The organism is Superficieibacter electus (assembly GCF_002915575.1).
In the GTDB taxonomy this organism is placed as follows: domain Bacteria; phylum Pseudomonadota; class Gammaproteobacteria; order Enterobacterales; family Enterobacteriaceae; genus Superficieibacter; species Superficieibacter electus.
On sequence record NZ_PQGD01000013.1, the window covers coordinates 57672 to 173014 of the forward strand.

100 protein-coding genes and 2 pseudogenes (2 of these 102 cut by a window edge) are annotated in these 115343 nt (G+C 54.1%); 50 read left to right on the plus strand and 52 right to left on the minus strand.

Going from position 1 to position 115343, the window contains the following annotated elements; translation table 11 throughout:
- Positions 1–2338: the 3' portion of a bifunctional aconitate hydratase 2/2-methylisocitrate dehydratase gene (gene acnB, locus CHU32_RS16655; RefSeq protein WP_103750889.1), read on the plus strand. 260 nt of this gene lie to the left of the window's left edge; only the last 2338 of its 2598 coding nucleotides appear in the window; its start codon lies beyond the left edge, outside the window; the stop codon is at positions 2336–2338.
- Positions 2339–2416: 78 nt separating this feature from the next.
- On the opposite strand, the pseudogene CHU32_RS28610 reads toward acnB, so the two are convergent.
- The 4 genes and pseudogenes from CHU32_RS28610 to CHU32_RS16670 all read right to left on the minus strand — a co-directional run.
- Positions 2417–2692, minus strand: a pseudogene (locus CHU32_RS28610) (DUF4424 family protein); the annotation flags it as partial.
- Positions 2693–3384: 692 nt separating this feature from the next.
- Positions 3385–3510, minus strand: coding sequence for a hypothetical protein (locus CHU32_RS28800; RefSeq protein ID WP_256098368.1), 126 nt, complete (start codon positions 3508–3510; stop codon positions 3385–3387).
- A 38-nt stretch (positions 3511–3548) separates the two neighbouring features.
- The gene (locus tag CHU32_RS16665) at positions 3549–3878 is read right to left on the minus strand and encodes a low molecular weight protein tyrosine phosphatase family protein (protein ID WP_103677979.1); all 330 of its coding nucleotides are present in this window, start codon (positions 3876–3878) and stop codon (positions 3549–3551) included.
- Positions 3856–4098: a hypothetical protein gene (locus tag CHU32_RS16670; RefSeq protein WP_103677978.1), complete on the minus strand. Its 243-nt coding sequence runs from the start codon at positions 4096–4098 to the stop codon at positions 3856–3858. Before CHU32_RS16670 ends, CHU32_RS16665 begins: the two co-directional genes overlap by 23 nt.
- Before the next feature lie 260 nt (positions 4099–4358).
- On the opposite strand from CHU32_RS16670, the gene yacL reads away from it, so the two are divergent.
- The 3 genes from yacL (at position 4359) to CHU32_RS16685 (ending at position 9353) form a co-directional block, all read left to right on the plus strand.
- Positions 4359–4721: a protein YacL gene (gene yacL / locus CHU32_RS16675; protein WP_103678032.1), complete on the plus strand. Its 363-nt coding sequence runs from the start codon at positions 4359–4361 to the stop codon at positions 4719–4721.
- A gap of 238 nt (positions 4722–4959) precedes the next feature.
- Positions 4960–8037, plus strand: coding sequence for a beta-galactosidase (locus tag CHU32_RS16680; RefSeq protein ID WP_103750890.1), 3078 nt, complete (start codon positions 4960–4962; stop codon positions 8035–8037).
- Between the two features lie 53 nt (positions 8038–8090).
- A complete protein-coding gene (locus tag CHU32_RS16685) occupies positions 8091–9353 on the plus strand; it encodes an MFS transporter (RefSeq protein WP_103677976.1) in 1263 nt (420 codons plus the stop codon).
- 98 nt (positions 9354–9451) lie between these two features.
- Here CHU32_RS16685 and speD read toward each other — a convergent pair whose 3' ends face one another.
- From speD to CHU32_RS16700, 3 genes are all read right to left on the minus strand, one after another.
- Positions 9452–10246, minus strand: a complete 795-nt coding sequence (gene speD, locus CHU32_RS16690; protein WP_103677975.1) for an adenosylmethionine decarboxylase — start codon at positions 10244–10246, stop codon at positions 9452–9454.
- 20 nt (positions 10247–10266) lie between these two features.
- On the minus strand, positions 10267–11127 hold the full coding sequence (gene speE / locus CHU32_RS16695) for a polyamine aminopropyltransferase (RefSeq protein WP_103677974.1): 861 nt from the start codon (positions 11125–11127) through the stop codon (positions 10267–10269).
- A 114-nt stretch (positions 11128–11241) separates the two neighbouring features.
- Positions 11242–11589 (minus strand): YacC family pilotin-like protein, encoded by a 348-nt coding sequence (locus tag CHU32_RS16700; protein ID WP_103677973.1) that lies wholly within the window; start codon positions 11587–11589, stop codon positions 11242–11244.
- Positions 11590–11731: 142 nt separating this feature from the next.
- On the opposite strand from CHU32_RS16700, the gene cueO reads away from it, so the two are divergent.
- Entirely contained in the window at positions 11732–13318 is a 1587-nt protein-coding gene (cueO, locus tag CHU32_RS16705) for a multicopper oxidase CueO (RefSeq protein WP_103677972.1), read from the plus strand.
- Between the two features lie 797 nt (positions 13319–14115).
- Here the strand turns inward: cueO and CHU32_RS16710 are convergent.
- Both CHU32_RS16710 and CHU32_RS16715 read right to left on the minus strand, forming a co-directional pair.
- On the minus strand, positions 14116–14808 hold the full coding sequence (locus CHU32_RS16710) for a response regulator (protein WP_103678031.1): 693 nt from the start codon (positions 14806–14808) through the stop codon (positions 14116–14118).
- The gene (locus CHU32_RS16715; protein ID WP_103677971.1) at positions 14798–16423 is read right to left on the minus strand and encodes an ATP-binding protein; all 1626 of its coding nucleotides are present in this window, start codon (positions 16421–16423) and stop codon (positions 14798–14800) included. The genes CHU32_RS16710 and CHU32_RS16715 overlap by 11 nt, the downstream gene beginning before the upstream one ends.
- Positions 16424–16768: 345 nt before the next feature.
- On the opposite strand from CHU32_RS16715, the gene CHU32_RS16720 reads away from it, so the two are divergent.
- Genes CHU32_RS16720 through citG form a run of 8 tightly spaced genes read left to right on the plus strand, consistent with a single transcriptional unit; the run spans position 16769 to position 24085 of the window.
- Positions 16769–18130, plus strand: coding sequence for a 2-hydroxycarboxylate transporter family protein (locus CHU32_RS16720; protein ID WP_103677970.1), 1362 nt, complete (start codon positions 16769–16771; stop codon positions 18128–18130).
- A gap of 22 nt (positions 18131–18152) precedes the next feature.
- Positions 18153–19016, plus strand: coding sequence for a fumarylacetoacetate hydrolase family protein (locus CHU32_RS16725; RefSeq protein ID WP_103677969.1), 864 nt, complete (start codon positions 18153–18155; stop codon positions 19014–19016).
- A gap of 13 nt (positions 19017–19029) precedes the next feature.
- Complete coding sequence (gene citC / locus CHU32_RS16730; RefSeq protein WP_103677968.1) at positions 19030–20052, plus strand: [citrate (pro-3S)-lyase] ligase; 1023 nt, start codon at positions 19030–19032, stop codon at positions 20050–20052.
- A 16-nt stretch (positions 20053–20068) separates the two neighbouring features.
- A complete protein-coding gene (gene citD / locus CHU32_RS16735) occupies positions 20069–20362 on the plus strand; it encodes a citrate lyase acyl carrier protein (RefSeq protein WP_103750891.1) in 294 nt (97 codons plus the stop codon).
- A complete protein-coding gene (gene citE, locus CHU32_RS16740) occupies positions 20359–21234 on the plus strand; it encodes a citrate (pro-3S)-lyase subunit beta (protein ID WP_103677966.1) in 876 nt (291 codons plus the stop codon). Before citD ends, citE begins: the two co-directional genes overlap by 4 nt.
- A 10-nt stretch (positions 21235–21244) precedes the next feature.
- Entirely contained in the window at positions 21245–22768 is a 1524-nt protein-coding gene (gene citF, locus CHU32_RS16745; RefSeq protein ID WP_103750892.1) for a citrate lyase subunit alpha, read from the plus strand.
- Positions 22768–23307 carry a citrate lyase holo-[acyl-carrier protein] synthase gene (gene citX, locus CHU32_RS16750; RefSeq protein ID WP_103677964.1) on the plus strand — a complete coding sequence of 180 codons (540 nt, stop codon included), beginning with the start codon at positions 22768–22770 and terminating at the stop codon, positions 23305–23307. Before citF ends, citX begins: the two co-directional genes overlap by 1 nt.
- On the plus strand, positions 23285–24085 hold the full coding sequence (gene citG, locus CHU32_RS16755; RefSeq protein WP_103750893.1) for a triphosphoribosyl-dephospho-CoA synthase CitG: 801 nt from the start codon (positions 23285–23287) through the stop codon (positions 24083–24085). The genes citX and citG overlap by 23 nt, the downstream gene beginning before the upstream one ends.
- A gap of 389 nt (positions 24086–24474) precedes the next feature.
- On the opposite strand, the gene CHU32_RS16760 is transcribed toward citG, so the two are convergent.
- Entirely contained in the window at positions 24475–25455 is a 981-nt protein-coding gene (locus CHU32_RS16760) for an IS110 family RNA-guided transposase (RefSeq protein WP_103677962.1), read from the minus strand.
- Between the two features lie 282 nt (positions 25456–25737).
- Positions 25738–28128: a glucose/quinate/shikimate family membrane-bound PQQ-dependent dehydrogenase gene (locus CHU32_RS16770; protein WP_103677961.1), complete on the minus strand. Its 2391-nt coding sequence runs from the start codon at positions 28126–28128 to the stop codon at positions 25738–25740.
- Positions 28129–28333: 205 nt separating this feature from the next.
- Here CHU32_RS16770 and hpt point away from each other — a divergent pair, with 205 nt between their 5' ends.
- A complete protein-coding gene (gene hpt / locus CHU32_RS16775; protein WP_103677960.1) occupies positions 28334–28870 on the plus strand; it encodes a hypoxanthine phosphoribosyltransferase in 537 nt (178 codons plus the stop codon).
- A 363-nt stretch (positions 28871–29233) separates the two neighbouring features.
- Here the strand turns inward: hpt and can are convergent, their stop codons facing one another.
- Positions 29234–29896 carry a carbonate dehydratase gene (can, locus tag CHU32_RS16780; protein WP_103677959.1) on the minus strand — a complete coding sequence of 221 codons (663 nt, stop codon included), beginning with the start codon at positions 29894–29896 and terminating at the stop codon, positions 29234–29236.
- Positions 29897–30004: 108 nt separating this feature from the next.
- On the opposite strand from can, the gene CHU32_RS16785 reads away from it, so the two are divergent.
- Entirely contained in the window at positions 30005–30931 is a 927-nt protein-coding gene (locus CHU32_RS16785; RefSeq protein WP_103677958.1) for an ABC transporter ATP-binding protein, read from the plus strand.
- The gene (locus CHU32_RS16790; RefSeq protein ID WP_103677957.1) at positions 30928–31698 is read left to right on the plus strand and encodes an ABC transporter permease; all 771 of its coding nucleotides are present in this window, start codon (positions 30928–30930) and stop codon (positions 31696–31698) included. The genes CHU32_RS16785 and CHU32_RS16790 overlap by 4 nt, the downstream gene beginning before the upstream one ends.
- Before the next feature lie 32 nt (positions 31699–31730).
- Here CHU32_RS16790 and CHU32_RS16795 read toward each other — a convergent pair whose 3' ends face one another.
- The 4 genes from CHU32_RS16795 to CHU32_RS16810 are packed head-to-tail and all read right to left on the minus strand — an operon-like array spanning position 31731 to position 36644.
- Entirely contained in the window at positions 31731–32801 is a 1071-nt protein-coding gene (locus CHU32_RS16795) for a fimbrial protein (RefSeq protein ID WP_103677956.1), read from the minus strand.
- An 8-nt stretch (positions 32802–32809) separates the two neighbouring features.
- Positions 32810–35356 (minus strand): fimbrial outer membrane usher protein, encoded by a 2547-nt coding sequence (locus CHU32_RS16800; protein ID WP_103677955.1) that lies wholly within the window; start codon positions 35354–35356, stop codon positions 32810–32812.
- Positions 35357–35376: 20 nt separating this feature from the next.
- A complete protein-coding gene (locus CHU32_RS16805; RefSeq protein ID WP_103677954.1) occupies positions 35377–36057 on the minus strand; it encodes a fimbria/pilus periplasmic chaperone in 681 nt (226 codons plus the stop codon).
- Between the two features lie 47 nt (positions 36058–36104).
- Positions 36105–36644: a fimbrial protein gene (locus CHU32_RS16810; protein ID WP_103677953.1), complete on the minus strand. Its 540-nt coding sequence runs from the start codon at positions 36642–36644 to the stop codon at positions 36105–36107.
- Positions 36645–37008: 364 nt separating this feature from the next.
- Between CHU32_RS16810 and CHU32_RS16815 the strand changes: the two genes are divergently transcribed.
- Both CHU32_RS16815 and CHU32_RS16820 read left to right on the plus strand, forming a co-directional pair.
- The gene (locus tag CHU32_RS16815; RefSeq protein WP_103678030.1) at positions 37009–37440 is read left to right on the plus strand and encodes a PTS sugar transporter subunit IIA; all 432 of its coding nucleotides are present in this window, start codon (positions 37009–37011) and stop codon (positions 37438–37440) included.
- 167 nt (positions 37441–37607) lie between these two features.
- Positions 37608–38834 (plus strand): polysaccharide deacetylase family protein, encoded by a 1227-nt coding sequence (locus CHU32_RS16820; protein WP_103750894.1) that lies wholly within the window; start codon positions 37608–37610, stop codon positions 38832–38834.
- Between the two features lie 4 nt (positions 38835–38838).
- On the opposite strand, the gene CHU32_RS16825 is transcribed toward CHU32_RS16820, so the two are convergent.
- From CHU32_RS16825 to thpR, 25 genes and pseudogenes are all read right to left on the minus strand, one after another.
- Positions 38839–39969 (minus strand): fimbrial protein, encoded by a 1131-nt coding sequence (locus CHU32_RS16825; protein ID WP_103678202.1) that lies wholly within the window; start codon positions 39967–39969, stop codon positions 38839–38841.
- A gap of 7 nt (positions 39970–39976) precedes the next feature.
- On the minus strand, positions 39977–40588 hold the full coding sequence (locus CHU32_RS16830) for a fimbrial-like protein (RefSeq protein ID WP_103678203.1): 612 nt from the start codon (positions 40586–40588) through the stop codon (positions 39977–39979).
- Between the two features lie 17 nt (positions 40589–40605).
- Positions 40606–41196, minus strand: coding sequence for a fimbrial protein (locus CHU32_RS16835; RefSeq protein ID WP_103678204.1), 591 nt, complete (start codon positions 41194–41196; stop codon positions 40606–40608).
- A gap of 26 nt (positions 41197–41222) precedes the next feature.
- Positions 41223–41828 carry a fimbrial protein gene (locus CHU32_RS16840; RefSeq protein ID WP_103678205.1) on the minus strand — a complete coding sequence of 202 codons (606 nt, stop codon included), beginning with the start codon at positions 41826–41828 and terminating at the stop codon, positions 41223–41225.
- A 17-nt stretch (positions 41829–41845) separates the two neighbouring features.
- Positions 41846–42400, minus strand: a complete 555-nt coding sequence (locus CHU32_RS16845) for a fimbrial protein (RefSeq protein WP_103678206.1) — start codon at positions 42398–42400, stop codon at positions 41846–41848.
- A gap of 26 nt (positions 42401–42426) precedes the next feature.
- A complete protein-coding gene (locus CHU32_RS16850; protein ID WP_103678207.1) occupies positions 42427–43053 on the minus strand; it encodes a fimbrial protein in 627 nt (208 codons plus the stop codon).
- Between the two features lie 21 nt (positions 43054–43074).
- On the minus strand, positions 43075–45654 hold the full coding sequence (locus CHU32_RS16855) for an outer membrane usher protein (protein WP_103678208.1): 2580 nt from the start codon (positions 45652–45654) through the stop codon (positions 43075–43077).
- Positions 45655–45694: 40 nt separating this feature from the next.
- Positions 45695–46438, minus strand: a complete 744-nt coding sequence (locus tag CHU32_RS16860; protein ID WP_103678209.1) for a fimbrial chaperone — start codon at positions 46436–46438, stop codon at positions 45695–45697.
- A gap of 87 nt (positions 46439–46525) precedes the next feature.
- Positions 46526–47116 (minus strand): fimbrial protein, encoded by a 591-nt coding sequence (locus CHU32_RS16865; RefSeq protein WP_103678210.1) that lies wholly within the window; start codon positions 47114–47116, stop codon positions 46526–46528.
- 472 nt (positions 47117–47588) lie between these two features.
- Complete coding sequence (gene panD / locus CHU32_RS16870; RefSeq protein ID WP_103678211.1) at positions 47589–47969, minus strand: aspartate 1-decarboxylase; 381 nt, start codon at positions 47967–47969, stop codon at positions 47589–47591.
- Between the two features lie 95 nt (positions 47970–48064).
- Positions 48065–48919 (minus strand): pantoate--beta-alanine ligase, encoded by an 855-nt coding sequence (panC, locus tag CHU32_RS16875; protein WP_103678212.1) that lies wholly within the window; start codon positions 48917–48919, stop codon positions 48065–48067.
- Between the two features lie 121 nt (positions 48920–49040).
- Positions 49041–49835 (minus strand): 3-methyl-2-oxobutanoate hydroxymethyltransferase, encoded by a 795-nt coding sequence (gene panB / locus CHU32_RS16880; RefSeq protein ID WP_103678213.1) that lies wholly within the window; start codon positions 49833–49835, stop codon positions 49041–49043.
- Between the two features lie 116 nt (positions 49836–49951).
- Complete coding sequence (locus tag CHU32_RS16885; protein ID WP_176691706.1) at positions 49952–51061, minus strand: fimbrial protein; 1110 nt, start codon at positions 51059–51061, stop codon at positions 49952–49954.
- An 18-nt stretch (positions 51062–51079) separates the two neighbouring features.
- Positions 51080–51664, minus strand: a complete 585-nt coding sequence (locus CHU32_RS16890; RefSeq protein WP_103678215.1) for a fimbrial-like protein — start codon at positions 51662–51664, stop codon at positions 51080–51082.
- 10 nt (positions 51665–51674) lie between these two features.
- Positions 51675–52280 (minus strand): fimbrial protein, encoded by a 606-nt coding sequence (locus CHU32_RS16895; RefSeq protein WP_103678216.1) that lies wholly within the window; start codon positions 52278–52280, stop codon positions 51675–51677.
- A gap of 14 nt (positions 52281–52294) precedes the next feature.
- Complete coding sequence (locus CHU32_RS16900; RefSeq protein WP_103678217.1) at positions 52295–52861, minus strand: fimbrial protein; 567 nt, start codon at positions 52859–52861, stop codon at positions 52295–52297.
- Positions 52851–55455 (minus strand): annotated as a pseudogene (locus CHU32_RS16905) (outer membrane usher protein); the annotation flags it as partial. The pseudogene CHU32_RS16905 and the gene CHU32_RS16900, both read right to left, overlap by 11 nt.
- 56 nt (positions 55456–55511) lie before the next feature.
- Positions 55512–56243 (minus strand): fimbrial chaperone, encoded by a 732-nt coding sequence (locus CHU32_RS16910; RefSeq protein ID WP_103678219.1) that lies wholly within the window; start codon positions 56241–56243, stop codon positions 55512–55514.
- Positions 56244–56411: 168 nt separating this feature from the next.
- Positions 56412–57011: a fimbrial protein gene (locus tag CHU32_RS16915; protein ID WP_103678220.1), complete on the minus strand. Its 600-nt coding sequence runs from the start codon at positions 57009–57011 to the stop codon at positions 56412–56414.
- 449 nt (positions 57012–57460) lie between these two features.
- The gene (gene folK / locus CHU32_RS16920) at positions 57461–57940 is read right to left on the minus strand and encodes a 2-amino-4-hydroxy-6-hydroxymethyldihydropteridine diphosphokinase (RefSeq protein ID WP_103678221.1); all 480 of its coding nucleotides are present in this window, start codon (positions 57938–57940) and stop codon (positions 57461–57463) included.
- A complete protein-coding gene (gene pcnB, locus CHU32_RS16925; RefSeq protein WP_103678222.1) occupies positions 57937–59334 on the minus strand; it encodes a polynucleotide adenylyltransferase PcnB in 1398 nt (465 codons plus the stop codon). The genes folK and pcnB overlap by 4 nt, the downstream gene beginning before the upstream one ends.
- Positions 59335–59378: 44 nt before the next feature.
- Complete coding sequence (gluQRS, locus tag CHU32_RS16930; RefSeq protein ID WP_133159287.1) at positions 59379–60263, minus strand: tRNA glutamyl-Q(34) synthetase GluQRS; 885 nt, start codon at positions 60261–60263, stop codon at positions 59379–59381.
- A 56-nt stretch (positions 60264–60319) separates the two neighbouring features.
- Positions 60320–60775: an RNA polymerase-binding protein DksA gene (dksA, locus tag CHU32_RS16935; RefSeq protein WP_002463986.1), complete on the minus strand. Its 456-nt coding sequence runs from the start codon at positions 60773–60775 to the stop codon at positions 60320–60322.
- Between the two features lie 176 nt (positions 60776–60951).
- Positions 60952–61656 carry a DNA/RNA nuclease SfsA gene (gene sfsA, locus CHU32_RS16940; protein ID WP_103678224.1) on the minus strand — a complete coding sequence of 235 codons (705 nt, stop codon included), beginning with the start codon at positions 61654–61656 and terminating at the stop codon, positions 60952–60954.
- 12 nt (positions 61657–61668) lie between these two features.
- Complete coding sequence (gene thpR, locus CHU32_RS16945) at positions 61669–62199, minus strand: RNA 2',3'-cyclic phosphodiesterase (protein WP_103678225.1); 531 nt, start codon at positions 62197–62199, stop codon at positions 61669–61671.
- 73 nt (positions 62200–62272) lie between these two features.
- Here thpR and hrpB point away from each other — a divergent pair, with 73 nt between their 5' ends.
- Positions 62273–64702 (plus strand): ATP-dependent helicase HrpB, encoded by a 2430-nt coding sequence (gene hrpB / locus CHU32_RS16950; protein WP_103678226.1) that lies wholly within the window; start codon positions 62273–62275, stop codon positions 64700–64702.
- A gap of 81 nt (positions 64703–64783) precedes the next feature.
- Here hrpB and CHU32_RS28050 read toward each other — a convergent pair whose 3' ends face one another.
- Positions 64784–65035 carry a hypothetical protein gene (locus CHU32_RS28050; RefSeq protein ID WP_133159285.1) on the minus strand — a complete coding sequence of 84 codons (252 nt, stop codon included), beginning with the start codon at positions 65033–65035 and terminating at the stop codon, positions 64784–64786.
- Positions 65036–65160: 125 nt separating this feature from the next.
- Between CHU32_RS28050 and mrcB the strand changes: the two genes are divergently transcribed.
- The 5 genes from mrcB (at position 65161) to fhuB (ending at position 73843) form a co-directional block, all read left to right on the plus strand.
- Positions 65161–67707, plus strand: coding sequence for a bifunctional glycosyl transferase/transpeptidase (gene mrcB / locus CHU32_RS16955; RefSeq protein ID WP_103678227.1), 2547 nt, complete (start codon positions 65161–65163; stop codon positions 67705–67707).
- Between the two features lie 225 nt (positions 67708–67932).
- A complete protein-coding gene (gene fhuA / locus CHU32_RS16960) occupies positions 67933–70122 on the plus strand; it encodes a ferrichrome porin FhuA (protein WP_103678228.1) in 2190 nt (729 codons plus the stop codon).
- Positions 70123–70176: 54 nt separating this feature from the next.
- Positions 70177–70974, plus strand: coding sequence for a Fe3+-hydroxamate ABC transporter ATP-binding protein FhuC (gene fhuC / locus CHU32_RS16965; protein WP_103678229.1), 798 nt, complete (start codon positions 70177–70179; stop codon positions 70972–70974).
- On the plus strand, positions 70974–71864 hold the full coding sequence (gene fhuD, locus CHU32_RS16970; protein WP_103678230.1) for a Fe(3+)-hydroxamate ABC transporter substrate-binding protein FhuD: 891 nt from the start codon (positions 70974–70976) through the stop codon (positions 71862–71864). Before fhuC ends, fhuD begins: the two co-directional genes overlap by 1 nt.
- A complete protein-coding gene (fhuB, locus tag CHU32_RS16975; RefSeq protein WP_103678231.1) occupies positions 71861–73843 on the plus strand; it encodes a Fe(3+)-hydroxamate ABC transporter permease FhuB in 1983 nt (660 codons plus the stop codon). The genes fhuD and fhuB overlap by 4 nt, the downstream gene beginning before the upstream one ends.
- 93 nt (positions 73844–73936) lie before the next feature.
- Here fhuB and hemL read toward each other — a convergent pair whose 3' ends face one another.
- On the minus strand, positions 73937–75217 hold the full coding sequence (hemL, locus tag CHU32_RS16980; RefSeq protein WP_103678232.1) for a glutamate-1-semialdehyde 2,1-aminomutase: 1281 nt from the start codon (positions 75215–75217) through the stop codon (positions 73937–73939).
- Positions 75218–75384: 167 nt separating this feature from the next.
- Here hemL and clcA point away from each other — a divergent pair, with 167 nt between their 5' ends.
- From clcA to CHU32_RS16995, 4 genes are all read left to right on the plus strand, one after another.
- The gene (clcA, locus tag CHU32_RS16985) at positions 75385–76794 is read left to right on the plus strand and encodes a H(+)/Cl(-) exchange transporter ClcA (protein WP_103678233.1); all 1410 of its coding nucleotides are present in this window, start codon (positions 75385–75387) and stop codon (positions 76792–76794) included.
- 32 nt (positions 76795–76826) lie between these two features.
- Complete coding sequence (locus CHU32_RS28945; RefSeq protein WP_369522147.1) at positions 76827–76883, plus strand: hypothetical protein; 57 nt, start codon at positions 76827–76829, stop codon at positions 76881–76883.
- Positions 76876–77220 (plus strand): iron-sulfur cluster insertion protein ErpA, encoded by a 345-nt coding sequence (gene erpA, locus CHU32_RS16990; protein ID WP_097162931.1) that lies wholly within the window; start codon positions 76876–76878, stop codon positions 77218–77220. The genes CHU32_RS28945 and erpA overlap by 8 nt, the downstream gene beginning before the upstream one ends.
- Before the next feature lie 116 nt (positions 77221–77336).
- Positions 77337–77771, plus strand: a complete 435-nt coding sequence (locus CHU32_RS16995) for a DUF3617 domain-containing protein (protein ID WP_103678234.1) — start codon at positions 77337–77339, stop codon at positions 77769–77771.
- Positions 77772–77800: 29 nt separating this feature from the next.
- Here CHU32_RS16995 and CHU32_RS17000 read toward each other — a convergent pair whose 3' ends face one another.
- The 3 genes from CHU32_RS17000 to mtnN are packed head-to-tail and all read right to left on the minus strand — an operon-like array spanning position 77801 to position 79903.
- On the minus strand, positions 77801–78412 hold the full coding sequence (locus tag CHU32_RS17000) for a TRIC cation channel family protein (RefSeq protein WP_103678235.1): 612 nt from the start codon (positions 78410–78412) through the stop codon (positions 77801–77803).
- A gap of 2 nt (positions 78413–78414) precedes the next feature.
- Positions 78415–79212 carry a vitamin B12 ABC transporter substrate-binding protein BtuF gene (gene btuF, locus CHU32_RS17005; RefSeq protein WP_103678236.1) on the minus strand — a complete coding sequence of 266 codons (798 nt, stop codon included), beginning with the start codon at positions 79210–79212 and terminating at the stop codon, positions 78415–78417.
- Entirely contained in the window at positions 79205–79903 is a 699-nt protein-coding gene (gene mtnN, locus CHU32_RS17010) for a 5'-methylthioadenosine/S-adenosylhomocysteine nucleosidase (RefSeq protein ID WP_103678237.1), read from the minus strand. The genes btuF and mtnN overlap by 8 nt, the downstream gene beginning before the upstream one ends.
- Before the next feature lie 83 nt (positions 79904–79986).
- On the opposite strand from mtnN, the gene dgt reads away from it, so the two are divergent.
- From dgt to cdaR, 3 genes are all read left to right on the plus strand, one after another.
- Entirely contained in the window at positions 79987–81501 is a 1515-nt protein-coding gene (gene dgt / locus CHU32_RS17015) for a dGTPase (RefSeq protein WP_103678238.1), read from the plus strand.
- A 132-nt stretch (positions 81502–81633) separates the two neighbouring features.
- Positions 81634–83070, plus strand: a complete 1437-nt coding sequence (gene degP, locus CHU32_RS17020; protein ID WP_103678239.1) for a serine endoprotease DegP — start codon at positions 81634–81636, stop codon at positions 83068–83070.
- A 154-nt stretch (positions 83071–83224) separates the two neighbouring features.
- Complete coding sequence (gene cdaR, locus CHU32_RS17025) at positions 83225–84382, plus strand: DNA-binding transcriptional regulator CdaR (RefSeq protein ID WP_103678240.1); 1158 nt, start codon at positions 83225–83227, stop codon at positions 84380–84382.
- A gap of 30 nt (positions 84383–84412) precedes the next feature.
- On the opposite strand, the gene CHU32_RS17030 is transcribed toward cdaR, so the two are convergent.
- From CHU32_RS17030 to glnD, 5 genes are all read right to left on the minus strand, one after another.
- Positions 84413–87373 (minus strand): putative mucin/carbohydrate-binding domain-containing protein, encoded by a 2961-nt coding sequence (locus tag CHU32_RS17030; protein WP_103678241.1) that lies wholly within the window; start codon positions 87371–87373, stop codon positions 84413–84415.
- Between the two features lie 194 nt (positions 87374–87567).
- Positions 87568–87957: a DUF3461 family protein gene (locus CHU32_RS17035; RefSeq protein ID WP_103678242.1), complete on the minus strand. Its 390-nt coding sequence runs from the start codon at positions 87955–87957 to the stop codon at positions 87568–87570.
- Between the two features lie 206 nt (positions 87958–88163).
- Positions 88164–88991 carry a phosphodiesterase YaeI gene (yaeI, locus tag CHU32_RS17040; RefSeq protein WP_103678243.1) on the minus strand — a complete coding sequence of 276 codons (828 nt, stop codon included), beginning with the start codon at positions 88989–88991 and terminating at the stop codon, positions 88164–88166.
- Positions 88992–89048: 57 nt separating this feature from the next.
- Complete coding sequence (gene dapD, locus CHU32_RS17045; protein ID WP_103678244.1) at positions 89049–89873, minus strand: 2,3,4,5-tetrahydropyridine-2,6-dicarboxylate N-succinyltransferase; 825 nt, start codon at positions 89871–89873, stop codon at positions 89049–89051.
- A 29-nt stretch (positions 89874–89902) separates the two neighbouring features.
- A complete protein-coding gene (glnD, locus tag CHU32_RS17050) occupies positions 89903–92578 on the minus strand; it encodes a bifunctional uridylyltransferase/uridylyl-removing protein GlnD (RefSeq protein ID WP_103678245.1) in 2676 nt (891 codons plus the stop codon).
- A gap of 23 nt (positions 92579–92601) precedes the next feature.
- Between glnD and CHU32_RS28270 the strand changes: the two genes are divergently transcribed.
- The gene (locus tag CHU32_RS28270; protein ID WP_176691707.1) at positions 92602–92748 is read left to right on the plus strand and encodes a hypothetical protein; all 147 of its coding nucleotides are present in this window, start codon (positions 92602–92604) and stop codon (positions 92746–92748) included.
- A gap of 84 nt (positions 92749–92832) precedes the next feature.
- Here CHU32_RS28270 and map read toward each other — a convergent pair whose 3' ends face one another.
- Positions 92833–93627: a type I methionyl aminopeptidase gene (map, locus tag CHU32_RS17055; RefSeq protein WP_103678246.1), complete on the minus strand. Its 795-nt coding sequence runs from the start codon at positions 93625–93627 to the stop codon at positions 92833–92835.
- A 323-nt stretch (positions 93628–93950) separates the two neighbouring features.
- Between map and rpsB the strand changes: the two genes are divergently transcribed.
- The 18 genes from rpsB to CHU32_RS17145 form a co-directional block, all read left to right on the plus strand.
- Positions 93951–94676: a 30S ribosomal protein S2 gene (gene rpsB / locus CHU32_RS17060; RefSeq protein ID WP_103678247.1), complete on the plus strand. Its 726-nt coding sequence runs from the start codon at positions 93951–93953 to the stop codon at positions 94674–94676.
- Between the two features lie 116 nt (positions 94677–94792).
- Entirely contained in the window at positions 94793–95644 is an 852-nt protein-coding gene (tsf, locus tag CHU32_RS17065) for a translation elongation factor Ts (RefSeq protein WP_103678248.1), read from the plus strand.
- 145 nt (positions 95645–95789) lie between these two features.
- Positions 95790–96515, plus strand: coding sequence for a UMP kinase (gene pyrH / locus CHU32_RS17070; RefSeq protein ID WP_008501910.1), 726 nt, complete (start codon positions 95790–95792; stop codon positions 96513–96515).
- A 152-nt stretch (positions 96516–96667) separates the two neighbouring features.
- Positions 96668–97225, plus strand: a complete 558-nt coding sequence (gene frr, locus CHU32_RS17075) for a ribosome recycling factor (protein WP_103678249.1) — start codon at positions 96668–96670, stop codon at positions 97223–97225.
- Positions 97226–97348: 123 nt separating this feature from the next.
- Positions 97349–98545: a 1-deoxy-D-xylulose-5-phosphate reductoisomerase gene (gene ispC, locus CHU32_RS17080; protein WP_103678250.1), complete on the plus strand. Its 1197-nt coding sequence runs from the start codon at positions 97349–97351 to the stop codon at positions 98543–98545.
- A 189-nt stretch (positions 98546–98734) separates the two neighbouring features.
- Positions 98735–99493, plus strand: a complete 759-nt coding sequence (gene ispU, locus CHU32_RS17085) for a (2E,6E)-farnesyl-diphosphate-specific ditrans,polycis-undecaprenyl-diphosphate synthase (RefSeq protein WP_103678251.1) — start codon at positions 98735–98737, stop codon at positions 99491–99493.
- Between the two features lie 12 nt (positions 99494–99505).
- Positions 99506–100363, plus strand: coding sequence for a phosphatidate cytidylyltransferase (gene cdsA / locus CHU32_RS17090; protein ID WP_103678252.1), 858 nt, complete (start codon positions 99506–99508; stop codon positions 100361–100363).
- Positions 100364–100374: 11 nt separating this feature from the next.
- On the plus strand, positions 100375–101724 hold the full coding sequence (gene rseP / locus CHU32_RS17095) for a sigma E protease regulator RseP (RefSeq protein ID WP_103678253.1): 1350 nt from the start codon (positions 100375–100377) through the stop codon (positions 101722–101724).
- A 31-nt stretch (positions 101725–101755) separates the two neighbouring features.
- Complete coding sequence (gene bamA / locus CHU32_RS17100) at positions 101756–104191, plus strand: outer membrane protein assembly factor BamA (protein WP_103678254.1); 2436 nt, start codon at positions 101756–101758, stop codon at positions 104189–104191.
- Positions 104192–104312: 121 nt separating this feature from the next.
- A complete protein-coding gene (gene skp / locus CHU32_RS17105) occupies positions 104313–104798 on the plus strand; it encodes a molecular chaperone Skp (RefSeq protein ID WP_103678255.1) in 486 nt (161 codons plus the stop codon).
- Between the two features lie 3 nt (positions 104799–104801).
- Entirely contained in the window at positions 104802–105827 is a 1026-nt protein-coding gene (gene lpxD / locus CHU32_RS17110) for a UDP-3-O-(3-hydroxymyristoyl)glucosamine N-acyltransferase (RefSeq protein WP_103678256.1), read from the plus strand.
- Between the two features lie 104 nt (positions 105828–105931).
- Positions 105932–106387 (plus strand): 3-hydroxyacyl-ACP dehydratase FabZ, encoded by a 456-nt coding sequence (gene fabZ / locus CHU32_RS17115; protein ID WP_049842007.1) that lies wholly within the window; start codon positions 105932–105934, stop codon positions 106385–106387.
- Positions 106388–106390: 3 nt separating this feature from the next.
- Entirely contained in the window at positions 106391–107179 is a 789-nt protein-coding gene (lpxA, locus tag CHU32_RS17120) for an acyl-ACP--UDP-N-acetylglucosamine O-acyltransferase (RefSeq protein ID WP_103750895.1), read from the plus strand.
- Positions 107179–108327: a lipid-A-disaccharide synthase gene (lpxB, locus tag CHU32_RS17125; protein ID WP_103678258.1), complete on the plus strand. Its 1149-nt coding sequence runs from the start codon at positions 107179–107181 to the stop codon at positions 108325–108327. Before lpxA ends, lpxB begins: the two co-directional genes overlap by 1 nt.
- Positions 108324–108920, plus strand: coding sequence for a ribonuclease HII (gene rnhB, locus CHU32_RS17130; RefSeq protein WP_103678259.1), 597 nt, complete (start codon positions 108324–108326; stop codon positions 108918–108920). The genes lpxB and rnhB overlap by 4 nt, the downstream gene beginning before the upstream one ends.
- Positions 108921–108958: 38 nt before the next feature.
- Positions 108959–112441: a DNA polymerase III subunit alpha gene (gene dnaE, locus CHU32_RS17135; protein WP_103678260.1), complete on the plus strand. Its 3483-nt coding sequence runs from the start codon at positions 108959–108961 to the stop codon at positions 112439–112441.
- 12 nt (positions 112442–112453) lie between these two features.
- On the plus strand, positions 112454–113413 hold the full coding sequence (gene accA, locus CHU32_RS17140; RefSeq protein WP_103678261.1) for an acetyl-CoA carboxylase carboxyl transferase subunit alpha: 960 nt from the start codon (positions 112454–112456) through the stop codon (positions 113411–113413).
- Between the two features lie 177 nt (positions 113414–113590).
- Positions 113591–115343, plus strand: partial view of a chitinase gene (locus CHU32_RS17145; RefSeq protein ID WP_103678262.1) — the 5' portion only. Its footprint extends 5 nt past the window's final position; 1753 of the gene's 1758 nt are visible here — the first part of the coding sequence; it begins with the start codon at positions 113591–113593; its stop codon lies off the right edge, out of view.

Here is a 115343-nt window from a genome sequence, read left to right on the forward strand (position 1 = left end):
TGAACTGCTGGGCACGATGCAGGGCGGTTATAACATTCATCCGCTGGTTGAAGCGCTGGACAATGACGCGCTGGCCCCGCTGGCAGTGAAAGCACTTTCCCATACTCTGTTGATGTTCGATAACTTTTACGACGTCGAAGAAAAAGCTAAAGCGGGCAATTTGCACGCGCAGCAAGTCATGCTCTCCTGGGCGAATGCCGACTGGTTCCTGAGCCGTCCACAGCTTGCGGAAAAAATTACCGTTACCGTCTTTAAAGTGACCGGTGAAACCAACACCGACGATCTCTCCCCGGCACCGGATGCCTGGTCGCGCCCGGATATTCCGCTGCACGCGCTGGCAATGCTGAAAAACGCCCGCGACGGCATTTACCCGGACAAACCGGGTAGCATTGGCCCGATCCAGCAGATCGAAGCGTTACAGCAAAAAGGCTTCCCGCTGGCCTACGTCGGCGATGTGGTCGGCACCGGTTCGTCACGTAAATCCGCGACTAACTCAGTATTGTGGTTTATGGGCGACGACATTCCGCACGTGCCGAACAAACGCGGCGGTGGTCTGGTTCTCGGCGGTAAAATCGCGCCAATCTTCTTTAACACCATGGAGGATGCGGGCGCGCTGCCGATTGAAGTGGATGTATCCGCCCTGAACATGGGTGACGTGATTGACGTATACCCGTTCAAAGGTGAAGTGCGCAATCACGAAACCGACGAACTGCTGGCGACCTTTGAACTGAAAACCGACGTGCTGATTGACGAAGTGCGCGCGGGCGGCCGTATTCCACTGATTATCGGCCGCGGCCTGACGACCAAAGCGCGTGAAGCGCTGGGCCTGCCGCACAGCGACGTGTTCCGCAGCGCGAAACCGGTAGAGGCCAGCAACAAAGGCTTCTCGCTGGCACAAAAAATGGTTGGCCGTGCCTGCGGTACAGCAGGCGTGCGTCCCGGTGAATATTGCGAACCGAAAATGACCTCGGTCGGCTCCCAGGACACTACCGGCCCGATGACCCGCGACGAGCTGAAAGACCTGGCCTGCCTGGGCTTCTCGGCTGACCTGGTGATGCAGTCCTTCTGTCACACCGCCGCCTATCCGAAGCCGGTGGATGTGACCACGCACCATACGCTGCCAGACTTTATTATGAACCGTGGCGGCGTATCGCTGCGTCCGGGCGACGGCATCATCCACTCGTGGCTGAACCGCATGCTGCTGCCGGATACCGTCGGCACCGGCGGCGACTCCCATACCCGCTTCCCGGTCGGCATTTCCTTCCCGGCAGGCTCCGGGCTGGTAGCGTTTGCCGCCGCCACCGGCGTCATGCCGCTGGATATGCCGGAATCGGTGCTGGTGCGTTTTAAAGGCACCATGCAGCCGGGCATCACCCTGCGCGATCTGGTTCATGCCATCCCGCTGTATGCCATTCGTCAGGGGCTGCTGACTGTTGAGAAGAAGGGCAAGAAAAACATCTTCTCCGGTCGCATTCTGGAAATCGAAGGGCTGCCGGATCTGAAAGTTGAGCAGGCTTTTGAGCTGGCTGACGCCTCCGCCGAGCGTTCGGCGGCAGGCTGTACCATCAAGCTGGATAAAGCACCGATCACCGAGTACCTGACCTCCAACATCGTGCTGCTGAAGTGGATGATCGCTGAAGGTTACGGCGACCGCCGCACTCTGGAGCGTCGTATTCAGGGAATGGAAAAATGGCTGGCCGATCCACAGTTGCTGGAGGCCGATGCCGATGCGGAATATGCTGCCGTGATCGAGATCGATCTGGCTGATATTCACGAGCCGATCCTCTGCGCGCCGAACGATCCGGACGATGCGCGTCTGCTTTCAGACGTGGCGGGTGAGAAGATCGACGAAGTGTTTATTGGCTCCTGCATGACCAACATTGGTCACTTCCGTGCAGCGGGCAAGCTGCTGGATGCGCATCAGGGCCAGTTGCCAACCCGCCTGTGGGTGGCCCCGCCAACCCGAATGGACGCGGCGCAGCTGACGGAAGAAGGCTATTACAGCATCTTTGGCAAAAGCGGTGCGCGGGTGGAAATCCCCGGCTGCTCGCTGTGCATGGGTAACCAGGCGCGGGTGGCGGACGGCGCGACGGTGGTCTCCACCTCCACCCGTAACTTCCCGAACCGCTTAGGCACCGGTGCCAATGTCTACCTCGCCTCGGCGGAACTGGCGGCGGTGGCGGCACTGATTGGTCGCCTGCCAACGCGCGAAGAGTATCTGAACTCCGTAGCGCAGGTCGATAAGACGGCGGTGGATACCTATCGTTATCTGAACTTCGATCAGCTTGAGCAGTATACCGAAAAAGCGGATGGGGTTATTTTCCAGACCGCGGTGTAAGTTGTCACGCTGGCCCGGTTTATCCGGGCCAGCTTTTACCTGTGATATGGAATTATAATAAAAATGGATGTTCAGGTTTTCGCCAGGCTTAACGCTTTTCTGCTTAAATTCCAGTGTCAACGGATTAATTGGTTTTAACGGGTAGCGGAAACAGGGAACGACCACGTCACTTTCACTGTTTTTGTGAATACGCAGGGTGAAATCGCCAATCACGCCAACTTTCCAGTTCGCGCCGGTTTTCAGTATATATTGCAGAACGCTCCAGCCGATGTTGCCGCTGCCATCCCTATTTCTGAATTTTGTTCCTGCATCCAGTTGTTTTAACGCCTTACGCGTGGCGGGCTTCAGACATTCATCGCCGTTATGTAGGTGGCTGAATCTGCCGGGTGCTACCTTTTGCTTTTCGACGGCTAAGCAGCAGTAAAAAAAGGACTACGCCATATCCCATTAAGCATGCAAAACACATCAAAATAACGCGAAGAGGGTGGTAGCTATACCATAAATAGAACATGTAAATATTAATTGCGCCAATCATAAATAAGGATTTATTGATTTTTAAGAAAGCGCAAGAAAACACGCCAGGAATAATAATGCAATTCATGTAGAACATGACAAAACCCAGCGTAACGCCTCGGCTTTGTGGGCTAAAATGGGCCATGTACCCTGCGTATCCCAGGTGATGTACCAGCACGACAACCAGGCATCCTGAAAATGCTATCGCGGTATGAATAATAATTCTTTTATGTTTCTCAAATATCATATTGATTTAGATTATGAAATTAATCGGCAATAGCCGATGTTTTATTCATCAAAGTTATAAAATGTGACGACTACATTCTTATCGGGCTCAGAAACTTTCTGCTAAGATTGTGGCTTGTGGCGGCAATTGGCATTGAAAATCATAACTAAATTATTATGATGTCGCTGCGTAAGTATGTGTAAAATCGCCTACCGATAATTTTTCATGATCCTGTGCTTCCTGCGCACAAAACCCCATACCATATGGCACGCTTAATATTACTTAACAGATACGTATCCGCCCGGAATTACAGACGCATACCAAAATTCCCTTTCTTTTGGCGCAAAAGTGCGCCGTCCCACATTTTCATTTGCTGTTCGTAAGTGACTTCGCTAGCGTTCTCATCATAATAATGAGTTTCTGTTCTGCTCATTATTATCCCCAGCGCCATTAGCATGGTAATCAACAGTGTCAGTCATTAATCCCCAGCACCTCAGGCACCAGTTCTTCAAGTTGCGTGACCAGCGCTGGGTCCATATAGCGATAGTCGTCGGGGATATCGAGGATGTGCAGGGGCTTATTTTCAAGCAGACGAGGGTATTCCGCCATTAACCGGTCTTTATGTTTCTGCTCCATAACACAGATAACATCTGCCCAGCGAAGCAGGTCGTGGGAGACGCGTTTTCTGGCATTGCGGCTGGTGCCAGCGGAACGGACGCTCAGCGCTGGATAGCGGCGGAACACCTGTTCCGCCGTAGGGCTTCGCCATTGATTACGACTACATATGAAAAGCACATTCACAGCATAAATACTCTTCCAGACCGCGCTTCACCAGCTGCTGGTTTGTGAGTCGTGGGTACTCAATTCCCAATTGTGCGGCACGCAATACCTTGTCGGAACGCGTGTACAGCATCTTCCAGTTTTTTTCGCCACGAAAACGTAACAGCGCAGTATGAACATCGCGGGACTTATTGCGCCGTTTTTGCGCCATGCGCCAGTCCCGGTTACGGGTTATATCCATTATTTTTCTCTCTCAGAATGATCGGGTTCAGCAGCCGCGATAATACGGAGAGAGCGGACGTCAGGATTTTACTGCTTTATGGCGTAGTGAACCATCTGTTTATGGCGGTGTACTTACCAGGAAACGGGCGCATGCAGCCGTTTTTCAGGTCTTTTATTTCATTCCTTCAGCCCGTCCCGCTGTTTTTCTTTCCCCTTACTGCGATAATTAGCCTATCGGCAATGCAGCAGTGGCGCATTGTGACAGCAGAGGAACACATTATGGAATACGAATTTTTGCGCGACGTTACCGGAGGGGTAAAGGTGCGTATGTCGATGGGCCACGAAGTAGTAGGGCACTGGTTTAACGAAGAAGTGAAAGAAAACGTTGCCCTGCTCGATGAAGTGGAACAGGCGGCACAGGCGGTCAAAGGCAGCGAACGCTCATGGCAGCGGACCGGGTATGAATACACGCTGTGGATGGATGAGGAAGAGGTAATGATCCGTGCCAACCAGCTTGAATTCTCCGGCGACGAGATGGAGGAGGGCATGAACTATTACGACGAAGAGAGCTTATCCCTGTGCGGCGTCGAAGACTTTTTGCAGGTGGTAGCAGCCTACCGGGCTTTTATACAACAGAAATAAGCACTTGCCGTCTTCAGAGGCGACCTCCGCGCCAAAAAGGGGCTTTTCCTGACCCGGATAAGCCCCTGACGCGGTCGGTTTCGCCGCTGTCGTCCTGCCTTTTCATCGCCTGCCAATCCATGAATTAGTTTGAACCGGCTCACTAAATTTCAACCTCATCCTTTACGTAAATCGTTGTTCCACGCTATACGTTATTAAAATTGTGAGCGAATAACATTTTTTCGTAAAGGATACGACAATGAGCACAGGACATGATTCACTGGCCGCTGTACTGGCGCGGCGGGACTGGGAAAACCCCGGGGTAACGCAACGTAATCGGCTGGCGGCACATCCGCCATTTCACAGCTGGCGCTGTACAGAAGACGCGCAACGTAATGAAGCATCCAGTCATATGATCAGCCTGAACGGAGACTGGAAATTCGCCTGGTTTCCCTCGCCGGAAGCGGTGCCGGAGAGCTGGGTGCTAACTGACCTCCCGGATGCCGATACCATCAGCGTGCCGTCCAACTGGCAAATGCTGGGCTACGATGCCCCCATCTATACCAATGTTACCTATCCGATTGCGGTCAATCCTCCTTTTGTGCCAGCCGAAAACGCCACTGGTTGTTACTCGCTCACATTTAATGTCGACGACAGCTGGTTAGAGGACGGACAAACACGGGTCATTTTCGACGGCGTGAACTCTGCGTTTCACCTGTGGTGCAACGGTCGCTGGGTGGGGTACGGGCAGGATAGCCGGCTTCCCTCGGATTTCGACCTCAGCACGTATTTACAGGCCGGGGAAAACCGTCTGGCGGTACTGGTATTGCGCTGGAGCGACGGAACGTATCTGGAAGATCAGGATATGTGGCGGATGAGCGGGATTTTTCGCGATGTCTCGCTATTACATAAACCGACAACGCAAATTGCGGATTTTCATATTCGCACGCATTTTAATAGCGAATATACCCGCGCCCGACTGGAGGCAGAAGTTCGAATTGCCGGACATCTTCAGGATGATTTACAGGTTGAACTGCATTTGTGGAAAGGGGCGTCGCTCATCGGGCAGACGATTTCCGGGCTGGGAAGCGAGGCGATTGATGAGCGTGGGTGCTATGCCGAACGTACTACGCTGTGCCTGAACGTAGATGAACCAGCGCTGTGGAGCGCAGAGACGCCTGACCTTTATCGGGCGGTGATCCAGCTCCGTGCCGCCAGCGGCGATCTGATTGAGGCGGAAGCCTGCGACGTGGGGTTCCGCGATGTCAGAATTGAAAATGGTCTGCTGAAACTTAACGGGAAACCGCTGCTCATTCGCGGCACCAATAGGCATGAACATCACCCGGAGCGCGGACAGGTGATGGATCGCGAAACCATGATCCGGGATATCGTGCTGATGAAGCAGAATAACTTCAACGCCGTGCGTTGTTCGCACTATCCTAATCACCCGCTGTGGTACACCCTGTGCGACCAGTACGGCCTGTATGTGGTGGACGAAGCCAATATTGAAACCCACGGAATGGTGCCCATGAATCGCCTGACCAGCGATCCAGACTGGCTACCGGCGATGAGCCAGCGCGTCACGCGCATGGTGCAGCGCGATCGTAACCATCCGAGTATTATTATCTGGTCGCTGGGCAATGAATCCGGGCATGGGAATAACCATGACGCGCTCTATCGCTGGCTTAAATCGGAAGATCCGAGCCGTCCGGTCCAGTATGAGGGCGGCGGGGCCGATAGCGCCGCCACGGATATTATCTGCCCGATGTATGCCCGCGTTGATCAGGAGCAGCCGTTCCCGGCGGCATCAAAATGGTCAATCAAACGGTGGCTTTCTTTACCCGGAGAGCAACGCCCGCTCATTCTTTGTGAATATGCGCACGCGATGGGTAACAGCTTTGGCGGCTTCGCCAAATACTGGCAGGCGTTCCGTCAGTTCCCTCGCCTGCAGGGAGGCTTTGTCTGGGACTGGGTGGATCAATCGTTGATTAAGTATGATGAAAACGGCAACCCCTGGTCCGCCTACGGCGGTGATTTTTGCGACACGCCAAACGATCGGCAGTTCTGTATGAACGGGCTGGTATTTGCCGATCGCACGCCGCATCCGTCGTTGCATGAAGCTAAACATGAGCAGCAATTTTTCCAGTTCCGCCTGCTGGCAGGCGAAAAATATTCTATTGAAGTGCTCAGCGAATATCTGTTCCGCCACAGTGATAACGAAATTCTTCACTGGACCTTCTCCCTTGACGGCACCTCATTGGCCAGCGGAGAAGTCGCGCTGGATATTGCACCACAGGGACGTCAGGTTATTACGCTGCCAGATATTCCTGCGCCGCAGACCGCAGGCCAGCGCTGGCTGACAGTACGCGTTGAACAGCCGCGGGCGAGCGCATGGTCGCAGGCCGGTCATATTAGCGCGTGGCAGCAGTGGGCGCTGGAAGAAACACTTAGCGTGCAGCAAGCGCCGCGAGCCAGCGACGCGCCAGCACTGGCAACCGACGACAATACCTTTTGCGTTACCCTTGGCGATAAGCGCTGGCAATTCTGCCGTCAGCAGGGCTGGCTGACGCAGTTCTGGCGCAATGATGAAGCACAACTGTTGACGCCGCTTCGCGATCAATTCACGCGTGCGCCACTGGATAACGACATTGGCGTCAGCGAAGCGACGCGTATCGATCCCAATGCCTGGGTGGAGCGCTGGAAGGCAGCAGGGCACTACCGCATGGAGCCGGCGCTGTTGCACTGTAGTGCAGATAAGCTTGCGGATGCGGTATTGATCACCACCGCCCATGCCTGGCAATATCAGGGGGCAACGCTGTTTATCAGTCGTAAAACCTACCGGATAGATGGCCACGGAAAAATGCAGATCGATGCCGGAGTGGATGTCGCCAGCGGCACGCCGCATCCGGCGCGTATTGGTCTGAGCTGTCAACTTGCTCAGGTGAATGAATGCGTGAACTGGCTGGGGTTAGGGCCGCATGAAAACTATCCCGACCGTCTGAGCAGCGCCTGTTTTGATCGCTGGGAACTACCGCTGGAGGCCATGTACACGCCGTATGTCTTCCCGAGTGAAAATGGCCTGCGTTGTGGTACCCGTCAACTGTGTTATGGCGCGCATCAGTGGCGCGGAGATTTTCAGTTTAATATCAGCCGCTACAGCCAGCGGCAATTGATGGAGACCAGCCACCGTCATTTGTTACAGGCAGAGGCCGGGACCTGGCTTAATCTTGATGGCTACCATATGGGAGTCGGCGGCGACGACTCCTGGAGTCCTTCGGTGTCGCCGGAATTTCAGCTGAGCGCCCGTCATTATAACTACCAGATTATCTGGGAATAAAAATACGTCAATCGGGCAGGTTCACCTGCCCTTTTTTGCGCAAGGAAATCATTATGTATTATTTAAAGAATACGAATTTCTGGATGTTCGGCTTTTTCTTCTTTTTCTATTTTTTTATTATGGGAGCTTATTTCCCTTTTTTCCCCATTTGGCTGCATGACATTAACCATATCAGCAAAGGGGATACTGGGGTTATTTTTGCCTGTATTTCCTTGTTCTCGCTGCTTTTTCAGCCTGTATTTGGCCTGATGTCTGATAAACTCGGTTTACGCAAACACCTGCTGTGGGTTATTACCGGTATGTTGGTCATGTTTGCCCCGTTCTTTATCTATGTGTTTGGGCCGCTGTTACAGTTTAATATTTTACTTGGCTCAATCGTCGGAGGAATTTACCTCGGCTTTATCTATAACGCGGGTGCGCCAGCGATTGAAGCCTATATTGAAAAAGCGAGTCGACGTAGCCAGTTTGAATTTGGCCGTGCACGGATGTTTGGCTGTGTAGGCTGGGCGCTCTGTGCGTCAATTGTGGGCGTCATGTTTACGATTAACAACGAGTTCGTTTTCTGGCTCGGCTCGGCCTGCGCCGTTATTCTGGCGTTATTACTCTTCTTCTCTCGCACGGATGCCTCTCCTTCCGTTATCGTTGCGGATGCTGTAGGCGCGAATGCACCGGCATTCAGCATCAAGCTGGCACTGGAGTTGTTCAAACAGCCAAAGCTGTGGTTCCTTTCACTGTATGTTGTCGGCGTGTCCTGCACGTATGATGTTTTTGACCAGCAATTTGCCAACTTCTTTACCTCGTTTTTTGCCACGGGAGAGCAGGGGACACGCGTATTCGGCTATGTGACGACGATGGGCGAACTCCTTAACGCCTGCATTATGTTTTTCGCCCCGCTTATTGTGAACCGTATTGGTGGCAAGAACGCCTTGCTGTTGGCAGGGGCGATCATGTCAGTGCGTATTATCGGCTCTTCTTTTGCGACGTCCGCCGTCGAAGTGGTGATCCTCAAAACTCTGCATATGTTTGAGATCCCTTTCCTGATTGTCGGCTGCTTTAAATACATCACCAGCCAGTTTGAGGTCCGCTTCTCCGCCACGATTTATCTGGTGTGCTTCTGCTTTTTCAAACAGCTGGCGATGATGTTCATGTCGGTACTGGCGGGCAATATGTATGAAAAAATTGGTTTCCAGGGGGCTTATATGGTGTTGGGACTGATTGCGCTTACCTTTACGCTTATCTCCGTTGTTACATTAAGTGGCGCAGGGCCGCTGGCATTTATGCGGTCGGCGCAAACAAAAAGCGCCGGGCATTATTAGCGCAGAGGGCTGGCCAACGCGGTGAAATAGGGATTGGCCCGATAGCCTGACGCAATGAGCAAGGCGGCAAAAAAAGCGCCACCTTGCTTACTGCGTATTTACACCGCAGGAATATTGCGGCCGTAGTAAATCTCGCGCATCTCTTTCCACAGCAGATCGGTAATTACCTTGCGTTCGTCTGCCGTCAAATCTTCCGGACGGGTATGGAACATATAGTGCTTAAGATCGAATTCCTTAAGCAGCATTTTGGTATGGAAGATATTTTCCTGATAAACGTTCACGTCCATCATGTCATACAGCGACTTCATGTCCTCGGACATAAAGTTCTGGATAGAATTGATCTCATGATCGATAAAGTGCTTCATACCGTTGATATCGCGGGTAAAGCCGCGCACGCGGTAGTCGACGGTCACAATGTCAGACTCCAGCTGGTGAATTAAATAATTCAGCGCCTTAAGCGGAGAAATGACACCGCAGGTGGAGACTTCAATATCCGCGCGGAAGGTACATAATCCGGCTTCCGGGTGGCTTTCCGGGTAGGTGTGAACGCAGATATGGCTTTTATCCAGATGAGCCACCACCGCTTCAGGCAGCGGGCCGGGATGCTCGGTTTTATCAATCAGCTGTGGATCGACCGGCTCTTCGCTGACCAGGATGGTTACGCTGGCACCCTGCGGTTCATAATCCTGGCGGGCGACGTTAAGGATATTCGCGCCGATAATTGAGCAGGTCTCCGACAGGATCTCGGTCAGGCGGTTGGCATTGTAGAGTTCATCGATATAGGCAATGTAACCATCGCGCTCTTCTGCTGTTTTAACGTAGCAGATATCGTAAATACAAAAACTCAGGCTTTTGGTCAGATTGTTAAAGCCATGCAGCTTCAGTTTTTTCAATTTTTATCACCCCCTTAGAATCACTGTGCGGACAGTGCGTCGTGCAAATATTGTGGCAGGGCAAAGGCTGCCGTATGAATGGCCGGATTATAGTAGCGGCAGGTGAGTCCGGCCTGATGGAAGCGGGCCTGAATAATTTCAGTGGATAGCGTGCGCAGAGCCTCGTTATCGGTCGCCCAGGCAAAGGTCATGATGCCGCCGTAGTAGGTCGGGATCGCCGCCTGGTAAAAGCTCACGTCGCTGAAATACTGGCTCAGCTTGCGGTGGCTGCCGATGGCTTCATCCTGTTGCAGAAAGCACACACCGTTCTGGGCAACGAAGATGCCGCCGGAGTTCAGGCAGCGTTTGCAGCCTTCGTAGAAGGCCGAGGTAAACAGGCTTTCTCCGGGACCAACCGGATCGGTGCAGTCGGAGATGATCACATCAAAGGTTTGCGCGGTCTGATTAACAAAGTTCACCCCATCGTCGATCACCAGCGTAAAACGCGGATCGTCATACGCACCGGCATTATGGTTGGGTAAATACTGACGGCAAAATGAGACCACGCCTTCGTCGATTTCCACCATCGTGATGGTCTCAATGTGTTTATGCCGCGAGACTTCACGCAGCATCGCGCCATCACCACCGCCGATGATGAGGACATGCTTCGTGTGGCCGTGTGCCAGCAGCGGGACGTGGGTCATCATCTCGTGATAAATAAATTCATCGCGCTCGGTGGTCTGTACCACACCGTCCAGCGCCATTACGCGGCCAAAGGCGGCGTTTTCGAATATGATCAGATCCTGGTGATCGGTTTTCTCATGGTAGAGAACGTTATCAACGGCAAAGTACTGACCAAACTGGTCGTGCAGCGTTTCGTGCCACGTGTTGTTATCGGTCATGTCATTCTCCCTTATTAACACCCATGAAAAATGGGCGCAACATAATAGCTAACATTGACCGGGTATGCACGGTCAATGTTTCACCACAAAGAGAATGAGTATAGCGAAGGGAGATTATTTAACGTAGGCGAGAAGGCTCAGCGAATCTTTCGCCAGCGCTTTACATTTTTTGGCGGTGGGAATACTGATGCCGCTCAGATCGCGATAGCTGTCTTCACCCAGCGCCTTCATATTATAGGTTTCGTAATTACTCAGATCCCACTGATTCTGCTGAGCAAAGAAAAGCAGCGCCCGACGAATTTGGGTATTCGGTAAGTTCTGGTAACCGCAGTCATTTTTCAGAAATACAAACACGGCGGTCAGATCGGCCATATCTTCAGCTTCAGATTCGCTGAGGGCATAGCTGTTCGTGGATAACGCTAACAGAACCCCAAGAACTATTGTTCTGAAAAAAGTCTTCATTATTTCTACCACTGCTTACGGAAATGCAACGTTAGCACACCTGAGTATGGGGCGTGAACTTAATTATTACGCTTGTGCTTGACGTTCCGGTTAGGGGAGGGTTTAAGCTCATAAACCGCCTGCTGAAGATGAGGAAGAGACTATGCAACGCCGCGATTTTTTAAAATATTCCGCTGCAATTGGCGCGTTCAGTGCACTGCCTTTCTGGAGTCGAGGTGCCCTTGCCGCCGAACGTCCGGCGCTGCCAATCCCGGCGTTGTTAACGGCTGACGCACGCAATCGTATCAGGCTCATCGTTCAGGAGGGCAAATCAACCTTTGGCAGCTTCACCACTCAGACGTGGGGCTATAATGGATCGTTGCTCGGCCCGGCGATTAAACTACGTCAGGGGAAAGCTGTTACCGTCGATATTCATAATACGCTCTCCGGGGAGACTACCGTCCACTGGCACGGGCTGGAAGTCCCCGGTTCGGTGGACGGTGGTCCCCAGGGCGTGATAAAAGCCGGGGAATCGCGCCAGGTCACTTTTACGCCCACCCAGCGGGCGGCGACCTGCTGGTTCCACCCGCATCAGCACGGAAAAACGGGACATCAGGTGGCGATGGGCCTGGCGGGGCTGGTGCTGATTGAAGATGATGACAGTCGTCAGTTGCGTCTGCCGCAGCAGTGGGGCATTGACGATGTGCCGGTGATTATGCAGGACAAACGCTTTACGGGCAGCGGCGAGATTGACTATCAGCTGGATATCATGACCGCCGCCGTCGGCTGGTTTGGTGACACACTGCTGACCAACGGTGCCCGTTACCCGCAGCACGCGGCTCCGCGCGGCTGGCTGCGGTTGCGGCTTTTGAACGGCTGTAACGCCCGTTCGCTTAACGTCACAACCAGCGATAAGCGGCCGCTATATGTGATCGCCAGCGACGGTGGGTTGCTGGCGGAGCCGGTGAAGGTAACAGAATTACCGATGCTGGTGGGTGAACGTTTTGAAGTGCTGGTCGATACTCAGGACGGTAAGCCATTCGACCTGCTGACGCTTGCGGTGGATCAGATGGGAATGACGGTCGCACCGTTTGACCAGCCGCAGCCAGTGCTACGTGTGCAGCCGCTGCGCATCGCCGCCTCGGGAACGCTGCCGGACTCGCTGGTCAACGTGCCTGCGCTGCCCGCGCTGGATGCCCTTACCCGGCGTCAATTTCAGCTTTCCATGGACCCGATGCTCGACATGATGGGCATGCAGGCGCTGCAACAGAAATATGGCGCACAGGCAATGGGTGGGCGTAGTCACAGCGAGATGAGTCATGGCAAGATGGCTCACGGGGAGATGAATCATGCAGACATGGATCACAGCAATAGGGGGCAGATGCAGCACGGTGGGCACGGTTTTGATTTCCATAACGCCAACCGGATTAACGGCAAAGCCTTTGATATGACCACACCGCTGTTTGCCGCGCAAAAAGGACAGTTCGAGCGCTGGGTGATTTCCGGTGAAGGCGACATGATGCTGCATCCGTTCCATATCCACGGTACCCAGTTCCGTATTCTCTCCGAGAATGGCCGCCCGCCCGCCGCGCACCGTTCAGGCTGGAAGGATACGGTCAACGTGGACGGCGCGGTGAGCGAGGTGCTGGTGCGTTTCGATCATGACGCGCCAAAAGAGTTTGCTTATATGGCGCATTGTCACCTGCTGGAGCACGAAGACACCGGGATGATGATGGGCTTCACGGTGTAGCCCGTACCCCGTCGCCCGGTGGCGCTGCGCTTACCGGGCCTACAGTAGGATGCAGGTTATTAATAGTGTACGACCGTAGGCCGGATAAGGCGCAGCCGCCATCCGGCAGGCCAGTGGCAGATGGTTGACGCCCGTACCGTAAGGCGCAGGTTATTAATAGTGTACGACCGTAGGCCGGATAAGGCGCAGCCGCCATCCGGCAGGCCAGTGGCAGATGGTTGACACCCGTACCGTAAGGCGCAGGTTATTAATAGTGTACGACCGTAGGCCGGATAAGGCGCAGCCGCCATCCGGCAGGCCAGTGGCAGATGGTTGACGCCCGTACCGTAAGGCGCAGGTTATTAATAGTGTACGACCGTAGGCCGGATAAGGCGCAGCCGCCATCCGGCAGGCCAGTGGCAGATGGTTGACACCCGTACCGTAAGGCGCAGGTTATTAATAGCGTACGAACGTAGGCCGGATAAGGCGCAGCCGCCATCCGGCAGGCCAGTGGCAGATAGTTGACGCCCGTACCGTAAGGCGCAGGTTGTTAATAGCGTACGAACGTAGGCCGGATAAGGCGCAGCCGCCATCCGGCAGGCCAGTGGTAGATGGTTGACGCCCGTACCGTAAGGCGCAGGTTGTTAATAGTGTACGAACGTAGGCCGGATAAGGCGCAGCCGCCATCCGGCAGGCCAGTGGTAGATGGTTGACGCCCGTACCGTAAGGCGCAGGTTGTTAATAGTGTACGAACGTAGGCCGGATAAGGCGCAGCCGCCATCCGGCATTACCCGGCATCAGGCCGCGTGCGGCCTGATTTACCCTGCCGCGCGCTTATACATCCGTCGCGGATGGCCGATTTTGCCGTACAGCATCTCAACGCGTAAATACCCGGTCTCCACACAGTGTTCAAGGTAACGCCGGGCGGTGGTTTTGCTTAACCCGGTTTCGCTGACTACCTCATCAACCGAAAAACAGTACGTCGCCCGATCGTTAAACAGTTGCTGTACGCGGGCCAGGGTATTCTCCTCAATCCCCTTACTGCTGTTATCCAGACGAAAATTTTTAGCCTGTAGCTGATAGAGGGAATCTACGTTTTGTTGATCGACAATTTTCCACACCCGCTGCTGCTCGGCAAATTGTACAAAGCGTTCCAGCGACTGGCTGAGGCGCTTCCATGATACCGGTTTAAGAATATAGTCGAACGCGCCGTTGCGAATGGCCTGGCTACAGGTATCCATGTCGCTGGCGGCGGTGATAAAAATCACCGTACAGTTTGCGCTCAGCAGCAAAGGATGGCTAATCAGCGTGATGCCTTTACCATCTGGCAGATAATTATCCAGCAGTACCAGTTGCGGCTGGAGGGCAGTCAGTTTTTCCTGCGCCTCGGCCAGTGAGGCTGCAATCCCGACCAGCCGCAGGCGAGGGTGCTTATTGATTAAATCGGCATGAAGCCGGGCCAGTGTCGGTTCATCCTCAATAATAAGGACGTCAATAAGTTCATGTTGCATCATGAGTCACTTCCAGTTCCTGGGTAGGGTGCCGGGCGGGAATAAATAATGAGAAAATAGCACCACGCGGTGCGTTATCGGCCACTTCGACCGCACCGCCCGCCTGGGTCACATAACTTTCTATCAGGTACAGCCCAATCCCGTGATCGCCACGGGTTTTGGTGGTCATGCCGCGCTCAAAAATTCGCTCGCGGATCTCTGGTTTGATACCGACGCCGCGATCGGCCACCTCAATAATCAGTTCGCTGGCGCTGAGGGTAATCAGCACTTCCACCGGCTCATGGGGAAGCGGAGCACGCTGGGTGGCTTCAATCGCGTTATCGAGCAGGTTGCCGATAATGGAAATGAGTTCAGCTTCTGCCAGGCCGGTAAAAGGTCTGTCCATCCGACAGGCAGGATCAAAGTTTAGCTCCACACCTTTTTCCCGCGCACGGGCCGCTTTTCCTAAAAGCAGGCCGCACAGCGTCGGTGAACTAAAGCGCGAGGAGATAAAATCCAGCAGTTCCTGCGCGTGTTCCGACTGGGCCTGAATATAGCGGATGGCCTCATCGTAGCGCCCCATATGCAGCAGGCCGGAAAGGGTCGTCATCCGGTTAAGCTGCTCATGCCGCATAATGCGCAGGTTATCCACGTAACGTTTTACCTGGCTTAACTGCGCGCTCAGCGAGTCAATTTCATTGCGATCGCGAAAGGTGATCACCCAGCCCTGCAATGCACCTTCCAGCATGATACGAATGCGACTGGCAATCACCGTCAGATCGTTGAAACGGCAAATCTCATCGTGTGTATCTTTTGTCAGCAAGGTCCGGGAGGCGAAAAATGGTACCGGGGTAATTACCTGGCTGATAAGCTGACCGCGCAGTTCGCGCGCAGGCTGGCTTAAGCCAAGCAATTTCCTTGCCGCCTGGTTGATCACTTCAATGCGCATCTGACTATCAATGGCAATCACGCCCTCATAAATCGATTCCATCATCGCCTTTTGCTGGCGTACCAACAGGCCGATTTCGCGGGGTTCGAGAGAGAAAATTTGCTTTTTGATGCTGCGGGTAAAAAACCAGGAGAAAACAAACAGGGCGACCAGAAGCAGCGCGGCAGCAATCAGAATGTTGATCATCTTACTGACGGTGATGGTATCGAGATAACTGGTGAGATAGCCTACCGACACAATGCCGACTACCTGACCTGCGGCATTAAATATCGGCGCTTTGCTGCGTAGCGAAATGCCCAGCCCGCCCTTACGAATCGTCGTCGTGCTCTTACCCTTTAGCACCTCTTCGTTATCGCCGCCCACAAGCGTGGTGCCGACGCGATCGGCATAGACCGAATGAAAGAGATGCACACCTTTATTATCGCCAATCACAATAAAACTGGCATCGCTGTGTGCCGCTATTTTCTGCATGAAAGCATGGAGCGCCGGGATATCTTTTTGCGCCGTCATCGCGGGCAGTCCGGGAATAAGCGCAATTTCCTCAGCCTGTATTTTGGCGCGTATGCTCATTTCCTGATAAAGCTGGCGACCAACGTCGATATAATAATAGCTACCCAGCAAAACAAAAAGCACTGAGAAAAAAGCCACCAGCGAAATAAACAGTTTTATCTGAAAGGATAATTTCATTAGTCTCACGCGCGATAGCCATAAAGAAATGTAATGTATCATCTTTCTGGGCCACGTCATGCATTTTACCGGAAACTTGTGATCCCTTGCACAGCCTGTCTGATGCGGTTTAAACTCGAAATGGTATTTTAAAATTCACAACAAAATAGATGTTATTTAATTGTTCGATTTGGAAAAGAAACCATAAAAACCACGCCAATAAATAAGAGTTAAATCACACCCGGTAAATAAAACCATTAAAACCATAGATGCCATTAAAACTTCGGTTTTAATCTGCTGGTGCTCACATTCTGTCAGGCATGGTGATCTTAAGCTTGCCGTACAAAATAACTAAGGGGCTTGATTATGAGCACAACTGACGATTCATTTATTGTTAACCACGATCCGATTGATATTCCTCGTCCGTCGCTGAAAGAGCGCTGGTGGCACATCATGGATAGCTGGAAAATTGGTATTATTCCACTGCCGCTGTTCCTGTTAGCCGGTGCGTTAATTGCCATTGATTGTCTGGGCGGCAAACTGCCGAGCGACATTGTGGTCATGGTGGCCACGCTCGCGTTTTTCGGCTTTGCCTGCGGCGAATTTGGCAAGCGTCTGCCGATCGTTGGCAAGCTGGGCGCGGCGGCGATTTGCGCTACCTTCATTCCGTCCGCGCTGGTCTATTACGGCCTGCTGCCGGATGTGGTGGTGGAATCAACCACCAAATTCTACAAATCCACCAACATTCTGTATCTCTATATCTGCTGCATCATTGTGGGCAGCATTATGAGCATGAACCGGACCGTGCTGATTCAGGGCTTCCTGCGCATTTTCTTCCCGATGCTGTGCGGTGAAATCGTTGGCATGATCGTCGGCATGTGCGTGGGCATGGCGCTGGGCCTTGAGCCGTTCCAGATCTTCTTCTTTATTATTCTGCCGATCATGGCGGGCGGCGTTGGCGAAGGGGCGATCCCGCTTTCTATCGGTTACGCCACGCTGCTGCATATGGACCAGGGCGTGGCGCTGGGGCGCGTTCTGCCGATGGTTATGCTCGGCGGGCTGACGGCGATTATTATCTCCGGTTGCCTGAATCAACTGGGTAAACGCTTCCCGCATCTGACCGGCGAAGGCCAGTTAATGCCCAATCGCGCCAATGCCGATGGTCAGTCTTCGCAACCCGTCTCTTCGGGTAAAGCCGATGTAACCACCATTGCGGCAGGGGCATTACTGGCTGTTCTGCTGTATATGATGGGAATGCTGGGCCACAAACTGATCGGCCTGCCTGCCCCGGTTGGCATGCTGTTCGTTGCCGTGCTGGTTAAATTGTGTAACGGCGCGTCTCCGCGTCTGCTGGAAGGCTCTCAGGTTGTCTATAAATTCTTCCAGACCTCCGTGACCTATCCCATTCTGTTCGCCGTGGGCGTCGCGATTACCCCGTGGCAGGAACTGGTCAATGCCTTCACCCTCAGCAATCTGCTGGTCATTGTCAGCACCGTATCCGCGCTGGTAGCAACCGGTTTCTTCGTCGGCAAAAAAATTGGCATGCACCCGATTGATGTCGCCATCGTCTCCTGCTGCCAGAGCGGGCAGGGTGGGACGGGTGATGTAGCAATCCTTACCGCCGGTAACCGTATGAGCCTGATGCCGTTCGCGCAAATCGCTACCCGCATCGGTGGGGCGATTAACGTCTCCGTCTCGCTGCTGGTGCTGGGCAACTTCCTCGTTTAATTGATGTACTCAGGAAATAAACATGAAACTCGCAAGTTTTCGCCATCAGGGCATTCGCAGCTACGGCATTGTGAAAGCCGAAGGCATGATTGATTTAGGCCGTCGCCTGGGCGATCGCTACAGCGATCTCAAAGCGCTGCTTCAGGGCAACGGACTGGCAGAGGCCACTCGCTATCTTAACGACCCGGTGGATGTGACGATGGATGCCGTCACCTTCCTGCCGGTCATTGAACAGCCGGAAAAAATTCTTTGTGTCGGCATGAATTACGCCGACAAACGCAAGGAGTTCGACCAGCACAATCCGGCACCTACGCTGTTCGTGCGTTTTCCTGACTCGCAGACCGCGCACAACGCGCCGGTACTCAAGCCGCGCCACTCCAGCGAATTCGATTACGAAGGCGAGCTGGCGGTGATTATCGGTAAGGGCGGCGAGAATATCAGCCGGGAAGAGGCGTTGCGCCATGTTGCCGGCTACAGCTGCTATATGGATGGCTCTGCCCGTGACTGGCAGCATAGTTGGTTTACCGCCGGGAAAAACTGGCGTCAGACCGGGGCGTTCGGTCCGTGGATGGCAACCGCCGATGAAATTCCGGACCCGCATCAACTTGCGATCCGCACCTGGCTAAATGGCCGGATGGTTCAGGAAGACAATACCAGCAGCATGATCCACACCGTCGCCGAACTGATTGAATATATCAGCACGTTTACCCGCTTAAGCCCCGGCGATGTGATCATCACCGGTTCACCGGGCGGGGTAGGTAAAAAGCGCAATCCGCCGCTGTTTATGCAGGAGGGCGACCGGATTGAAGTGGAGATCGAACATATCGGTCATCTGAGCAATATCATCATGGAAGCGCCAGCGCAGATGCTGACGGCAGCGCACTAAGTAAGGCGGCACGATGTACTCGCAAACCGGTATTGAATTTCATCTGACGCAGGTTTCGCTGCACCCCGAAAGGTTACGTCAGATCCGGCAATTGCTGGCGGACAGCGGTCTGGGGCTGGATGGCGACATCACGCTGTTTGTCGAAGCCTGGTCAGGGTCGCATCTGGTCGGTTGCGCAGGGCTTGCCGCCAACGTGATTAAATGCGTGGCGGTGGATGAGGCGCTGCGCGGGGAAAACCTGAGCGCGCGTCTGCTGGCCGAAGTGGAGAATGTCGCGCTGGCACGCGGCCATTTTCACCTCTTTCTGTGCACCCGCCCGTGCAACAAAGAACGCTTTGCCCGCAGTGGCTTCTGGCCGGTGGCGCAAAGCGGTAATAACGCGGTGCTGATGGAAAACACCCCACAGGGGATCAGCCGCTATTGCCGGGCACTGCAACAGCAGCGCAAGCCCGGCGAACGCATCGGCGCTATTGTGATGAATGCCAATCCATTCACGCTCGGGCACCGGTATCTGGCGGAGCAGGCAGCGCGGCGCTGCGACTGGCTGCATCTGTTTGTGGTGAAAGAAGATGCGTCGTTTTTTCCGTTTGCCGACCGCCTGAGAATGGTCCGCGCGGGCGTCGCGCATTTGCCGAATGTGACCGTACATGAAGGGTCGCAGTACATCATCTCCCGCGCCACGTTTCCGACCTATTTTCTCAAAGAGAGCGGAAAAGTGCAGCAGGCGTGGAGTGAGATTGATGCCCTGATCTTCCGCGAGCGTATCGCACCAGCGCTGGGTATCACCCATCGGTTTGTCGGTTCAGAGCCGTTCTGCGACGTGACCCGTCAATACAACCAGACGTTACACACATTGCTCCGCGACAGCATAGAAGTGGTTGAATTAACGCGTATTAAGTCCGCAGGTAATCCAATCTCGGCTTCTGAAGTTCGTCGTTTACTTAAAACAGAGCGATTTTCCCGACTGCGGGAAATCGTTCCGGAATCCACTTTCGCGCACCTTGAAGCGCATTATCGTAGCGCACAAGCCGTATAACATTCAGGAAAGCATTATGAAAATTGTAAGGGAGGCGCTGGCAGGCACGCAGGAGTCCAGCGACCTGATGGTGAAAATCGCCCCCGCCGACGGCGAGCTGGAGATTATCATCCACAGTGAAGTGATGAAGCAGTTTGGCGATCAAATCCGCCGGGTGGTTGAGGAAACATTACGTGCGATGGAGGTCCGCCAGGGGCTGATTATTATCGAGGACAAAGGCGCTCTGGACTGTGTGATCCGCGCCCGTCTTCAGGGCGCACTACTGCGCGCCGGTGAAGCGCCATCCATCAACTGGGGGGCGCTGTCATGAGTACACTGCGTCGCAGTATGTTGTTCCTGCCGGGTGCCAACGCCGCCATGCTCTCAACCGCCTTTATCTACCGCCCGGATTCCATCATGTTTGACCTGGAGGACGCGGTGGCGCTGCGTGAAAAAGATACCGCCCGCCTGCTGGTGTTTCATGCGCTTCAGCATCCGATGTATCAGGATATTGAAACTGTGGTACGTATTAATCCGCTAAGCACGCCGTTCGGTCTACTGGATCTGGAGGCGGCGGTACGCGGTGGCGTGGATGTGATTCGCCTGCCCAAAACCGACACCCCGGACGATATTTTTGAACTGGAAGGCCATCTGGAGCGCATTGAGCGCGACTGCGGTCGCGAGGTCGGCTCTACCCGCGTTATGGCGGCCATTGAGTCGGCGATTGGCGTCATCAACGCGGTGGCCATCGCCCGCAGTACGCCGCGCCTGATTGGCATCGCACTGGCGGCCTTTGATTATGTGATGGATATGCAAACCGAACGCGGCGACGGTACCGAGCTGTTTTATGCCCGCTGCGCGGTACTGCACGCCGCCCGCGCCGCCGGCATTGACGCCTTTGATGTCGTCTGGTCAGACGTTAATGATGAAGCCGGGTTCCTGCGCGAAGTCGAACTGATCCGCAAAATGGGCTTTAACGGCAAATCGCTGATTAACCCGAGGCAGATCGATTTACTGCATAACGCTTACGCGCCCACGCAGCAGGAGGTCGATCACGCAACATTAGTGATCGAGGCAGCAGAAGAGGGCGAGCGTAACGGGCTGGGCGTGGTCTCGCTCAACGGCAAAATGGTGGATGCGCCAATTATTGATCATGCGCAGCGGGTGCTGGAACGCGCCGCCGCGTCCGGCGTGCGTCGTTAAGGATAAAGTAATGAATCAGACAGAACTTCTTCACGTTAATTTTCCCCACCTGCGGGATCTGAAATCCTTCGAGTCGGCACACAGCGCCACGCCCTGGCTTGCCGATAATAACGCCAAACATCAGCGTAAACTGTGCGCCTCGCTGGAGCAGGCGGTGATCCGCAGCGGGCTGAAAGACGGGATGACCATTTCTTTTCACCACGCGTTTCGCGAAGGCGATCGGGTGATTAATAGCGTCGTCGCGCTGCTGGCGCAGATGGGCTTCAAAAAGCTGACGCTGGCCTCCAGTTCGCTGATGACCTGCAATGACGCGCTGATTGAGCATATCAAAAGCGGCGTTATCAGCCGTATTTACACCTCCGGGATGCGCGGCAAACTGGCGGAAGCGATTTCGCACGGTCTGATGGATGAGCCGGTGCAGATCCACTCCCACGGCGGGCGCGTCAAGCTGCTTCAGGACGGCGAACTGAAGATCGACGTCGCCTTTCTCGGCGTACCGTGCAGCGATGAATTTGGCAATGCCAACGGCACGCACGGCAAATCCTGCTGCGGCTCGCTCGGCTATGCGATGGTGGATGCCCAGTTTGCCCGTCAGGTTGTGCTGCTGACCGAAGCGATCGTACCGTTCCCGAATATGCCCGCCAGCCTCGGACAGGATCGGGTGGATTATATTGTCCAGGTGGAGAGCGTTGGCGATCCGGCGAAAATCAGCGTCGGTGCGGCACGCGTCACCAGCAACCCGCGTGAACTCATGATTGCCCGCTATGCGGCGGATGTTATCGAACATTCCGGTTATTTCAAAAATGGCTTCTCAATGCAAACCGGCTCTGGCGCGGCGGCCACCGCCTGCACCCGTTTTATGGAAGAGAAAATGGAGCGCAACGGCGTCAAAGCCCGTTTCGCGCTGGGTGGGATCACCGGCAGCCTGGTGGATCTGCATGAAAAAGGGCTGATCGAGAAATTGCTCGACACCCAGTGCTTTGACGCACAGGCGGCGGCGTCGCTGGCGCGTAATCCGCATCATGTTGAGATTTCCACTAACGTATACGCCAACCCCGGCAGTAAAGCCACCAGTTGTGACCAGCTTGACGTGGTGATCCTCAGCGCGCTGGAGATTGATGTCGATTTCAACGTTAACGTCATCACCGGGTCAGACGGCGTGATGCGTGGCGCGTCCGGCGGGCACTGCGATGTCGCGGCGGCGGCTAACCTGACGATTGTCGTAGCGCCACTGCTGCGCAGCCGCATCCCGACGGTGGTGAAGCGGGTCACGACACGCCTCACGCCTGGTGAAAGTATTGACGTGCTGGTTACCGATCATGGCATTGCGGTTAACCCGGCCCGCCCGGAGATCCATCAGCGGCTGCTCGCGGCGGGGCTGAAAATTGTTGATATCAACACGTTATATGAACGCGCCATTTCGTTAACCGGCGCACCAAAACCCATAGAATTTACCGATAAGATCGTCGGCGTGATCCGCTACCGTGACGGCAGCGTGATAGATACCGTTCGACAGGTAAAGGAGTGTGAATAATGGAAACTGCGACACCCGTGCGTGCGGGTGTCAGCCTGGAAGAACTGCTGGCGGCGAAAGAGCGTCGCGCAGCACGACAGGCTGACTGGCTCGCGCACTATCAACAACCGGTCATCTCTTTGACGCTGGTGACGCCCGGTGAAAATAAGGACAGCCTGCGCTATCGCAATACCATGGGCGTGGCGCTGCAAATGTGCGATCAGATGCTCTGGCAGCACCACTGGCAGGTGCTCGACAGGCAGGTTTTATGGCTGCCAACCGGACCGGAAGCGATGTGGTGCGTGGCCCACCAGGCACCAGAAATCAAAGCGCACTGTGCGGCGCTGGAGCAAACGCATCCGCTGGGGCGGCTGTGGGATCTGGATGTCATCTGTCCGAACGCGGGTCATGTAGGGCGATTGTCGCTCGGATCGGATATGCGCCGCTGCCTGATTTGCGATGAACCCGCTCACGCCTGCGCCCGCTCGCGGCGTCATCCGGTAGAGGAAGTGGTCGCGCGCGTGGAGAAAATGGTGGATGACTGGTTTGCTCGCGACTAAACCCCGCTTCATCAACGTGCCGCAGCGGGCGGAAGATGCGCTATGGCACGAGCTGGAGCTGACGCCCAAGCCGGGGCTGGTGGACCGGCTGAATAACGGTTCGCATCGCGATATGGATCATGCTCTGTTCGTTCGCAGTATCAGGGCAATTGCACCGTGGTTTGCGCGTTTTACGGCGCTGGGCGAGGAGCATGCCGATAAACCGGCAGAGGTACAGTTGCGACTTTTGCGCCCGATGGGCATCGCGTGCGAGCAGGCGATGTATCACGCCACTGGCGGGGTGAATACCCATAAGGGCGGCATCTTTGCGCTCGGACTACTGTGTTTTGCGGCCGGGCGGCTCCCCGTTGTCAGTGCAGATAGCCTGTGCCGCGAGGTAAGCACCCTTTGCCGGGGCCTGGTGAGGCGGGAGCTGGATAACCGTAGCCTGGCGGCAACGGCGGGAGAGCGACAATTTCAGCAGTTCGGCCTGACGGGCGCGCGCGGCGAGGCGGAAAGCGGTTTTGCCACCGTGCGGTCGGTTCTGCCGCACTGGCGGCGTGCCCAGCAGCATGAAATGCTGCTGCGCCTGATGGTAGTGAATCCGGACAGTAATCTGGTATCGCGTGGCGGAATGTGCGGGTTGCGCTACGTGCAGGATTACGCACGGCAGCTTTTACAAGAAGGCTGGGATCGTCAGGCGCTGGAAAAAATGGACCAGGCGTTAATCGCCCGCAACTTAAGCCCCGGCGGCAGCGCGGATTTATTATCGGTGGCGTGGGTGTTAGGGGAATGCTGAAAATCTGTGCGTCGTTGTGCCCGGTGGCGCTGCGCTTACCGGGCCTACGCTATAACGCAAACTATTGATATTTATATAGACGTTGTGCCCGGTGGCGCTGCGCTTACCGGGCCTGTGCTATAACGCAAGCTATTGATATTTATGTAGACGTTGTGCCCGGCGGCGCGGCGCTTACCGGGCCTGGGCTATAACGCAAGTTATTGATATTTATATAGACGTTGTGCCCGGCGGCGCGGCGCTTACCGGGCCTGGGCTATAACACAAGTTATTGATATTTATATAGATGTAGATACTGTTATCGCCTGCAAGCATTTTAATGTTCCGGTATTCCGGATTGCAGGCACAGCAACCCCAGCGCCGTCAGGCGCTGTTATCTCCCGCTCTTTTTATTACGCTGTTACGGTCAGGTGTCTGCTCACATCGAACGGCTCACCCGACTTCAGCACGCCATACGCCACCTGTGCCAGCTTGCGCATCATCGCACCTATTATCACTTTCCCTTTCTTTCCATTCCCGGACAGACGGTCACGGAACGCCCGTCCCCATTCGGTTTTACTCACCGCCACCATCGCTGGCATATACAGCGCCCTGCGCAGCGAGGCATGACCTGCCTTGCTCATCCGGCTCATTCCCCTCACGCTGCTGCCCGACTCATGCTGCCGGGGCGTCAGACCGGCGAAGGCCGCGAACTGTCGCGCTTTCCCGAACCTGTCCTTCAGCCCCATATAAGCAAGCAGCACGGCCGACGTTTTTTCGCCGATACCCGGGATACTTTCCAGCAGTTTCCTGCGGTGTTTCATATCCGGGTCATCATCCGTCAGCTCCTTTATCTGCTTTTCGATGCGCTTAATTTCGGTACCAAGCCACAGCAGATGGGCGTCGATACTCGGGCGCTGCACCTCGCGCGCGGTTTCCAGTCTGTTCAGCTCCTGCGTGTGCATGTCCGTCAGCGACTGATGCCGCAGCACCAGCGCCCGTAACGACCGCTCCACCGGATGCGGGGCTTCCCAGGCTGCCGGGCGTTTCTGACGACAGAACTCCGCCAGCATCCGGGCATCGACGGCATCGGTTTTACTGCGCAGTCCTTCGCTCTGCGCGAAGGCTTTACCGAGAGCAGGGTTGATGACGGAGACTGTGAATCCGGCATCGCAGAGATGCGCGGCAACGTCTTCCATATAGATGCTGGTGGCTTCCATACAGATGTGGGCAGGCGCGACCTGATGGCTGTTGAGCCAGCGGAGCAGCTCATCGTGGCCCTTCAGGGTGTTAGCAAATTTTTTACTGCGGTGACGGCCATCGGGCCGCAGCACATCGACATCCAGCTTAGCTTTAGAGACGTCGATACCGATAAAATGAAGTTCCTGTTCCATAGTGAAACCAACCTTGTGAATGCGGATTACCGGGAAAACCGGTCCATGATACTGTCCGGTTTGTCACTTGTGGAGAACGGCAGCCCACTGCATAAATCTACAACACAGGTTATGAACCTGAGGCCGGGTACGGCATGTGGACTGCATGGCAGAGAGAACTGGCCGGTTCTCTCTGCACGGGAAGGATAATACAAGGCCGGGTAAGGCGAAGCCGCCACCCGGCAGATTTACACGCAGCAACCTGAATAATTCCTCTCTCCCGACGGAAGAGGGGAAAACAGCTTACTTCTCGTCGTCCGGCAGCGCGAAGGCCACGATATAATCGCCCATCTTCGTACCAAACGAACCATGACCACCCGCTGAGATGACCACGTACTGTTTGCCATTCGCTTCGTAGGTCATCGGCGTGGCCTGACCGCCTGCCGGCAGACGGCCTTCCCACAGCTTCTCGCCGTTGCTCATGTTATAAGCACGCAGGTAGTTATCTGCGGTCGCACCAATAAACAGCACGTTACCGGCGGTGGAAATAGGACCGCCCAGCATCGGCATCCCGAGATTAAACGGCACTTTAAACGGCATCGGGAACGGCAGGCTGTCGCGTGGCGTACCGATACGTTTTTTCCATACTACTTCATTGGTTTTCAGATCCAGCGCGGAGATATACCCCCAGGCAGGCTGCTTACACGGCAGACCAAACGGCGACAGGAACGGGTTCAGGGTCACGCCATACGGCACACCGTACTGTGGTTGAATACCGGCTTCCGTACCGCTGCCTTTCGCATCTTTCGGCTGCTCCATCGGATTGCCCGGACCACGCGGCATCAGTTTAGAGACAAACGGCAGCGCCATCGGGTTGGCAATCGCTACCTGACGGTTAGGATCGACCGAAATACCGCCCCACTCGAACATCCCGAGGTTACCCGGGAATACCAGCGTGCCTTGTTCAGACGGGGGCGTGAAGATGCCTTCATAGCGCATCTGCTGGAAAATCACCCGGCAGACCAGCTGGTCGAACATGGTTGCGCCCCACATATCCGCGCCGCTCAGATCTTTCTTCGGACGGAAACTGAGGTCAGAGAACGGCTGGGTTTTGGTGACATAGTCGCCTTTCGCCGCGCCCTGCGGAACCGGTTTTTCCGGAGCCGGGACGACCAGTTGGCCATTACGGCGATCCAGCACAAAAATGTTACCGGTTTTCGCCGGGGCGTAAACTACCGGCACCGTTTTACCATCAACCGTGATATCCGCCAGCGTCGGCTGGGACGGCATGTCCATATCCCACAAATCGTGGTGAACGGTCTGATAACTCCACGCCAGTTTACCGGTCGTCGCGGTTTGCGCGACGATAGAGCTGGCATAACGTTCCTGCTCCGGCGTGCGGTTACCGCCCCAGATATCCGGCGTACTCACACCCATCGGCAGATACACCAGGTCCAGTTTGGCGTCATAAGCTGCGGGTGCCCAGGAGTTCGGCGAGTTGAAGGTGAACGTATGCTCATCCGACGGAATCGCATTCGGGTCTTTCGCACCCGGATCAAACGCCCACAGCAAATCGCCGGTGTTTACATCAAAACCACGGATCACACCGGAGGTTTCACGTACCGAGAAGTTATCGGTTACTGAGCCAGCAATCACAATCGCTTTGTCGGTAATGATCGGCGGTGAGGTCGGTTCATACAGGCCCGGCGTCTGATCCGGCATGTTGGTTTGCAGGTTCAGGATGCCTTTATTGGCGAAGGATTCGCACAGCTTGCCGGTATCAGCATTGAGTGCGAACAGGCGACCATCGTTGACCGGCAGAATAATACGGCGTGGACAGTCGGCCATCACGTTAGCCGGGGCACTCTCTGCTTTCGCTTCGTGATACGACACGCCACGGCAGGTGACGTGCTGGAACGACGGGGTGGAATTAAGCTGCGGATCGAAGTGCCATTTTTCTTTACCCGTCGCCGCGTCAAGCGCAAACAGACGCTGATGCGCGGTGCACAGATACAGCGTATCGCCGACTTTAATCGGCGTCACTTCGTTGGTGACTTCGCCGGAGTCGTTCTCTTTTTTCAGATCGCCGGTGCGGAACACCCACGCTTCTTTCAGCTTGTGGACGTTATCGGCATTAATTTGCTTAAGCGGCGAATAGCGCTGGCCTTCCTGATTACGGCCATACGCGGGCCAGTCCTGATCGGCCACCGGAGAGATCGGTTCGGCAGGGGTGGCGTCTGCGCTCAGCGTGCCGTTGACCTCCTGCGGATCGTTAAAGCCTGCCCAGGTCAAAATGCCGCCGCTAATCAGCAGCGCCACGACCAGTGCGGCAACAGCACCAGCGGAGGGGAAAATCAGGCGACGCCAGACAAAGGGTAGGATCAGCCAGATGCCGAAGAACACCAGAATATCGCTACGCGGCGTCAGCGCCCAGAAGTCGAAGCCGACCTCCCACACGCCCCAAATCATCGTCGCCAGCAGCAGCGCGGCATACAGCCACAGCGCGGATCGCTTGCTGCGCCACAGTAGCCAGGTCACGCCCAGCATTACAATGCCTGCTATCGGGTAGTACCAGGAGCCGCCGGTGGCGACCAGCCAGACCCCGCCAATTAACAGATACAGTCCGCAAAAAGCGGCGAACAGCGCTGTTAACGTCACCAGAACGCGTGACGTATGTGGTTTTGTTTCTGCCATAAAAGGACACTCGTCAAATTAATTAATATTTTAATAGCAATTCATTATAGGATTTAACATGTGTGATCGTCATCACAAAATGAGCTTTCTTAACCGATCCCCCGTTAAATTTGTTTTACTGGTATACTGCGGGGCTTACTAATCAATGCCGTAGCCTGGCGCAGCGGCATTGAGTGATTTACCTGAAAATCATATGGTTAGTTAAATGAAACATACTGTTGAAGTGATGATCCCGGAAACGGATATTAAAACGCGTATCGCCGAACTGGGGCGTCAGATCACTGAGCGCTATAAGGATAGCGGCAGCGACATGGTGCTGGTGGGACTGCTGCGCGGCTCGTTTATGTTCATGGCCGACCTGTGCCGTGAAGTACAGGTGTCCCATGAGGTCGATTTTATGACCGCCTCCAGCTACGGCAGCGGCATGTCCACCACCCGCGATGTCAAAATCCTCAAAGATCTGGATGAAGATATTCGCGGCAAAGACGTGCTGATCGTTGAGGACATCATCGATTCGGGGAATACGTTGTCGAAAGTGCGTGAAATTTTAAGCCTGCGTGAACCGAAATCACTGGCGATTTGTACGCTGCTCGACAAACCTTCCCGCCGCGAAGTGGACGTTGACGTCGAGTTCGTGGGTTTTTCCATTCCGGATGAATTCGTGGTCGGTTACGGGATTGATTACGCCCAGCGTTATCGCCATTTGCCGTATGTGGGCAAAGTGGTGATGCTGGACGAGTAAGCTTGCGCGCAGAATGCCTGATGGCGGGATGCTTATCAGGGCTACGGTTGGGAATGGCGGACTGAATGCCTGATGGCGCTACGCTTATCAGGCCTACGGTTGGGAATGGCGCGCGGAATGCCTGATGGCGCTACGCTTATCAGGCCTACAGTTTGGGGATGGCCTCGGGAACGGAATGCCTGATGGCGCTATGCTTATCAGGCCTACAGTTTGGGGATGGCCTCGGGAACGGAATGCCTGATGGCGCTATGCTTATCAGGCCTGCGGTTTAGGGATGGCCTCGGGAAGGGTGATCCGTAGGCCGGGCAAGCTTGCGCCGCCCGGCAGAAAGGGCACGGGGCCTGAAATCGGCCCGCCGCGAAGCTACTTGTGATTGATGTGCTTCAGACGCAGGTTGGACACGCCTTTACGGTAGTGTTGTTCCAGCGATTCGCGATTAGTCGCGGTCACATCGAGGTCGCGCAATAGCCCATCGTGAATACCATACGCCCAGCCGTGAATCGTCACTTTCTGTCCGCGTTTCCAGGCCGACTGCATAATGGTGGAGTGGCCGAGGTTATACACCTGCTCCATCACATTCAGCTCACACAGCGTATCCAGGCGACGTTCCTGCGGCATTTCGCCAAGGAGAGAGCTATGCTTAAACCAGATATCGCGAATGTGCAGCAGCCAGTTGTTGATAAGCCCCAGTTCCGGGTTTTCGACCGCCGCCTGCACGCCGCCGCAACCGTAGTGGCCGCAGATGATAATGTGTTCAACTTCCAGCACGTCAACGGCGTACTGAACCACGGAGAGGCAATTGAGATCGGTATGGATCACCAGGTTGGCAACGTTACGGTGAACAAACAATTCGCCCGGTTCAAGGCCGGTCAGACGCTCAGCGGGAACGCGGCTATCGGAACATCCAATCCACAGAAAACGCGGCTTTTGTGCCTGAGCCAGCGTTTCGAAAAATCCGGGATCTTCTTCCACCAGCATTTTTGACCATAGTGCATTGTTACTGATGAGTGTATCTATGTCTTTCATGGAGGTTAACGACCTGTAACCAAATAATTGCGTTGGGCTAATATAGGTCAACTCCGGGATTATTTAAACCACATATAAAGTGTCAGAACGTAAGGTAAGTAAAAATTCATGACCATTGCACTGGAAATTGAGCAGCTTAAAAAAACTTATCCCGGCGGCGTGCAAGCGTTGCGGGGAATCGATCTACAGGTACAGGCGGGAGACTTTTACGCCCTGCTTGGACCTAACGGGGCGGGAAAATCCACCACCATCGGTATTATCAGCTCACTGGTGAATAAGACCTCCGGGCGGGTGAGTGTTTTTGGCTACGATTTGCAAAAAGATGTCGTCAACGCCAAGCGCCAGCTTGGGCTGGTGCCGCAGGAGTTTAACTTCAACCCGTTTGAAACGGTCCAGCAGATTGTGGTTAATCAGGCTGGCTATTATGGCGTTGAACATAAAGAAGCCGTTATACGTAGTGAAAAGTACCTAAAACAGCTCGATCTATGGGAAAAACGTAACGAACGTGCGCGGATGTTATCCGGTGGGATGAAGCGCCGTTTAATGATTGCCCGTGCGCTGATGCATGAGCCCAAGCTGCTGATTCTCGATGAACCTACCGCCGGGGTAGACATCGAACTGCGCCGCTCAATGTGGGGCTTTTTAAAGGATCTGAACGACAAAGGCACCACTATCATTCTGACAACCCACTATCTCGAAGAGGCTGAAATGTTATGCCGGAATATTGGCATTATTCAGCACGGCGAATTAGTGGAAAACACCTCTATGAAAGCGCTGCTGTCAAAACTGAAATCGGAAACTTTTATTCTCGATCTGGCACCGAAAAGCCCATTGCCAAAGCTGGATGGATACCAGTACCGCCTGATCGACACTTCTACGCTTGAAGTGGAAGTCCTGCGTGAGCAGGGGATTAACAGCGTCTTTAGTCAGCTTAGTGCGCAGGGCGTACAGGTGCTAAGCATGCGTAATAAAGCCAACCGTCTGGAAGAGCTATTTGTTTCACTGGTGCATGATAAACAAGGAGATCTCGCATGATGCAGTTGTATTGGGTCGCATTAAAAAGCATCTGGGCGAAAGAGATCCACCGATTTATGCGCATCTGGGTGCAAACGCTGGTGCCGCCGGTCATTACCATGACGCTCTATTTTATTATTTTTGGTAACCTGATTGGCTCCCGGATTGGCGAGATGCACGGCTTTAGCTATATGCAGTTTATTGTGCCCGGGCTGATTATGATGTCCGTCATCACCAACGCCTATGCCAACGTGGCGTCGTCGTTCTTTAGCGCTAAATTTCAGCGCAACATTGAAGAGTTACTGGTCGCGCCAGTGCCGACGCACGTGATTATCGCCGGATTTGTTGGCGGCGGCGTGGCGCGTGGGCTGTGTGTGGGGGTTTTGGTCACGGCGATTTCGCTCTTTTTCGTGCCATTTCAGGTGCATTCGTGGTTGTTTGTCGCCTTAACGCTGATATTAACCGCAGTACTGTTTTCACTCGCTGGCCTGCTGAATGCGGTATTCGCCAAAACCTTCGACGATATCAGCCTGATCCCGACCTTCGTGCTGACGCCGCTGACCTACCTCGGCGGGGTGTTCTATTCACTCACTCTGCTGCCGCCGTTCTGGCAGGGGTTGTCACATCTGAATCCGATTGTTTATATGATAAGCGGTTTCCGTTATGGTTTTCTCGGTATTCATGATGTACCGCTGGTGACCACCTTCGGCGTGCTGGTGATTTTCATTATTGCTTTCTACGCGCTGTGCTGGTCGCTCATTCAGCGTGGTCGCGGGCTGCGTAGCTGATGTGAAAGGGCGACGGCGTCGCCCTTTCACAATTAGCGAATCTGCATCTCCAGCGTGGCGGTCGCCTGGTACTCCCCGGTATGGGGAATATGCCCGGTGGTATTGACCGGCGCGGCGGTGAACTGGGTGGTGCCTGCGCCATCGTGATAATTGTTAATCGGCAGTTCGGCGTCACCGTTGGGTACAATGGTGGTGTTGTTCTTATCGGAAATGCGGATGCCGAGATCGGGATTTGTCGTTTTCAGGTACTCGTTGTTATTAGGATCGTTTTCTCCGTTAAGCGACATTGACAGATTGGTGCCGTCCGCCACGTTGCTACAGGTGAAGTTGACCTGCGTAGTGACGTGTGACTCCTGTGGGCTGTCGCCGAGGTTGCGAATATCTTTGCCTATAATATCCGGTAGTCTGACGTCGATAATCTGCCCGGCGTTAATTGAGCAGGACTGCGGCACCGTAATAGTACCGGACATGGTGACGTGCGCCAGTGGTGGCACCGCTGGCGGGATGTTATCGCCGCTGCTGACGGGAACCTTCGATAAATAGAGGTTCATAATGGTGGTCGTTGGGATGGTTATCCGGCCCACCAGCGGATGAGTGATGTAAATTCTGACGTGGCCTTTGTTCCCCGCGCTCATATCGGCCATTTCCGCGCCTGTACAGCCGCCTGCGTTTGGATCGCCATTGCTGAGCGACGAGAAGGGGACCGGGACATACTGTTTTACATGTCCGCTGATGTAGGCTTCGGTACCGATTTCCAGTTTGCCCGGTATCAGAACGTAGTAATCCATATGCCCGTAGTAACGCTGTTCGCTGAATGTCCCTTTTTGCGTCAGGCTACCCGTGGTGGCGGTAAAGTAGTTATAACCGCGATAGTCGGTGTTGTCGCAGTCGCACTTTGCGGTGTAGCTACCGCCAGCCGACCAGGACTCTTCGATAATATTACCCCTTCGGTTTTCAGACGTATCCTCAATGGTCTGGTTAAAGCTGAAATTAAAGTTATGGGAACCGGTCGTGGCTTCGCACCAGCCTGTCCCGTTACCTATCGATTCCGCCAGCGCATGGCCTGAAAATAACCCTAGCGCCAGAATGATATATTTTTTCATGTTGCTCCTCATCGACAGGCGGCGTTCGCCAGCACGATGCCATTCAAATTTTTACTGATGTCCAGACGGTAGTCTGCGCGGCAACTGGCGGTTCCCCAACTGACCAGCAGATGTCCCTCTTCCGGCAAGCCGCTGAGAAAGACCTGGCCTTTGTCGGCGACGATATTCGCCTGGCTTTCGGTCTGCCCGTCGACGCTCACTGTTGCGCCAAACGGCACGACTGCCCCATTGCGTTCCAGGGTCAGCAGCACGCGGTAGCCCTTACGAGTATCATAAGTCGCGCGTACCACGGCATCGCGCGTGGGGTAGACGGTCTGGTTATTCAGCGGGATATCAACGTTATCGGCGAAGGTGCTGCTGTCGAGCGCAATATCGTAGCGGTAATAAGGCGTGACGTTGGGTATCACCGTGTAGCCGCGAAAATCGGTGGTAACGCCGGTCTGGTCGACGACTGAGACGCCGCTGGCACCAGGGGCTTTAACCAGAATCGCTGCGCCGGTGATGGGCTGGCTCAGGGTGATGCCGTTTTCATGCGCCAGCATGCCGCCACGGATGCCGTAGCTGACCTGCCGGGAATCCGGCGACTGGCTGTAACCCGCGTTCAGGTTGGCATAGGTTCCTTTGTAGTCGGCGCTCAGACCGCCGGAATCGCCGTCATTCGTGCTGTGGCTTTGCTGTAGCGACCAGTTCAGATTGTTGTCGCGTAGGGCGCTGCCGCTGAGCGTGGTGCTGTTTACCGTGGCGTCATGTTTGCGGGTGTTCAGCATATAGCTGGCGTACATCCGTGAGTCGAATACCGTGAACGGCACGTTCAGCGACAGCGTGAACAACTGGTCATTCTGGTAGTAACGATCGTCGTTATCGTCATCGGCGCTGTACTGGTAAGTATTGCGGTTATAGCTGTAGCTCAGCGAATAGTTGACCGACCCCAGGCGATTGTTATAGCTGGCGCTGAGCGACTCCATCTGCTGTTTGCTGTGCCAGTAATCCTCTTTTACCCAGCTCAGGGTCATAGAACCCAGATCGTCGCCAAACTGCTGGCTGACCGACGTCTCAAAACGGTTACGGCGTTTGCCATAGTTATCGTAAAAATCATCGTCCGGATTGATAACCTCTTCCAGCGAATTGTAGTGTTCACTGGCATAGCGGTATCCGGCAAGCGACAGCGTGGTGCCAGTGCTGACTATGCCCTTGCTGTAGCGCACCCGCCACGAACTTCCGTTTTCGGCCTTACCGTTGTCAAATTTCGCATGTGACCAGATGCCGTCCAGCGAAACGGCACCCAGCGCGCGCATATTCTGCCCGACGCCGAGGGCGGCGGACTGGTATTTATCGCCGACGACCTGGCTGCCGCCATAGAGCGTGACGCCCCACGGCAGGCCGTAGAGCAGCGTCCCCTGGACGAAGTTATCCAGGGTATGATTGTCGTAGTCGCGGTATTTCCCGGCGGTCAGGCTGTACTTCGCCTGCCCACTACGCTGCAAAACGGGTAACGACGAGTAGGGCACCACAAAGTGCTGCTCGCTGCCGTCAGCCTCTCTGACCGTCACGTCATAGTCGCCGTTGCTGCCGGTGGCGAACATATCGTTGATTTCGAACTCACCCGGCGGAACGGCGGTTTGATAGGCGATGCGCCCATTTTGCCGCACCGTCACCTGAGCGTTGGATCGGGCGACGCCGCGAATGGTGGGGGCGTAGCCGCGCTGGCTATCCGGCAGCATCTGATCGTCGGAGGCCAGTTGTATACCGCGAAACGGTACGCTGTCGAATATCTCCGAGGGGGTATTGCTGTCCCCGCCGGTAAGCTGGCTTTTTAAGACGATAATGTCGCGTTGCAGGTAGTTATAGATCGTATTCCAGCTCTGCTGGTGATTGCCGCCACTGGTATTTGAACTCCAGTTGGTATAGTTGCGCAGACGCCATGGGCCGACGTTGATGCCGGGCTGGAGCGCAAGATATTCCGAATCGGTATCGCTATTGTCGCTGTTGGATTCATACTCTCTGTAGCCGCTAAAGCTGTAGTTAAGCAGCACCGCCGGGATACCTTCCTGCCACAGTTCGGGCGGCACGTAGCCGCGTGCGCTGCTGGCGATATAGAGCTGTGGAATGCTGAGCGCTAGCGTCTGCTGCTGGAAATCAAACTGCTGGCTGGCACCGGGAATGACGCTGAGATCGACGCATTCCGGGGCATGATTCAGATCCGGGAAAAGATCTGTTTTCACGCCCGCGTCTTTCAGTTCCTGTAGCGAGAGACATCCCTGTAGCGTCTGGCGGCCATCGCTGAGCGTTATCTGCTGAAAGTTAACGTTGCGGCTGCCAATCGGCGTTTGGTTAATGCTGATATCGACGTAATAGCGCCCCGGCAGTTGGCTTTTGTCGGTGCCGAAGACGGACAGATCGACCGGTGCGCTATGCTGTTGCCCGCGATTTTCGAGGAAGGCCGGATCAAAAAAGTCCCGAGCCGATGCGAACGGCATTAGCGCACACTGGAAGGCGACAAACCAGGCGCAGTGCGATAAGTAAAAATTTCTGTGTAATCCTTTACGTGTACCCATCCGTTATCTCTACCTGGGCGTTATGGTGTTCTGTGTTCCGTCTCAGTACCACCAAAGTCATTAATGATTGACCAGGTAATCTGGCCGCCCGCACCCGCGGGCAAGGAGTAGCGCGCACTGCCAAAAGGCGCGACGTAGCGTGGTTTTTTCAGTTTGTGACCACCGATGGCAATGTCAGCGAAATTCATGTAGTAAGGCGTTGGGTTGTTCACGACGAGTTCATTACCCTGGCGCGACCACTGTAATTTTTCGGTGACCTCTTCCGGCGTTTGCGTTAGCGCTTTTGGTCGGTAAATTAGTTTGAACTCGGCCTTAACGGCCAGTTTCAGTATGTTGCGTTTATCATTGGGATCGGTTCTGGGAATCGATTTAATATCCAGCCAGTACAGTGACTCACGATCTTCCGGCAGATTTTCGCCGGTACGAATAATGCGCAGCACATTTTTTTGTCCGCCGTCCAGGCGGAACAGCGGCGGTGTCACCATAAATGGCGCATCGCCCACTACGCCTGAATCGCTGATTGATTGCGCCCAGGACTGAACCAGATAAGGAACGGTATCGTTATTGCTTATCGATAAAGATTCATCCTTTGCGTCGCCATGATAAATCACGCGCGTGGCACCAATATTAATTCCGGCGGCATACGCCAGTGAACTGAAGAGCAGACTGGCAATCATCCCTGCTTTAGCCAAAGAATGCATCATGACCTCAATGTATAAGCAGGCCAGCCGAAGCCGACCTGAAGCGTTTAGTTATATTGCAGATAGAAGGTGGCGGTGGAGTCGACAGAACCTGCCCCAACCGATGCGGTGGTTGCAATGTAGCGCGCGGTGAATGGAATACTCACTTCAGTATCGCCGCCTGCCGGGATAGTGGTTGCCGCAGACCATTGCGATTCGTCATTAAAGGTAATGGCGCTGCTGGCGCTGTCCACAATCTGCACGCCAACGTTGGTTGCTGTACCATTGTTTTTCAGCACGTTAGTGCCGTAGGCATCGGTGACGCCTTCAAAACGAGCCTGTACGTTTGGATACACCGAAGCGTCGCAGTGTTCCAGATCGATAGTGAATTCTTTATCGCCCTGAGTCTGACCAGCAGTAGTAAATATGGAGGCAAATTCATCTTTTAAGGTAACCTCTACAGAAGAGGTTTTTACCGTACAGGCGTTTTGCTTAATCGTCCCCGTGATATGTACGGTACCGTCGCTGGCGGTATCGCCGAGGGCAGCGAATGCTGATGGGGCGGCGGCGAGCAGGACAATGGCGAGTGTTTTTAATGCGAATTTCATTATTCTCATTCCTTAAGAAAGTTAATACATTTTAACTAAAACATTAATATGACAAATGATATTTTCACGTATAATTTTACGAAGTAAACGCTGTCCGACTTCAATTGCGGCTAAATGGGCAAAATTAGGAATATATTCATATTAAATATTTATAGTTTAATGCAATACATACACTATACCCAATAAACATCAAAATACTTGTAGGCCCGATAAGGCGAAGCCGCCATCGGGCGTTGTGCACCGGATGACGCTGCGCTTATCCGGCCTACGAGTCCGTGCTTATGCAACTTGAATAATTTTGCGTATATACATTAAATAATATTGGAAATTAATATGCTCTGGTGGGCTTAATGGAGGGAAGATGATGTTAGGTTGGGTGATTACCTGCCATGACGATAGGGCGCAGGAACTGCTGGATTGTCTGGAAAAACAGTATGGCGCGCAGAAGCAGTGTCGGGCGGTCAATTTTTGGCGCGGCCTGAGTACCAATATGTTAAGTCGCATGATGTGCGATGCGCTGCACGCCACCGATTCTGGCGATGGGGTGATCTTTCTGACAGATATTTCCGGCGCGGCACCTTATCGCGTGGCTTCGCTGATGAGTCATAAACACCCCCGGTGCGAAGTGATTTCCGGTGTAAACTATGCATTATTGGAGCAAATGCTTTTCTCACGGGAATCGCTAAGCAGCGCGGCATTTCGCGATAAAATCGTTGCCCTTGGCGCGCCAGAGGTCACCAGCCTCTGGCATCAACAGCAAAAAAATCCCCCTTTTATGCTAAAGCATGCACACTAAATAATTCGGGTTGCAGGACAAGATGCCGCAGGCCGGGTAACTCGCAGCCAACGCACATGCAACTTGAACTATGACGTGTATAGTTTGTATGAATGTTGATCGTGCTTATTTCCTGGGCTTATGGTTACAATGGCTGCGTAGGTTCTCGCCCTGGTTAATTTAATTTCATGAGTAAACGCATTTTTCTGCTGCTGCTGTTGCTGACGTCCGCCTGCGTCAGCGCCGCGCTACCCGCTCGTTATATGCAAACAACCGAAGATGCCGCCGTCTGGGCGCAAATTGGTGACCGGATGGTGACGGTGGGATATATTCGCGCCGGGCAAATTCTCGCGGTCGAACCGGTCGCCGCAGATTATTACGCATTCAAATTTGGCTTCGGTAGCGGGTTTATTGATAAAGTTCATCTGGATGCGGTACAGGGCCACCAAAAAGTTGAGGACGGTCTGGGCGATCTCAACAAACCGCTGAGCAACCAGAATTTAATCACCTGGAAAGATACCCCGGTGTACAACGCGCCGGATGTCGGCAGCGCGCCGTTCGGTACGCTGGCGGACAACCTGCGTTACCCCATTATCAACAAACTGAAAGACCGGCTTAATCAGACCTGGTATCAGATCCGCATCGGCGATCGGCTGGCCTACATTAGCGCGCTGGACGCTCAGCCCGATAACGGTATTCCGGTGATCACCTATCACCATATTCTGCGCGATGAAGAGAACACCCGCTTCCGTCATACCTCCACCACGACGTCGGTTCGTGCCTTCAGTAACCAAATGACCTGGCTGCGTGATTCAGGCTATACCACGCTGAGCATGTATCAACTGGAAGGGTATGTGCGCAACAAGATAAATCTGCCTGCGCGGGCGGTGGTGATTACGTTTGACGATGGGCTGAAATCGGTGAGCCGCTACGCGTATCCGATTCTGAAGCAGTACGGTATGAAAGCAACGGCGTTTATTATTTCCTCGCGCATTAAGCGCTACCCACAAAAGTGGGAGCCAAAAGCATTACAGTTTATGAGCATTTCAGAGCTTAACGAAATCCGGGATGTGTTCGACTTCCAGTCGCATACCCATTTTTTACATCGGGTAGATGGCCATCGTCGTCCGATCCTGCTCAGCCGCAGCGAGCATAATATTCTGTTCGACTTTCAACATTCGCGCCGCGCGCTGGCGCAGTTTAACCCGCATGTCCTTTATCTTTCTTACCCATTCGGTGGTTATAACGCGCTCGCGGTCAATGCGGCAAAAAATGCGGGCTTCCAGATGGCGGTCACGACGGTGAGAGGGAAGGTGAAGCCGGGGGATAATCCGTTTTTACTCAAACGCTTGTATATCTTAAGAACGGATTCGCTTGAAACCATGGCGCGGCGGGTCAGCAACCCGCCGCGGTAAAACATTACTCGTAGTTGATCGTAAAGGTCGCCGTGGCCTGAAACTCGCCAGCTTTAACGGTGCCGATTTTCGTCAGTACCGCAGCCAATTTGGTGCTGTATGAGTCCATATACCAATCGCCGTTGCCCGTAAAATCCGTGGAAATCGTCTGTGAACCGTCGGTTTTAAAGTGTTGCCAGTTACCGGTTCCTGCGTCTGAAAACAGCGCAAGCCCCAGCCCCTCGGCTTCGCCTGAAAGATCGTTGACCAGGTAGTCGGCACCGGAGCCGCTATTTTTGCCCGTCACTTTGAGGGATATTTTGTTCACGGAACACCGGAATAAATCAAACGTAAAGGCGTAAGTGACACTCTGGTCGGCGTTGGTGAAGTCGGTGATGTGGTAAACACCAAGGTTAACCTCAGAGTCCCCCTGGCTGCCGTTAATACCATAACCCATGCAAGTGGGCTCCATCACCTTAAAGGTGATCGAATCTGTGTCAATGATAATGGGCATTGTCGCTTCGTTCGATTTACCGATACGCAGTGTCCCGATGGTGCCCGGCAGCGCGTGGCCTTCCGTCTGGCCATTATGCGGGCGGTACTCCGGCGTTTGGTAAAGGTTGACTTCAATCTGCCACCTTTTTGTTGCGCCGCCACCTGTCCAGATGTTGTCCCTCGCCATATGGGGTTTGACATTCGATCCCCCTTGTGGCGGCCCCGCTAAATAAAGATCGGCTCCATTATCGCCAGCGTGGCAGTCACCCATACAATAAATTGAATAAGTATACACAATACCGGGGATGCTCGTTTTGAGCAGTCCTGCCGTGGTGCCCTCTAGCGGGGTGGTGTAGGTATCGTACAATGCGGCATCACCGGCGGTGAGGGTGACTGAGTTATCTTTGCCATCACCGCACACGATCGGCATAACGCCGTCTGTGGCCAGGTTTTTCGCTTCGAATATTAACTCCGGGATGTTGATTGGAAGAGGCTCGGTGAACCCCCCCACAGGGCCAATCGTTGTTCCCGATCTGTTAAGAATAGAAATCGCGGTAGCACCAGTCTCCTTTCTGAGCCAACATCCATTGGCCAATGCCTGGCTTGTCCAGACAGAGAATAAACACAGTGCGCAGAACAGCGCGTTGCGTAATTTCATCATTAATCCTTTATTGATAGGTTACGTTAACCACAACGTTGCTGGTCACCAGCCCGCTGCCGACAGGGCCGGTGTTCTGGTAGCGGGCATAAAAGGCGTAGCTTGCCGGAAAGCGCGGCTTGGGCAGGCTGCTCAGGTCATACAGCACATCGGAACTGCCGTCGCTGTTGAGCACGTTGCTGCGATGAGCGGCGGAAAACACCACCACGCCGACATTTTCCGCCGCGTTGCCAGACGCCTCATTGACAAAGACCTGCATATGATCCGGGTTTAACGCCGCTTGCGGCGTAAACTGAAAATGCAGTTGCTGATTATCAGCGCTGCCCGCAGGCGGCATATCGCAACTGACGACCTGAATAGTAAACGGTGTGCCGCCGGCATCGGTTTCCGGCTGCAAACGGTCGCTGCTGTCGGTGTTGTAAAACCAGTCGCGGTCTACGGTGGGCAGCGTCACGTCGCCGCCGTTTTCCAGACTAATCAGGCAGGTGTTGGCCAGAAACCTGGCCGTAAAGTTAACGTCCATCCCGCTATCATCAGCCTGAGTGGCGACAGGCCACGGCCCAGCCGCCAGAGCTGCCAGCAGGGCAAGCGTTGGTCGCATCATAAAACGTGTCTGTCGCATAGTCGTCCGCTCGTTGCTTATTGATAATTAACGGAAAAAGTAATTCGCGAACTCGCTGCGCCAATGGCGACGTCATCTGCCGTTTTACCATTGGCCACCACCCAGCGCGCTACCATTGGGAAGGTGTATCCTTTGAGTTCATCCGGATTAGTCTCATCCTGTGGCCCCCGGTTGGCAAAGGAATGGCTGATTGCAGGGGAGGCAGGGTTCTGGCAAGTGAGTTTCGTGCCAGTGTCTGCGGCGGTTTGCCATATCTCTACGGCGGTATTGGTGCCGCCCGTTGCGCCATAGGCTTCGCCAGAGCAGCTATTTCCCGCTCCCGGTTTGGCCGTTACGGTGGTGGTTAACACGCCGCTGCATTCCGTTAAAACAATGTCGAACGGTTCGGTGCGCACGCCGAGATCGCTTTTATACAGATCGCCAAAATCGATGGTCTCGGTATTGACGCTGTTGTATTGCACCTGAGCATTGCAGGTGCCGGGAAGCACGTTAGCGGTAAACACCGCTTGCAATGTTGTGGTTCCGGTAATGGGGTCTGCCGCCTGGCTTAACCCGCTGAACAACCCGCCCGTCATAGCCAGCGCGAGAAAAAGAGAGTTAAATTTCATAATAATGCTCCTTTGCATCGCCGGAATTATTCGTAGGTAAAGTTAAAGGTGGCCGTTGCCTGAAAAGCGCCAATATTAGAATTGGTGGCATCGGCTCGCATGGTGACCAGGTGAGCCACCATATCGATCTTTTTGGCATCTATTTCATCCTGTGACCAGTAGATCACCTGCGTGTCGGTGCCATCATTGCCGGATGGGTTGGTCGCACCATAAATCAGGAAGTGGGAGCTCATATTGGTCGAGCGAGAAAACTGGACCCCCAGACCGCCGAGATCAGAATCGCCAGTGACCGATGAAATCAGAATGGTATTATCGTTGGCATGCACGCCGCTGATGGCGGTTTTGAGGCTCTTCAGTGATTCCGGGCAGTTGACGACATCTAAAGTGAAGCGTTCCATGGTTGTTTCATCAAAAGAGGTATCCGCCCTGTGGCTAATAACGTCGTTTAACAGGACATCGCCAAACGGGATCGTGGTCGTGGTCGTGGCACCCCCAATGCTCATATCACAGGTAGTTGCCCGAATATTGGCCTTGAATTCAACATCAAGGTCGCCTGCCTGAACTGAGGAAGCGAACGCCAGCGCTGCGAATAAGGCAAGTGTGGGTCGAATTATAAAAGGGGTTGGTCGCATTGTGGTTTGCCTCGCGATTATTGGTAAGTCACTAAAAAAGTAATTAATGATGTGGCTTCGCCGGTTTTCACATCCGTCGCCATTTTGCCGTTGGCCACCACCCAACGCGCCACCATCGGGTAGGTATAGGCCTGGTCTTTTGTCCGGTCTTGAAACGTATGGCTCAAAGACACCGAGGACTCACCCGTTTTACAAGCGAGTTTGGTGCCAGTGTCAGGGGCGTTGCTCCATATTTCGACGGCGGTGTTCGTGTTGCCGACGGTGTTATAAGCCTCACCGGAGCAGGAGTTTCCCGCACCGGGCTGCACGGCAACGGTGGTGGTTTTTACCCCGATACATCCCGACAGCTCAACGTTAAACGCTTCGGCACGCGTGCCAATATCGCCTTTGAAGACATCACCAAAATCAACGGTCGCGGTCTCTGTGCCGCCGTGCGTTATCTTCGCCGTGCAGGTGCCGACTAAAATCTCGGAGTGAAACTCGGCGCGTAGCTGGGTGCTTTCGGCATAGCTAAAGTGGCTGAATAATCCGCTGGTGGCCACCAGTGCGAGAAAAAGAGAGTGAAATTTCATAAACATGCTCCGTGGTATCGCCGGGGTTATTCATAGTTAAAGTTAAAGGTTGCGGTTACCTGAAGATGGCCGACTTCGGTGTTGCTCATATCACCCCGCATGGTCACTAAACGTGCATCAAGCTGCACTTGGCCATCGGATAATTCGCCTGGCGTCCACTTAATGCTCTCGTCATCGGTGGCGCTGCTGGAACCCTTTTCACCAAAGACTCTGAGATAGTCCTTGGTATTTGCACGAGAGATCCTCACCCCCACGCCACCGGCGGTGTTTCCTGCGCTCGCATCTGCTGTTGTCGGGATCAAAATGGTATTTGAGGTACCAGGGATCACGCCGCCGAGGGTGGTTTGCACACTGGCGATGGATTCCGGGCAGTCTTTGGCTCCCAGGGTAAACCGTGTCATGGTCGCGCTATTAAAGTCGCCATCCATGTATTGCACAATCTCATCCAGCGTGGCGTTACCCTCGCTGCCCAGCGTGATTATGGCGGTAGCGTCGGAACCGTTAATGGTTACATTGCAGGTCGCTTCTATGACCTTGGCCTTGAATGTAATATCAATAGCCTGCGGCTGCGCCGCCTGAGCAGGCGAGCCGATCGCCAGCGTTAACAGCGCCAGCGGCAGGCTATGGCGAAGGTGATGGCATAAATTTGTCATCAGGGAACTCCTTGTAAAAGCTTATGGCATTTGACAGCGCTGGTTAGTCAGGAAAGTGGTCATGCCGACTTTCTGCGCACTGTCTGTTATTTGGTAGTGAACGGTGCAGGAGCTGTCCGCTCCCTGGCCCCAGACCACGCGTAATGTTCCCTGGTCTTCTATGCCGCGCACGTAGGCCTGGCCTGCCTGGCCTACGATGCCAACCGACTCGTTTTTCTCTGAACGCACATCCGCACCAAGCGGAATAAAGCCGTTGTCGCTGCGTTGCAGTTCGAGCAGTAATGAACGGCCCTCATCGGTGGCGAAATCCACCCGAACTACTGCGCCATCGCGCGGTATGGCGATTTCGCGGGTGGATTTCACTTCCACATCGGCATCCAGCGTAGAGATATTTAACCCAACGCTATTTTCCCGATATGCCGACGCGTAAGGCATGATGGCGTAACCCGAGCTATTCAGCTCGCCTTGCCCATAGCCCAGCGTTGCGCCTTTCGCGCCGCTGGCATGGACAAGAATCATCGGGTTGGTGTCGCTAAACGAGTTAGGTGCCAGCGTCAGCCCGCCGGAGTGCAGCACCATACCGCCGCTATAGTTAGCGGAATACTGCTTGCTGCTGTCATCGCTAAATGAAGCAGAGACAGAGAGCGGCCCGTAAGGCCCGCGCCATGAACCGTAACCGCTGACCTGATTCAGATCGCCATAATCGCCGCTGTTGGTGTTGGTGCTCACTGAGTAGTTAAACTGGCCATCTTCCGTGTTACCGCTGGCCGAGTTGTTCATCCCGTAGCTGCCTTTGGTGTCGGTACGCATGCTGGCGTTCAGGTTGTTGAAGCCCGCAAGGCTTTTACCCTCGCTGGAGAACATGCTCAACGGGATGCTGAGGTTAAGGTAAATACTGTCATCCCGTTCGCCATCTTCGTCATACGTCCGCTGGAGCGACAGGCTATAGCTCACGTAGCTGAAGCTGTTGCTGTAGCCCATGTTATAGCTGGAGGTGTAGCCGTCCTCGTTCCAGTAGTTCTCCCAACTGCCGGTGACATAAAATGAGCCGTAGCTTTTATCGTTAAATTCCAGCGGCTGGCTAATACTCACCTGGTACTGGCTTTTCTTTCGCTCATAGTTGGCGTAAAGCTCTTCGTTGGAGTCGTAATAATGATCCTGGTCCTGGATGTCTTCATTGAGCTGTGCGGCATCGCGCAGCGTCAGGTAGTCGGCGGTGGAAAAACGATATGCCGCTACGTTAAAAGAGGTGTCAGTGGTTTCAATGACTTTGCTGTAGCTGAGGCGATAGCTCTGGCCTTCCATGGTTCCCAAATCGTCAATTTGCGCATGAGACTGGGTGACATCAAGCGCAAATGCCCCGATGCGGGTGTTCACCGCTAAGCCGAGCAGGCCAGCGTAATAATCCATGTCGGTATACTGCACGCCCACGTAGCCGGTGAAGGTGTTGTTAATGCCGTAATAGCCGGTGGCGTAACCCACCTGGGGGTTGTCACTTATCGATTCATCATTAAGCTCGCCTAAGCCAAACTCCCAGCGCGATGAGCCGGGGCGCAGCATCTGCGTCACCGACGAGAACGGCACGGTAAAGGTACGTTTACTGCCGTCGGACTCTTCTATCGTCACTTCTATGTCATTACCGTAGCCGGTGGTGCTCAGGTCGCTGAGCTCAAACGGGCCGGGCGGGACGGTGGTTTCATAAATTTTGTTGCCGCTCTGCATCACCGTGACTTTGGCGTTACTGTTGGCGGTACCGCGAACGACCGGCGCGTAGGTGGTGGTGCCTTCCGGGCGCATACGGTCATCGCTATACAGGCGCAGGCCGCGTAAGCTGATAGAATCGAACGTGTCGCCGTTAGTGAAGGTTTCACCGGCAACCAGTTGCGCTTTTATGGCCGGAATGTCGCGCTGTAAATAGATATCCTGGTTGTCGTATTCGGTGCCGCTGTCACTATCCCAGTTTAAACTGCCGCGTGAACGTAAACGCCACGCGCCAAAATTCAGGCCGTATTGCAGCCCGGCGTAAGCGGTATCTGAATTATCGTCATCGGTTTCATTACGCCAGCCGTTAATATTATAGGAAACTAATGCCGCTGGTATTCCCTCGTCCCATAATGACGGGTCGACATAGCCCTGCGGAACCTTCATGACATAAAGCTGCGGCAGGGTGAGTTCCAGCGTTAATTTTGCTGTGTCAAAATTCACCGTCGCGTTGTTGTAGGCGGCTTTTATATCCACGCAGGTAACGTTGTCGTCATCGGCCAGGCCACCGCTTAATACGCTGGTATCCACGCCCGCCTGTCTGAGCATCATCACGGTAATACAAGGCGTAGCGCGTGGTGTGCCGTTCTCTTTAAATTCGACGTCTTGCGTGGTTTTATTTTTACCGTTAAGGCTAATTTTAACCCGATATATGCCAGGCAAAACCGGGTTACCCTGCGCATAGCGGCTGACATCAACGGTGCTACCCATGTTTAGCAGAAACTGGTCGTTAAACTCTATATTATCTTCTGTGGCAGGGGCCGCATTTTCAGCGGCGAAAGTAGCAAAAGGTAATGTCGCGCTAATCGCGAGACATAATAGGGAACGACGAAAAAGCATAACAAATCCAGTCAATTAAAATGGGAAATGATGGTGTCGATTACTTCACCTTGCTGGTGATTTTTTCTGTGCCGCCGTAATCATTAATGGCGACATAAGTCACTTCACCGGTAGTTGCCTGAGTTAGCCCTTTCACCGCCATGGTTTCATCGGAAAACGGTTTTATTGATTTCGTGGCAATTTCATATTCCCGACCGCCGGATTTAAAGGTGGCGCTGGAAATAGAGACGTTATAAGGCGAATTATTCTTGCCCACCACAGACAACGTATTGCCTGTCTGGGTTTGTGACCATTCCACCTGTTTCATGGCTTCCGCCGGGTTGCCTTTTAAGCCATCGGGGCGGAAAAACAGCTTGATACGCGTGCGAAAAGCGAGCTGCAACTGGTTTTGACTTTCGCCGTCTTTTGCTTGTGATTTTTTAGGAATTTCCAGTACGTTAAACCAGAAGATAGATTCCCTGTCCTGCGGCAACGGCGTTTTTAAATAGGTGACGCGTACCGACTGCCCTTTACCAGGGTCAATACGGGTGATGGGTGGCGTGATGACAAACGGTAGCTTCAGTTCTTGTGGATTAACGCTTTCCCGGCCGTCGTCCATCCAGATTTGCAGTAACAGCGGGTTTTTGCCGCGGTTAGTCATATTCACAATCACATCTTTCATGGATTGCTGATAAATAATACGCGTGCCGGAGATCACGACATCGGCGCTGGCCTGAAACGCGCTCATGCTCAGTACAGCGGCGCTAAGGGTTGTTAATCCTGTTTTTACGGTAAAATTAAACATGATGTGATCCACGTCCTGTTGGAAATTCGGGAACATCCTCTGGCATGAGCCAGAGGATGAAGGATTTATAAGTAACAGCCTTGTTGCTTATTCGTAATCCATAGTGAAAGCAACCTGCGCCTGTACTTTACCGCTGGAGGCAGTGCTCGGACCGGTGTAAGCAACGGCATAGTTCAGGTCGGCTGCACCGTTGACTAACGCAGTTGCGGTGCCACCATTCGCCTGGCCCATCTTAATCTGATCACCACCCACACCATTTCTCAGCACCAGCGCAACGTTTGTTGCCGCGCCTTGCAGGTTTGATGCTGGCACCAGGATACCTTCGTTGCCTGCGCTAGAGCCAGCCCAGGGATCAAGCTGTGCAGAGACACTTTCAATATTCTTAGACACGTCGCACTGGACGTGCAGCTTGAACGGCGTTTCACCAAGGGTACTGGTTACACTGTTAGCACTTTTGGTATTTGCTGCGAAATCAGCCACCTGAACAGTTTCTAACTGAACATCGAAGTCATTGCCGTCCTGAGTAAAATCATCCGGCATAGTAATGAGACAAGTCCCTGAATTAACCAGACCGTGGAATGTGATCGTACCTGTGTCAGAAGGTGCATCAACAGCCATAGCAGAGCCAGACATCACAGCCATTACAGCCGCAGCCAGTACGTATTTTTTAAATGTCATAATAATAAACATCCGTATTAAGTGATAAATGCTAAGAGCTGGAGATAAAGTTATCTCCAGCTTCTTGAGTTTCTTACGTTGTTAAGGATAACTATCGGCCGGAAAGTACATTAACTTTACAAAGTGTATTTGATTAGTTTCGTTAATATTAAATTATTTTTTCTACAATCACTTTTGAGTTTGACTGAAAACTTGTTTTATCATGGGGTTATGTTGAGGCTTGTCACTTTTTTGAGCAAAAAAAGTATAAAAAAGAGTTGGGATGAATTATTTTAAAGTAATAATAGTTGTCTCTTTTGGAGTTATTTGGAGTTTTTATCTGGATCTAATATATATCCTGGGACCGTTTATTGTGCGGATTTTTTAATTAAGAGAATCCTTAAAAAGGAGTCGAGATAACAGACTCCTTTTGTATATTAATTTTGAATGAATATATACACTAAATAATTCGACTTGAAGTATGACGTGTATATCAGGCAACCTGGACCGGAATAGCTTTGGCGGTACGCTTCATTTCATTGTCGCCTTCAAAGTAGGCGACTTTTGGCTGCCAGGTACGCGCTTCTTCGTCAGACATGGTGACAAAGCTGGCGATGATGACAATATCGCCGACGCTGGCACAGTGCGCCGCCGCGCCGTTCACAGAGATGATTCTGGAGCCGCGTTCGGCGGCGATCGCATAGGTGGAAAAACGCTTGCCGTTAGTGACGTTCCAGATATCAATGGCTTCATTTTCCAGAATGCCGGATGCGTCGAGAAAGTCCTGATCGATGGCGCAGGAGCCTTCATAGTGCAGGTCCGCTTGAGTCACCTTCACGCGGTGGAGTTTGCCCTGCAACATAGTGCGAATCATAACGTATACCTTTAGAACTGTACGATAACAAAGCAGGCACGTTGACCTGCCTTAAGGAATTTCTCAGGCAGTATTGCTCTATTTTTAACCCCTGTCTACTGGGTTAATGTAACGGACTGATTATCGATCAATCGTGCCTGGCCAAGCCATGCCGCCACGAGGATTACCGCGCGTTTGCTGGCTTCTGTCAGTTCCAGCAAGGTGTCGGCATCGCGAATCTGAATATCGTCGGCGCGAAAGCCTTTTTCGTTCAGCTCTTGTTCGGCAAGGGCGATAATCTCCTGCTGGTCACGATTGCCCGCCAGCAGTTTTTCGGCAATGCTGTTCATCACTTTATACAGTCCAGGCGCAATTTTGCGTTGTTCTGCGCTCAGATAACCGTTGCGTGAACTGAGCGCTAAACCGTCTTTCGCGCGAATAATTGGCACGCCGACGATCTCAATATCGTAGCCCATGTCGGCAACCATCTTGCGAATCAGCGCCAGTTGCTGGAAGTCTTTCTCGCCAAAGCAGGCGATATCCGGCTGCACCAGATTGAACAGCTTGCTGACGATAGTCGAAACGCCGCGGAAGTGGCCCGGACGGCTGGCACCTTCGAGCATGGTGGAGAGACCGGGAACGTCAACGTAGGTCTGGCCTTCGAAGCCCTGCGGATAGATCTGGTCAGGTGCAGGCGCAAAAACCAGATCGACTTTGCGTTTGTTCAGCTTTTCGCAGTCTTCCTGCAACGTGCGCGGATAACGCGCCAGATCTTCAGCACGATCAAACTGCATCGGGTTCACGAAAATACTGACCACCACCACATCGGCGCGCGATTTTGCTTCGTCGACCAGCTTCATATGACCGTCATGCAGGTTGCCCATGGTTGGCACCAGCGCAATACGCTTGCCTTCCTGACGCAAACGACGAATGTGCTGGCGCAGCAGCGGCAGAGTTTCGATAATTAACACAACAAGACTCCTTAAATACGATGCCTGATGGCGCTTCGCTTATCAGGCCTACGTGTGCAGTTTGTAGGCCGGATAAGGTGCGCAGCGCCGCCATCCGGCGCAATACGTTCAGGTGAAGAAATTAATGGAAACTGTGTTCTTCGCCCGGATAAACGCCGGACTCTACTTCTGCCATATACTGCCGCACAGCGGCGCGGATGTCGCCCGCTTCGGCAAGGAAATTTTTGGCAAATTTAGGGATATGGCCGCCGGTAATGCCAAAGGCGTCGTGCATCACGAGGATCTGACCGTCGGTGACATTGCCTGCGCCAATGCCGATAACCGGAATGGCGAGCGCCTCGGTCACGCGTTTCGCCAGTTCGACGGGAACGCACTCCAGCACCAACAGCTGTGCGCCTGCGGCTTCCAGCGCTAACGCATCGTCAAGCAACTGCTGGCCCGCGTCGCCGCGACCCTGTACTTTGTAGCCGCCGAAGATATTCACCGACTGTGGCGTTAATCCCAGGTGGCCGCAGACCGGCACCGCGCGTTCAGTCAGCTTCTTCACGGTATTTGTAAGCCAGGCACCGCCTTCAATTTTGACCATATTCGCACCCGCGCGCATCACGGTGGCGGCATTGTCAAACGCCTGTTCCGGCGTGGCGTAAGCCATAAACGGCAGGTCGGCCAGCAGCAGGCTGTTCGGCGCGCCGCGACGCACCGCGCGGGTATGGTAGGCGATATCTTCAACGGTCACGGGGAGGGTGGAATCATGCCCCTGAATCGTCATGCCCAGAGAATCGCCTACCAGCATGACGTTAATCCCTTCATCAGCAAACAATTTAGCGAAGCTGTAGTCGTAAGCGGTGATAGTGGCAAAACGCTTTTTCTCCTGCTTGCATTTTTGCAGCAGGGCGATGGTGGTGGGTTTGGACATAGTTTCTCCAGCCATAATATTGATGAATAAGATGGCCGCATTGTAGGGGAAGCCGCAGGGGAGCGTTAGCGTTTTGTGGGCATTTCCCGGCATGCGGTCATGCCAGGAAAAAAGCCTCAGGGATTCGTCAGCGTGATAACTGCGGGAATATCCACATTGCCAGGCGATAAGGCGGATTTATCCGTTACGCCGAGGATCGCGAACATATTCAGGATGCCATTGCCGGAATAGCTGTTGTAACCCAGATCCTCACTGGCGATGGTGGTCGGGGTAGTCAAATCCAGCCGCCGACTGGCGTTAGTGGCGGTGGTGTATCCCAGCCCAACGCCGACGCCTTGCGCATTGCCCCGGTTATTGGTGAGTAAGTTATTCTGTGACTGGTTAGTGGCAAGGTTGATCACCAGCGTAGGTTTGGCATAGCAGTTCTGTAACGTAATCTGGAACGGGGTTTTATTATGTTCATCGTCGGGTTTCGATCTGAGCGTGCCAACGGGAATGGCCCCTAAATCTACCTGTTCATCGGCGCTAAACGCCCCGCATCCGGCGGTTGAAATGGTCAGCGGGCCTTGCAGATAAATCTCAAATTCGCCGCCGCTGTCCTGTGAGTTTTCCAGTGTGCCTGCACGTTTTTCCGTGACCAGGAGCTGTTTTCCCGCCGCCAGGGCAGGGTTGAACGCGGAAGTGGTATAAAAGCTAAGGGAAAAAGTCATCGTACCGCTAGCAAAATAGGTATCGTTTTTGGCGTTGGCACATCCCCAGCGTCCGTCTGCGGGCGTTGATTGATTAATGCTCGGGTTATTAGATAAAAAAATGGGCATTGCCGGAGAAAAATTCCCCCATGTCATGCCGTCTGTGGGTGGCAACGCAACGGATAAAGTAAAGTAGAGGCCCGGCACAGCGCTGTCAACCAGCCACCCTTTGGGGTTATTGCTATCCGCAGTGAAGGCGGTGGCTTCAGGTTCAAAGATAATGGTTTTTGAAACGTTATTCTGATTTTTTCCCCAGTAGTAAACCGGACTGTCCTGGGTGTTCAGGAACAGATCACTTTGATCCGGCATAAACGATTGCGCCGTGGTCGCAGGTCTGATGGTGATATGGCCGGTCTCGTTCAAACTGCTTTGACTTTTGCTGATCATAAAACCGCAGCCCGCCGCCCAGGCGGATTGGCATAGCGAGGTTGCGACAAAGAGTGACGATGCCAGAGGAACGAGGAGTATAGGTTTCATTATATTCACCATAATAATTTACTGGTAGCTCACGTTCACCAGCACATGACTCATCAGCACGCCGGGAACGACCGATTCGCTACTGTTCACTTTCTGCATCCGGGAGTAGAACGTCCAGTTGGTTTCGCTGTAGGTGGCGGCGCTGAAGGTCGCTCGCGAGGAGCCATCCGTGTTCAGAACGTTAGTGCGTGGTGAATCCGTTGTGAAAATCACCACGCCGACGTTTTGTGCGCCGCCCTCGTTCTGCGCCAGTTCATTGGCAAATATCTGTTGATTGCCCACGGCAAACTCGCCGCTCTGCGGTATAAAGTTAAACGTGACGTTCGTGATCGCGCCATCGCTGGCCGGGCAGCTCAGCAGCTTAATGTTGAACTCCTCGCCGCCCGGATAGTCCGTCTCTGCGGTAACGCCATCGGCAAACCAGGCGGGCGAGACGGTCGCGAAATTCACCTTCCCGCCGCCGTTAAGCTCAATCTGACAGGTATCCTTCAGCACGTTGGCGGTGAAGTCTACGTTAGTATCGGCGTACAGCGGCGCGGCTGACAGGGCGACCGTCAGCCCAATCAGCCGCACGAAAGTGGTCGAACAAGGTGAGCGCGTCATTTTTACACCGCTACTGGTACGTAATGGTAAAGGTCGTCGGGGAGAAAAAATCACCCGCGCTCAACGAGCTCAGTCCGTAGCCTGTCACCGGAACCATGCGCGCGCTAAGATCAAAGTCAACCGGCGTTGTGGCGCTGGCACCGGAGAGATCCACCGTCTGCGCATTTTTGTTGAAGCAGTGGAGCAGAACGCTACCGGTGCCGTCTGGCGTATTGGTTGTCCAGACTTCAACGCCTGTTTTTTGCGCTTTCGTCGTTGCCGTTGAGGCATTAGAGAACTCGGCGTTGTTTGAGGAACCGCCTGCGCAGCCAACCCCCGATGCTGGTGCCAGCGTCACCGTGGCCGTTTTATCTTTCAGGCCCGCACAATTGCTGAAACGCAGCTTGAACGGTTTTACTTTACTTTTGGCGAAAACTTCGGAGACATAGACATCGCCAAAGGCGATGGTACCGGTTTCGGCTGCGCCGTCCAGCACCGAGGCGGAACAGGTGCCGGCGGTAATATTCGCCTCGACGGTGAGATCCAGTTTGGGCGTTCCGTCAATGGCATGGACAAACGTCGCGCTGCCGGCAGCCAGCACGCCAGTCATCACGTTGAGCAATAATTTTCTTTTCATCGTTAGCGTCCTTGTTATTGATAAGTGAAGTCAAACGTCGCTTTGGCGCTGAACGCCCCCATCGTCCCCGCGCCGTCGGTCAGCTCGCGCAGGGCAACCGTCATCTCGACCGTACTGGCGTCGCGCTCTGCCTGCGTCCAGTCGATTTGTCCCGAACCGGGCGTCAGCCAGGTATCCCCGGAGGTGCTTTTTCGCTTGAATCCCATGCCGACGTTGGTGGCCGCATCGGTGGCGGTCGATTCATTTTTGATGTAATTGCCGCTGGCGGACTGCGAGCTTGCCAGTTTGGTGCTGATGTTGGTCAACGATGCGCTGCACTCGTTAGCGACAAACTTAAAGTTTTTCTCTGATTCTGCTGATTTCAGGGCGATTTTATCCATGCCGACATCACCGAAAGAGAGCGTATAGCCGCTGGCGGCGTTGCCCGTGACGGTTGAACCGTCCAGCGAGGCAATGGACATACTACAGGTGGTCGCCAGCACGTTGGCGGTGAAGTCAACATTGAGATCCTCCGCCTGACTGGCCAGGGGGAAGGCTATCATCAGCGCAGAGGCGAAGAAGAGGCGCTTGTTCCTTTTCATTATGGGTTTCCATTTGAGTTGGAGTGGATAACACGACACACAACGTTGTCGACGAGAAGGGTCTGACTACTTCCCAGCGTTTGCTGGGATTCTGTAATTTGATAAGAGGCCAGGCAGCGATGGGGCTGATTTTTTTCCAGCCAGCGCACGCTGATCTCGCCGCTGTCGTTCATACCGCGCACGAAAGCCTGCCCGCCCTGGCTCATGTAGCCTATCTGGACGTCGCTTTCGTACACCGCGGCGGCAAACGGCAGCGGTTTGCCGTCATCGCGCGTAATATTCAGGATGGCTGAGCGCCCCTGGTCGGTTTCAAAGCTGGCGAAGACCACCGCGCCGTCGCGCGGCACCAGCATGGTACTGGTGCTTTTCAGTTCGATATCGTTTTCCAGCGTGTTGATGTCGAGGTTAACCTGATTTTCACGGTAGGCGGACAGCGAGTTGGTCACGCCGTAACCCCAGCGGTCAATGGTGCTGCTGCCGCCGTTGATTCGCGCGCCTTTGGCACCCGGCGCTTTCACCAGCACGATGGCGTCGCTGGTGCCGAAGTTATCGTTACTGAACGTTAACCCGCCGCTGTGTAACAGAAATCCGCCATCGGTCGACAGGGAGTACTGTCTGTTGCTGTCATTGTTGGCCGACACCGAGCCGGTAATATCGCCCCATGGCGACTGCCAGGAGGTATAGCCGCCGATATCGGAGATGTCCTTACCCTCTTTTTGCATGGTGTAACCGGTGTTGACGCTGTAGCTCAGCGTATTGTCTTCGTTGCTGCCGCTACTGTTCATGCCGAACTGATGCCCGCCGTTAAAGTCGGTACGCATCTGGGTTGTCAGGGTGTTAAATCCGCTTTTGCGGCGCTCGCCGCCAAACAGATTTTCCAGCGGGATATTAACGCTGATATACAGCGAATCGTCTTTCTCGCCATCTTCATCCCACGTCCGTTGCAGGGTAAAGTTCATGCTGCCCCAGGAGAAACCTTTGCCGTAGCCCAGACTGTAGTCGCTGCGGCTTTCGTCGGTGGCCCAGTAATCGCTCCAGCTTCCCGACACATAAAAGGAGCCATAATCAATCTCGCCACTCTGTAGCGGCTGGTTAATGCTCACGGTGATCTGGTTTTTCAGGCGGGAAAAGTCGCTCATGGTGTTGCGATCATCGTCGTCGGCGAATTTCGCGTCATCAATAAGCTCCAGCGCGTCATTCAGCCCGAGATAATCCTGGGTGGAGTAACGATAAGCCGCGACGTTAAATGAGGTGTTGGTAGCCTCAACCAGTTTGTTCCATGTCAGACGGTAGCTTTGCCCCTGATAGGTTTTATCATCGGGAATTTCGGCGCGGGAGTGGGTGACATCAAGCGCCAGCGCGCCCACCGGCGTGTTTAGCCCGATGCCGAGAAGACCGGCAAAATAGTCGTTGTCGGTGGCCTGAATGCCGGTATAGGCGGTCAGGTAGTTATTCAGACCGTAATAGTAAGAACCCTGCGCCACGTAAGGCTTGTCGTGAAGTTCATCATTGTTGACTTCGCCGACGCTGATATCCCAACGCCCAACGCCGGGACGCTGCATCTGCATCACCGAGGAGAAGGGCTGCGTAAAGGTGCGCTTGCTGCCATCGGCCTCTTCAACGGTGATGATAAGCTCGCTGCCGTAGCCTGACGGGCTAAGATCGTTGATTTCAAACGGGCCGGGAGGGACGGTCGCCTCGTAAATTTTATAGCCGCCCTGCGTGATGGTGACTTTGGCGTTGGAGTTCGCCACGCCGTGGATCACCGGCGCGTAGCTGGCGAGCTGCGAGGGCAGCATTCGGGTGTCGCTGTACAGACGCATCCCGCGAATGCTGACGGAGTCAAAGGTTTCGCCGGTGGTATAGGCTTCGCCCATCGTCAGTTGCGAACGGAGTGCGGGCAGGTCACGTTGCAGATAGCGGTTTTGATAGTCGAAGTTCGTGTCTCCATCTTTCATCCAGTTATAGTTACCGGTGGCGCGAAAACGCCAGGCACCGAGGTTAATACCGGTGTTAAAGGCGGCGTAGACGCTGTCACTGTCAGTGTCGTTGCTGGTGGAGTGATAGGCGTTAAGGTTGTATGAAAGCATCGCCGCCGGAATACCGCTCTCCCACAGTGACGGATCGACGTAACCCGCATAGCCTTTTTGCAGCCATAGCTGGGGAACGACAATGTCCAGGCGCTGCTCGCCCATATCAAAACTGACGCTGGATTGATCGATGATGGCGGCAAGGTTTAAACAATCCGTTCCTTCGTCATCACCCCTGCGCCATATCGCTTTTTCATCGATCGATTCCGGTTGTTTGATATGCAACTGCGCCAGGGTTTTTGTCGTCAGACAGGCCTGGGCGCTCTTTTGCCCGATATCAATAAAATTAACGGACAGGCTGGTAACGGGCTTATCGTTAACAAAAACTTTGATGTTGTAGGTGCCCGGCGGCGTTGGGTTGCCGTCCGAATATTTATCGACGTCAATGGTGGCAGCGTCGCTTCCCATCAGAAATGACTGGTCGAACTCCACGTTTTCCGCCGTGAAACCGGCGGGGCTGTAGAGCAGCGAACAGCAGAGCGCCAGCAGCGTTTTCTGTGGCATTGTTCTGTTTTTCAGGAAGTTTTGCACCTGGATCACCCCGTATCTTCGTTTAGTCCTTACAGCGAAGCGGAACCGGCAATCATGCCGCCAAAATCATTGATGGCGTGATATTCCAGTTGCCCTGAGCTAATGTTCTGTGCGCCTTTTACGGTGAACGTCGCTTTATCAAACGGCGCAACCATCGTGGCATCGACGATGTAACGCTTCCCACCGGTCGTCACGGCGGCATCGTTAAAAGAGACGTAGTACGGCGTTGGGTTCTCGACGCGAACAACGGCATGGCCCTGTTCACTGCCCATCTGCCATTTCAGTTGCTTTGGCGCTTCTGCCGGGACGCCGGTCAGGGTGGTGGGACGCCAGAGCAATTTGATGCGGGTACGAAACGCCAGTTGCAGCAGGTTTTTGTTTTCTTCTTTGCTGGTATCGGCTTTTGGCGGCACTTCCAGCACGTTGAACCAGAAAACGCTCTCGCGATCGGTTGGCAGCGTGGCCCCGGTAAACATAATTTTCACTGACTGCCCGCGCTTAGGCTCAATGCGGGAAACGGGAGGGGTAGAAACAAAGGGCGCTTTAATGCTGCCGGGATCGGCGTTATCGTCGCCAAGATCGATCCAGTTTTGCACCAGCAGCGGGCGCTTTCCTTTATTTTCCAGGCGGATGCTGACGTCTTTTTTATCTGAATTATAGATAATGCGTGTACCGGAAATAATAATATCGGCGTGACTGGATGCACTAAAAAAAGCCCCCAGCAATGTGGCAGTGACAATGATTTTTTTCAGAACAGACATTAGCTCTCCTTGCTTAATATTAATAGGCGATAAATTAACGCCGGAGTGTTGTTACACGCATACACAAACGCTCCGGCTATAACATAAGCCGTTAATAACCAGCGGATGTTCCATCATGACATCTTCAGGGGTAATTTAACCCGCTGATATTAACCGCGTGTACACCTGTTACTGATAGGTGAAGGTATACATCGCATTAGTCGTCACGTGGCCTGGGGTCACGGTTGCCGTCGCCGAGGCTTTTACATAAGAGGCGATAAAGTCATAGGTTGCCACTTTGCTGGCATTAAAGGTCGCATCATGGGTGTCTGCCCCATCGACTTTCATCTGCGTTAGCGAACCGTCTTTATCGTGATGAATCGCGATATCGACATCCTTCGCCGCTGCAATACCTGACACGGTCAGGTTCGCGTCATTATTCAGCGTCCCTTTCGTATTGGAGAAAGTGGAGTCCATCTTCAGTTTCGCGATGGTGGTTTCCGTTACTTCGGTTGCGTCTTTACAGTCCAGAATAATGGAGAACGGCTCGGGTTTAGCACCGGTTGCCGTAGTCTGAATTTCCGTTGTAACCTCTGCTGGCGTCGCCGAGTCCAGATAAATTTGACCATCGGTATTTGAATCACCACGCTCAGTTCTAACGATCTTAGAACAGGTTGTGGCTGATATCAGACCGTTGAATTGAAGTTGGCCGCCCTGAACATCGTCCGCCATGGCGGAACCCGAACCGATTGCTGTCAGCATTGCCGCCAAAAGCATTGTTTTTTTCATATCGTATCCTTACAAATTACAATAAATGAATTCACTCTAAATAAGATTTATATAGAGCTTGCGCATTTTAATAGTGCCGATGGGAATATGTAAAATTCACAGGGAAAATATTTACTTTATTTTAATTCGTTTTGTATATGTTTTATGGGGTGTTTTACGCGTGAAAGTTTTGTCTGGTGAATAAATGTATTTCGGGGGTGACAGATATCACAATATCAGCCATGCTAATAATTACTTATTATATGTTTTGTTTATATATTGAGTTTTTTTGTTTTTTAATTTAAGAGGCGCTAACTTGTATTATTTTAATAATATTGGACTGAGTCACATTTTTACTTGTTCATCTTTTCCTGGACAGGGATCGTAAGGGTTAATCCGTGGCGCGAAATAACCTTCGAATGAAAGAATGCGGTGAGAACAGAATAACAGATTAAAACGAACGAGCAACCTTACCAAATTACTGGAGCAGGGGCGTGTTGCAGTATATATTTCGCCAGCTTTAAACCATCATCCGGGAAGACCAGCTCCGGCGCAATTTCAAACAGTGGCCACAGCATAAAGCCACGGTTTTTCATATCATAGTGCGGCACCGTCAGGCGTTCGGTGTGGATCACGGTATCGCCGAACAGCATGATGTCGAGATCCAACGTGCGTGGACCCCAGCGCTCAGCTTTGCGTACCCGGCCCTGTTGCCGTTCAATGCGCTGAGTGTGATCAAGCAGCGTTTCGGGGAGCAGGGCGGTTTCCAGCGCCACGGCAGCGTTAAGGTAATCCGGCTGATCCTGCGGACCTAATGGCGGCGTGCGGTAAAATGAAGATACTGCAACAATACGACTGTCCGGGATTTCACCGATTGCTTTCAGGGCAGCATTGACCTGCTCCAGCGGAGAGGCCAGATTGCTGCCAAGGGCAATATAGGCCAGCGTCATGCGGTGCCTTCACGACGCGGCGCACGCTTGCGTGGGCGACGGTGACGGCGACGTGCGGCGGGCTCGTCATCCAGACTGCTCAGCATGTCTTTTTGCGCTGGCGGTGCAGAGACCTGAAACTCGCCCCACCATTTCACCAGACGCTGTAATTCAGCGTTATTTTCGACCTCGGCTCTCAGGGCCAGCAGATCGTAAGAGGCGCGGAATTTCGGATGTTCCAGCAATTTCCAGGCCCGTTTGCCCTGGCGGCGGGACATACGCATCTGCAACTGCCAGATGTCACGCGTCAGGGAGGTGATGCGTTTGGGGATCGCCAGCGAACGGCAGGCTTCGTCCAGCACCTCGTTCATCGCCAGCGCAAATGCATCCGGCCAGACCAGACCGCCTTCCTGCGCGAGCTTTTGCGCCATCTCCAGCAGCGGGTACCAGAACATCGCGGCAAACAGAAACGCCGGGTTGACGCGCATATCATTCTGGATGCGGTTATCGGTATTTTTCAGTACCTGCGCCAGAATACGCTCCATCGGGCTGTCGCTGTTCTCGGTGAAATAGCGAGTGATGCTCGGGAACAGCGGCTGGAACAGGCTGTACTGACACAGCAAAACGTAGGTATCGTAGCCGTTACCCGCCTGAAGTAGCTTAAGCGACTCTTCAAAAAGGCGTGCGGGAGGCACATCATTCATTAACGATGCCAGACGTGGGATCGGCTCGGCAGTTTCCGGGCTGATGGTCATGTTCAGCTTGGCGGCAAAACGCACCGCGCGCAGCATCCGCACCGGATCTTCACGGTAGCGCGTTTCCGGATCGCCAATCAGGCGGATAACGCCTTTTTCCAGATCCTGCATGCCGCCGACGTAGTCGCGCACCGAGAAATCCGCCACGCTGTAATAGAGGCTATTGATGGTAAAGTCGCGGCGCTGGGCATCTTCTTCAATCGAGCCGAAGATGTTATCCCGCAGCAGCATACCGTTCTGTCCACGCTGTGACGTGGTGCGGTCGGCCTGGTTTTCTTCGTGATGACCACGGAAAGTAGCGACCTCGATGATTTCCGGGCCAAACATGACGTGGGCGAGACGGAAACGGCGGCCCACCAGACGGCAGTTACGAAACAGTTTACGTACCTGATCCGGCGTAGCGTTGGTCGTGACGTCAAAATCTTTTGGTTTTTTGCCCAGCAGCAGATCGCGCACCCCGCCGCCGACGAGATACGCTTCATAGCCCGCTTTATTCAGGCGGTAAAGTACCTTGAGGGCATTTTCACTGATATCTTTGCGGGAAATAGCGTGCTGTTCACGCGGGATAACCGTCATATGCGGACGGGCGACGACCTGTTGGGCCTCGCTCTCCTCGCGGCTGAGCACCTTGCGGCAAAAATTAGCGACTCGGGTAAAAATAGTGCACCTCGGTTGTGTAACAAAAAATAGCGGCTAATCATAGCTCAGCGTAGCGCGTTTGAGAATGACGGATTTTCTGCTACGTGCTCAAGCGACCAGTTGTCGATGGCACGACGTAACAGTTCGGCTACGCTAAGATCCTGCCACGCGCCGATATCCGGCTGATGTAAAAAGCGTAACGCCTCGATAATCACAGGGCGTGGATCGCCCTCCGGCAACGCTGGCGCATGGTTTTGTTTGGACAGTTTGTCCCCCTGCGCATTGCGCGCCAGCGGCAGGTGAACATAGTCAGGCGTCTGCCAGCCGAACTGTTGATACAGCGAAATTTGCCGCACCGTAGGTTCAATTAAGTCCGCGCCGCGCACAATTTCGGTGATGCCCTGGAAATGATCGTCAACCACCACCGCAAGATTGTAGGCAAACAGCCCGTCGCGACGGTGAATAATAAAATCTTCCCGCGCCAGACGTTCGTCAGCATGGATCTCGCCGCGCAGATTATCGTAAAACGAAACCACAGGATGCTGCTGACGCAGGCGTACGGCCGCGTTATCGGCATGCTGATGTAACCGCCGGCAGTGACCATCATAAATGCCGCCAACGCTCTGGATGCGCGCGCGGGTACAGGTGCAGTAATAGCTGAGGTTGTGCTCATGCAGCCAGGCCAGCGCCTCGCGATAAGCCTCGTGGCGCTGTGATTGCCAGAGTACATCGCCGTCCCAGTGCAGACCGTAATGTTCCAGCTGACGCAAAATGGCGTTTGCGGCACCGGGAACTTCACGCGGTGGATCGATATCTTCAATGCGAACGCGCCAAATCCCGCGCCGGGCGCGCGCCTGTAAATAACTGCCGAGCGCAGCTATTAGCGAGCCGAAGTGCAGTTCACCAGAGGGGGAAGGGGCGAAACGCCCGATATAGTGTGATTCAAACATGGTCGAAACGAACAGCATTAAGGCGGGAGAAACTCCCGCCATAACTATCAGCGCTGTTAGCCAGCCATCTGTTTTTCGCGAATCTCAGCCAGCGTTTTGCAATCAATGCAAAGGTCGGCAGTGGGACGCGCTTCAAGACGACGGATACCGATTTCAACCCCGCAGGATTCACAGAAACCGAAATCTTCATCTTCGACTTTCTTCAGCGTTTTTTCGATCTTTTTGATCAGTTTGCGCTCGCGATCGCGGTTACGCAGTTCAAGGCTGAATTCTTCTTCCTGAGCAGCACGGTCTACCGGGTCCGGGAAGTTTGCCGCTTCGTCCTGCATATGAGTAACGGTGCGATCGACTTCATCCCGGAGTTGATTACGCCATGCTTCAAGAATACGTCTGAAGTGCGCCAACTGGGCTTCATTCATATACTCTTCGCCCGGCTTCTCCTGGTACGGTTCCACCCCAGCGATGGCGAGAATACTCAGGGACGATGTTTTACGGTTTTGCCCTTCTTGCATGTTGTTTCTCCTTAACACGCACTATCGATCCCCTTAGTCGGGGGAAAATCAGGCCGCTATAAATAGCAGAAGCTTTTCCGGATAGCAATTATCTAAACGTTACACTTGACAACCCTGTGAGGAAAAGCGTATTTGCACGCGCGTCCAGAACATAATTTAACCACCCCAGCGTGGCGCTATAAAGCGACGGGGAGAGGTAAATTCAGCGTCATATTATTAGCAGAAATTTCGGCCTTATAAGCGAAAATTTCTACCCCCTTGTTATGTGCTTCTGTTAACAACTGCGCATAAGTTGCATCAATGTGCCGCGCGGGTGAGAAACAGGTGATGGCCGAATGAAGCACCGCAAAGAGCATCACAGCCCGCTCACCGCCTGTGGCCACGCTCATTAGCTCACGCAAATGTCGCTGGCCCCGCTCGGTTACCGCATCAGGAAAGTAGCCTTTATTCTGCTCTGCCAGCGTAACCGACTTCACTTCAATATAGCAGTCGCGGCGATCTTCTGCCTGTAACATAAAATCGATTCGGCTGCGCTCTGTCCCATATTTTACTTCATTTTTCAAAACACTATAGCCGGAAAGGGGAGGTAAGCGCTCATTGAGTAAAGCTTCTTTTGTTAAGCTATTGGCTCGTAATGTATTGACACAAATAAATGCACCTTCCTGAGTTTGAGTAATTTCCCAGGTATGAGCATATTTCCGTTTGGAATTTTCTGAAGTTGAATACCAGACGGTATCTCCGGGCGTGGCGCACCCGGTCATTGCCCCGGTATTAGGACAGTGCAACGTCAGCTCAACACCCTCAGGCGTAATGACATCTGCAAGGAAACGTTTATAACGCCGAATTAGCGTGGCGGGTTGTAACGGTGGCGAAAATTGCATTCAAAGTCCTTGTCATGGCCGTAGCGGCAAATGGCATAAGGGGGTGTAGCGGGTGCGTCCACGTACGAATTGAGATTCATAAAGCACAAATTCGGTGACTGGCACCGACCAGCGAAAGCCCGGCGGCGGAATGGCGACAGCATGACTGGCATCGCGCAGCAGCGTGATATGTGGGTGAAAAGGTTGCGGGCTTTGCCAGCAGCCGCTGCGCGCGGCCTGTGAACGCAGCATATTCGCCAGTTGTAGCAGTCCACGTGGCGGCTGGCGTGTACCCAGCCAGATCACACGAGAGCGCAGCCACTGGCCTGCATCGTCAAGGGTAAGCGTGAATTCGGGCTGGTGAATACGTTCGGCAAGGGCAATAAGTGCACGTTGCTTCTGCGCGCTAACGTCGCCGAGGAATGCCAGAGTCAAATGCAGATTCGCTGCCGCCACCGGACGTCCGGCATCGGAAGGAAAGCTGGCGGCACGCCAGTGAATAATCTGCTGCTGGATCTCGTCCGGTAGTGTCAGGGCGAAAAACAGTCTTTTTGACTCAGGCATCGGTGATACTCGGTTATGGTTTAGTGCGATGCTACAATGACCGCCGTTGAATGTTAACCCTCTGGAGCCCTGCGTGTCCTCATTACCGGTTGCTGCCGTCCTTTCCGAACTGCTTAGTGCGCTAAAAACCGCGTCGCAGATTTTACTTAATGCGCCTACCGGGGCGGGAAAATCGACGTGGCTACCGCTCCAGTTGTTACAGCAGGGGGACATTAACGGACGTATTATTGTGCTGGAGCCGCGTCGTCTGGCGGCGCGTAACGTTGCACAACGGCTTGCAGAACTGCTCGATGAAAAACCGGGCCAAACGGTAGGTTATCGAATGCGCGCCGAAAGCTGCGTGAGCTCCCGGACCCGGCTTGAGGTCGTTACCGAAGGGGTTCTGACGCGGATGATCCAGCGCGATCCTGAGCTGACCGATGTGGGGCTGGTGATCCTCGATGAATTCCACGAGCGCAGTTTGCAGGCCGATCTGGCGCTGGCGCTGCTGCTGGACGTTCAGCAGGGGCTACGCGACGATCTTAAACTGCTGATCATGTCCGCAACGCTTGATAATACGCGCTTACAGGCCCTGCTACCGGATGCACCGGTAATTTCCTGTGAAGGCCGCACATTTGCGGTGGAGCGCCGCTATCAGCCGCTGGCGGTAAATCTGCGGTTTGTTGAAGCCGTAGCCGTCACCGTTGCTGAACTCCTGCGGGCGGAAAGCGGCTCGCTGTTACTATTTTTGCCCGGTGTGGGGGAGATCCAGCGAGTGCAGGAGCAACTGGCCGAACGCGTTGCTGACGATGTGCTGCTCTGCCCACTGTATGGCGCGTTGCCCCTCTCGGCACAGCGGCAGGCCATACTTCCTGCGCCTGCCGGTAAACGCAAGGTTGTACTGGCAACGAATATTGCCGAAACCAGCCTGACGATTGAAGGTATCCGGCTGGTCGTCGATTGTGCTCAGGAGCGCGTCGCGCGTTTTGACTCGCGCACTGGCCTGACACGGCTGGTGACTCAGCGCATCAGCCAGGCGTCGATGACCCAGCGTGCCGGACGGGCCGGACGACTGGAGCCGGGGATTTGTCTGCATCTTATCAGTAAAGAGCAGGTGGAACGTGCGGCACCACAGGGAGAAGCGGAAATCCTGCACAGCGATCTCTCAGCCCTGCTGATGGAACTGTTGCAGTGGGGATGTCGTGATATTGGCTCCCTCAGTTGGCTGGATCGGCCGCCAGTAATTAACCTTGATGCTGCGCATCGCCTGCTCTCGCAACTGGGGGCGCTGGAAGGTGAACGGCTCACAGTTGCCGGGCAACGAATGGCGACGCTCGGCAGCGATCCGCGTCTGGCAGCGATGCTGTGCGGGGCCAATAGCGCCGATGAGCTAGCCAGTGCGGCGCTGCTGGCCGCGATCCTCGAAGAGCCGCCGCGTGGTGGCATCGCTGATATCAACGTGGCTTTTTCACGCCGTCAATCACACTGGCAGCAGCGCAGCCAGCAATTATGCCAGCGTCTGGGCAGAAAAGGCGGCCAGCCGCAGGCGGATTTACTCGCGCCGCTGCTGGCGAAGGGGTTTGCCGATCGCATCGCCCGTCGTCGTGGGCAGGAGGGGCGTTATCAACTGGCGAACGGCATGGGCGCGATGCTGGACGCGGATGATGTACTCAATCGTCATGAATGGCTGATAGCGCCGCTGCTATTGCAGGGGAGCGCATCGCCGGATGCGCGTATTTTGCTGGCATTACCAGTAGATATTAGCGCCTTTATCGCGGCTTGCCCGGCGCTGGTGCAACATTCCGATACGGTGGAGTGGGACGACGCTCAGGGTACGCTGAAGGCGCTGCGGCGTCGTCAAATCGGTCAACTGACGCTGAGTGTACAGCCGCTAGCGAAACCCTCAGAGGCAGAACTACATCAGGCAATGCTTAATGGCATCCGTGACAAAGGGCTTGATGTATTAAACTGGACACCGCAGGCACAACAATTCCGTTTACGACTACACTGTGCTGCCCGCTGGCTACCAGAATATACCTGGCCGGCGGCAGATGATGCGTCGCTTCTGGCGTCGCTGGAAAAATGGCTGTTGCCAGCGCTGGCAGGCGTTCACTCCCTGCGAGCCCTGAAGGCGGTGGATATTAGTCAGGCATTGTGCAATCTGCTGGACTGGTCTTCCCGTCAACGGCTGGAGAGTTCGCTGCCCACGCATTACACTGTGCCGACGGGAAGCCGGATTGCCATTCGCTATCATGAGGATAATCCTCCGGCACTGGCGGTGCGGATGCAGGAGATGTTTGGTGAAGCCAGTACGCCAGTGATTGCCGGGGGGCGCATTCCGCTGGTTCTTGAACTATTATCTCCCGCGCAGCGTCCATTGCAGATTACGCGCGATTTAAGCGCCTTCTGGCAGGGCGCGTACCGCGAGGTGCAAAAAGAGATGAAAGGGCGTTACCCGAAGCACGTCTGGCCGGACGATCCGGCGAATACCGCGCCAACGCGGCGCGTAAAAAAGTATTCGTAGGAGCGGTTAATGCCTGGTGGCGCTGCGCTTACCAGGCCTACGGGGAGAGCCTGCGGTTGGTGATGGCAATGCGTGTAAGCATCACAGGCCACACAAGGCGAAGCCGCCATCCGGCAGAAGCTGGCAGCGCGGTGGCATTAGCCTTTGTAGGCCGGATAAGGCAAGCCGCCATCCGGCAGAAGCTGGCAGTGCGGTGTCGTTAGCCTTTGTAGGCCGGATAAGGCGAAGCCGCCATCCGGCAGAAGCTGGCAGTGCGGTGTCGTTAGCCTTTGTAGGCCACACAAGGCGAAGCCGCCATCCGGCAAACAGGGTAACGCGGGTTGAGTAAGTCAAAAACCGTGTCCCGGTAAGGCACAACCGTCATCCGGCTGACATAACTTTTGAGAGATTTCTTCTTTCTCCTGCGGGAGGAAGGACTGAGAATCAGGCAGTGCGCCTGAAATTTGCGGAGAGAAAGCATGGCGGGGAATGACCGCGAACCGATTGGACGTAAAGGAAGACCTGCACGTCCGGTAAAACAAAAAGTAAATCGCCGTCCACAGTATGACGACGATTATGAAGACGACGAGGACGATGTGCCACCACCGCGTAAGGGCCGGGGGAAAGGTAACGGCGGCGGTGGACGCAAACGTCGCGGTAAGCGCGGTTGGCTGTGGTTGCTGCTGAAGATTTTCATTGTCTTCGTGGTGCTGTTTGCTATTTACGGTGTCTACCTGGATCAAAAAATCCGCAGCCGCATCGACGGAAAAGTCTGGCAGCTACCCGCGGCGGTTTATGGCCGAATGGTCAACCTTGAGCCGGACATGGCCATTAGCAAAAACGAGATGATCAAGCTGCTGACGGCCACGCAGTACCGCCAGGTCACCGCGATGACGCGTCCCGGCGAGTTTACCGTGCAGGCCAACAGCATCGAGATGATCCGCCGACCGTTCGATTTTCCGGACAGCAAAGAGGGTCAGGTGCGCGCGCGTCTGACCTTTGACGGCGATCACCTTGAAAGCATCGAAAATATGGAGAGCCACCGCCAGTTCGGCTTCTTCCGCCTCGATCCGCGCCTGATCACCATGCTTTCATCGCCTAATGGCGAGCAGCGTCTGTTCGTGCCGCGTAACGGTTTCCCGGATCTGCTGGTGGATACGCTGCTGGCCACTGAAGACCGCCATTTCTACGAGCATGACGGTGTGAGCCTGTACTCCATCGGGCGTGCGGTGCTGGCTAACCTCACTGCCGGGCGCACCGTGCAGGGGGCCAGTACGCTGACCCAACAACTGGTGAAGAACCTGTTCCTCTCCAGCGAACGTTCTTACGTGCGTAAGGCGAACGAAGCGTACATGGCGCTGCTGATGGATGCGCGCTACAGCAAAGATCGCATTCTTGAACTGTACATGAACGAAGTGTATCTCGGTCAGAGCGGCGATAATGAGATCCGGGGCTTCCCGCTGGCAAGCCTGTACTACTTTGGCCGTCCGGTAGAAGAACTGAGCCTCGATCAGCAGGCGCTGCTGGTCGGCATGGTGAAGGGCGCGTCGATTTATAACCCATGGCGCAACCCGAAACTGGCGCTGGAGCGGCGTAATCTGGTCCTGCGCTTGCTGCAACAGCAGCAGGTGATCGACAAAGAACTGTACGACATGCTGAGTGCCCGACCGCTGGGCGTACAGCCGCGTGGCGGGGTTATTTCACCGCAGCCCGCCTTTATGCAATTGGTACGTCAGGAGCTACAGGCGAAACTGGGCGACAAGGTTAAAGATCTCTCCGGGGTGAAGATTTTCACCACCTTTGACTCTGTGGCGCAGGATGCAGCGGAAAAAGCGGCGACTGAAGGCATTCCGGCATTGAAGAAACAGCGTAAGCTGGCTGACCTTGAAACGGCGATGGTGGTCGTGGACCGCTTTAGCGGCGAAGTTCGGGCAATGGTCGGCGGGGCCGAGCCGCAGTTTGCGGGCTATAACCGCGCGATGCAGGCGCGCCGCTCGATAGGTTCTCTGGCGAAACCAGCGACCTATTTGACCGCGCTCAGCCAGCCGAACCGCTTCCGCCTGAATACGTGGATCGCCGATGCGCCACTGGCGTTACGTCAGCCAAACGGTCAGGTATGGTCGCCGCAGAACGACGATCATCGCTACAGCGAAAGCGGGCAGGTGATGCTGGTGGATGCGCTGACCCGCTCAATGAACGTACCGACGGTTAACCTCGGCATGACGCTCGGCCTGCCAGCGGTGACCGAGACCTGGAAAAAACTTGGCGTGCCGGAAAACCAACTGCATCCGGTGCCAGCGATGCTGCTCGGGGCGCTCAACCTGACGCCGGTTGAAGTGGCGCAGGCCTTCCAGACCATTGCCAGCGGCGGCAACCGCGCACCGCTTTCTGCACTGCGTTCGGTGATTGCGGAAGATGGCAATGTGCTGTACCAGAGTTTCCCACAGGCTGAACGTGCAGTGCCAGCGCAGGCGGCGTATATGACGCTATGGACCATGCAGCAGGTGGTGCAGCGTGGTACGGGTCGCCAGCTCGGCGCGAAGTACCCGGGGCTGCATTTGGCGGGGAAAACCGGGACCACCAATAACAACGTGGATACCTGGTTTGCCGGTATTGATGGCCGTGAAGTGGTGATCACCTGGGTTGGTCGCGATAACAACCAGCCAACGAAGCTTTACGGTGCCAGCGGCGCAATGTCTATTTATCAGCGCTACCTGACCAATCAGTCACCGATCCCGCTGGTACTGACGCCGCCGGAAGACGTGGTAGATATGGGCGTGGATGATGGTGGTAACTTCCTGTGCAGCGGTGGTTCACGCACGTTGCCGGTATGGACGACTGACCCGAACGCGCTTTGCCAGCAGAGTGAAATGCTGCAACAGCAGCAGCAGCAGGGCAATCCGTTTGAGCAGTCTCAGCCGCAACAACAGCAGCAACAGCAACAGCAGCAACAACCGCCTCAGCCTGAGAAGAAAGAGAGCGATGGCGTTGCCGGCTGGATTAAGGATATGTTTGGCGGTAACTAAGCCGTAATACGTAAAAGCCCCCGTCTGATCACCTCAGCCGGGGGCTTTTTTTATGTTTAACGGGCGTCATGCTAAGCCACACAACCCATCTGGTTATTTATTATCCCCTTAGTTTTCACAGGGTCGCATATCGCTTGCTATGCGTTCAGCGTTTCGAATATTATGCTGCCGTCATAATAATAATTCTCGTTTACGTTATCATTCACTTTCATCAGAGATATACCAATGGCGCGTCTTAAAACTGCTCAGCCAAACGCCTCACTGCGAAAAATCGCAGTGGTGGTAGCCACAGCGGTTAGCGGCATGTCTGTTTATGCACAGGCGGCGGTTGAACCGAAAGAAGAAACTATTACTGTCACCGCTGCACCTGCATCGCAGGAAAGTGCCTGGGGGCCAGCACCGACCATTGCCGCAAAGCGCTCAGCGACCGCAACGAAAACCGATACCCCGATTGAAAAAACGCCGCAATCCGTGTCCGTCGTCACCAGCGAAGAGATGGAAATGCATCAGTTCCAGTCGGTGAAAGAAGCGCTGGGTTATACGCCCGGCGTCACCGTCAGCAGCCGCGGCGCGTCGAATACCTATGACTTTGTCATTATCCGGGGCTTCTCCTCGGTTGGCCTGAACCAGAATAACTATCTCGACGGCCTTAAACTTCAGGGTAACTTCTACAACGACGCGGTGATCGACCCGTATATGCTCGAACGCGTTGAGCTGATGCGCGGACCGACTTCCGTGCTCTACGGCAAAAGTAACCCTGGCGGCATTATTTCAATGGTCAGCAAACGCCCGACCACTGAGCCGCTGAAAGAGGTACAGTTCCAGATGGGGACCGACAGCCTGTTCCAGACCGGCTTTGATTTCAGCGATGCGCTGGATGATGACGGCGTGTACTCTTATCGACTGACAGGGGTGGCCCATTCTGCCAACGGGCAGCAGCAGAGTTCCGAATCGCAGCGTTATGCCATCGCGCCATCGTTCTCCTGGCGTCCGGATGATAAAACCAGCTTTACCTTCCTGTCTTACTTTCAGAACGAGCCGGAAACCGGTTATTACGGCTGGTTGCCGAAGGAAGGGACGGTTGAACCATTGCCGAACGGTAAGCGTTTACCCACCGACTTTAACGAAGGCGCGTCGAATAACACCTATTCTCGTAACGAGAAAATGGTCGGTTACAGCTTTGAACATGGCTTTGACGACACGTTCACCGTGCGCCAGAACCTGCGTTTTGCTGAGATGAAAACCTCGCAGCAAAGCGTGTACGGCACGGGGATTGCCGCCGATGGTCATACCCTGAACCGGGGCACCGTGGTGGACGATGAGCGTCTGCAAAACTTTAGCGTTGATACGCAACTGGAGAGTAAATTTGCCACCGGCGCGGTCGATCATACCCTGCTGACCGGGGTAGATTTCATGCGTATGCGCAATGATATTGACGCCGCTTTCGGTAGCGCGCCGTCTATTGATCTGTATGACGATTACAGCCCGCAGTACTTTGCTTTCGGTAATACCGAGCCGTACCAGATGAACGAAAGCAAGCAGACCGGCATTTACGTGCAGGATCAGGCGGAGTGGGATAAGTGGGTGCTGACCCTCGGCGGTCGCTACGACTGGTCGCAGCAGGCCACCACGGTACGCCAGAACTCCTACACGCCAACCGAAGGTTATATCGAGCGCAACGACCATCAGTTTACCTGGCGCGGCGGCGTTAACTACCTGTTTGATAATGGCATTACGCCGTATTTCAGCTACAGCCAGTCGTTTGAGCCGAGCGCCTTCGATCTGTGGAGTGTGCCGCGCGTTTCTTATGAGCCGTCGAAAGGCGAACAGTATGAAGCGGGCGTGAAATACGTGCCGAAAGACCGGCCAATCGTCATCACCGGCGCGCTGTATCAACTGACCAAAACCAACAACCTGACTGCCGATCCGAATAACCCACTGGGACAGGTTCCGGCCGGTGAAATTCGTGCGCGCGGCGTGGAGCTGGAAGCCAAAGCGGCGCTGAATGCCAATATTAATATGACCGCGTCTTATACTTATACCGATGCGGAATACACTAAAGATACCTCGCTGAAGGGGCATACGCCGGAGCAGGTACCGAAGCATATGGCGTCGCTGTGGGGCGATTATACCTTTAACGAAGGCGCGCTTTCCGGCCTGACACTGGGTACCGGCGGTCGCTTTATTGGTTCCAGCTACGGCGATCCGGCGAATACCTTTAAAGTCGGCAGCGCAGCGGTGATGGATGCAGTGGTGAAATACGATCTGGCGCGCTTCGGCATGGCAGGTTCCAGCGTGGCGGTTAACGTCAATAACGTGCTGGACCGGGAATATGTCGCCAGCTGCTTCCAGACTTACGGCTGTTTCTGGGGCGCAGAGCGTCAGGTGGTTGCCACCGCGACGTTCCGTTTCTAACACTTCCTATGGGCACGTTCCGGCGTGCCCTTTTTATTTTTCAAGTTGGCCAACATGCAGGAAAACATCTCCCGACCCGATACCACTTTCGCCCTCTCTGACGTCACTTTCCGCGTGCCGGGACGGACGCTGCTCCATCCGCTATCAATGACGTTTCCGCTGGGAAAAGTGACCGGGCTTATAGGTCACAATGGTTCCGGTAAATCCACGCTGCTGAAAATGCTCGGACGCCATCAGCCACCGTCAGACGGGGATATTCTTCTGGATGGTCAGCCGCTGATGAGCTGGAACAGCAAGGCGTTTGCCCGTAAGGTCGCGTATTTGCCGCAGCAGTTGCCGCAGGCGGAAGGGATGACGGTGCGTGAGCTGGTGGCGATTGGACGCTACCCGTGGCACGGGGCGCTGGGACGTTTTGGCGTGGCCGACAGAGAGAAAGTGGAGGAAGCGATCGCGCTGGTGGGGTTAAAACCGCTGGCGCAGCGGCTGGTGGACAGCCTGTCCGGCGGCGAGCGTCAACGGGCGTGGATCGCTATGCTGGTGGCGCAGGACAGCCGCTGCCTGCTGCTGGATGAACCGACCTCGGCACTGGATATTGCTCATCAGGTGGATGTACTGGCGCTGGTGCATCGCCTGAGCCAGCAGCGCGGATTAACGGTGATCGCCGTGCTGCATGATATCAATATGGCGGCCCGCTACTGCGATTATCTGGTGGCCCTGCGCGGCGGCGAAATGATTGCTCAGGGGACGCCGGAAACACTCATGCGCAGCGAGACGCTGGAGCAGATTTACGGTATTCCAATGGGCATCCTGCCGCATCCGGCAGGCGCTGCGCCCGTGAGCTTTGTGTACTGATGACGATGATGACTTCAATAACGCGTCGGCGTCTGCTGAGCGCCATGGCACTCTCGCCGTTGATGTGGCATATGGGAAAGGCGCGCGCAGGCACGGTCGATCCGCAGCGTATTGTGGCGCTGGAATGGCTGCCGGTTGAGTTTTTACTGGCGCTCGGTGTAATGCCGTATGGCGTGGCCGACGTGCAGAATTATAATTTGTGGGTCAACGATCCCTCGCTCCCGGACTCAGTGATTGATGTAGGGTTGCGGACCGAGCCTAATCTTGAACTGCTGGCACAGATGAAGCCGTCTTTCCTTGTCTGGTCTGCCGGTTACGGGCCTTCCGATACGCAACTGGCGAAAATTGCGCCGGGGCGCGGCTTTACTTTTAGCGATAGTAAGAAACCGCTGGCCAAAGCGCGTGGCTCGCTGGTCGAGATGGCGCAGCTTATTGACCGTGAAGCACAAGCAGAAAAACATCTTGCTGATTTCGATCGCTTTATTGATTCACTGGCCCCGCGCTTTGCGCAGCGCGGCGATCGTCCTTTGCTGATGATTACCGTGCTGGACGTGCGTCATGTACTGGTGTTTGGACAAAACTGCCTGTTCCAGGAAGTGCTCGACCGTTACGGCATACCCAACGCCTGGCATGGTGAATTAACCTTCTGGGGCAGTACGCCGATCGGCGTCGATCGTCTCGCCGCCTTCAAAGACGTTGATGTGCTGTGTTTTGATCACGGTAATGACGCCGAGATGCGCCAGCTTACCGCTACCCCGCTGTGGCAGTCGATGCCGTTTGTTCGCACCGGGCGCTTTCAGCGCGTTCCGGCGGTCTGGTTCTACGGTGCAACACTCTCCGCTATGCACTTTGCCCGCGTGCTGGATCGCGCGCTGGGAGGTAAGGCATGAAAACGAAAATCGCGCCATTCCCCGCCGTACTGTTGATCCTGCTGTTTATTGCCGCGCTGGCTTTAACCGGGTTTAACTTCACCCAGGCCTTGCCGCGTGCGCAATGGCATGAGGCGCTGTGGCAGCCGAATATTGATGTGGTGGAGCAAATGCTGTTCCACTACAGTTTGCTACCGCGTCTGGCTATTGCTCTGCTGGTCGGGGCCGGGCTGGGGCTGGTGGGCGTCCTGTTTCAGCAGGTACTGCGTAACCCGCTGGCCGAGCCGACCACGCTGGGCGTGGCGACCGGGGCGCAGTTAGGGATGACCATTATCTCGCTATGGGCGATCCCCGGCGTGCTGGTATCACAATTTGCCGCGCTGGCGGGAGCCTGTATTGTCGGGGCGCTGGTATTTGGCGTGGCGTGGGGAAAACGCCTCTCGCCGGTGACCCTGATTCTGGCAGGGCTGGTGGTCAGCCTGTACTGTGGGGCGATCAATCAGCTACTGGTGATTTTCCACCACGATCAGCTTCAGAGTATGTTTTTGTGGAGCACCGGCACGCTGACGCAGACCGACTGGAGCATTGTTCAGCGGCTGTGGCCGCAACTGCTCGGCGGGGTGATGCTCACGCTGCTGCTACTGCGTCCTCTGACGTTGATGGGGCTGGATGACGGCGTGGCGCGTAATCTCGGGCTGGCGCTGTCGCTGGCGCGGCTGGCGGCACTGACGCTGGCTATCGTTCTGAGCGCATTGCTGGTTAACGCGGTAGGGATTATCGGTTTTATCGGTCTGTTTGCGCCGCTGCTGGCGAAAATGCTCGGCGCACGGCGTCTGCTCTCTCGCCTGCTGCTGGCTCCGCTGATTGGGGCGCTAATCCTCTGGCTTTCCGACCAGCTGATTATCTGGCTGACGCGGGTGTGGATGGAGGTTTCGACAGGCTCGGTGACGGCGTTAATCGGTGCACCGCTGCTGCTATGGCTACTGCCACGCCTGCGCAGCATGAGCGCACCGGCGATGAATGCCGGAGATACTGTCTCTGAAGAACGCCAGCATGTACTGCGCTATGCGCTCATTGGTCTGGCGGTGTTGCTGCTGGCGGTTTACGCTGCGCTCTCCTTTGGCCGTGATGCGCAGGGCTGGACGTGGGCCAGTGGCGAGCTGCTCAATGAACTGATGCAGTGGCGCTGGCCGCGTATTCTGGCCGCGCTGTTCGCCGGAGTCCTGCTGGCAGTGGCGGGCTGTATTATTCAGCGGCTGACCGGTAACCCGATGGCCAGTCCGGAAGTGCTGGGGATCAGTTCCGGCGCGGCGTTTGGTATCGTGCTGATGCTGTTTCTGGTGCCGGGGGATGCGTTTGGCTGGCTGCTGCCCGCCGGGAGCCTGGGCGCGGCGGCAACGCTGCTGATCATTATGATTGCCGCCGGGCGCGGTGGCTTCTCACCGCACCGGATGCTGCTGGCCGGGATGGCATTAAGTACCGCGTTTACCATGCTGCTGATGATGCTCCAGGCAAGCGGCGATCCGCGCATGGCGCAGATCCTGACGTGGATTTCCGGCTCCACCTATAACGCCACGGGACAGCAGGCGCTGCAAACGCTGGTGATGATGGTGGTTCTGCTGGCGCTGGTGCCGTTATGCAGTCGCTGGTTAACGATCCTGCCGCTGGGTGGTGATACTGCCCGTGCCGTGGGCGTGGCGCTGACGCCGTCGCGTATCGCGCTACTGCTGCTGGCCTCGGCATTGACCGCCACCGCCACGCTGACCATCGGGCCGCTGAGCTTTATCGGCCTGATGGCTCCGCATATCGCGAGGATGATGGGCTTTCGCCGCACGCTGCCGCATATCGTCATTTCTGCGCTGGCAGGCGGGTTAATTCTGGTGTTTGCCGACTGGTGCGGGCGTATGGTGATGTTCCCGTTCCAGATCCCGGCGGGGCTGCTGTCGACGTTTATCGGCGCGCCGTATTTTGTGTATTTGTTGAGGAAGCAGAGCCGGTAAAGAGGAGGGAAACGTGGGCCTGTGACCCCCTCACCCCAGCCCTCTCCCTCAAGGGAGAGGGGGCAGTCGGCGCGCGTAATCAGGCATTACATCTCACAGCTTCGCAAACACCCGACGGGCGGCATCTATGGTGTTATTGATATCGTCTTCGCTGTGCGCGACCGACATAAAGCCCGCTTCAAACGCCGACGGTGCCAGATAGATACCTTCTTCCAGCATCAGATGGAAGAAACGCTTAAAGCGTTCGACATCGCAGGCCACCACGTCCTGATAGCAGGTAACGGTGTTGGCATCGGTGAAGAAAATACCAAACATCCCGCCGACATGGTTGACCACCAGTGGAATGCCCGTTTCCTGGGCGGCATTCAGCAGGCCGCTGGCTAATTGGGTTGTCAGCGCATCAAGCGTGGCGTGAACACCTGGTTTTGCGACTTCGCTCAGACAGGCATAACCGGCAGCCATCGCGATCGGGTTGCCGGAGAGCGTACCCGCCTGATAAACCGGCCCGGTCGGGGCCAGCGCATCCATTACGTCACGACGTCCACCGAACGCACCGACCGGCATCCCGCCACCGATGATCTTGCCAAGGCAGGTCAGGTCGGGGACCACATTGTAATGCGCCTGTGCACCCGCCAGCGCTACGCGAAAGCCCGTCATCACTTCGTCGATGATCAGCAGTGCGCCAAACTCATCGCACAGGGAACGCAGTCCTGGCAGGAACTCCGGCAGCGGCGGGACGCAGTTCATATTACCTGCTACCGGTTCGACGATAATACAGGCGATATCCTGCGGATACTGCTCAAACGCCTCGCGCACGGATGCCAGATCGTTATACGTGCAGGTGAGGGTATGTTTCGCAAAATCGGCAGGAACGCCGGGCGAGTTCGGCTGACCGAGGGTCAATGCGCCAGAACCGGCTTTCACCAACAGGCAATCCGCATGACCGTGATAGCAGCCTTCAAATTTGATGATTTTATCGCGGCCGGTAAAGCCACGCGCCAGACGAATGGCGCTCATGGTGGCCTCAGTACCGGAGTTCACCATCCGCACCATATCCATGGTCGGTACCAGTTCGGTCACCAGCTCGGCCATGGTCACTTCCATTTCGGTCGGCGCGCCAAAGCTTAGCCCGCGCTCTGTGGCTTCAATGACTGCATTCCGGATCGCCGGATGATTATGCCCCAGTACCATCGGCCCCCAGGAACCGACATAATCGATATAGGCTTTGCCATCGACGTCATACAGGTAAGCGCCGTCTGCACGTTCAACGAACAGCGGCGTGCCGCCGACGCCGGTAAAGGCACGAACGGGGGAGTTTACTCCGCCGGGGATCACCTGGCGTGCGGCGCTGTAGAGGTTTTCGGACTTACTCATGGCTGGGTTCCTGGTTTATCGAAAAGTCATCACCACCATTCTAAAGTATTCCAGGAAGGTTATGAAAGTTTTGCCCGATTGAAACAACATTTTTTATGAGGGATTTTTGGCAAATGGATGAGTACAATGCCGTTCCGGAATGCGTTTTTACCCATCAATGATTAAGCATGAATATTGAAAACACGTCTTTGACCAACCTGCCTGGCGGCCGCTTAAGGCGCGGCAAACAGATTCGCCAGTTGCTTCAGCGGGATAAAACGCCGCTGGCTATTTTACTGCTGGCGGCGCTGGTCGGCATTCTTGCCGGGCTGGTGGGCGTCGCATTTGAAAAAGCCGTCGATGGCGTGCAGGCATTACGCGTGGAGATGCTTGCCGGCACCGCCCATCAGGGCTACTGGATCTGGCCGCTGGCGTTTGTCACCTCAGCGCTGCTGGCGATGGTGGGCTATTTTCTGGTGCGGCGGTTTGCGCCGGAAGCGGGCGGATCGGGCATTCCGGAAATCGAAGGCGCGCTGGAAGAACTTCGCCCGGTGCGCTGGTGGCGCGTGTTGCCGGTCAAGTTCATCGGCGGGATGGGCACACTGGGTGCCGGTATGGTACTGGGACGCGAAGGGCCGACCGTGCAGCTCGGCGGCAATATTGGCCGGATGGTGCTGGATATTTTCCGCCTGCGCAGCGGCGAAGCGCGTCATACGTTGCTGGCAACCGGTGCCGCTGCGGGGCTTTCCGCCGCCTTCAATGCCCCGCTGGCCGGGATTCTGTTTATTCTCGAAGAAATGCGTCCACAGTTTCGCTATAGCCTGATCTCCATTAAAGCGGTGTTTACGGGAGTGATCATGTCGAGCATCGTCTTTCGCCTGTTTAACGGCGAAGGCGCAGTGATTGAAGTCGGTAAGCTAAGTAATGCGCCGGTCAATACGCTATGGCTGTATTTGATACTGGGAGTGATTTTTGGCCTGGTGGGTCCGTTGTTTAATACGCTGGTGCTGCGTACCCAGGATCTTTTTGCGCGCATCCACGGCGGTAATATCAAAAAATGGGTGCTGCTGGGCGGATTGATTGGCGGCATGTGCGGTCTGATTGGCCTGATCGACCCCGAGGCGACGGGCGGCGGATTTTCACTGATCCCGCTGGCGATGGCAGGCCATTACACGGTTGGCCTGCTACTGGTGATTTTTATCACCCGCGTGGTCACCACGCTGCTGTGCTTTTGTTCCGGCGCGCCCGGCGGTATTTTTGCCCCGATGCTTGCGCTGGGCACGCTGCTGGGAACGGCATTCGGTATGGCTGCCGCCGATATTTTTCCGGCATATCATCTGGATGCCGGGACCTTTGCCATTGCCGGCATGGGGGCGCTGCTGGCCGCCTCGGTGCGTGCACCGTTAACCGGCACCGTGCTGGTGCTGGAGATGACCGATAATTATCAGCTCATTTTGCCAATGATTATTACCTGCCTTGGCGCAACACTATTAGCCCAGTTTGTCGGCGGAAAACCGCTTTATTCCACCATCCTTGCGCGCACGCTGGCAAAGCAGGAGGCGGAGCAGTCCGTGCGGCCTGTGGGCGAGAATACTTGAACGAATTACCAGGGTATTAGATAATGCCCATCATGGTTGGGTTATTATTTGCCCAATTACCAATGTCGTTGGGAGCAAAAAATGAGTGATGACGTAGCGCTGCCCCTGCAATTTACCGATGCAGCAGCCAGCAAAGTAAAAAACCTGATTGCCGATGAAGATAACCCAAATCTGAAACTGCGCGTTTATATCACCGGTGGTGGTTGCAGCGGGTTCCAGTATGGTTTTACCTTTGACGATCAGATCAATGATGGCGATATGACCATTGAAAAACAGGGCGTGGGCCTGGTGGTCGATCCAATGAGTTTGCAGTATTTGGTCGGTGGTTCGGTGGATTACACCGAAGGGCTGGAAGGCTCTCGCTTTATCGTCACCAATCCGAACGCGAAAAGCACCTGCGGGTGCGGGTCGTCGTTCAGCGTATAATCTCTTCTACATCGTCCGTCAGAGACGGTGAGATAACGGTGTCCGGCAATACATGCCAGACACCGCGCTTCAGGCTAATAACATGGAAAGTTAACTATTAACTTAAGGATAAATTGATGAAAAATTTAGCATTGATTGCTATCTCTCTTTTTACTATGGCGGGAATTCAGTCCGCATCAGCTTTAGATATCCAACCCGGTGAATGGTCGATGCAGGTGACGGGTCAGCCTAAGTCAGGCCTTATTTGTGTTACTCCTGCTATGGTTAAGCAATACAAATTAACCACAGCAGGCCAGGAACAATCAAAAGATGGCTGTCACTCTAAGATACTGGAAAATACGGATACAAAACTGGTTACCGACCTGAAATGCGAAAAGCCTGAAGGAAAAATTGATACCCATATCGTTGTGGTTAAAAAAAGCGATACCGAAGTTATCACGACGACTAATCTCAATATTGATGCGTCAGGTAAGAAGGTGTCCACAGATATGACTTCTGTCCAGACCTTCGTCAGCAAGGACTGTTCAGCAGCAGCGGTCCCGGCGAAATAAACGCAGACCCGGCCCGTCAGGGTCGGGTATTAATCCAGCGCAAACGTCGGCAGTTTCAAATGCCAGCGGATCGCGGCAAGACGGATCACCAGCGTGACCACCATCCCCATCATACTGGCGCTTTCCAGCGGCACGGCGAACGTATAAAACGCCGTGGCGTGAACGATGCCGCCGACAATACAGGCGGTAGCGTAGATTTCGGTGCGTAAGATCATCGGAATTTCTCGCGCCAGCACGTCGCGAATGATGCCGCCGCCCACCCCGGTCAGCACGCCCATGCATACGGCTACCAGTGGCCCGGTTTCCGCCAGAAAAGCTTTGTTGACGCCAATACCCACAAATACCGCCAGGCCCACGGCATCCAGCACTGGCAATACCCATTTCGGCAGACGGCGCGGCTGACGAACCAGCAGGATGGTTAACATACTGGTGATCATGGCGACGACCAGATCGGTGGGATCTTTCACCCAGAACACCGGGCCGTGCGCCAGTGCCATGTCGCGAATGGTCCCGCCGCCCACCGCAGTGACCACGCCGAGCACCAGCACGCCAAACGGGTCCATACGTAATTTTCCTGCCAGCAGAACGCCGGAGATGGCGAATACGGCAGTGCCAACGATATCAAGCCAGTAGACCAGCATGCTTATTTTACCTGTGAGAGCGCGTCGCAGAGTTGTTTTGCCGCGAGGATAATACGCGGGCTTGCGCGCTCAAACCAGTCACCGTTGAGGGAAATGACCGGGATAGTAAGCTGATTCTGCCAGAACTGAGTGATTTTCGGAGTAACGCCCGCATCGCCGGCGACGATAATCACCTGTGGCTGGCGCGCCAGCACCTGTTCACGGCTGACCTGTGGCCACGGAACGCGGCTGTCAGCAAAGATATTTTCTCCGCCACAGGTTTCCAGCACCTGGTTCTGAATGGAGCTTTTATTACTGGTGAACAATGGCGTCATGCCAAACTGCAAAAAGACTCGCTTTTTAGGCTGCTGAGCATAACGTGATTTGAGCGTCTGATACTCATCAAGCAGCGACTGCGCTGCCTGACGGGCTTTGTCCGGCGCAGGACTCCAGTCTGCTAACTGCCGCAGCGCGTCGGCGATGTGTTCGATGCTGTTACTTTCTACCCAGACAACGCGAATGCCCAGGGCGGTAAGCTGATTGACCTGGCGCTCGGCGTTGCCGCCGCGCCAGGCGAGGACCACGTCCGGCTTCAGCGCGACAATGCGCTCCAGGTTCATCCCCTGCCAGGTCGAGACCTGTTCAATCCCGGCAGCCTCAGGCGGATAGTCTGAGTAGCTGCTGACGCCCACGGGAACAATGCCGGCGGCAAATGCCAACTCGGTATTGGCCGGTGAGAGCGTAATCACTCGCGGCGCGGCACAAAGCCACGCCGGAAATACCAGCAGCAATGCTGCTGCACGGAGCAGGAACCTAGCCACGCGCCAGCTTCTGCACCAGCGTTTCCACCATCAGGGTGGACTGTTTCGCCGCCACCACCAGAAACTCATCAAAACTCAGGTGAGATTGCTGATCCGCCACGTCGGAGATAGCGCGCACCACCACAAACGGGGTGCCGAAGTTGTGGCAGACGTGGGCAATGGCGGTCGCTTCCATCTCAACGGCAATAGCTTGCGGGAACTGATGACGAATTTTTGCCAGTGATACTGAGCCGTTGATAAACGCATCGCCGCTGACAATTAATCCGCGAACGGCGTTGAGGTTGAGTTCAGCAATGCAGGCCTCAGCGGCGTCAATCAGTTTAGGATCGGCCTGAAAACCTGCCGGGCAGCCCGGAAGCTGGCCGTACTCATAGCCAAACGCGGTGACGTCGGCATCGTGATAGCGCACCTCGTCAGACACCACGATATCACCGACTTTCAGGGTTGAGGCCAGACCGCCTGCCGAGCCGGTATTAATAATTACGTCAGGTTTGCCATGCTCCAGCAGCAGGGTGGTGCCCAGCGCCGCAGCAACTTTACCGATACCCGATCGCAGCAGCGCAACATCAATGCCGTGGAGCTGTCCGGTATAAATCTCGCATCCGCCGGACTTCAGGGTCTGGCGATTAACGATTTTGTCACGCAGCAGCGTAACTTCTTCTTCCATTGCACCAATAATGCCAATTTTCATTGATTTACTCGCGATGTGTCAGGTTTAAAGGCATAGTCTATCATGCGGGTAAGGGGAAGCGCATTTCTCGCGCGGGAGAGAATATGGCACACATCGATTTCCGTAGAAAAATTAACTGGCATCGCCGCTATCGTTCGCCCACCGGGGTGAAAACGGAGCATGAGATCCTGCGTATTTTTGAAAGCGATCGCGGGCGCATTATTAACTCACCCGCCATCCGGCGTTTGCAGCAGAAAACTCAGGTATTTCCCCTGGAGCGCAACGCGGCGGTGCGCACCCGGCTTACGCACTCAATGGAGGTTCAGCAGGTCGGACGCTATATCGCCAAAGAAGTCCTGAGTCGCCTTAAAGAGCAGCGTCTGCTGGAAACCTACGGGCTTGATGAACTTACCGGGCCGTTCGAGAGCATTGTGGAGATGGCCTGCCTGATGCACGACATCGGCAATCCGCCGTTTGGTCATTTTGGCGAGGCGGCAATAAATGATTGGTTTAGTCAGCGCCTGGCCCCTTCAGACGCCGCCAGCCAGCCGCTGAGCGACGACCGTTGTGAGGTCGTGGCGTTGCGTTTGCGCGAAGGTGAGGAAGAACTTAACGACCTGCGCCGTAAAGTGCGGCAGGATCTGTGTCATTTCGAAGGCAACGCCCAGGGCATTCGCCTGGTGCAGGCACTAATGCGCATGAATCTGACCTGGGCGCAGGTAGGGTGTATTCTCAAATATACCCGCCCGGCATGGTGGGCGCAGGACATTCCGGCATCGCATGATTATCTGATGAAAAAGCCGGGCTACTATCTTTCTGAAGAAGCTTATATTGAACGGTTGCGTCAGGAGCTGGAACTGGCTCCGTTTAGTCGCTTTCCGCTAACGTGGATTATGGAAGCGGCGGATGATATCTCTTATTGCGTTGCCGATCTGGAAGATGCTGTGGAGAAGCGAATATTCAGCGTTGAACAGTTATATCAGCATTTGCACGATGCCTGGGGGACGCATGAAAAAGGATCGCTGTTTGCGCTGGTGGTTGAAAACGCCTGGGATAAATCCCGCTCTAACACCCTGAGTCGCAGCGCCGAAGATCAATTCTTTATGTATTTGCGGGTCAATACGCTCAATAAACTGGTTCCGTATGCGGCCTCGCGTTTTATTGAAAACCTGCCGCAGATTTTTGACGGCACCTTTAATCATGCGTTACTGGAAGACGACAGCGCGTTCAGTCAGCTTCTTGAATTGTATAAAAGCGTCGCGGTCCGACACGTATTTAGCCACCCGGATGTCGAACAGCTGGAATTACAGGGCTACCGGGTGATACGCGGCCTGCTGGAAATTTATCAGCCGCTATTACAATTACCCTTAACTGATTTTAGTGAGCTGGTAGAAAAAGAGCGTCTGCGTCGTTTGCCCATCGAATCCCGCCTGTTCAATAAATTGTCGACTCGCCATCGTCTGGCTTATGTGGAGGCGGTAAATAAATTACCTTCAGATCCTGTCACGTTGCCGGTGATGGAATATTATTACCGTTGCCGTTTGATTCAGGACTATATCAGCGGAATGACCGATCTGTATGCCTGGGATGAATACCGCCGCTTGATGGCGGTGGAATAAGCGCTAAGTTTTGTAAAGACAGACAATAATTTTTTACTTTTTCCAGTAACTTAATTGCGGAACTTAGCGTTATAAAGTGAATCTTAGCATCACACATAGCGACTTGCGTTATCTGATATTGAGACGGAAAAGATGAAAAAAACCACATTAGCAATGAGCGCACTGGCATTAAGTTTAAGTCTGGCGTTATCGCCTCTGACCGTAAACGCAGCGGAAACGGCCTCTTTCGCACCGACCGCGCAGCAGATGCCCAGCCTTGCTCCCATGCTTGAAAAAGTCATGCCTTCTGTGGTGAGTATTAACGTCGAGGGTAGCACCAGCGTTAATACGCCACGCATGCCAAAAAACTTCCAGCAGTTCTTTGGTGATAACTCACCGTTCTGCCAGGAAGGCTCGCCGTTCCAGAGCTCACCGTTCTGTCAGGGCGGTGGTGATGGAATGGGGGGGAATGGCGGTGGCCAGCAGCAGAAATTCATGGCGCTGGGTTCCGGGGTGATCATTGACGCCGCGAAAGGCTATGTTGTCACCAACAACCATGTGGTGGAGAATGCCACCACTATTAAAGTCCAGTTAAGCGACGGTCGTAAGCTGGACGCGAAAATGGTCGGTAAAGATCCGCGCTCTGACATTGCGTTGATCCAGATTCAGGACCCCAAAAACCTGACCGCCATTAAAATTGCTGACTCCGATGCGCTACGCGTGGGAGATTACACGGTCGCCATCGGTAACCCGTTTGGTCTCGGCGAAACCGTCACCTCCGGGATTGTCTCCGCGCTGGGTCGTAGCGGCCTGAATGCGGAAAATTATGAAAACTTTATTCAGACCGATGCAGCGATCAACCGGGGTAACTCCGGTGGCGCGCTGGTGAACCTCAACGGGGAACTGATTGGGATTAACACCGCGATCCTCGCTCCGGACGGCGGTAATATCGGTATCGGTTTTGCTATCCCGAGCAATATGGTGAAAAGCCTGACGGCGCAGATGGTGGAATACGGTCAGGTGCGGCGTGGCGAACTGGGCATCATGGGGACGGAGCTGAACTCCGAGCTGGCAAAAGCGATGAAAGTTGATGCCCAGCGCGGGGCATTCGTTAGCCAGGTTATGCCAAACTCGGCAGCGGCGAAAGCAGGCATTAAAGCCGGTGACGTCATCACGTCACTTAACGGCAAGCCAATTAGCAGCTTCGCTGCGATGCGCGCCCAGGTAGGCACCATGCCGATCGGCAGCAAAGTGACGCTGGGCCTGCTGCGCGATGGTAAACCGGTCAACGTAAGCCTGGAATTGCAGCAGAGCAGTCAGAATCAGGTTGATTCCAGCACTATTTTCAGCGGTATCGAAGGCGCTGAAATGAGCAATAAAGGCCAGGACAAAGGTGTTGTCGTTAATACGGTGAAGGCAAATTCGCCAGCGGCACAGATCGGCCTGAAAAAAGGTGACGTGATCGTGGGTGCCAACCAGCAGGCGGTTAAAAATATTGCCGAGCTGCGTAAGATCCTTGACGCTAAACCGGGCGTGCTGGCGCTGAATATTCAGCGTGGTGACACCTCCATCTACCTGCTGATGCAGTAAACTCTTCCGCCCTCCTCGTGCTGGGGGAGGGCGTTTTCCCCTTAATTTGTGACCCTTCCCACAACTCCATACTTCTCTCCCTTGCTTTGTGCATTTGCACAATGCAGCAACCTGGTATTCTCCTTATGCTTGAGCACTGCTTACGGGAGGAAATATGGCTGGCTGGCATCTTGATACCAAAATGGCACAGGATATCGTGGCGCGGACGATGCGCATCATTGATACCAATATCAACGTCATGGATGCCCGTGGACGGATCATTGGCAGCGGCGATCGGGAGCGTATTGGTGAATTGCACGAAGGTGCGCTGTTGGTACTGTCTCAGGGGCGTGTGGTCGATATTGATGACGCTGTGGCGCGACATTTACACGGCGTACGTCAGGGGATCAACCTGCCGCTGCGCCTGGAAGGGGAAATCGTTGGCGTTATCGGTCTGACGGGCGAGCCGGAGACATTGCGTAAATACGGCGAGCTGGTGTGTATGACAGCAGAGATGATGCTGGAGCAATCCCGCCTGATGCATCTGCTGGCTCAGGACAGCCGCCTGCGCGAAGAGCTGGTGATGAATCTTATCCAGGCCGAAGAGCATACGCCTGCGTTAACCGAATGGGCGCAGCGTCTCGGCATCGATCTTAATCAGCCGCGCGTGGTCGCGGTTCTGGAAGTGGACAGCGGTCAATTGGGCGTTGACAGCGCCATGGCCGAACTCCAGCAGCTTCAAAGTGCATTGACCACACCGGAACGTAATAACCTCATCGCTATCGTCTCGCTGACCGAAATGGTGGTACTCAAACCGGCGCTCAATCAGTTCGGCCGCTGGGATGCTGAAGACCACCGCAAGCGCGTGGAGCAGCTTATTTCGCGAATGAAAGAGAACGGACAATTGCGTTTTCGCGTGGCGCTCGGCAACTATTTTACCGGTCCGGGCAGTATCGCCCGCTCTTACCGCACCGCGCGCACCACGCTAATGGTTGGCAAACAGCGGATGCCGGAGAGCCGCAGCTATTTTTATCAGGATTTAATGTTGCCAGTGCTGCTCGACAGCTTGCGCGGCGGCTGGCAGGCCAATGAGCTGGCACGCCCACTGGTCCGGCTTAAGGCGATGGATAATAACGGCTTGCTGCGTCGCACATTACAGGCCTGGTTTCGCCACAATGTACAGCCGCTGGCGACCTCAAAAGCGCTGTTCATTCACCGTAATACGCTGGAATATCGTCTGAATCGAATTTCGGAGCTGACCGGACTGGATCTGAGCAATTTCGATGACAGGCTGCTGTTGTATGTGGCGCTACAGCTGGATGAGCAACGCTAAAAACGCCCGCGCTGGCACGGGCGTTCGGTTTTACAGACGCTCTATTCCCAGTGGCGTTACCCGCCAGCGGGCGTTGTGCGCCTGAGGAAAGGACTCGCCGTTGAGCGGGTTAGCGATAACCGAGCGGCGTCCGGCTTCAGCATGAGTGACCTCAATAATGTAGCCTTCCTCCAGCGTAGCAACATCCACATAGTCGCCCAGCCCGGCCGTCCCTTTGATCGCCTGACGAGCGATAACCGACCCTCGCGTATTATAGAGATTCACCGTTGCATAAATGGTGCTGAACGCTTTATGCGGCACGCCAGCATGTGCACTGAAGGTAAACTGTTTATTGCCGATATCAAAATTCATGCTGGCAAAGCAGTGATCGTTATCACCGAGTAAATCCCAGACAAAATGTGCGCCGTATAGCCTGGCGTCATCACGGGGGACATCCTGGGACGGTTGCGGTGAGAGCGGCTCCTGTAGTCCGTCAGCAACCACATACCAGCAGTTCATTTTTTTCACGTTCACCGGCGCATTCTGGGTGAGGTTAATCGCACTCAGCCTGAAGGGTTCGTCATGAAAAACCTCAATGCTAAAGCCTTCCTCAAGCGCAATATTTTCGGTTTCTGCCCGATAACTTTCTGCTCCCTGATAGCTGCGATAATAAACCTCTTCTCCTGCTTTATTTTTGACCATGATACTGGCGTAGGACGCGGTGTAGTAAGCATGCGGTTGCCCCTGACGCGTATAGACCACCATGTTCTTTTTCACGTTGTCGATGGTAATTTGGCAAAATTCGTTATCGTTGAGGCCGCGCAACGTCACGGTGAGCTGTTTGCCGGTGAGTGCGCCAGGCGTACTGTTATCAGCAGGCAGAACATCGCGATAGTCGTTTACCAGCGAGGCGCGTAACGTGTCCGAGAAATGCGGCAGCATTAACCAGAATTCATTTTTTTGCGCTGAATGCGGCCTGTTTTCCCGTGCGGGCAGTTGGCGGAACGCCCCGGCCTCGTGAATGAAAATGGTGTAAAGATCGTCCTCTGGTTTGTTGTTGAGCGCGAAGTTATACAGACCTTGCCGATCAATGCGTAGCAACTGATTGGGTTGTGGCGCAATCAGCGTGAGATATCCCGGAGAACATTTCAGGCGGCCCGGTTCGGCGTGATATATGACCAGGTGATCGTTTTCAGTTAAGGGAAGCTCAAACTTACCGGTAGTACAGTTTGTCCCGCTCATATCCCGCTTCAGCAATTGCTTGCCGCTGGCAGAATATACCGTCACGCTGGCGTAACGTTGGCTGGAAAAATACAGGTGTGGGGTGGCGCTGAAAATATCCAGAATAAGCCGCTGATGTTGGTAGTCAACAGAAAGCGTGGCAAATGGCGTGTTGTCATAGCCCAGAAAATGCAGCGTTGTATTACGCAGGGCGGTATCACTGAGCAGAGTATAGTTAACCGTCACGGCATTTATGCCTTCACGGACGGTAACAAAGGTGGCATCAACGCGATATTTCTGTGAACGACCGAGAGGAAGCTCAAGCTGATAAACACCAATCGGAATATCGCTGAGCGTCAGTGGGTTATCGACGATCTTAATACTGAAAGCGTGTCCGTCATTGTCGCGCAGGGTGAGCACTTTGCCATAAATTTGTTCCGGACAATCGATATTCAGCGTAAAACTTACGCTGCCTTTTTTATTCAGGGCTGAAAGTTGCTGGTTATCGACCAGCCAGACAAAAGAGTCCAGATTCAGGGACTGGCGCGCGCTTTCCCATTCCTTTTCCGCCAGCAGATCGAATAATGGCCAGACCGGTTTTGCCGCATAAGCCGACGCTTTTTCGCAGGTTAAGGTATCGGGTTTGAGGCCGCAAAATGTCATAAACGGTGTCATGTCATATCCCGATGCCGAGGCGATAGCATTAGCCAGTAAATCACAGAGGCGATGATCGCCTGGCAAGAAGCCCTCGCTATTCGCCAGCGCACGGTATTGCTGGTTAAACGCCCGAAAGGCTGCGGTTTTCGCTTTGAATAACATCATCATCAGGAAGAGTAAACGGGTGCGGACCCCCCATTGTGCTACAGGATGATGGTTTTTAACGTTGTTAATAAATTTCAGTTCTTCATCCGGTTGCTGCCCATAGTTATAAAGCCAGCCGTCGGTGTAAAGCCGATCATGACTGCTTAATATTTTCTGCTGAAAATAAGCCGCATAAATATTATTCCATACCTCACCAACGGGAATTTCGGTATCTTTCATAAACTTTCCCTGATAACCGTGGCCGATTTCATGAAGAATAGTCCATTGTGTCGTAATATTATCAATCCATCCTTCGCTTATGGTTGAGGACGTTTCTGCGCACCACCACGGCAAATAATAGGCAGCACCCACACCATGTTTATCGGCTTTAATAAAATAGCGATTTGGTACATTTTTATCCAGCAGCGAGTCGGCGGTGTCGCTTAGTCCGGCCCAGTCATTGTAAGCGTTAAAAATATCGTGATAATACATCTCCAGGGTCGACAGACCCGTTTTTAAAAGGTTATCCCGGTCCGCTAAGGGGAGCAGAAAACAGATAACATTGGTGTCAACCAGCGCAAACGGTGAGGTATTTTTTTGCCAGTAGCTGAAAAAGTCACTTTCGGATTGACCAGTGCTCCAGTACGGCAGCGGTTTAGTGGTTGGCGGGAGTTCATAAATGACGGTAATTTCCTCGTTTTCCTTTGTGTAAAGGGTATCTACAAAGGGCACGGTATCTACCGTCGCGCTGATGGTCTGCCAGTTGTTATTCAGGGTAATTTTTTTTTCAACCTGCGAATCGTCGCATAGCAAGCGAAAGGTGGCTTTTCCTTTCGCGACATCCGGCTGGCGGAGACGCAGAGGAGTATTGGCGGGTAATATAAAACCAAGCGGTTGACGATCGTGTAATCTGCCTTTTTCAAAACCTTCATTATCCAGCCAGGGCGCAGCCTGAAGGGTATAAAAACGTTGTGTGATCTCCTGAGTCATTTCGTGTTCCTCCTGTGAATAATGGCCTGAAAATACAGGAGGAAGTAAGGTTTGCTAATAGTGTGGAAATAGCAAATGAGATGAAATGAGAAAGGGCGATATTAAAAATAGATATCTCTATGAGAGGATGATATCAATGATGAAAAGGCATCATCTAAAAGAAATAATAACGGGCCAGTTTGTGGCCCGCTGATTTATTTATTACGCGTTAGTTTCTCAAGGTCGGACTCAATCTCGGTAATTTTATTCGCAACAACGCTTTCCAGATGGCGCAGATCGTCAAGGATCTTACGCTTAAGATCGACATCGCTGCGATCGCGCTGGCAGATCTGATCGAGTTCGTCGATAACGTACCGCAGGTTGGGGCTTATCTCCTGCACCTCTTTATAACCCTGACCCACACCATCAGCGACCACCGTTTTACGCTGGCGCGGATACTTGAACTTCACGCTTTTAGCGAAGAATTCGCCTTTGTCCTTGTGAAAGTAGATTTTCAGAATGTCGTTGTTGGCTTCCTGCCGGAGGCTGTAACGATCAATTTCATCAGGATTAGTAATGCCCAGACTTTTCAGATTGTCGTACATAGCGGTACCTCAAAGAGATCGGTGAGTTTTAATTATCTTAGCATTTAGCACATCATGTCTTATGGTGTTGAGTCGCAGGGAAGCCTCGTCCTCGGTACTTTTATAATGGCGTAAATTTGGCAAAATTACCTGTTTTATCTTAGCGTTCCCTCAGAAGTTGAGCGTACATCACATGTCATATGCGCCGGCGATTTTCTTCGCAAATACTAAACCAGTTCCAGGATGGTCACTTCCGGGCGGCAATTAATCCGCAGGCCATACAGGTTACCGACACCGCGTGAAGTATAGATTAGGCGCTCGCCGAAAGGGTTCAGGCCGGCCACATAACGTTTGTCTTTCACCGGAGCCATCGGCTCGCCGACCAGAGGAATATGCATCTGTCCACCATGCGTATGACCACATAGCATCAGATCCCAGGCGGATTTGCGCAGGACCTCTTTACTGTCCGGATTATGCGCCAGCACCAGCCGGGGGATCGCATCGTCACGATGCTGTGGAATAAAGCCGCTATGGCATTGTCGGCACCATAAGTCCCCTGTGCCGTAGAGCATGAATTGACGTTGCCGCAGATTCAAAAGCGTTGCGGTGTTGAACAAAATAGTGATGCCTGCATCAGTCAGCGTTTTGGTGATCCAGGCGTTGCGCGGCTTTCCGACCGGGCGGTCATGATTGCCATAACAGGCAAAGGTGGGGGCGTAGGCTGCGAGCGGTGCCAGCACTTTACTGTACGCCGGGAAATCGAGCGGCATATCGAAGGTGACATAATCGCCGCCCAGCAGGATGAGATCGGGTTTCTCCGCCAATCCCAGTGCGATGGCCTGCGATATCAACGAAAATGGAACGTAGCGGGAGTAATGTAGATCGGTGAGAAACAGTACCTTAAGGGGGGCTCCGGTTGAAGACGCCGGGAAAAAGCGGATGCGGTGATGTGTCACTTCAAACCGCGATGGTTCATAGTAATGCGCGTAGCCAACGCTGGTGCCACCCGCCAGACCCACGGCGGCACCCAACAACAGCTTTCTTCGTGAAATCATGTGTAATCCACGGTGTTGGAAGCTAGCCGGACGGCATCCTGCCTCCGGCTTTTGAGATTAATCGATGGTACGCAGCAGTTCGTTAATACCTACTTTACCGCGCGTTTTCGCGTCGACTTTTTTCACGATCACGGCACAGTACAGGCTGTATTTGCCGTCTTTCGAGGGCAGGTTGCCGGAAACAACCACCGAGCCTGCCGGCACGCGGCCATAATGGACCTCACCCGTTTCACGGTCATAGATGCGAGTGCTCTGGCCGATGTAAACGCCCATGGAGATCACCGAGCCTTCTTCCACAATCACACCTTCAACCACCTCAGAGCGTGCGCCGATAAAGCAGTTGTCTTCAATGATAGTTGGATTCGCCTGGAGCGGCTCCAGCACGCCGCCGATGCCAACGCCGCCGGACAGATGCACGTTTTTACCGATCTGCGCACAGGAGCCTACGGTCGCCCAGGTATCGACCATCGTGCCTTCATCAACGTAGGCACCGATGTTAACGTAGGACGGCATCAGCACGGTATTGCGGGCAATGAACGCGCCCTGACGCACGGCGGCAGGCGGTACCACGCGGAAGCCTTCTTTCTGGAACCGCGCCTGATCGTAATCAGCGAATTTCATCGGTACTTTATCGAAGTAGCGACTTTCCGCGCCGTCGATAACCTGATTATCGTTAATACGGAAAGAGAGCAGTACCGCTTTCTTCAACCACTGATGGGTGATCCACTGACCATCGATTTTTTCAGCAACGCGCAGCGCGCCGGAATCCAGCAGGGAAATCACCTGATTAACCGCTTCACGGGTCACGGTATCTACATTTGCCGGCGTAATATCGGCACGGCGCTCAAAAGCGGTTTCAATAACGTTCTGTAACTGCTGCATTGTTAAACTCTTTCCATATAAATAAACACCTACCCTTTATCGTTTGGATTGAGGGCCTCTGTCAACCGTTGTTGCACCTCAAGTTGTAGCGCATTATTAAGCGCACGCCGATCGGCTGTCGCGATTATGAATAAATCTTCTACTCGCTCGCCGATGGTTGTAATTCGGGCTCCGTGCAGCGAAATTCCCAGATCGGCAAAAATTTGCCCGACGCGGGCAAGCAGCCCAGGCTGGTCCAGCGCGATGAGTTCAAGAAATGATTTGCGATCGGTGTGGGTGGGCAAAAAGTTCGCCTCGGTCTCGACGGTAAAGTGGCGTAATTTGGCGGGCTGGCGGCGCGGCTGTGGCGGCTGCCAGCTGCGCTGAGTAATCGCTTGTTCCAGCCCAAAGCGAATGGTCTCATGACGGTCGGCAGAGAGCGGGCTGCCATCTGGCTCAAGGACGATAAACGTATCCATCGCCATATCATCACGGGTGGTGAAAATCTGCGCGTCGTGAACGCTGAGGTTACGCCTGTCGAGCTCAGCACAAACGGCGGCAAACAAATACGGGCGGTCCGGACTCCAGATGAAGATCTCGGTGCCGCCGCGCGTTGCCTGCGGACTAAGCAGGATCATCGGTTTGCTGAGATCGTGCTGTAGCAAATGGCGGGCGTGCCAGGCAAGCTGGTTTGGGCTATGGCGCACAAAATAGTTGGCGCGACAGCGGGACCAGATATGATGCAGCGCTTCTTCATCAATATTGTCCATGCGCAGCAGCGCCAGCGCCTGAAGCTGGTGGTGGCGCACGCGTTCGCGCATGTCAGGCGTGTTTTGCATCCCCCGGCGGAGCTGTTTTTCAGTGGCGAAATAGAGTTCACGCAGCAGGCTCTGCTTCCAGCTATTCCACAGCGTTTCGTTGGTCGCACAAATGTCGGCCACCGTCAGGCAGACGAGGAAGCGCAGGCGGTTTTCCGTTTGCACTTCTTCCGCGAACTGCTTAATCACTTCGGGGTCCTGGATATCACGGCGCTGGGCGGTCACTGACATCAACAAGTGGTGGCGTACCAGCCAGGCGACCAGTTGCGTTTCCCGCGAATTCAGCCCGTGCAGCTCGGCAAAGGTGAGTACGTCCTGTGCGCCGAGCACGGAATGATCGCCACCGCGTCCTTTAGCGATGTCGTGAAAGAGGGCGGCAATCAGGATCAGCTCCGGATGGCTCAGGCGCGGCCAGAGATCGACACACAGCGGATGACGCTGGCGCGTCTCCTCTTTGGCGAAACTTTCCAGTTTGAGCATCACCCGGATGGTGTGTTCATCCACCGTGTAGGCGTGGAACAGATCAAACTGCATTTGACCAACAATATGCGACCACTGCGGCATATAGGCCCACAGCACGCTATGGCGATGCATTGGCAGTAAACCGCGACTTACCGCACCTGGATGACGCAGCATACTCAGAAATAGCGTGCGTGCTTCAGGGATATAGCACAGCGGCTGTTTCAGATGGCGGCGGGCGTGGCGCAAGTGGCGCAGCGTGGTTGAATAAATGCCGGTGATCGCGCTGTTACGCACCATGGTGTAAAACATGCGCAGGATCGCTTCCGGCTCACGGATAAACAGCGTGTCGTCGCGCAGATCAATCAACGTCCCACGAAGCTGGAATTCATCGTCAATTGGCCGCGGTTTTTCATCGGCAGGCAGGGCGAGGATCGCTTCATCAAACAGTTGCAGCAGCATATGGTTGAGTTCGCCGACCCGGCGGGTGACGCGGAAAAAGTCTTTCATCATCCGTTCAACCGGTTCGTTGCCTTCACCGCTATAGTTCAGGCGCTGGGCAACGCTAAGCTGTCTGTCAAACAGCAGACGGTTATCATAACGGGTCACCACCAAATGCAGGGCGAAACGAATTCGCCACAAAAGGTGCAGGCATTCGTTAAGTTCTGTGCGCTCCGCCTGGGTTAAAAAACCGAAACCGACCATTTCATCCAGAGACGTCGCACCAAAATGGCGGCGTGCCACCCACTGTAATGTATGGATATCGCGCAGGCCGCCGGGACTGCTTTTGATATCCGGCTCCAGATTGTAGCTGGTGCCGTGGTAGCGCTGGTGACGAACGTTCTGTTCTTCCACCTTGGCGGCGAAGAATTTCTCTGAGGGCCAGAAACCTTCGCTGAAAATATGCTTTTGCAGTTCGAGAAAAAGCGCGACATCGCCAATCAACAGGCGCGTTTCAATCAAGTTTGTCGCGACGGTCAGGTCAGAGAGCCCCTCGAGCAGGCACTCTTCCAGCGTACGCACGCTGTGCCCCACCTCAAGCTTGACGTCCCATAACAGGGTCAGCAGCTCGCCGATTTTCTGTGCGTGGCCCTCTGACAGTTTTTTGCGGCTTAAAATCAGCAGGTCGATATCGGAAAGGGGATGCAGCTCGCCGCGACCGTAGCCGCCCACCGCTACCAGCGCGACGTCGCCGATCTGCCCAAAGCCATAGTGTAACCACAGGCGCTGTAAGAGCTGATCGATAAATTCAGTGCGGGCGTCGATCAGTTGCTCGGCAGAAATACCGCTGTCAAAGGCATTGCCCAGCCAGTGCTGAAAGTGCTCAATGCGGGATTTGATTTCTGCGCACACCAGCCTCTCTTCCGGCCAGGCACCCGGATGCTCAGGCTGGTCGGGAAGGGTGGGAAGCGCCGTATTCGCATACTGTTCAGGCAAGGTGTAACTCATCGTCGCGCCACCTATAAGAAAAAATGATGACCATTAAAAAAGCCGGCGTTTGCCGGCTTAAGGTCGATGACAAACCTGTCTTCTATTGCGTCGCGTTTTGCCGGGTGGCGGCTTCGCCTTACCCGGCCTACGAAAAATATCAATATCAACAGGTTATCCGCAATCCGTAGGCCTGTGCAAGCGAAGCGCCGCCAGGTATTACCCACGGTATAACGTTTGTCAGCAATCTGAAGCCGACGTTTTCTGGCTTCGTTTTATTCGTCGTGCGAAATAATCGCCGGGATGGTGTCATCCTTACGCAGCGTCAGAATTTCGCAGCCATTCTCGGTAACCACAATAGTATGCTCGTACTGCGCAGACAAGCTCCGGTCTTTGGTTTTCACCGTCCAGCCGTCTTTCATGCTGCGGATCTCTTTCTTACCAGCATTGACCATGGGTTCGATGGTAAAAGTCATCCCCGGCTTGAGCACCACGTCGGTTTCTCTGGAATCATAATGCAGCACCTGCGGTTCTTCATGGAAGCCGCGACCGATGCCGTGCCCGCAGTATTCGCGTACTACGGAAAAACCTTCAGCTTCGACAAATTTCTGGATCGCCGCGCCGATTTCGCGCAGGTTAATCCCCGGCTTGACCATTTTCAGCGCCAGATACAGGCTCTGCTGGGTGACCCGGCACAGGCGCTCGCCAAGAATCGTCGGTTTGCCGACAATAAACATCTTCGAGGTGTCGCCGTGAAACTCATCTTTAATCACGGTGACATCAATATTGACGACATCGCCATCTTTTAACAGCTTGCCATCATCGGGGATACCGTGACAGACCACTTCATTAATAGAGATACAGACTGATTTCGGGAAGCCGTGATAGTTCAGGCAGGCGGAGACCGCTTTCTGCTCATTAACGATGTAGTCGTTGCAAATACGGTCCAGCTCACCCGTACTCACGCCCGGTTTGACGTAAGGTTCGATCATTTCCAGCACTTCAGCGGCCAGGCGGCCGGCGACGCGCATTTTTTCAATATCTTCGGATGTCTTGATAGAGATAGCCATGGATGGTGTCCAGTAGCGTCGAAAATTTCGACAAGAATTGTGTATTAGTGATGTCAATGTTAACAGCGTGAGGCATAGCCTGCCAAATTGAGAATGATTCAGCAGGACGGTGGCTAACAATTATTGGAGTCTGGGGGGGATTTATGGTATAAAGCGCGCCGGACTTCCGTTCCATTTGCAATACACAGAATGGACTGAAGCGATAACTCTCACTTTGTGTAACAACACACACGTATCGGCACATATTCCGGGGTGCCCTTTGGGGTCGGTAATATGGGATGCGTGGAGGCTTAACCCCAAACTTTATATAGAGGTTTTAAATCATGGCAACTGTTTCCATGCGCGACATGCTCAAAGCTGGTGTTCACTTCGGTCACCAGACCCGTTACTGGAACCCGAAAATGAAGCCTTTCATCTTCGGCGCACGTAACAAAGTTCACATCATCAACCTTGAGCAGACTGTACCGATGTTCAACGACGCGCTGGCTGAGCTGAACAAGATCGCCTCTCGCAAAGGTAAAATCCTTTTCGTTGGTACTAAACGCGCTGCAAGCGAAGCGGTGAAAGATGCTGCTAACAGCTGCGACCAGTTCTTCGTGAACCATCGCTGGTTGGGCGGTATGCTGACTAACTGGAAAACCGTTCGTCAGTCCATCAAACGTCTGAAAGACCTGGAAACTCAGTCTCAGGACGGCACTTTCGAGAAGCTGACCAAGAAAGAAGCGCTGATGCGCACCCGTGAGCTGGATAAACTGGAAAACAGCCTGGGCGGTATCAAAGACATGGGCGGTCTGCCGGACGCTCTGTTCGTTATCGATGCTGACCACGAGCACATTGCTATCAAAGAAGCAAACAACCTGGGTATCCCGGTATTTGCTATCGTTGATACCAACTCCGATCCGGACGGCGTTGACTTCGTTATCCCGGGTAACGACGATGCAATCCGTGCTGTTACCCTGTACCTGAGCGCTGTTGCGACTACCGTTCGCGAAGGCCGCTCTCAGGATCTGGCTTCTCAGGCGGAAGAAAGCTTCGTAGAAGCTGAATAATAAGGCACACCCTTATTTAGTACCGTGTATAAATAGGGGCCTCTTAGCGGCCCCTTTTCACTTTTACATCTGTTCGGTCTGTGGCCGGGCAGATATCATCTCCCGAGGATTTTAGAATGGCTGAAATTACCGCATCCCTGGTAAAAGAGCTGCGCGAGCGTACTGGCGCAGGCATGATGGATTGCAAAAAAGCGCTGACCGAAGCGAACGGCGACATTGAGCTGGCAATCGAAAACATGCGTAAATCTGGTGCGATCAAAGCGGCGAAAAAAGCAGGCAACGTTGCCGCTGACGGCGTGATCATCACTAAGATCGACGGCAACTACGGCATCATTCTGGAAGTTAACTGCCAGACTGACTTCGTTGCCAAAGATGCTGGTTTCCAGGCCTTTGCTAACAAAGTACTGGACGCTGCTGTTGCTGGCAAAATCACTGACGTTGAAGTGCTGAAGGCGCAGTTTGAAGAAGAGCGTGTTGCGCTGGTGGCTAAAATCGGTGAAAACATCAACATTCGTCGCGTTTCTTCTCTGGAAGGCGACGTTCTGGGCTCTTACCAGCACGGCGCGCGCATCGGTGTTCTGGTTGCGGCAACTGGCGCAGACGAAGAGCTGGTTAAGCATCTGGCAATGCACGTTGCGGCGAGCAAGCCGGAATTCGTTAAGCCGGAAGACGTGTCTGCTGAAGTGGTAGAAAAAGAATACCAGGTACAGCTGGATATCGCCATGCAGTCTGGCAAACCGAAAGAAATCGCAGAGAAAATGGTTGAAGGCCGCATGAAGAAATTCACCGGCGAAGTGTCTCTGACCGGTCAGCCTTTCGTGATGGACCCGAGCAAAACCGTTGGTCAGCTGCTGAAAGAGCACAATGCTGACGTAACGGGCTTCATCCGCTTTGAAGTGGGTGAAGGCATCGAAAAAGTTGAGACTGACTTCGCAGCGGAAGTTGCTGCCATGTCCAAGCAGTCTTAATTTTACAAGTAGCCGCCTGAGGGCGGCTTCTTTTTGTACCCGTCTTGTAAAATCAGCCAAACCCTATAGGGATAGCGCTGAAATGCGACGTACAATGTCGCCAGAATTTATTCATTTCACCCGTTGACAGTCTCAGGAAAGAAACATGGCTACCAATGCAAAACCCGTCTACAAACGCATTCTGCTTAAGTTAAGTGGCGAAGCTCTGCAGGGTTCGGAAGGCTTCGGTATTGACGCAAGCATCCTCGATCGTATGGCTCAGGAAATCAAAGAACTGGTTGAGCTGGGTATTCAGGTTGGTGTGGTGATTGGCGGCGGTAACCTGTTCCGTGGTGCGGGTCTGGCGAAAGCAGGTATGAACCGCGTTGTGGGCGACCACATGGGCATGCTGGCGACGGTGATGAACGGTCTTGCCATGCGCGACGCGCTCCATCGCGCCTATGTGAACGCCCGCCTGATGTCAGCGATCCCGCTGAACGGCGTGTGTGACAATTACAGCTGGGCGGAGGCGATTAGCCTGCTGCGTAATAACCGCGTGGTGATCCTCTCTGCGGGTACCGGCAATCCTTTCTTTACCACTGACTCCGCAGCCTGCCTGCGTGGTATCGAAATTGAAGCGGATGTAGTGCTGAAGGCTACCAAAGTCGATGGCGTGTTTACCGCCGACCCGGCAAAAGATCCGTCAGCGACGATGTACGATCAGCTGTCCTATAGCGAAGTGCTGGATAAAGAACTGAAAGTGATGGATTTGGCTGCGTTTACGCTCGCTCGTGACCACAAATTGCCGATTCGTGTCTTCAACATGAACAAACCTGGCGCACTGCGCCGTGTGGTTATGGGCGAAAAAGAAGGCACATTGATCACGGAATAATTTCCGTCGCGGTCAATTCCGGGTAAGATTCCGCTTTAATTACCAGGTTACTTACCCGGTGGCATACAATAAACAGGACTATACTTAGCACACCCGCTCGGCGGCGTGCTACCGTCTGGTCTGTCTGAGACAAGTTTTCAAGGATTCGTAACGTGATTAGCGATATCAGAAAAGATGCTGAAGTACGCATGGACAAATGCGTTGAAGCATTCAAAAATCAAATCAGCAAAATTCGTACTGGCCGTGCTTCTCCAAGCCTGCTGGACGGCATCGTTGTTGAATATTATGGTGCGCCAACCCCGCTGCGTCAGTTGGCCAGCGTTACCGTAGAAGACTCCCGTACCCTGAAAATCAACGTGTTTGACCGTACCCTGAGTGCGGCAGTTGAAAAAGCGATTATGGCGTCTGATCTCGGTCTGAACCCAAGTTCAGCGGGTAGCGACATCCGCGTTCCGCTGCCGCCGCTGACCGAAGAACGTCGTCGTGATTTGACCAAAATCGTTCGTGGTGAGGCCGAGCAGGCTCGCGTTGCCGTGCGTAACGTGCGTCGTGACGCTAACGATAAAGTAAAAGCGCTGCTGAAAGAAAAAGAAATCAGCGAAGATGACGATCGTCGTTCTCAGGACGACGTGCAGAAAATGACTGATGCCGCGATCAAGAAAGTGGACGCGGCGCTGGCAGAGAAAGAAGCGGAACTGATGCAGTTCTAATCTGCCGTACTACTGTAAACGCCGTACAGGAGGCTTTTGGGCTTCGCTGGCGGCGTTTTGTTTTTATACGCTGCGTCACAGGATGCGGCGCGGTGATAGTCTTACCTCTCTTCTGGACGCCTCATGAAGCAATTAACCGTTCTGGGTTCGACCGGCTCTATCGGATGCAGCACGCTTGACGTAGTTCGCCACAATCCTGATGTCTTCTCTGTCACCGCCCTGGTGGCCGGCAAAAATGTTGAGCGCATGGCGCACCAGTGTCTGGAGTTCTCTCCTCGCTACGCCGTGATGGATGACGAGCAGAGTGCGCAGTCACTAAAAGCGATCCTGCGCGAGCACGGTAGCCGTACCGGGGTACTCAGCGGCCAGCAGGCAGCAAGCGACATGGCCTCGCTAAACGAGGTTGATCAGGTGATGGCCGCCATTGTCGGTGCCGCTGGTCTGGTGCCCACGCTTGCCGCAATCCGCGCCGGTAAAACGGTACTGCTGGCAAATAAAGAGTCGCTGGTCACCTGCGGGCGGCTGTTTATGGACGCCGTTAAGCAAAGTAATGCTCAATTGCTACCAGTTGATAGCGAACATAATGCTATTTTTCAGAGTTTACCGGAAACAATTCAACACAACCTGGGATACGCTGATCTCGAGCAGAACGGCGTGTCGTCGATTCTGCTCACCGGTTCAGGTGGGCCGTTTCGGGAGACTGCGATCGCAGAACTGGCATCAATGACGCCAGATCAAGCCTGCCGTCATCCGAACTGGTCGATGGGACGTAAAATCTCCGTCGATTCGGCCACCATGATGAACAAAGGTCTGGAATACATTGAAGCTCGCTGGTTGTTTAACGCCTCAGCGCTGCAGATGGAAGTATTGATCCATCCGCAGTCCGTGATCCATTCGATGGTGCGTTACCGTGATGGTAGCGTGCTGGCTCAGTTAGGCGAGCCGGACATGCGTACGCCGATCGCCCATACAATGGGCTGGCCTGCCCGTATAGCGTCCGGCGTGAAGCCGCTGGATTTCTGTAAGCTGAGTCAGTTAACGTTCGCCGCGCCCGATTACGATCGCTATCCGTGCCTGAGGCTGGCAATGGACGCGTTCGAGCAAGGGCAGGCGTTAACGACGGCACTGAATGCGGCGAATGAAATCGCAGTAGCTGCGTTTTTAGCCTCACAGATCCGCTTTACGGATATTGCAGCCCTGAATCTGGCGGTGCTGGAGCAGGTCGATACGCAAGAGCCGCAGAGTATTGAGGATGTGCTGGCCGTTGACACCAGAGCGCGTGAGATCGCTCACCAGCAGGTGGGACGTCTCGCCAGTTGACGATAATCCACGCGGGCATCGCTGTGGTATTTGTTAGCGCTGTGCTTCAGTGATATAGTCTGCGCCACCTGATTACATTAAATTAATTATTTGTAATCAAGTGAGCCGTGGTGAAACACGGCTTTTTTACGAGAAAGCGTCACTATTCCGGAGCATCGCTAATCCCTTTTCATGGACTAAAAACGCGTTATGTTGTCTGCTAATCAACCAATCGGCGAAAGTTTGCCTGCGCATGGCTGCCGCCACGTCGCGATAATCATGGATGGCAATGGTCGCTGGGCGAAGAGACAGGGCAAGATTCGAGCCTTCGGACATAAAGCCGGGGCGAAATCAGTCCGGCGTGCGGTCTCTTTTGCGGCTAATAACGGCATAGATGCGTTAACACTTTACGCTTTCAGTAGTGAAAACTGGAATCGTCCGGCGCAGGAAGTCAGCGCATTGATGGAGCTGTTTGTGTGGGCGCTGGATAGTGAAGTCAAAAGCCTGCACCGCCACAATGTCCGTTTGCGTATTATCGGCGATATTAGTCGTTTCAATTCACGTTTGCAGGATAGAATCCATAAAGCCGAAGCGCTGACCGGGAATAATAACGGACTCACGCTAAATATTGCGGCTAATTATGGTGGGCGTTGGGATATTATCCAGGGAGTACAGCAACTTGCCTCGCAGGTTCAGGAAGGGCTTCTTCGACCCGATCAAATTAATGAAGAGATGCTAAGCCAGCAAATCTGCATGCATGAACTGGCTCCTGTAGATTTAGTTATTAGGACGGGGGGAGAACATCGCATCAGTAACTTTTTGCTTTGGCAAATTGCGTATGCCGAGCTTTACTTTACGGATGTTCTCTGGCCTGATTTCGATGAACAAGACTTTGAAGGGGCGCTGCATGCCTTTGCTAATCGAGAGCGTCGCTTCGGCGGCACGGAGCCCGGTGTTGACAACGCCTGATGGGGGTCGCTTTTGCTGAAGTATCGCCTGATTTCTGCTTTTGTATTAATTCCCGTCGTTATTGCGGCGCTATTTCTGTTGCCACCGATGGGCTTTGGCATTGTGACGCTGGTCGTTTGTATGCTGGCTGCGTGGGAATGGGGACAACTCAGCGGTTTTACCTCCAGAACACAGCGCGTCTGGCTGGCCGTGTTGTGTGGTCTGCTGCTGGCATTAATGTTGTTTATGCTGCCGGCGTACCACAATGATCTCCACCAGCCGGTGGTTGAAATCTCGCTCTGGGCCTCGCTGGTCTGGTGGATGGTGGCACTGGTGTTAGTGCTATTTTATCCGGCCTCAGCGGCAACGTGGCGGCATTCAAAAACATTACGCCTTATTTTTGGTTTGCTCACTATTGTTCCTTTTTTCTGGGGTATGGTGGTGCTGCGTGCCTGGCATTACACTATCAATCCCTATAGCGGCGCACTGTGGCTGCTGTATGTTATGATCCTCGTCTGGGGAGCGGACTCCGGTGCTTATATGTTTGGCAAATTGTTTGGCAAACATAAGCTGGCACCAAAAGTGTCCCCGGGTAAAACCTGGCAAGGTTTCTTCGGCGGGCTGGTGACGGCGGCCATTATTTCCTGGGCTTATGGGCAATGGGCCAACCTGGAGGTTGAGCCTGCAACGCTGCTGATTTGCTCGGTGGTTGCCGCGCTGGCCTCGGTGCTGGGAGATTTAACGGAGAGTATGTTTAAGCGTGAAGCCGGAATCAAAGACAGTGGTCATTTGATCCCAGGACACGGTGGGATTCTGGATCGTATCGATAGCCTGACGGCGGCGGTGCCGGTCTTTGCCTGCCTGCTGTTGTTAGTCTTCAGGATGGTTTAACGGAAGGGTTTATGCTGAGCATTCTCTGGAACCTTGCCGCGTTCATTGTCGCGCTGGGTGTGCTGATCACTGTGCATGAGTTTGGCCATTTCTGGGTTGCTCGCCGCTGTGGCGTTCGCGTTGAACGTTTTTCAATCGGTTTCGGTAAAGCGCTGTGGCGACGTACCGATCGACAGGGAACGGAATTTGTCATCGCCCTGATCCCGCTGGGTGGCTACGTTAAGATGCTTGATGAGCGCGTCGAACCGGTTACCCCGGAGATGCGGCACTACGCCTTCAACAACAAAACCGTGGGCCAGCGGGCAGCGATTATTGCTGCCGGTCCCATCGCCAATTTCCTCTTTGCTATTTTTGCTTACTGGCTGGTATTTATCATCGGCGTGCCTGGCGTTCGCCCAGTAATTGGTGAAATAACGCCCAATTCGGTTGCGGCTGAAGCACAAATTGCACCTGGCACGGAACTTAAAGCCGTTGACGGTATCGAAACGCCTGATTGGGATGCTGTGCGTCTTGAGCTGGTGGCGAAAATTGGTGAGCAACAGACCACGGTCAGCGTTGCTCCTGTCGGGAGCGATCAACGGCAGAATAAAGTTCTCGATTTACGTCACTGGCGTTTTGAACCAGACAAAGAAGATCCCGTTGCTTCTTTGGGTATACGTCCGCGCGGTGCGCAGATAGAATCAGTGCTGGCAGAAGTGCAACCTGGCTCTGCGGCACAAAAAGCAGGTTTGCAAGCAGGCGACAGGATCGTTAAAGTCGATGGTCAGCCGCTCACGCAGTGGTCGACATTTGTTACACTAGTGCGTAACAATCCGGGTAACGGGTTGGCACTTGAGATAGAAAGACAGGGGAGCCCCTTGTCATTAACCTTAATACCGGATACAAAACCCGGTAATAAGGCAGAAGGGTTTGCGGGGGTTGTACCAAAAGTTATCCCGCTCCCGGATGAATATAAGACAGTACGCCAGTATGGGCCATTCAGTGCCATTGCGCAGGCCACGGATAAAACGTGGCAACTGATGTCGCTGACGGTCAGGATGCTGGGAAAATTGATAACCGGTGACGTAAAACTGAACAACCTTAGTGGGCCGATCTCTATCGCTCAGGGGGCTGGGATGTCAGCGGAGTTTGGGTTGATTTACTATCTGATGTTCCTCGCGCTCATCAGTGTGAATCTGGGCATCATCAACCTGTTCCCGCTGCCCGTTCTTGACGGGGGTCATTTGCTGTTTTTGGCGATAGAAAAGCTAAAAGGCGGTCCGGTATCCGAGCGAGTTCAAGACTTTAGTTATCGCATTGGCTCGATTTTGCTGGTGTTGTTAATGGGGCTTGCACTTTTCAATGATTTCTCTCGGTTGTAAGAGAGAGTGTTAGGAAGAATGCATAATAACGATGGCGATGAAAAAGTTGCTCATAGCGTCGCTGCTGTTTAGCAGCGCGACCGTATACGGTGCTGAAGGGTTCGTAGTGAAGGATATTCATTTCGAAGGCTTGCAGCGAGTCGCCGTTGGTGCGGCCCTTCTCAGTATGCCAGTGCGCACAGGCGACACGGTTAATGATGAAGATATCAGTAATACCATTCGTGCTCTGTTTGCTACCGGCAACTTTGAGGACGTCCGCGTCCTGCGCGATGGTGATACGCTCCTGGTGCAGGTGAAAGAACGCCCGACTATTGCCAGTATCACTTTCTCCGGTAATAAATCGGTGAAAGATGACATGCTCAAGCAAAACCTTGAGGCTTCTGGCGTGCGCGTGGGTGAATCTCTGGACCGTACCACCCTCTCGGACATCGAAAAGGGACTGGAAGACTTCTATTACAGCGTGGGTAAATACAGTGCCAGCGTGAAAGCGGTGGTTACCCCGTTGCCGCGCAACCGCGTTGACCTGAAGCTGGTTTTCCAGGAAGGCGTCTCAGCACAAATCCAACAGATTAACATTGTCGGCAATAAGGCGTTCAGCACCGAAGAACTGATCTCGCACTTCCAGCTGCGTGATGAAGTACCGTGGTGGAACGTGGTCGGCGATCGTAAATACCAGAAACAGAAACTGGCGGGTGACCTCGAAACCCTGCGCAGTTACTATCTTGATCGCGGCTATGCGCGTTTCAATATCGACTCTACCCAGGTCAGCCTGACGCCGGATAAAAAAGGCATCTACGTAACGGTGAATATCACCGAGGGCGATCAATACAAGCTGCAAAGCGTTGAAGTGAGCGGCAACCTGGCAGGTCATTCTACCGATATTGAAAGACTGACCAAAATTGAGCCGGGTGAACTCTACAACGGCACCAAAGTGACCAAAATGGAAGATGATATTAAAAAGCTTCTGGGTCGCTATGGGTATGCTTATCCGCGCGTTCAATCGCAACCGGAAATTAACGACGCTGACAAAACGGTTAAACTGCACGTCAACGTTGATGCCGGCAACCGTTTCTATGTCCGTAAGATCCGCTTTGAAGGCAACGATACCTCGAAAGACGCCGTCCTGCGCCGTGAAATGCGCCAGATGGAAGGCGCGTGGCTGGGTAGCGATCTCGTTGATCAGGGTAAAGAACGTCTGAACCGTCTGGGGTATTTTGAAACGGTTGATACCGATACGCAGCGCGTGCCGGGTCGTCCGGACCAGGTTGACGTGGTCTATAAAGTTAAAGAACGTAATACCGGTAGCTTTAACTTCGGCGTCGGTTACGGGACGGAAAGCGGCGTCAGCTTCCAGGCGGGCGTTCAGCAGGATAACTGGTTAGGTACCGGTTACTCTGTCGGTATTAACGGTACCAAGAACGACTACCAGACCTACACTGAACTGTCGGTGACCGATCCGTACTTCACCGTTGACGGTGTAAGTCTCGGTGGCCGTGTGTTCTATAACGACTTTGAAGCAGACGATGCGGATCTGTCCGGCTATACCAACAAAAGCTACGGTACGGATTTAACGCTGGGCTTCCCGGTTAATGAATACAACACGCTGCGTGCGGGGGTGGGCTACGTTCACAACTCCCTGTCCAATATGGAACCGCAGGTGGCAATGTGGCGTTACCTGAACTCAATGGGTGAATACCCGAGCACGTCGGATGAAGATAACAGCTTTAAGTCAGACGATTTCACCTTTAACTATGGCTGGACCTATAACAAACTGGACCGTGGCTTCTTCCCGACGGAAGGTACGCGTGTCAACCTGAATGGTAAAGTGACCATTCCTGGTTCTGACAACGAATACTATAAAGCGACGCTGGATACCGCGACCTATGTGCCGGTGGACGACGACCATAAATGGGTCGTTCTGGGCCGTACGAAAGTGGGTTATGGTGATGGTATAGGCAGTAAAGAATTGCCGTTCTACGAGAACTTCTATGCCGGTGGTTCCAGTACCGTGCGTGGTTTCCAGTCCAACACCATCGGTCCGAAAGCGGTGTACTATCCGCATCGTGTTAACGACTACGACAGCGACGACGATTATGATTGCGCCGTTGAAGATGGTGCGTCGGATATCTGTAAGTCCGATGATGCGGTCGGCGGTAACGCCATGGCCGTGGCGAGCCTTGAGTTCATTACGCCAACGCCGTTTATCAGCGAAAAATATGCGAACTCAGTCCGTACCTCCTTCTTCTGGGATGCGGGTACAGTCTGGGATACGAACTGGGACACTGGCTCAGCACCGTCAGATGTGCCGGACTATAGCGATCCGAGCAATATCCGTATGTCTGCGGGTATCGCATTACAATGGATGTCCCCATTGGGGCCGTTGGTCTTCTCCTACGCCCAGCCGTTTAAAAAGTACGATGGAGACAAGGCAGAGCAGTTCCAGTTTAACATTGGTAAAACCTGGTAATTGCGCCCGGCAAAGGAATGCAATTGCAGTGTAGCGCTGATATCAGTCGACCCGATAAGGGTCTTCTGATCACGCAAAGAACGGTACCTGCGGGTACCAATGGGATGGTAAGGAGTTTATTGTGAAAAAGTGGTTATTAGCGGCAGGTCTCGGTTTAGCAATGGTTACCTCTGCTCAGGCAGCAGACAAAATCGCAATTGTTAATATGGGTAGTCTCTTCCAGCAGGTTGCACAGAAAACCGGCGTTTCTAACTCTCTGGAAAATGAGTTTAAAGGCCGCGCAGCTGAGCTGCAGAAAATGGAAGGTGACCTGCAAAGCAAAATGCAGCGTTTACAGTCTATGAAAGCGGGTTCCGAGCGTAACAAGCTTGAAAAAGACGTGATGGCGCAGCGTCAGACTTTCGCGCAAAAAGCTCAGGCTTTTGAGAAAGATCGTGCCCGTCGTTCTAACGAAGAACGTGGCAAACTGGTTACTCGTATCCAGACTGCAGTGAAATCTGTTGCGAACAGCCAGAGCATCGATCTGGTTGTCGACGCCAATACCGTTGCTTATAACAGCAGCGATGTTAAAGACATCACCGCTGATGTGCTGAAACAGGTTAAATAAGTAATGCCTTCAATTCGACTGGCTGACTTAGCCCAGCAGTTGGATGCAGAGTTACACGGTGATGGCGATATCGTCATCACCGCTGTCGCGTCCATGCAATCTGCCAAAGCAGGTCACATCACTTTCATGGTAAATCCTAAGTACCGTGAACACCTGGCGGCATGCCAGGCCTCCGCTGTCGTTATGACGCCTGACGATCTTCCCTATGCGCAAAGTGCGGCGCTGGTAGTCAAAAACCCCTACCTGACCTATGCACGGATGGCACAACTTCTTGATACCACCCCACAGCCAGCGCAAGATATTGCGCCAGGCGCAGTCATTGATCCTACGGCCAGACTCGGCAACAACGTTTCAATCGGCGCAAATGCCGTGATTGAATCCGATGTTGTACTGGGCGATAACGTGGTGATTGGCGCGGGTTGCTTTATCGGTAAAAAGACGAAAATCGGCGCGGGAACACGGTTGTGGGCCAACGTTAGCATTTACCATGAGATTGAGATTGGCGAAAATTGCCTGATCCAGTCCAGCACGGTGATCGGGTCTGATGGCTTCGGCTATGCCAACGATCGTGGTAACTGGGTGAAGATCCCGCAGTTAGGCCGGGTGATCATCGGCGATCGCGTTGAAGTCGGCGCATGCACCACTATTGACCGTGGCGCGCTGGATGACACGATTATCGGCAACGGGGTGATTATTGATAATCAGTGCCAGATTGCACATAACGTTGTGATTGGCGACAATACCGCGGTTGCAGGTGGCGTTATCATGGCAGGCAGCCTGAAAATTGGCCGTTACTGCATGATTGGCGGCGCAAGCGTAATCAACGGGCATATGGAAATCTGCGATAAGGTGACGGTCACCGGAATGGGTATGGTCATGCGTCCCATTACTGAACCTGGCGTCTACTCATCCGGTATTCCGCTGCAACCCAATAAGACATGGCGTAAAACCGCCGCTCTGGTGATGAATATTGATGATATGAGTAAGCGTCTCAAAGCTGTTGAGCGCAAGGTCAATCAACAAGACTAACGCATCATCCGATCAGTCTGCACATTCCGGCCTGTAGGCATTCATCAGATTGCCACAGGCCGTGTTATTATTGCTGTTCATTATATTTAGACAGGAAGAGTATTTTGACTACTGACACTCATACTCTGCATATTGAAGAGATTCTTGAGCTTCTGCCGCACCGTTTTCCATTTTTGCTGGTTGACCGGGTGCTGGATTTTGAAGAAGGTCGTTTTCTGCGCGCGGTGAAAAATGTCTCCGTTAACGAGCCGTTCTTTCAGGGCCATTTTCCCGGCAAGCCGATTTTACCCGGCGTGCTGATTCTGGAAGCCATGGCTCAGGCAACTGGTATTCTGGCGTTTAAAAGCGTTGGTAAACTGGAGCCAGGCGAGCTGTACTATTTCGCCGGTATTGACGAAGCGCGCTTTAAGCGCCCGGTGGTGCCTGGCGATCAAATGATCATGGAAGTCACTTTCGAGAAAACCCGCCGTGGCCTGACCCGCTTTAAAGGCGTGGCGCTGGTCGACGGTAAAGTTGTTTGTGAAGCTACGATGATGTGTGCGCGTAGCCGGGAGGCCTGATACGTGATTGATAATACCGCCTTTGTTCATCCGACCGCCATTGTGGAAGAGGGTGCCGTCATCGGTGCCAACGCTCATATTGGCCCGTTTTGTATTGTGGGACCCAACGTCGAAATCGGCGAGGGTACCGTACTGAAATCCCATGTTGTTGTGAATGGTCACACTAAAATTGGCCGCGACAACGAGATTTATCAGTTCGCTTCTATCGGCGAGGTTAACCAGGATCTGAAGTATGCTGGCGAACCAACCCAGGTAGAAATTGGCGATCGCAACCGCATCCGCGAAAGCGTCACCATTCATCGTGGCACAGTACAGGGCGGTGGAGTGACGAAGGTGGGCAGCGACAACCTGCTGATGATCAACGCGCACGTGGCGCATGATTGTACCGTCGGAAATCGCTGTATCCTCGCCAACAACGCGACGCTGGCGGGACACGTATCGCTGGATGACTTCGTCATTATCGGTGGCATGACCGCCGTCCATCAGTTCTGCATTATTGGGGAACACGTGATGGTCGGTGGCTGCTCTGGTGTGGCGCAGGACGTTCCTCCGTTTGTCATTGCTCAGGGCAACCACGCTACGCCGTTCGGTGTTAATATCGAAGGGCTGAAGCGTCGTGGGTTTAGCCGGGAAGCGATTACCGCTATCCGTAATGCCTACAAACTGCTTTACCGCAGCGGAAAAACGCTGGAAGAAGCAAAACCAGAAATCGCGGAGCTGGCCGGGCAATATCCGGAAGTGAAAGCCTTTACTGACTTCTTTGCCCGTTCAACGCGCGGTCTGATTCGTTAATGGCAGAGCAACGCCCGTTAACCATTGCCCTGGTCGCCGGAGAAACCTCCGGCGATATTCTTGGTGCCGGTCTTATCCGTGCGCTCAAAGCCCGCGTTCCCGACGCGCGTTTTGTTGGCGTGGCTGGCCCCCGGATGCAGGCGGAAGGCTGTGAAGCCTGGTACGAAATGGAAGAGCTGGCGGTCATGGGCATTGTCGAAGTGCTTGGGCGACTGCGCCGCTTACTGCACATCCGTGCGGATTTAACCCGTCGCTTTACCGACCTCAAACCGGATGTGTTTGTTGGCATTGACGCCCCTGATTTTAATATTACTCTCGAAGGTAATCTTAAAAAGCAGGATATTAAAACCATCCATTACGTCAGTCCGTCCGTCTGGGCGTGGCGACAGAAACGTGTTTTCAAAATAGGCAGATCCACTAATATGGTGCTGGCTTTTCTGCCTTTCGAAAAAGCGTTTTATGACCGATTCAACGTACCGTGCCGCTTTATCGGGCATACCATGGCGGATGCCATGCCGCTGGACCCGAACAAAAATGCGGCGCGTGATGCACTGGGCATCCCGCATGACGCGCATTGCCTGGCATTATTGCCCGGCAGTCGCGGCGCAGAAGTGGAAATGCTCAGCGCCGATTTCCTGAAAACAGCGCAGCTATTGCGCCAGACATATCCTGACCTTGAAGTAGTGGTACCGCTGGTGAATGCCAGACGTCGTGAGCAGTTTGAACGTATTAAAGCAGACGTCGCGCCAGAACTTTCCGTGCATCTGCTGGATGGTATGGCACGAGAAGCGATGGTCGCCAGCGATGCTGCACTACTTGCATCGGGTACTGCGGCCCTGGAATGTATGCTGGCAAAATGCCCGATGGTAGTGGGATACCGTATGAAACCCTTCACCTTCTGGCTGGCGAAACGGTTAGTCAAAACCGATTACGTGTCGTTGCCGAATTTGCTGGCGGGCCGCGAGCTGGTGAAAGAGTTGCTACAGGAAGAGTGTGAACCGCAAAAACTGGCCGACGCGCTGTTACCGCTGCTGGCGAACGGCAAAACCAGCCATGCAATGCATGACACTTTCCGCGAACTGCATCAGCAAATCCGCTGTAATGCCGATGAGCAGGCAGCGGACGCGGTACTGGAGTTAGTCCCATGACAGAATTTGTTTACCCGCATACGCACCTGGTGGCCGGTGTGGATGAGGTCGGCCGCGGTCCCCTGGTGGGTGCCGTGGTCACTGCCGCCGTGATCCTCGATCCTGCGCGCCCGATTGTCGGTCTTAACGACTCCAAAAAATTATCGGAAAAACGTCGGCTGGCGCTGTTTGATGAGATCACCGAAAACGCATTATGCTGGAGTCTGGGTCGCGCTGAGCCGCATGAAATTGACGAGCTGAATATTTTACACGCCACAATGCTGGCGATGCAGCGTGCTGTTGCCGGGCTAAGCATTGTGCCGGAATATGTGCTGATTGACGGAAATCGCTGCCCGGCGCTGGCAATGCCCTCCATGGCGGTAGTAAAAGGCGACAGCCGCGTGGCGGAGATCAGCGCGGCGTCCATCATTGCGAAAGTGACGCGTGATGCAGAAATGGCGGCGCTGGATCTGACGTTCCCTCAATATGGCTTTGCGCAGCATAAAGGCTACCCGACGGCTTTTCATCTTGAAAGACTGGCGGAGCACGGCGCGACAGAGCATCATCGGCGCAGTTTTGCGCCGGTTAAACGCGCACTGGGCCTGGTGTCCTGATTCTTGTGACGTGAAGTAATAAACCGGAATCTCTAAAGATGGCTGAACCACGTTTCGTCCACCTGCGGGTGCATAGCGACTATTCCATGATTGATGGGCTGGCAAAAACCGGGCCGCTGGTAAAAACGGCGGCCTCGTTGGGCATGCCTGCGCTGGCGATCACCGATTTTATGAACCTGTGCGGTCTGGTGAAGTTCTATGGAACGGCGCATGGTGCGGGGATCAAACCCATTGTTGGTGCGGACTTCCACGTACAAAACGACCTGCTGGCGGATGAAATGACGCAGCTGACGGTGCTGGCGATGAATAACGTCGGCTATCAGAATCTGACGCTATTAATCTCCCGTGCTTACCAGCGTGGCTATGGCGCACTCGGCCCCTGGATTGATCGCGACTGGCTGGCCGAGCTGGGCGAAGGGCTGATCCTGCTCTCAGGCGGGCGGTTGGGCGATGTGGGCCGCAGCGTAATGCGCGGTAATAACACATTGGTCGATCAGTGCCTCTCCTTTTACGAAACACATTTCCCGGATCGTTTCTATCTCGAACTGATCCGTACCGGCAGACAGGACGAAGAAAGCTACCTTCACGCGGCGATTAAGCTGGCTGAAGAGCGTGGCCTGCCGGTCGTCGCGACCAACGATGTGCGTTTTATCAGTGCGGATGATTTTGATGCCCATGAAATTCGTGTCGCGATCCACGACGGTTTTACCCTTGACGATCCAAAACGTCCGCGCAATTACTCCACGCAGCAATATATGCGCAGCGAAGAGGAGATGTGCGAGCTGTTCGCCGACATCCCGGAAGCGCTGGAAAACAGCGTGGAAATTGCCAAACGCTGTAACGTTACCGTGCGCCTCGGCGAATACTTCCTGCCGCAATTTCCGACCGGAGATATGACGACCGAAGATTTCCTGGTCGTTAAGTCAAAAGAAGGGCTGGAAGAACGGCTGGAATTTCTCTTCCCCGACCCGGAAGAGAGGCTAAAACGGCGGCCGGAATATGACCAGCGTCTGGATGTCGAGCTTCAGGTTATTAACCAGATGGGCTTCCCTGGCTACTTTTTGATCGTCATGGAGTTCATCCAGTGGTCGAAAGATAACGGCGTGCCGGTAGGCCCAGGACGTGGTTCTGGCGCGGGATCGCTAGTGGCCTATGCGTTGAAAATCACCGATCTCGATCCGCTGGCATTAGATCTGCTGTTCGAACGTTTCCTCAACCCGGAACGTGTTTCGATGCCTGACTTCGACGTTGACTTCTGCATGGAAAAACGCGACCAGGTGATTGAGCACGTCGCCGATATGTACGGCCGCGATGCCGTGTCGCAGATCATTACCTTCGGTACGATGGCGGCGAAAGCAGTTATTCGTGACGTAGGCCGCGTACTGGGGCATCCGTACGGTTTTGTCGATCGCATCTCCAAACTGGTACCGCCCGACCCGGGAATGACGCTGGCAAAAGCGTTTGAAGCCGAGCCGCAACTGCCGGAAATCTACGAGGCTGACGAAGAAGTTAAAGCGCTGATCGACATGGCGCGTAAACTTGAAGGCGTGACACGTAACGCCGGTAAACACGCGGGTGGCGTGGTGATCGCGCCGACGAAAATTACCGATTTTGCGCCGTTGTATTGTGATGAAGAAGGGTTACATCCGGTCACCCAGTTTGATAAGAACGACGTAGAGTACGCCGGTCTGGTGAAGTTTGACTTCCTTGGCCTGCGCACGCTCACCATTATCAACTGGGCGCTGGAGATGATTAACAAGCGTCGTGAGAAGCAGGGCGAGCCGCCGCTGGATATTGCCGCTATCCCGCTGGACGACAAAAAAAGCTTCGATATGCTGCAGCGCTCGGAAACCACGGCGGTTTTCCAGCTTGAATCGCGCGGCATGAAGGATTTGATTAAGCGTCTCCAGCCCGACTGCTTCGAAGATATGATAGCCCTGGTGGCCTTGTTCCGTCCCGGTCCATTACAATCGGGGATGGTAGATAACTTTATCGACCGTAAACACGGGCGCGAGGAAATTTCTTATCCTGACGTGCAGTGGCAGCACGAAAGCCTGAAGCCGGTACTGGAGCCGACTTACGGCATCATTCTGTATCAGGAACAGGTGATGCAGATTGCCCAGGTTCTTTCTGGTTATACGCTCGGCGGTGCAGATATGCTGCGCCGTGCGATGGGTAAGAAAAAACCGGAAGAGATGGCCAAACAGCGCGGTGCCTTTGAAGAAGGGGCAAAAAAGAACGGCGTTGACGGCGAACTGGCAATGAAAATCTTCGACCTGGTGGAAAAGTTCGCGGGTTACGGATTTAACAAATCACACTCTGCTGCCTATGCGCTGGTGTCGTATCAGACGTTATGGCTGAAAGCCCACTATCCGGCTGAGTTTATGGCGGCGGTAATGACCGCTGATATGGACAACACCGAGAAGGTGGTGGGGCTGGTGGACGAATGCTGGCGGATGGGGCTGAAAATCCTGCCGCCTGACATTAACTCCGGTTTATATCATTTCCACGTTAATGATGACGGGGAAATCGTGTATGGTATCGGCGCGATCAAAGGTGTTGGCGAAGGTCCGATTGAAGCTATCATCGACGCGCGTAACAACGGTGGCTATTTCCGTGAGCTGTTCGATCTGTGTGCGCGTGCCGATACCAAAAAACTGAATCGCCGGGTGCTGGAAAAACTGATCATGTCCGGTGCGTTCGACCGGCTTGGTCCGCATCGCGCCGCGCTGATGAACTCGCTCGGCGATGCGCTGAAAGCTGCCGATCAGCATGCCAAAGCGGAAGCGATTGGGCAGGCGGATATGTTCGGCGTGCTGGCTGAAGAGCCGGAGCAGATTGAGCAATCCTACGCCAACTGTCAGCCCTGGCCGGAACATACGGTACTGGAAGGCGAGCGTGAAACGTTAGGGTTATACCTGACGGGCCACCCGATTAATCAGTATCTGAAAGAAATTGAGCGTTATGTCGGCGGCCTGAGGCTAAAAGACATGCATCCAACCGAACGTGGTAAAATGACCACGGCGGCGGGGCTCGTCATTGCTTCGCGGGTTATGGTCACCAAGCGCGGCAATCGCATCGGCATCTGTACGCTGGATGACCGCTCCGGGCGGCTGGAGGTGATGTTATTCACCGAGGCGCTGGAAAAATACCAGCATTTGCTGGAAAACGACCGCATACTTATCGTCAGCGGACAGGTCAGCTTTGATGACTTCAGCGGTGGGCTTAAAATGATGGCCCGTGAAGTCATGGACATTGACGAAGCTCGCGAAAAATATGCTCGCGGGCTTGCTATCTCGCTGACGGACAGGCAAATTGATGACCAGCTTTTAAACCGACTCCGTCAGTCTCTGGAACCCCATCGCTCGGGGACCATTCCAGTACATCTCTACTATCAGAGGACGGATGCGCGTGCGCGGCTGCGCTTTGGCGCAACGTGGCGCGTCTCTCCGAGCGATCGTTTACTTAACGATCTCCGTGGCCTCATTGGTTCGGAGCAGGTGGAACTGGAGTTTGACTAATACAGGAATACTATGAGTCTGAATTTCCTAGATTTTGAACAGCCGATTGCAGAGCTGGAAGCGAAAATCGATTCTCTGACTGCGGTGAGCCGTCAGGATGAGAAACTGGATATTAATATCGACGAAGAAGTGCATCGTCTGCGCGAAAAAAGCGTAGAGCTGACGCGCAAAATCTTTGCCGATCTCGGCGCATGGCAGGTAGCCCAACTGGCGCGTCATCCGCTGCGCCCCTACACCCTGGATTATGTCCGCCTGGCATTTGATGAATTCGATGAGCTGGCAGGGGATCGTGCGTACGCTGATGATAAAGCTATCGTGGGTGGCATTGCGCGTCTCGACGGACGTCCGGTGATGATCATTGGTCATCAAAAAGGGCGTGAGACTAAAGAAAAGATCCGCCGTAACTTTGGTATGCCTGCGCCGGAAGGTTATCGCAAAGCGCTGCGTCTGATGGAGATGGCGGAGCGTTTTAATATGCCCATCATCACCTTTATTGATACTCCCGGCGCGTATCCGGGCGTGGGCGCGGAAGAGCGTGGTCAGTCAGAAGCCATCGCCCGCAACCTGCGTGAGATGTCCGGCCTGCGAGTGCCTGTGATTTGTACTGTCATCGGTGAAGGCGGCTCCGGTGGCGCGCTGGCCATTGGCGTGGGCGATAAAGTGAATATGCTCCAGTACAGCACCTATTCCGTTATCTCTCCGGAAGGCTGTGCGTCTATTCTGTGGAAAAGCGCCGATAAAGCGCCGTTGGCCGCTGACGCCATGGGCATCATCGCGCCGCGTCTGAAAGAGCTGAAACTCATTGATTCCATCATTCCGGAACCACTGGGCGGTGCGCATCGTAACCCGGAAGCCATTGCCGCTTCCCTGAAGGCGCAGCTCCTGGAAGATCTGGCTGACCTGGATGTGCTGAGTAAAGATGATTTGCTCAACCGCCGCTACCATCGCCTGATGAGCTACGATTATGCCTGATGAGCTATCTCATCTTTTCTCTAAAAAGCCGGAATTTTTCCGGCTTTTTTTATTGATGAAAAAAGTGATTTCGCGTTGAGACAATGTGATTAGCCTCTGACGCGGCTTCTCCCTGAAACTGTTTGCACTGCCAGGCATACGGCTACGGCAGGCTGTAAACATATCAAGGAGAAGAATATGGCATTGCGAAAATCTATGGCGCTCAGCGCCGTAGCGGCAGGAATTCTGCTGGGTTTATCAACCGCTCACGCGGCTTCACTATTGAGTGACAGTACGCCAATGACAATCAAAGCCAGCGATCTGGCGGCGAAAGAAAAAGCATTAACCGACTTCCCGCTAATGTCAGCGGTAAAATCGTCAATAGCGACGCTGGACAACGCAGAAGTTGAAAAAATCGCGCCAGGTCGTGCGGCAAACCCGGAAAACGTCAAGCGCGTTGAAAGCATTCTGACCGAAAAAGACTGGGATTTTCTGTTCCCCATGCGCGCCCCGGAGTATACCTACCAGAACTTCCTGAAGGCGATTGGTAAATTCCCCGCAGTCTGCGGCACCTATACCGATGGCCGCGATAGCGACGCTATCTGCCGTAAAACGCTGGCAACCATGTTTGCCCATTTTGCTCAGGAAACCGGCGGGCATGAAAACTGGCGTGACATTCCCGAATGGCGTCAGGCGCTGGTTTACCTGCGTGAAGTCGGCTGGGTTGAAGGTCAGAAAAATGGCTATAACGGTGAATGTAATCCGGATGTCTGGCAGGGACAAACCTGGCCGTGCGGTAAAGATAAGGACGGTGATTTCGTCAGCTACTTTGGCCGTGGCGCAAAACAGCTTTCCTATAACTATAACTACGGTCCATTCTCTGACGCTATGTACGGCGACGTTCGCCCGCTGCTGGACAAACCGGAAATCGTTGCTGATACCTGGATGAACCTGGCGAGTGCGGTGTTCTTCTTTGTCTACCCGCAGCCGCCGAAACCGTCGATGCTGCACGTAATTGACGGTACCTGGCAGCCGAACGACCACGATAAAGCCAACGGTCTGGTTACCGGCTTTGGCGTGACCATCCAGATCATCAACGGCGGCGTTGAGTGCGGCGGCGCGGACGAAAACGCGCAGTCTCTGAACCGTATCGCCTACTACAAAGAATTTGCTAACTACCTGAAAGTGCCGGTACCTGCTGATGAAGTGCTGGGCTGTAAGAACATGAAGCAGTTCGACGAGTATGGCGCGGGCGCGCTGCCGATTTACTGGGAGCAGGACTGGGGATGGAGCGCGGATAACGCTGACGGCAAGACCTACGCCTGTCAACTGGTGGGTTATCAGACGCCGTATACCGCCTTCAAAGACGGCGACTACAGCAAATGCGTCCAGCACTATTTCAACGTTAACATCGTTGATGACAGTGGCGGTGCGACACCTGAACCGACACCAGCACCCGCGCCGACACCAGCCCCTGCCCAAAACGTTGCGCCGGTCGCGCGCATTGCCGGTCCGGTTGGCGCAGTAGACGCGGGAAGCCAGGTTTCACTGAGTGCAGAAGGATCAACGGACGCAAACGGTGACAAGCTGACGTATACCTGGATGTCGCAGGATGGCAAAACCCTGAGCGGTACGGATAAAGCCGTTATCACCTTCAATGCGCCAGCTTCCGATAAACAAGCGCAGTATGTCGTGAATCTGAAAGTGAGCGACGGCTCGCTTAGCAGCACCGCGACCTACACGCTGAACGTGAAAGCCAAAGCGTCCCAGGACGACACCACGGTTTATCCGGCGTGGAGTGCCAGCAAGCAGTGGAAAGCTGACGATATCGTAAATAACCACGGTGTGTTGTATCAGTGCAAACCATTGCCGGCGGGAGCCTGGTGTAGTGTGGCACCGGCCTACTATGAGCCTGGCGCAGGTATTGCCTGGCAGGATGCGTGGAAGGCGC

Coding starts and splice junctions, on each gene's coding strand:
- CHU32_RS16815 (WP_103678030.1), top strand. CDS start 37,009: ATGTTAGGTTGGGTGATTACCTGCCATGACGATAGGGCGCAGGAACTG.
- CHU32_RS16700 (WP_103677973.1), bottom strand. CDS start 11,589: ATGAAGACTTTTTTCAGAACAATAGTTCTTGGGGTTCTGTTAGCGTTA.
- glnD (WP_103678245.1), bottom strand. CDS start 92,578: ATGAGTTACACCTTGCCTGAACAGTATGCGAATACGGCGCTTCCCACC.
- fhuD (WP_103678230.1), top strand. CDS start 70,974: ATGACGATGATGACTTCAATAACGCGTCGGCGTCTGCTGAGCGCCATG.
- CHU32_RS16895 (WP_103678216.1), bottom strand. CDS start 52,280: ATGAAAAGAAAATTATTGCTCAACGTGATGACTGGCGTGCTGGCTGCC.
- sfsA (WP_103678224.1), bottom strand. CDS start 61,656: ATGCAATTTTCGCCACCGTTACAACCCGCCACGCTAATTCGGCGTTAT.
- citC (WP_103677968.1), top strand. CDS start 19,030: ATGTACTCGCAAACCGGTATTGAATTTCATCTGACGCAGGTTTCGCTG.
- dgt (WP_103678238.1), top strand. CDS start 79,987: ATGGCACACATCGATTTCCGTAGAAAAATTAACTGGCATCGCCGCTAT.
- yaeI (WP_103678243.1), bottom strand. CDS start 88,991: ATGATTTCACGAAGAAAGCTGTTGTTGGGTGCCGCCGTGGGTCTGGCG.
- tsf (WP_103678248.1), top strand. CDS start 94,793: ATGGCTGAAATTACCGCATCCCTGGTAAAAGAGCTGCGCGAGCGTACT.
- CHU32_RS16885 (WP_176691706.1), bottom strand. CDS start 51,061: ATGAAACCTATACTCCTCGTTCCTCTGGCATCGTCACTCTTTGTCGCA.
- CHU32_RS16685 (WP_103677976.1), top strand. CDS start 8,091: ATGTATTATTTAAAGAATACGAATTTCTGGATGTTCGGCTTTTTCTTC.
- CHU32_RS16715 (WP_103677971.1), bottom strand. CDS start 16,423: ATGAAATTATCCTTTCAGATAAAACTGTTTATTTCGCTGGTGGCTTTT.
- CHU32_RS16810 (WP_103677953.1), bottom strand. CDS start 36,644: ATGAAATTCGCATTAAAAACACTCGCCATTGTCCTGCTCGCCGCCGCC.
- erpA (WP_097162931.1), top strand. CDS start 76,876: ATGAGTGATGACGTAGCGCTGCCCCTGCAATTTACCGATGCAGCAGCC.
- yacL (WP_103678032.1), top strand. CDS start 4,359: ATGGAATACGAATTTTTGCGCGACGTTACCGGAGGGGTAAAGGTGCGT.
- pyrH (WP_008501910.1), top strand. CDS start 95,790: ATGGCTACCAATGCAAAACCCGTCTACAAACGCATTCTGCTTAAGTTA.
- dapD (WP_103678244.1), bottom strand. CDS start 89,873: ATGCAGCAGTTACAGAACGTTATTGAAACCGCTTTTGAGCGCCGTGCC.
- lpxB (WP_103678258.1), top strand. CDS start 107,179: ATGGCAGAGCAACGCCCGTTAACCATTGCCCTGGTCGCCGGAGAAACC.
- CHU32_RS16860 (WP_103678209.1), bottom strand. CDS start 46,438: ATGTTTAATTTTACCGTAAAAACAGGATTAACAACCCTTAGCGCCGCT.
- citE (WP_103677966.1), top strand. CDS start 20,359: ATGAGTACACTGCGTCGCAGTATGTTGTTCCTGCCGGGTGCCAACGCC.
- cueO (WP_103677972.1), top strand. CDS start 11,732: ATGCAACGCCGCGATTTTTTAAAATATTCCGCTGCAATTGGCGCGTTC.
- CHU32_RS16795 (WP_103677956.1), bottom strand. CDS start 32,801: ATGAAAAAATATATCATTCTGGCGCTAGGGTTATTTTCAGGCCATGCG.
- dksA (WP_002463986.1), bottom strand. CDS start 60,775: ATGCAAGAAGGGCAAAACCGTAAAACATCGTCCCTGAGTATTCTCGCC.
- CHU32_RS16915 (WP_103678220.1), bottom strand. CDS start 57,011: ATGAAAAAAACAATGCTTTTGGCGGCAATGCTGACAGCAATCGGTTCG.
- fhuC (WP_103678229.1), top strand. CDS start 70,177: ATGCAGGAAAACATCTCCCGACCCGATACCACTTTCGCCCTCTCTGAC.
- can (WP_103677959.1), bottom strand. CDS start 29,896: ATGAAAGACATAGATACACTCATCAGTAACAATGCACTATGGTCAAAA.
- CHU32_RS16720 (WP_103677970.1), top strand. CDS start 16,769: ATGAGCACAACTGACGATTCATTTATTGTTAACCACGATCCGATTGAT.
- CHU32_RS16670 (WP_103677978.1), bottom strand. CDS start 4,098: ATGGATATAACCCGTAACCGGGACTGGCGCATGGCGCAAAAACGGCGC.
- hpt (WP_103677960.1), top strand. CDS start 28,334: ATGAAACATACTGTTGAAGTGATGATCCCGGAAACGGATATTAAAACG.
- CHU32_RS16820 (WP_103750894.1), top strand. CDS start 37,608: ATGAGTAAACGCATTTTTCTGCTGCTGCTGTTGCTGACGTCCGCCTGC.
- CHU32_RS16785 (WP_103677958.1), top strand. CDS start 30,005: ATGACCATTGCACTGGAAATTGAGCAGCTTAAAAAAACTTATCCCGGC.
- CHU32_RS16770 (WP_103677961.1), bottom strand. CDS start 28,128: ATGGCAGAAACAAAACCACATACGTCACGCGTTCTGGTGACGTTAACA.
- citX (WP_103677964.1), top strand. CDS start 22,768: ATGGAAACTGCGACACCCGTGCGTGCGGGTGTCAGCCTGGAAGAACTG.
- CHU32_RS16890 (WP_103678215.1), bottom strand. CDS start 51,664: ATGACGCGCTCACCTTGTTCGACCACTTTCGTGCGGCTGATTGGGCTG.
- ispC (WP_103678250.1), top strand. CDS start 97,349: ATGAAGCAATTAACCGTTCTGGGTTCGACCGGCTCTATCGGATGCAGC.
- rpsB (WP_103678247.1), top strand. CDS start 93,951: ATGGCAACTGTTTCCATGCGCGACATGCTCAAAGCTGGTGTTCACTTC.
- fhuB (WP_103678231.1), top strand. CDS start 71,861: ATGAAAACGAAAATCGCGCCATTCCCCGCCGTACTGTTGATCCTGCTG.
- rseP (WP_103678253.1), top strand. CDS start 100,375: ATGCTGAGCATTCTCTGGAACCTTGCCGCGTTCATTGTCGCGCTGGGT.
- accA (WP_103678261.1), top strand. CDS start 112,454: ATGAGTCTGAATTTCCTAGATTTTGAACAGCCGATTGCAGAGCTGGAA.
- mrcB (WP_103678227.1), top strand. CDS start 65,161: ATGGCGGGGAATGACCGCGAACCGATTGGACGTAAAGGAAGACCTGCA.
- CHU32_RS17000 (WP_103678235.1), bottom strand. CDS start 78,412: ATGCTGGTCTACTGGCTTGATATCGTTGGCACTGCCGTATTCGCCATC.
- CHU32_RS16760 (WP_103677962.1), bottom strand. CDS start 25,455: ATGGAACAGGAACTTCATTTTATCGGTATCGACGTCTCTAAAGCTAAG.
- citD (WP_103750891.1), top strand. CDS start 20,069: ATGAAAATTGTAAGGGAGGCGCTGGCAGGCACGCAGGAGTCCAGCGAC.
- CHU32_RS17035 (WP_103678242.1), bottom strand. CDS start 87,957: ATGTACGACAATCTGAAAAGTCTGGGCATTACTAATCCTGATGAAATT.
- CHU32_RS16825 (WP_103678202.1), bottom strand. CDS start 39,969: ATGATGAAATTACGCAACGCGCTGTTCTGCGCACTGTGTTTATTCTCT.
- CHU32_RS16865 (WP_103678210.1), bottom strand. CDS start 47,116: ATGACATTTAAAAAATACGTACTGGCTGCGGCTGTAATGGCTGTGATG.
- cdaR (WP_103678240.1), top strand. CDS start 83,225: ATGGCTGGCTGGCATCTTGATACCAAAATGGCACAGGATATCGTGGCG.
- CHU32_RS17030 (WP_103678241.1), bottom strand. CDS start 87,373: ATGACTCAGGAGATCACACAACGTTTTTATACCCTTCAGGCTGCGCCC.
- panB (WP_103678213.1), bottom strand. CDS start 49,835: ATGTCCAAACCCACCACCATCGCCCTGCTGCAAAAATGCAAGCAGGAG.
- CHU32_RS16830 (WP_103678203.1), bottom strand. CDS start 40,588: ATGCGACAGACACGTTTTATGATGCGACCAACGCTTGCCCTGCTGGCA.
- CHU32_RS16900 (WP_103678217.1), bottom strand. CDS start 52,861: ATGAAAAGGAACAAGCGCCTCTTCTTCGCCTCTGCGCTGATGATAGCC.
- bamA (WP_103678254.1), top strand. CDS start 101,756: ATGGCGATGAAAAAGTTGCTCATAGCGTCGCTGCTGTTTAGCAGCGCG.
- CHU32_RS16800 (WP_103677955.1), bottom strand. CDS start 35,356: ATGGGTACACGTAAAGGATTACACAGAAATTTTTACTTATCGCACTGC.
- CHU32_RS16725 (WP_103677969.1), top strand. CDS start 18,153: ATGAAACTCGCAAGTTTTCGCCATCAGGGCATTCGCAGCTACGGCATT.
- CHU32_RS16995 (WP_103678234.1), top strand. CDS start 77,337: ATGAAAAATTTAGCATTGATTGCTATCTCTCTTTTTACTATGGCGGGA.
- CHU32_RS16840 (WP_103678205.1), bottom strand. CDS start 41,828: ATGCGACCAACCCCTTTTATAATTCGACCCACACTTGCCTTATTCGCA.
- lpxD (WP_103678256.1), top strand. CDS start 104,802: ATGCCTTCAATTCGACTGGCTGACTTAGCCCAGCAGTTGGATGCAGAG.
- CHU32_RS16910 (WP_103678219.1), bottom strand. CDS start 56,243: ATGTCTGTTCTGAAAAAAATCATTGTCACTGCCACATTGCTGGGGGCT.
- gluQRS (WP_133159287.1), bottom strand. CDS start 60,263: ATGTTTGAATCACACTATATCGGGCGTTTCGCCCCTTCCCCCTCTGGT.
- CHU32_RS16790 (WP_103677957.1), top strand. CDS start 30,928: ATGATGCAGTTGTATTGGGTCGCATTAAAAAGCATCTGGGCGAAAGAG.
- CHU32_RS28270 (WP_176691707.1), top strand. CDS start 92,602: ATGATGACCATTAAAAAAGCCGGCGTTTGCCGGCTTAAGGTCGATGAC.
- map (WP_103678246.1), bottom strand. CDS start 93,627: ATGGCTATCTCTATCAAGACATCCGAAGATATTGAAAAAATGCGCGTC.
- CHU32_RS16845 (WP_103678206.1), bottom strand. CDS start 42,400: ATGAAATTTCACTCTCTTTTTCTCGCACTGGTGGCCACCAGCGGATTA.
- CHU32_RS16855 (WP_103678208.1), bottom strand. CDS start 45,654: ATGCTTTTTCGTCGTTCCCTATTATGTCTCGCGATTAGCGCGACATTA.
- folK (WP_103678221.1), bottom strand. CDS start 57,940: ATGACGCTGGCCTATATTGCCCTTGGCAGCAATCTGGCCTCTCCGCTG.
- citG (WP_103750893.1), top strand. CDS start 23,285: ATGACTGGTTTGCTCGCGACTAAACCCCGCTTCATCAACGTGCCGCAG.
- hemL (WP_103678232.1), bottom strand. CDS start 75,217: ATGAGTAAGTCCGAAAACCTCTACAGCGCCGCACGCCAGGTGATCCCC.
- CHU32_RS16805 (WP_103677954.1), bottom strand. CDS start 36,057: ATGCATTCTTTGGCTAAAGCAGGGATGATTGCCAGTCTGCTCTTCAGT.
- panD (WP_103678211.1), bottom strand. CDS start 47,969: ATGATTCGCACTATGTTGCAGGGCAAACTCCACCGCGTGAAGGTGACT.
- thpR (WP_103678225.1), bottom strand. CDS start 62,199: ATGCCTGAGTCAAAAAGACTGTTTTTCGCCCTGACACTACCGGACGAG.
- speE (WP_103677974.1), bottom strand. CDS start 11,127: ATGACCGATAACAACACGTGGCACGAAACGCTGCACGACCAGTTTGGT.
- mtnN (WP_103678237.1), bottom strand. CDS start 79,903: ATGAAAATTGGCATTATTGGTGCAATGGAAGAAGAAGTTACGCTGCTG.
- CHU32_RS16680 (WP_103750890.1), top strand. CDS start 4,960: ATGAGCACAGGACATGATTCACTGGCCGCTGTACTGGCGCGGCGGGAC.
- dnaE (WP_103678260.1), top strand. CDS start 108,959: ATGGCTGAACCACGTTTCGTCCACCTGCGGGTGCATAGCGACTATTCC.
- clcA (WP_103678233.1), top strand. CDS start 75,385: ATGAATATTGAAAACACGTCTTTGACCAACCTGCCTGGCGGCCGCTTA.
- citF (WP_103750892.1), top strand. CDS start 21,245: ATGAATCAGACAGAACTTCTTCACGTTAATTTTCCCCACCTGCGGGAT.
- ispU (WP_103678251.1), top strand. CDS start 98,735: ATGTTGTCTGCTAATCAACCAATCGGCGAAAGTTTGCCTGCGCATGGC.
- CHU32_RS28800 (WP_256098368.1), bottom strand. CDS start 3,510: ATGAGCAGAACAGAAACTCATTATTATGATGAGAACGCTAGCGAAGTC.
- CHU32_RS16850 (WP_103678207.1), bottom strand. CDS start 43,053: ATGACAAATTTATGCCATCACCTTCGCCATAGCCTGCCGCTGGCGCTG.
- fhuA (WP_103678228.1), top strand. CDS start 67,933: ATGGCGCGTCTTAAAACTGCTCAGCCAAACGCCTCACTGCGAAAAATC.
- CHU32_RS16710 (WP_103678031.1), bottom strand. CDS start 14,808: ATGCAACATGAACTTATTGACGTCCTTATTATTGAGGATGAACCGACA.
- rnhB (WP_103678259.1), top strand. CDS start 108,324: ATGACAGAATTTGTTTACCCGCATACGCACCTGGTGGCCGGTGTGGAT.
- CHU32_RS16835 (WP_103678204.1), bottom strand. CDS start 41,196: ATGAAATTTAACTCTCTTTTTCTCGCGCTGGCTATGACGGGCGGGTTG.
- degP (WP_103678239.1), top strand. CDS start 81,634: ATGAAAAAAACCACATTAGCAATGAGCGCACTGGCATTAAGTTTAAGT.